Source organism: Sinorhizobium sp. NG07B (assembly GCF_002532005.1).
GTDB classification, from domain to species: Bacteria; Pseudomonadota; Alphaproteobacteria; order Rhizobiales; family Rhizobiaceae; genus Sinorhizobium; species Sinorhizobium fredii_C.
In genome coordinates this window covers 683,981-795,850 of record NZ_NWTD01000003.1, presented here as the reverse complement: position 1 = coordinate 795,850, position 111,870 = coordinate 683,981, and the positions used below count along the sequence as shown (strand labels likewise).

106 protein-coding genes and 1 riboswitch (1 of these 107 running past the window's edge) are annotated in these 111,870 nt (G+C 62.5%); of the genes, 55 read left to right on the top strand and 51 right to left on the bottom strand.

The window, feature by feature from the left end; all coding sequences use genetic code 11:
- Positions 1–30 precede the first annotated feature (30 nt).
- Positions 31–417 carry a hypothetical protein gene (locus tag CO664_RS30955; RefSeq protein WP_210201047.1) on the bottom strand — a complete coding sequence of 129 codons (387 nt, stop codon included), beginning with the start codon at positions 415–417 and terminating at the stop codon, positions 31–33.
- A gap of 87 nt (positions 418–504) precedes the next feature.
- Here CO664_RS30955 and asnB point away from each other — a divergent pair, with 87 nt between their 5' ends.
- From asnB to minE, 7 genes are all read left to right on the top strand, one after another.
- Positions 505–2,442 (top strand): asparagine synthase (glutamine-hydrolyzing), encoded by a 1,938-nt coding sequence (gene asnB, locus CO664_RS13610; RefSeq protein ID WP_097539051.1) that lies wholly within the window; start codon positions 505–507, stop codon positions 2,440–2,442.
- 25 nt (positions 2,443–2,467) lie between these two features.
- The gene (locus tag CO664_RS13605; protein WP_097539050.1) at positions 2,468–2,731 is read left to right on the top strand and encodes an acyl carrier protein; all 264 of its coding nucleotides are present in this window, start codon (positions 2,468–2,470) and stop codon (positions 2,729–2,731) included.
- 28 nt (positions 2,732–2,759) lie between these two features.
- Entirely contained in the window at positions 2,760–4,307 is a 1,548-nt protein-coding gene (locus CO664_RS13600; RefSeq protein WP_097539049.1) for an AMP-binding protein, read from the top strand.
- On the top strand, positions 4,304–5,311 hold the full coding sequence (gene nadE / locus CO664_RS13595; protein ID WP_097539048.1) for an NAD(+) synthase: 1,008 nt from the start codon (positions 4,304–4,306) through the stop codon (positions 5,309–5,311). Before CO664_RS13600 ends, nadE begins: the two co-directional genes overlap by 4 nt.
- 281 nt (positions 5,312–5,592) lie before the next feature.
- A complete protein-coding gene (minC, locus tag CO664_RS13590) occupies positions 5,593–6,342 on the top strand; it encodes a septum site-determining protein MinC (RefSeq protein WP_097539047.1) in 750 nt (249 codons plus the stop codon).
- Positions 6,343–6,375: 33 nt separating this feature from the next.
- Entirely contained in the window at positions 6,376–7,191 is an 816-nt protein-coding gene (minD, locus tag CO664_RS13585) for a septum site-determining protein MinD (protein ID WP_037419204.1), read from the top strand.
- Complete coding sequence (gene minE, locus CO664_RS13580) at positions 7,188–7,448, top strand: cell division topological specificity factor MinE (protein ID WP_037419207.1); 261 nt, start codon at positions 7,188–7,190, stop codon at positions 7,446–7,448. The genes minD and minE overlap by 4 nt, the downstream gene beginning before the upstream one ends.
- A 16-nt stretch (positions 7,449–7,464) precedes the next feature.
- On the opposite strand, the gene CO664_RS13575 is transcribed toward minE, so the two are convergent.
- Positions 7,465–8,586, bottom strand: coding sequence for a hypothetical protein (locus CO664_RS13575; RefSeq protein ID WP_097539046.1), 1,122 nt, complete (start codon positions 8,584–8,586; stop codon positions 7,465–7,467).
- A complete protein-coding gene (locus CO664_RS13570) occupies positions 8,583–9,227 on the bottom strand; it encodes a class I SAM-dependent methyltransferase (RefSeq protein WP_234819757.1) in 645 nt (214 codons plus the stop codon). Before CO664_RS13570 ends, CO664_RS13575 begins: the two co-directional genes overlap by 4 nt.
- Before the next feature lie 274 nt (positions 9,228–9,501).
- Here CO664_RS13570 and CO664_RS13565 point away from each other — a divergent pair, with 274 nt between their 5' ends.
- From CO664_RS13565 to CO664_RS13510, 12 genes are all read left to right on the top strand, one after another.
- Positions 9,502–10,821 carry a lipopolysaccharide biosynthesis protein gene (locus tag CO664_RS13565; protein ID WP_097539206.1) on the top strand — a complete coding sequence of 440 codons (1,320 nt, stop codon included), beginning with the start codon at positions 9,502–9,504 and terminating at the stop codon, positions 10,819–10,821.
- Positions 10,811–11,956, top strand: coding sequence for a GNAT family N-acetyltransferase (locus tag CO664_RS13560; protein WP_097525843.1), 1,146 nt, complete (start codon positions 10,811–10,813; stop codon positions 11,954–11,956). Before CO664_RS13565 ends, CO664_RS13560 begins: the two co-directional genes overlap by 11 nt.
- A 132-nt stretch (positions 11,957–12,088) precedes the next feature.
- The gene (locus CO664_RS13555) at positions 12,089–13,684 is read left to right on the top strand and encodes a GumC family protein (RefSeq protein WP_097539044.1); all 1,596 of its coding nucleotides are present in this window, start codon (positions 12,089–12,091) and stop codon (positions 13,682–13,684) included.
- 11 nt (positions 13,685–13,695) lie between these two features.
- Positions 13,696–15,027 carry an O-antigen ligase gene (locus CO664_RS13550; RefSeq protein WP_097539043.1) on the top strand — a complete coding sequence of 444 codons (1,332 nt, stop codon included), beginning with the start codon at positions 13,696–13,698 and terminating at the stop codon, positions 15,025–15,027.
- Positions 15,020–15,775 (top strand): polysaccharide deacetylase family protein, encoded by a 756-nt coding sequence (locus CO664_RS13545; RefSeq protein WP_037419239.1) that lies wholly within the window; start codon positions 15,020–15,022, stop codon positions 15,773–15,775. The genes CO664_RS13550 and CO664_RS13545 overlap by 8 nt, the downstream gene beginning before the upstream one ends.
- Positions 15,776–15,799: 24 nt before the next feature.
- Positions 15,800–17,029, top strand: a complete 1,230-nt coding sequence (locus tag CO664_RS13540; protein ID WP_097539205.1) for a glycosyltransferase family 4 protein — start codon at positions 15,800–15,802, stop codon at positions 17,027–17,029.
- A 124-nt stretch (positions 17,030–17,153) separates the two neighbouring features.
- Positions 17,154–18,500 carry a glycosyltransferase family 4 protein gene (locus CO664_RS13535; RefSeq protein ID WP_097539042.1) on the top strand — a complete coding sequence of 449 codons (1,347 nt, stop codon included), beginning with the start codon at positions 17,154–17,156 and terminating at the stop codon, positions 18,498–18,500.
- Positions 18,501–18,538: 38 nt separating this feature from the next.
- A complete protein-coding gene (locus CO664_RS13530; protein WP_141471709.1) occupies positions 18,539–18,898 on the top strand; it encodes a VanZ family protein in 360 nt (119 codons plus the stop codon).
- Between the two features lie 100 nt (positions 18,899–18,998).
- Complete coding sequence (locus CO664_RS13525) at positions 18,999–19,997, top strand: glycosyltransferase (protein ID WP_097539041.1); 999 nt, start codon at positions 18,999–19,001, stop codon at positions 19,995–19,997.
- Positions 19,998–19,999: 2 nt separating this feature from the next.
- Entirely contained in the window at positions 20,000–22,168 is a 2,169-nt protein-coding gene (locus tag CO664_RS13520) for a glycoside hydrolase (RefSeq protein WP_097539040.1), read from the top strand.
- Positions 22,169–22,285: 117 nt separating this feature from the next.
- Complete coding sequence (locus CO664_RS13515) at positions 22,286–23,323, top strand: capsular biosynthesis protein (RefSeq protein WP_097539204.1); 1,038 nt, start codon at positions 22,286–22,288, stop codon at positions 23,321–23,323.
- Between the two features lie 313 nt (positions 23,324–23,636).
- On the top strand, positions 23,637–25,448 hold the full coding sequence (locus CO664_RS13510; RefSeq protein WP_097539039.1) for a HAMP domain-containing methyl-accepting chemotaxis protein: 1,812 nt from the start codon (positions 23,637–23,639) through the stop codon (positions 25,446–25,448).
- Positions 25,449–25,966: 518 nt separating this feature from the next.
- Here CO664_RS13510 and CO664_RS13505 read toward each other — a convergent pair.
- The 4 genes from CO664_RS13505 to CO664_RS13490 all read right to left on the bottom strand — a co-directional run bounded on the left by CO664_RS13505 (position 25,967) and on the right by CO664_RS13490 (position 29,710).
- On the bottom strand, positions 25,967–26,536 hold the full coding sequence (locus CO664_RS13505; RefSeq protein WP_097539038.1) for a TadE/TadG family type IV pilus assembly protein: 570 nt from the start codon (positions 26,534–26,536) through the stop codon (positions 25,967–25,969).
- A 10-nt stretch (positions 26,537–26,546) separates the two neighbouring features.
- On the bottom strand, positions 26,547–27,077 hold the full coding sequence (locus CO664_RS13500) for a TadE/TadG family type IV pilus assembly protein (protein ID WP_097539037.1): 531 nt from the start codon (positions 27,075–27,077) through the stop codon (positions 26,547–26,549).
- Entirely contained in the window at positions 27,074–28,498 is a 1,425-nt protein-coding gene (locus CO664_RS13495) for a TadE/TadG family type IV pilus assembly protein (RefSeq protein ID WP_097539036.1), read from the bottom strand. Before CO664_RS13495 ends, CO664_RS13500 begins: the two co-directional genes overlap by 4 nt.
- Positions 28,499–28,690: 192 nt before the next feature.
- Positions 28,691–29,710, bottom strand: a complete 1,020-nt coding sequence (locus CO664_RS13490; protein ID WP_097539035.1) for a helix-turn-helix domain-containing protein — start codon at positions 29,708–29,710, stop codon at positions 28,691–28,693.
- 692 nt (positions 29,711–30,402) lie between these two features.
- On the opposite strand from CO664_RS13490, the gene CO664_RS13485 reads away from it, so the two are divergent.
- Positions 30,403–30,843, top strand: a complete 441-nt coding sequence (locus CO664_RS13485; protein ID WP_097539034.1) for a helix-turn-helix transcriptional regulator — start codon at positions 30,403–30,405, stop codon at positions 30,841–30,843.
- A gap of 142 nt (positions 30,844–30,985) precedes the next feature.
- Here CO664_RS13485 and CO664_RS13480 read toward each other — a convergent pair whose 3' ends face one another.
- The 4 genes from CO664_RS13480 to CO664_RS13465 form a co-directional block, all read right to left on the bottom strand.
- The gene (locus CO664_RS13480; protein WP_097539033.1) at positions 30,986–34,138 is read right to left on the bottom strand and encodes an efflux RND transporter permease subunit; all 3,153 of its coding nucleotides are present in this window, start codon (positions 34,136–34,138) and stop codon (positions 30,986–30,988) included.
- A gap of 28 nt (positions 34,139–34,166) precedes the next feature.
- Positions 34,167–35,306 carry an efflux RND transporter periplasmic adaptor subunit gene (locus CO664_RS13475; RefSeq protein ID WP_097539032.1) on the bottom strand — a complete coding sequence of 380 codons (1,140 nt, stop codon included), beginning with the start codon at positions 35,304–35,306 and terminating at the stop codon, positions 34,167–34,169.
- A 40-nt stretch (positions 35,307–35,346) separates the two neighbouring features.
- Positions 35,347–35,955: a TetR family transcriptional regulator gene (locus CO664_RS13470; RefSeq protein ID WP_037419264.1), complete on the bottom strand. Its 609-nt coding sequence runs from the start codon at positions 35,953–35,955 to the stop codon at positions 35,347–35,349.
- 345 nt (positions 35,956–36,300) lie between these two features.
- Positions 36,301–37,839 (bottom strand): M10 family metallopeptidase C-terminal domain-containing protein, encoded by a 1,539-nt coding sequence (locus CO664_RS13465; protein ID WP_097539031.1) that lies wholly within the window; start codon positions 37,837–37,839, stop codon positions 36,301–36,303.
- A 228-nt stretch (positions 37,840–38,067) separates the two neighbouring features.
- Here CO664_RS13465 and CO664_RS13460 point away from each other — a divergent pair, with 228 nt between their 5' ends.
- Positions 38,068–38,229 (top strand): hypothetical protein, encoded by a 162-nt coding sequence (locus CO664_RS13460; protein WP_097525857.1) that lies wholly within the window; start codon positions 38,068–38,070, stop codon positions 38,227–38,229.
- Positions 38,230–38,270: 41 nt separating this feature from the next.
- Here the strand turns inward: CO664_RS13460 and CO664_RS13455 are convergent, their stop codons facing one another.
- Positions 38,271–39,320, bottom strand: a complete 1,050-nt coding sequence (locus CO664_RS13455) for an ornithine cyclodeaminase (protein ID WP_097539030.1) — start codon at positions 39,318–39,320, stop codon at positions 38,271–38,273.
- Positions 39,321–39,451: 131 nt separating this feature from the next.
- Between CO664_RS13455 and CO664_RS13450 the strand changes: the two genes are divergently transcribed.
- From CO664_RS13450 to CO664_RS13435, 4 genes are all read left to right on the top strand, one after another.
- Positions 39,452–39,904, top strand: a complete 453-nt coding sequence (locus CO664_RS13450; RefSeq protein WP_097539029.1) for an Lrp/AsnC family transcriptional regulator — start codon at positions 39,452–39,454, stop codon at positions 39,902–39,904.
- 92 nt (positions 39,905–39,996) lie between these two features.
- On the top strand, positions 39,997–40,593 hold the full coding sequence (locus tag CO664_RS13445) for a DUF922 domain-containing Zn-dependent protease (protein ID WP_097525860.1): 597 nt from the start codon (positions 39,997–39,999) through the stop codon (positions 40,591–40,593).
- Positions 40,594–40,816: 223 nt separating this feature from the next.
- A complete protein-coding gene (locus CO664_RS13440; RefSeq protein WP_097525861.1) occupies positions 40,817–41,347 on the top strand; it encodes a DUF992 domain-containing protein in 531 nt (176 codons plus the stop codon).
- Positions 41,348–41,455: 108 nt separating this feature from the next.
- Positions 41,456–42,193: a class I SAM-dependent methyltransferase gene (locus tag CO664_RS13435; RefSeq protein ID WP_097539027.1), complete on the top strand. Its 738-nt coding sequence runs from the start codon at positions 41,456–41,458 to the stop codon at positions 42,191–42,193.
- A 15-nt stretch (positions 42,194–42,208) separates the two neighbouring features.
- Here the strand turns inward: CO664_RS13435 and CO664_RS13430 are convergent, their stop codons facing one another.
- The 5 genes from CO664_RS13430 to cyoA form a co-directional block, all read right to left on the bottom strand.
- Positions 42,209–42,970, bottom strand: coding sequence for an SURF1 family protein (locus tag CO664_RS13430; protein WP_097539026.1), 762 nt, complete (start codon positions 42,968–42,970; stop codon positions 42,209–42,211).
- Positions 42,971–43,118: 148 nt separating this feature from the next.
- Complete coding sequence (cyoD, locus tag CO664_RS13425) at positions 43,119–43,520, bottom strand: cytochrome o ubiquinol oxidase subunit IV (protein ID WP_097539025.1); 402 nt, start codon at positions 43,518–43,520, stop codon at positions 43,119–43,121.
- Positions 43,517–44,146: a cytochrome o ubiquinol oxidase subunit III gene (gene cyoC / locus CO664_RS13420; RefSeq protein ID WP_037419289.1), complete on the bottom strand. Its 630-nt coding sequence runs from the start codon at positions 44,144–44,146 to the stop codon at positions 43,517–43,519. The genes cyoD and cyoC overlap by 4 nt, the downstream gene beginning before the upstream one ends.
- A 4-nt stretch (positions 44,147–44,150) precedes the next feature.
- Positions 44,151–46,154 (bottom strand): cytochrome o ubiquinol oxidase subunit I, encoded by a 2,004-nt coding sequence (gene cyoB, locus CO664_RS13415; RefSeq protein ID WP_097539024.1) that lies wholly within the window; start codon positions 46,152–46,154, stop codon positions 44,151–44,153.
- A gap of 36 nt (positions 46,155–46,190) precedes the next feature.
- Positions 46,191–47,351 carry a ubiquinol oxidase subunit II gene (gene cyoA / locus CO664_RS13410; protein WP_097539023.1) on the bottom strand — a complete coding sequence of 387 codons (1,161 nt, stop codon included), beginning with the start codon at positions 47,349–47,351 and terminating at the stop codon, positions 46,191–46,193.
- A 272-nt stretch (positions 47,352–47,623) separates the two neighbouring features.
- Between cyoA and CO664_RS13405 the strand changes: the two genes are divergently transcribed.
- From CO664_RS13405 to CO664_RS13390, 4 genes are all read left to right on the top strand, one after another.
- Positions 47,624–48,964: an MFS transporter gene (locus tag CO664_RS13405; protein ID WP_097539203.1), complete on the top strand. Its 1,341-nt coding sequence runs from the start codon at positions 47,624–47,626 to the stop codon at positions 48,962–48,964.
- Between the two features lie 125 nt (positions 48,965–49,089).
- Positions 49,090–50,418, top strand: a complete 1,329-nt coding sequence (locus tag CO664_RS13400; RefSeq protein ID WP_037419297.1) for a hemolysin family protein — start codon at positions 49,090–49,092, stop codon at positions 50,416–50,418.
- A gap of 146 nt (positions 50,419–50,564) precedes the next feature.
- Entirely contained in the window at positions 50,565–50,753 is a 189-nt protein-coding gene (locus CO664_RS13395; RefSeq protein WP_037419299.1) for a DUF3008 family protein, read from the top strand.
- Between the two features lie 201 nt (positions 50,754–50,954).
- Positions 50,955–51,113: a hypothetical protein gene (locus CO664_RS13390; protein ID WP_097525866.1), complete on the top strand. Its 159-nt coding sequence runs from the start codon at positions 50,955–50,957 to the stop codon at positions 51,111–51,113.
- A gap of 19 nt (positions 51,114–51,132) precedes the next feature.
- Here CO664_RS13390 and CO664_RS13385 read toward each other — a convergent pair whose 3' ends face one another.
- Positions 51,133–51,654, bottom strand: coding sequence for a sigma-70 family RNA polymerase sigma factor (locus CO664_RS13385; RefSeq protein ID WP_097525867.1), 522 nt, complete (start codon positions 51,652–51,654; stop codon positions 51,133–51,135).
- A 293-nt stretch (positions 51,655–51,947) separates the two neighbouring features.
- On the opposite strand from CO664_RS13385, the gene CO664_RS13380 reads away from it, so the two are divergent.
- The 4 genes from CO664_RS13380 to CO664_RS13360 all read left to right on the top strand — a co-directional run bounded on the left by CO664_RS13380 (position 51,948) and on the right by CO664_RS13360 (position 53,608).
- Positions 51,948–52,226 carry a DUF1236 domain-containing protein gene (locus CO664_RS13380; RefSeq protein ID WP_037419305.1) on the top strand — a complete coding sequence of 93 codons (279 nt, stop codon included), beginning with the start codon at positions 51,948–51,950 and terminating at the stop codon, positions 52,224–52,226.
- 61 nt (positions 52,227–52,287) lie between these two features.
- Complete coding sequence (locus tag CO664_RS13375; protein ID WP_097539202.1) at positions 52,288–52,554, top strand: hypothetical protein; 267 nt, start codon at positions 52,288–52,290, stop codon at positions 52,552–52,554.
- Between the two features lie 299 nt (positions 52,555–52,853).
- Positions 52,854–53,351 (top strand): CBS domain-containing protein, encoded by a 498-nt coding sequence (locus tag CO664_RS13365; RefSeq protein ID WP_097525869.1) that lies wholly within the window; start codon positions 52,854–52,856, stop codon positions 53,349–53,351.
- Positions 53,339–53,608, top strand: a complete 270-nt coding sequence (locus CO664_RS13360) for a DUF982 domain-containing protein (RefSeq protein WP_037419312.1) — start codon at positions 53,339–53,341, stop codon at positions 53,606–53,608. Before CO664_RS13365 ends, CO664_RS13360 begins: the two co-directional genes overlap by 13 nt.
- Before the next feature lie 21 nt (positions 53,609–53,629).
- Here CO664_RS13360 and CO664_RS13355 read toward each other — a convergent pair whose 3' ends face one another.
- The 6 genes from CO664_RS13355 to CO664_RS13330 form a co-directional block, all read right to left on the bottom strand.
- Positions 53,630–53,938: a DUF6074 family protein gene (locus CO664_RS13355; protein ID WP_097525870.1), complete on the bottom strand. Its 309-nt coding sequence runs from the start codon at positions 53,936–53,938 to the stop codon at positions 53,630–53,632.
- A 275-nt stretch (positions 53,939–54,213) separates the two neighbouring features.
- Complete coding sequence (locus tag CO664_RS13350) at positions 54,214–54,996, bottom strand: SDR family NAD(P)-dependent oxidoreductase (protein WP_097539022.1); 783 nt, start codon at positions 54,994–54,996, stop codon at positions 54,214–54,216.
- Between the two features lie 2 nt (positions 54,997–54,998).
- On the bottom strand, positions 54,999–55,373 hold the full coding sequence (locus CO664_RS13345; protein ID WP_097539021.1) for a hypothetical protein: 375 nt from the start codon (positions 55,371–55,373) through the stop codon (positions 54,999–55,001).
- A gap of 141 nt (positions 55,374–55,514) precedes the next feature.
- Entirely contained in the window at positions 55,515–55,937 is a 423-nt protein-coding gene (locus CO664_RS13340) for a low affinity iron permease family protein (RefSeq protein WP_097539201.1), read from the bottom strand.
- Between the two features lie 187 nt (positions 55,938–56,124).
- Positions 56,125–56,415, bottom strand: coding sequence for a DUF982 domain-containing protein (locus CO664_RS13335; protein WP_037419324.1), 291 nt, complete (start codon positions 56,413–56,415; stop codon positions 56,125–56,127).
- A gap of 74 nt (positions 56,416–56,489) precedes the next feature.
- A complete protein-coding gene (locus tag CO664_RS13330) occupies positions 56,490–56,741 on the bottom strand; it encodes a DUF982 domain-containing protein (protein WP_037419326.1) in 252 nt (83 codons plus the stop codon).
- Positions 56,742–57,154: 413 nt separating this feature from the next.
- Between CO664_RS13330 and CO664_RS13325 the strand changes: the two genes are divergently transcribed.
- Together CO664_RS13325 and CO664_RS13320 are read left to right on the top strand one after the other, a co-directional pair.
- Positions 57,155–58,252: a DUF475 domain-containing protein gene (locus CO664_RS13325; RefSeq protein ID WP_097539020.1), complete on the top strand. Its 1,098-nt coding sequence runs from the start codon at positions 57,155–57,157 to the stop codon at positions 58,250–58,252.
- 334 nt (positions 58,253–58,586) lie between these two features.
- Complete coding sequence (locus tag CO664_RS13320; RefSeq protein ID WP_097539019.1) at positions 58,587–58,931, top strand: hypothetical protein; 345 nt, start codon at positions 58,587–58,589, stop codon at positions 58,929–58,931.
- A gap of 550 nt (positions 58,932–59,481) precedes the next feature.
- Here CO664_RS13320 and CO664_RS13310 read toward each other — a convergent pair.
- Entirely contained in the window at positions 59,482–59,643 is a 162-nt protein-coding gene (locus CO664_RS13310; protein ID WP_018237148.1) for a Thivi_2564 family membrane protein, read from the bottom strand.
- 315 nt (positions 59,644–59,958) lie between these two features.
- Between CO664_RS13310 and CO664_RS13305 the strand changes: the two genes are divergently transcribed.
- The 6 genes from CO664_RS13305 (at position 59,959) to ugpC (ending at position 67,171) form a co-directional block, all read left to right on the top strand.
- Positions 59,959–60,978: a LacI family DNA-binding transcriptional regulator gene (locus CO664_RS13305; protein ID WP_037419336.1), complete on the top strand. Its 1,020-nt coding sequence runs from the start codon at positions 59,959–59,961 to the stop codon at positions 60,976–60,978.
- Positions 60,979–61,075: 97 nt separating this feature from the next.
- Positions 61,076–62,311 (top strand): sugar ABC transporter substrate-binding protein, encoded by a 1,236-nt coding sequence (locus CO664_RS13300; RefSeq protein ID WP_097525872.1) that lies wholly within the window; start codon positions 61,076–61,078, stop codon positions 62,309–62,311.
- 65 nt (positions 62,312–62,376) lie between these two features.
- A complete protein-coding gene (locus CO664_RS13295; protein ID WP_097525873.1) occupies positions 62,377–63,294 on the top strand; it encodes a sugar ABC transporter permease in 918 nt (305 codons plus the stop codon).
- A complete protein-coding gene (locus tag CO664_RS13290; protein ID WP_037419342.1) occupies positions 63,291–64,154 on the top strand; it encodes a carbohydrate ABC transporter permease in 864 nt (287 codons plus the stop codon). Before CO664_RS13295 ends, CO664_RS13290 begins: the two co-directional genes overlap by 4 nt.
- A 17-nt stretch (positions 64,155–64,171) precedes the next feature.
- A complete protein-coding gene (locus tag CO664_RS13285) occupies positions 64,172–66,094 on the top strand; it encodes a glycoside hydrolase family 127 protein (protein ID WP_097539018.1) in 1,923 nt (640 codons plus the stop codon).
- A complete protein-coding gene (gene ugpC, locus CO664_RS13280; RefSeq protein WP_097525875.1) occupies positions 66,095–67,171 on the top strand; it encodes a sn-glycerol-3-phosphate ABC transporter ATP-binding protein UgpC in 1,077 nt (358 codons plus the stop codon).
- Between the two features lie 35 nt (positions 67,172–67,206).
- Here ugpC and CO664_RS13275 read toward each other — a convergent pair whose 3' ends face one another.
- The 3 genes from CO664_RS13275 to CO664_RS13265 all read right to left on the bottom strand — a co-directional run bounded on the left by CO664_RS13275 (position 67,207) and on the right by CO664_RS13265 (position 69,704).
- Entirely contained in the window at positions 67,207–67,422 is a 216-nt protein-coding gene (locus CO664_RS13275) for a hypothetical protein (protein ID WP_097525876.1), read from the bottom strand.
- Positions 67,423–67,597: 175 nt separating this feature from the next.
- Positions 67,598–68,572 carry an AraC family transcriptional regulator gene (locus CO664_RS13270; protein ID WP_097539017.1) on the bottom strand — a complete coding sequence of 325 codons (975 nt, stop codon included), beginning with the start codon at positions 68,570–68,572 and terminating at the stop codon, positions 67,598–67,600.
- A 415-nt stretch (positions 68,573–68,987) separates the two neighbouring features.
- On the bottom strand, positions 68,988–69,704 hold the full coding sequence (locus tag CO664_RS13265; protein ID WP_234820268.1) for a response regulator transcription factor: 717 nt from the start codon (positions 69,702–69,704) through the stop codon (positions 68,988–68,990).
- A gap of 937 nt (positions 69,705–70,641) precedes the next feature.
- Between CO664_RS13265 and CO664_RS13260 the strand changes: the two genes are divergently transcribed.
- Both CO664_RS13260 and CO664_RS13255 read left to right on the top strand, forming a co-directional pair.
- Positions 70,642–71,421, top strand: a complete 780-nt coding sequence (locus tag CO664_RS13260) for a response regulator transcription factor (RefSeq protein ID WP_097539016.1) — start codon at positions 70,642–70,644, stop codon at positions 71,419–71,421.
- A gap of 637 nt (positions 71,422–72,058) precedes the next feature.
- Positions 72,059–72,835 carry a response regulator transcription factor gene (locus tag CO664_RS13255; protein WP_037419359.1) on the top strand — a complete coding sequence of 259 codons (777 nt, stop codon included), beginning with the start codon at positions 72,059–72,061 and terminating at the stop codon, positions 72,833–72,835.
- 254 nt (positions 72,836–73,089) lie between these two features.
- On the opposite strand, the gene CO664_RS13250 is transcribed toward CO664_RS13255, so the two are convergent.
- Complete coding sequence (locus tag CO664_RS13250) at positions 73,090–74,067, bottom strand: AraC family transcriptional regulator (RefSeq protein ID WP_234820251.1); 978 nt, start codon at positions 74,065–74,067, stop codon at positions 73,090–73,092.
- An 854-nt stretch (positions 74,068–74,921) separates the two neighbouring features.
- Between CO664_RS13250 and CO664_RS13240 the strand changes: the two genes are divergently transcribed.
- On the top strand, positions 74,922–75,929 hold the full coding sequence (locus CO664_RS13240; protein ID WP_097525882.1) for a serine hydrolase: 1,008 nt from the start codon (positions 74,922–74,924) through the stop codon (positions 75,927–75,929).
- Between the two features lie 79 nt (positions 75,930–76,008).
- On the opposite strand, the gene CO664_RS13235 is transcribed toward CO664_RS13240, so the two are convergent.
- Positions 76,009–76,668 carry a peroxiredoxin gene (locus tag CO664_RS13235; protein WP_097539014.1) on the bottom strand — a complete coding sequence of 220 codons (660 nt, stop codon included), beginning with the start codon at positions 76,666–76,668 and terminating at the stop codon, positions 76,009–76,011.
- A 217-nt stretch (positions 76,669–76,885) separates the two neighbouring features.
- Positions 76,886–76,988: riboswitch (TPP riboswitch) on the top strand.
- A gap of 76 nt (positions 76,989–77,064) precedes the next feature.
- Between CO664_RS13235 and thiD the strand changes: the two genes are divergently transcribed.
- Positions 77,065–77,865, top strand: a complete 801-nt coding sequence (gene thiD, locus CO664_RS13230; RefSeq protein ID WP_097539199.1) for a bifunctional hydroxymethylpyrimidine kinase/phosphomethylpyrimidine kinase — start codon at positions 77,065–77,067, stop codon at positions 77,863–77,865.
- A 105-nt stretch (positions 77,866–77,970) separates the two neighbouring features.
- On the opposite strand, the gene CO664_RS13225 is transcribed toward thiD, so the two are convergent.
- From CO664_RS13225 to CO664_RS13170, 11 genes are all read right to left on the bottom strand, one after another.
- Positions 77,971–80,334 (bottom strand): polysaccharide biosynthesis tyrosine autokinase, encoded by a 2,364-nt coding sequence (locus CO664_RS13225; RefSeq protein WP_097525883.1) that lies wholly within the window; start codon positions 80,332–80,334, stop codon positions 77,971–77,973.
- Positions 80,335–80,469: 135 nt separating this feature from the next.
- On the bottom strand, positions 80,470–81,375 hold the full coding sequence (locus CO664_RS13220; RefSeq protein WP_097525884.1) for a UTP--glucose-1-phosphate uridylyltransferase: 906 nt from the start codon (positions 81,373–81,375) through the stop codon (positions 80,470–80,472).
- Between the two features lie 4 nt (positions 81,376–81,379).
- Positions 81,380–82,426 carry a glycosyltransferase family 2 protein gene (locus tag CO664_RS13215; RefSeq protein ID WP_097539013.1) on the bottom strand — a complete coding sequence of 349 codons (1,047 nt, stop codon included), beginning with the start codon at positions 82,424–82,426 and terminating at the stop codon, positions 81,380–81,382.
- The gene (locus CO664_RS13210) at positions 82,423–83,349 is read right to left on the bottom strand and encodes a glycosyltransferase family 2 protein (protein ID WP_037419377.1); all 927 of its coding nucleotides are present in this window, start codon (positions 83,347–83,349) and stop codon (positions 82,423–82,425) included. The genes CO664_RS13215 and CO664_RS13210 overlap by 4 nt, the downstream gene beginning before the upstream one ends.
- Positions 83,346–84,341 (bottom strand): glycosyltransferase family 2 protein, encoded by a 996-nt coding sequence (locus CO664_RS13205; RefSeq protein ID WP_097539012.1) that lies wholly within the window; start codon positions 84,339–84,341, stop codon positions 83,346–83,348. The genes CO664_RS13210 and CO664_RS13205 overlap by 4 nt, the downstream gene beginning before the upstream one ends.
- Positions 84,338–85,549: a glycosyl transferase family 1 gene (locus CO664_RS13200; RefSeq protein ID WP_097539011.1), complete on the bottom strand. Its 1,212-nt coding sequence runs from the start codon at positions 85,547–85,549 to the stop codon at positions 84,338–84,340. Before CO664_RS13200 ends, CO664_RS13205 begins: the two co-directional genes overlap by 4 nt.
- Before the next feature lie 109 nt (positions 85,550–85,658).
- The gene (locus CO664_RS13195; RefSeq protein WP_097539010.1) at positions 85,659–86,447 is read right to left on the bottom strand and encodes a glycoside hydrolase family 16 protein; all 789 of its coding nucleotides are present in this window, start codon (positions 86,445–86,447) and stop codon (positions 85,659–85,661) included.
- Positions 86,448–87,232: 785 nt separating this feature from the next.
- Complete coding sequence (locus CO664_RS13185; protein WP_097525888.1) at positions 87,233–87,490, bottom strand: hypothetical protein; 258 nt, start codon at positions 87,488–87,490, stop codon at positions 87,233–87,235.
- A 38-nt stretch (positions 87,491–87,528) separates the two neighbouring features.
- Entirely contained in the window at positions 87,529–88,014 is a 486-nt protein-coding gene (locus CO664_RS13180; protein ID WP_234820267.1) for a thermonuclease family protein, read from the bottom strand.
- A gap of 437 nt (positions 88,015–88,451) precedes the next feature.
- On the bottom strand, positions 88,452–89,477 hold the full coding sequence (locus tag CO664_RS13175) for a glycosyltransferase family 2 protein (RefSeq protein WP_097539008.1): 1,026 nt from the start codon (positions 89,475–89,477) through the stop codon (positions 88,452–88,454).
- A gap of 219 nt (positions 89,478–89,696) precedes the next feature.
- A complete protein-coding gene (locus CO664_RS13170) occupies positions 89,697–89,987 on the bottom strand; it encodes an exopolysaccharide production repressor protein (protein WP_097539007.1) in 291 nt (96 codons plus the stop codon).
- 777 nt (positions 89,988–90,764) lie between these two features.
- On the opposite strand from CO664_RS13170, the gene exoY reads away from it, so the two are divergent.
- Genes exoY through CO664_RS13150 form a run of 4 tightly spaced genes read left to right on the top strand, consistent with a single transcriptional unit; the run spans position 90,765 to position 95,078 of the window.
- Positions 90,765–91,445 carry an exopolysaccharide production protein ExoY gene (gene exoY, locus CO664_RS13165; protein ID WP_097525891.1) on the top strand — a complete coding sequence of 227 codons (681 nt, stop codon included), beginning with the start codon at positions 90,765–90,767 and terminating at the stop codon, positions 91,443–91,445.
- 54 nt (positions 91,446–91,499) lie between these two features.
- A complete protein-coding gene (locus tag CO664_RS13160) occupies positions 91,500–92,765 on the top strand; it encodes a polysaccharide biosynthesis/export family protein (protein WP_097525892.1) in 1,266 nt (421 codons plus the stop codon).
- Positions 92,766–92,769: 4 nt separating this feature from the next.
- Positions 92,770–94,050 (top strand): O-antigen ligase, encoded by a 1,281-nt coding sequence (locus tag CO664_RS13155; RefSeq protein ID WP_097539198.1) that lies wholly within the window; start codon positions 92,770–92,772, stop codon positions 94,048–94,050.
- A 20-nt stretch (positions 94,051–94,070) separates the two neighbouring features.
- Entirely contained in the window at positions 94,071–95,078 is a 1,008-nt protein-coding gene (locus CO664_RS13150) for an acyltransferase (RefSeq protein WP_097539006.1), read from the top strand.
- Positions 95,079–95,100: 22 nt separating this feature from the next.
- Here CO664_RS13150 and galE read toward each other — a convergent pair whose 3' ends face one another.
- Positions 95,101–96,081: a UDP-glucose 4-epimerase GalE gene (galE, locus tag CO664_RS13145; protein WP_097525982.1), complete on the bottom strand. Its 981-nt coding sequence runs from the start codon at positions 96,079–96,081 to the stop codon at positions 95,101–95,103.
- A 501-nt stretch (positions 96,082–96,582) separates the two neighbouring features.
- Here galE and CO664_RS13140 point away from each other — a divergent pair.
- Entirely contained in the window at positions 96,583–98,397 is a 1,815-nt protein-coding gene (locus CO664_RS13140; RefSeq protein ID WP_097539005.1) for an ABC transporter ATP-binding protein, read from the top strand.
- Between the two features lie 98 nt (positions 98,398–98,495).
- Here CO664_RS13140 and CO664_RS13135 read toward each other — a convergent pair whose 3' ends face one another.
- Positions 98,496–100,082 (bottom strand): glycosyltransferase family 39 protein, encoded by a 1,587-nt coding sequence (locus CO664_RS13135; protein WP_097525895.1) that lies wholly within the window; start codon positions 100,080–100,082, stop codon positions 98,496–98,498.
- 339 nt (positions 100,083–100,421) lie between these two features.
- Between CO664_RS13135 and queC the strand changes: the two genes are divergently transcribed.
- The 3 genes from queC to queE are packed head-to-tail and all read left to right on the top strand — an operon-like array spanning position 100,422 to position 102,222.
- A complete protein-coding gene (queC, locus tag CO664_RS13130) occupies positions 100,422–101,132 on the top strand; it encodes a 7-cyano-7-deazaguanine synthase QueC (RefSeq protein WP_097525896.1) in 711 nt (236 codons plus the stop codon).
- A complete protein-coding gene (gene queD / locus CO664_RS13125; RefSeq protein ID WP_097525897.1) occupies positions 101,132–101,488 on the top strand; it encodes a 6-carboxytetrahydropterin synthase QueD in 357 nt (118 codons plus the stop codon). The genes queC and queD overlap by 1 nt, the downstream gene beginning before the upstream one ends.
- On the top strand, positions 101,485–102,222 hold the full coding sequence (queE, locus tag CO664_RS13120) for a 7-carboxy-7-deazaguanine synthase QueE (RefSeq protein ID WP_097539004.1): 738 nt from the start codon (positions 101,485–101,487) through the stop codon (positions 102,220–102,222). The genes queD and queE overlap by 4 nt, the downstream gene beginning before the upstream one ends.
- Before the next feature lie 10 nt (positions 102,223–102,232).
- On the opposite strand, the gene CO664_RS13115 is transcribed toward queE, so the two are convergent.
- Complete coding sequence (locus tag CO664_RS13115; protein WP_097539003.1) at positions 102,233–104,053, bottom strand: ABC transporter ATP-binding protein/permease; 1,821 nt, start codon at positions 104,051–104,053, stop codon at positions 102,233–102,235.
- A gap of 568 nt (positions 104,054–104,621) precedes the next feature.
- Between CO664_RS13115 and CO664_RS13110 the strand changes: the two genes are divergently transcribed.
- Positions 104,622–104,873 (top strand): helix-turn-helix transcriptional regulator, encoded by a 252-nt coding sequence (locus CO664_RS13110; protein WP_097539002.1) that lies wholly within the window; start codon positions 104,622–104,624, stop codon positions 104,871–104,873.
- An 80-nt stretch (positions 104,874–104,953) separates the two neighbouring features.
- Here the strand turns inward: CO664_RS13110 and CO664_RS13105 are convergent, their stop codons facing one another.
- From CO664_RS13105 to CO664_RS13090, 4 genes are all read right to left on the bottom strand, one after another.
- The gene (locus CO664_RS13105) at positions 104,954–105,811 is read right to left on the bottom strand and encodes a sigma-70 family RNA polymerase sigma factor (protein WP_097539197.1); all 858 of its coding nucleotides are present in this window, start codon (positions 105,809–105,811) and stop codon (positions 104,954–104,956) included.
- A complete protein-coding gene (locus CO664_RS13100; RefSeq protein ID WP_097525899.1) occupies positions 105,811–106,281 on the bottom strand; it encodes a carboxymuconolactone decarboxylase family protein in 471 nt (156 codons plus the stop codon). Before CO664_RS13100 ends, CO664_RS13105 begins: the two co-directional genes overlap by 1 nt.
- A 198-nt stretch (positions 106,282–106,479) precedes the next feature.
- The gene (locus tag CO664_RS13095) at positions 106,480–108,429 is read right to left on the bottom strand and encodes a HAMP domain-containing methyl-accepting chemotaxis protein (RefSeq protein WP_097539001.1); all 1,950 of its coding nucleotides are present in this window, start codon (positions 108,427–108,429) and stop codon (positions 106,480–106,482) included.
- 262 nt (positions 108,430–108,691) lie between these two features.
- Positions 108,692–109,162, bottom strand: a complete 471-nt coding sequence (locus CO664_RS13090) for a cupin domain-containing protein (RefSeq protein ID WP_037419431.1) — start codon at positions 109,160–109,162, stop codon at positions 108,692–108,694.
- A gap of 240 nt (positions 109,163–109,402) precedes the next feature.
- On the opposite strand from CO664_RS13090, the gene CO664_RS13085 reads away from it, so the two are divergent.
- The gene (locus CO664_RS13085; protein ID WP_037380395.1) at positions 109,403–109,891 is read left to right on the top strand and encodes an Rrf2 family transcriptional regulator; all 489 of its coding nucleotides are present in this window, start codon (positions 109,403–109,405) and stop codon (positions 109,889–109,891) included.
- On the opposite strand, the gene CO664_RS13080 is transcribed toward CO664_RS13085, so the two are convergent.
- The 3 genes from CO664_RS13080 to CO664_RS13070 all read right to left on the bottom strand — a co-directional run.
- The gene (locus tag CO664_RS13080) at positions 109,874–110,899 is read right to left on the bottom strand and encodes a mechanosensitive ion channel family protein (RefSeq protein ID WP_097539000.1); all 1,026 of its coding nucleotides are present in this window, start codon (positions 110,897–110,899) and stop codon (positions 109,874–109,876) included. The two genes, CO664_RS13085 and CO664_RS13080, sit on opposite strands and share 18 nt — an antisense overlap.
- Positions 110,900–110,970: 71 nt before the next feature.
- Positions 110,971–111,393 carry a cupin domain-containing protein gene (locus tag CO664_RS13075; RefSeq protein ID WP_097525900.1) on the bottom strand — a complete coding sequence of 141 codons (423 nt, stop codon included), beginning with the start codon at positions 111,391–111,393 and terminating at the stop codon, positions 110,971–110,973.
- A gap of 62 nt (positions 111,394–111,455) precedes the next feature.
- Positions 111,456–111,870 carry the 3' portion of an SDR family oxidoreductase gene (locus tag CO664_RS13070; RefSeq protein ID WP_037419443.1) on the bottom strand. 338 nt of this gene lie beyond the right edge of the window, so only the last 415 of its 753 coding nucleotides appear in the window; its start codon lies off the right edge, out of view; the stop codon is at positions 111,456–111,458.

The window sequence follows — 111,870 nt, the reverse complement described above, 5'->3', positions numbered from 1 at the left end:
ATCTCGCCGATGAGGCGGGACGTGCCGTCGTTAGATGGACTGCAAGGTCCAGGACGTGGCCGCGAGAATGAGGCCGATTGTCAGCACAATGCCGATGCCGTATTTCATCATCTTCATGCGGCGCGTGCGTTCGCCGGTCCAGTCGTAGCTCATCATGCGCTCCGAGCGATATTGCGCTTCGACCCGGAAAATTGAACCGAATTTGTTAATAAAACGGAAACCGAGGGTTTTCCTCAGTCGTCTGCCCTTACGATGAAAGCCAAACGTCGAATGCTTACAATCCGTCTGAGCGCAGATAAGTATAAGTTTAATAAAAAGTTCTGAAAGCTGCTGATTGAACAGATCAACAGTCTGCTTACGGCAGCTTCTCGCTACCTCTACCTTCGGAACGGCTCCTTTTGAATAATTTACCATCATTGGAAAAACCTTACGCGGGTTAACGCTTGCTCTCGGCATTCCGTCTATACACTCAGCTCAGATTGCGGGCTTCAGAGTGAATCTCAGATGTGTGGTTTTAGCGGCTATTTTGGCTCGATACGGGATGGAAGGGCGCTTCTCGAAACGATGACGGCCGCGATCGCGCATCGGGGACCGGACGAGCAGGGCATTTTCACCGCTCCCGAAGTCGGTCTCGGCCATGTGCGGCTCTCCATCGTCGGGCTCGGCGACGGCCAGCAGCCGATGTCGGATGCGAGCGGCGAACTGACGATCGCCTTCAACGGTGAAATCTTCAACTATGTGGAATTGAGGGACGAGCTTCGCGCCAGGGGGCGCCGTTTCCGCACCTCGAGCGACACCGAGGTCATCCTGCACCTCTATGAGGAGATGGGCGAGGCGTGCGTCTCGCTGCTCAATGGCGATTTCGCCTTCGCGATCTGGGATGCCCGCCGCCGCCGGATGATGCTGGCGCGCGACCGCATGGGGGTGCGCCCGCTCTTCTACACCGCGCATGCCGGCACATTTTATTTCGCCTCCGAGGTCAAGGCGCTCCTGAAGGTGCCGGGCATCTCGGCGGAGATCGATCCGATCGCGCTCGACCAGATATTCACCCTCTGGGCGCCGATCGCGCCCCGCACGCCTTTTCGCAATATCCTAGAGCTCGAACCGGCCCACCTGATGGTCGTTGAAGAGCGCGGCGTCACGACCAGACCCTATTGGCAGCTTCAATACCCGGACCGGGATCAGCCAGCTGGCTACGTTGACGCAAGGAGTGCCGCCGAGGAACTGCGGTCTATCTTGACCGACGCGATCCGCATCCGCATGCGGGCCGACGTACCCGTCGGCGCCTATCTCTCCGGCGGCCTCGATTCCTCGGTCGTCTCGGCTCTCGCGGCCGGCATGGCACCACAGGGGCTTCGGACCTTCTCCGTTACCTTCGACAGTGCCGAGCATGACGAGAGTGCCTTCCAGCTGGAAATGGCTGCGGCGCTCGGGACCGAGCACCATGCGATCGCCTGCCGCGAGGGCGACATCGCCAGGGTCTTTCCGGAGGTCATCCGCTTCACCGAAAGACCGATCATCCGCACGGCACCGGCGCCGCTCTATCAATTGTCCGGACTGGTGCGGGAGGCGGGCCTCAAGGTCGTGCTCACCGGCGAAGGAGCCGACGAGGTATTTGCCGGCTACGATATCTTCAAGGAAGCCCGGGTGCGTCGTTTCTGCGGCCGCCAGCCAGGCTCGCGCATCCGGCCACATCTCTTCCGCAAACTCTATCCCTATCTGCCGGGCCTCAAGCAGCAGTCGCCGGAATATCTCGCCGCCTTTTTCGGCGCCAGCGACGAGCGGCTCGACGATCCGCTCTTTTCGCATCGACCGCGCTTTAAGGGAACTGCCGCGACGAAACTGTTCTTCTCCGCCGACCTGCGCAGCCAATTGGGGGACTACGACGCCGCTGCCGAGCTTGTCGGCCGGCTGCCGCAGGATTTCGGTCGATGGCACCCGCTGCACCAGGCGCAATATCTCGAAAGCCGCTTCCTGCTGCCCGGCTACATCCTCTCCAGCCAGGGCGACCGCATGGCAATGGCCCGCGGGGTGGAGGGCCGCTTCCCCTTCCTGGACCATCGGCTCGTCGAATTCGCCGCGACGCTGCCGCCGGAGATGAAACTTAAAGGCCTGACGGAAAAGCACATCCTGCGCGAGGCGACGAAGGATCTGCTGCCGCCTGCGATCGGCAGGCGGGTGAAGCAGCCCTACCGCGCGCCCGACAGCCACTCCTTCACCGGCGCCGGCGCACGCGACTATGTTCGCGGCGCCCTCAGCGCGGAAGCGATTAGCGAAGGCGGCCTGTTCAATGCCGCGGCGGTGGCGAAGCTCTACGAAAAGTGCCGCTCGCGCCCGGCCTCGGGCTTCCGCGACAACGCCGCCTTCGTCGGCATCCTGTCGACGCAGCTGTGGCTGCGGACATTCACGGGGACCGGCTTCCGCAAGGCGGAAGCGGCCTGAAACGAAAGCAGTGAAAGGAAACCACATGACGCAGACGATCAAGGAGAAGGTCAGGACCTTCATCATCGATAATTTTCTCTTCGGCGACACCTCCTACGAACTCGGCGATACCGCGTCGCTGATCGAGAACGACGTCGTCGATTCGACCGGCGTCCTGGAGCTCGTCGCCTTCATCGAGGACCAGTTCGGGATCGCGATGACGGACGCCGATATCGTCCCGGCGAACCTCGATTCGCTGGCGCGAATTGCGGCCTTCATCGAGGTGAAAGCAGTGCCGGTCACGGCGTAAGCGGCGGCGGGGCGGGGGCACTACGAAGATGAGGTTCGAGCAATTCCTCACCAGGAACGCCGCGGCGCACGGGGCAAAGACGGCGCTGGTCACCGACCGTAAGCGGTTGAGCTACAGGGAACTGGACGATCTTTCGTCGCGGCTTGCCGCCGCGCTCGCAGCGAGCGGCGTCAACGCCAACGACCGTGTTCTGGTCTTCATGGACAATTGCTGGGAAGCGGCCGTGGCGATCTTCGCGATCCTCAAGGCCGGCGCGACCTTCAGCCCGATCAACGCCTCCACCAAGGCCGACAAGCTCGCCTATATCATTGCCGATTGCGAGGCGGCGGCGATCCTGACGCAGGCGAAGCTGATGCCGGTCGTCACCGAGGCGCGCGCGTTTTCTGCCGCCAGGCCGCTTTTCATCGCCTCGACCGCCGCGCCCGGCGGCAGCACGCCGGAGGGCGCGGCCTCCTTCGAAGAGTGCCTGACGGCCGAGCCCTTGCGCGTGCTTCACGGTGGCATCGACGTCGATCTTGCCATGCTGATCTACACGTCCGGTTCGACCGGCCGTCCCAAGGGCGTGATGATGACGCATCGCAATATCGATGCGGCGTCGGAATCGATCACCACCTATTTGCGCAACACGCCGGACGACATCATCCTGAACGTCCTGCCGCTTGCCTTCGACTATGGCCTCTATCAGCTGCTGATGACGATCCGGCTCGGTGCCACGCTCGTCCTCGAAAAGTCCTTCGCCTTCCCGCAGGCGATCTTCGAGCGAATTCGCGCCGAAGGCGTCACTGGTTTCCCGCTGGTTCCGACGATGGCCGCGATGATCCTGCAGATGCGCGACCTCGAGCCCGGCTTCCTGCCGAGCTTACGCTATATCTCCAATACCGCCGCAGCTTTGCCGCCGGCGCACATCGCCCGCCTGCGCGAGCTTTTCCCGTCGGCGCGGCTCTATTCAATGTACGGCCTGACGGAGTGCAAGCGCTGCACCTATCTGCCGCCGGACGAACTCGATCGCCGGCCGGGTTCGGTCGGAATCGCGATTCCGAACACCGAAGCCTTCGTGGTCGACGACGACGGCAAGCGCGTGCCGCCAGGTGTTCCGGGTGAACTGGTGATCCGCGGGGCCCACGTCATGCAAGGCTACTGGCGCAACGAGGCAGCCACCGAACGCATGCTGCGCCCGGGTCCGAACGCGTGGGAAAAGGTGCTCTATACGGGCGACCTCTTCCGCACCGACGATGACGGCTTCCTCTATTTCGTCGGCCGCAAGGACGACATCATCAAGACGCGCGGCGAGAAGGTGGCGCCGAAGGAGGTCGAGACCGTTTTGCACGCCCATCCGGGAATCGCCGAGGCGGTCGTCATCGGCGTGCCCGACCCGGTGCTCGGGGCTGCGATCGGCGCTCTCGTTGTCCGCTCCGACGCGGCGCTCACCGAGAAAGACATCATCCGCCACTGCGCCCATCATCTCGAGGATTTCATGGTGCCGAAGATCGTCGAATTCCGCACCGAGCTGCCGAAGACGGACACGGGCAAGGTAAGCCGCAGGCTGGCGGCCGAGACATTGGAGGCAGCAGAATGAACATCCGCCCCGATCAGGAGACGTTCGTTTTCTCCGCCGATAGCTTGAAGATCGACGACGCCACGGAGACCGAACGCATCGTCGCGGGCTTGCGCGCGCAATTGCGCGGCATGCGCAAGCGCGGGCTGGTGCTCGGCCTTTCGGGAGGCATCGATTCGAGTGTTTCGGTCGCGCTGGCCGTGCGCGCCGTCGGCGCTAAGAACGTCTTCTGCCTGTTCATGCCGGAAAACGATTCCGATCCGGAGAGCCTCCGGCTCGGCCGGCTGGTGGCGGAAACCTATGGTGTCGAGGCGATCGTCGAGGACATCGGCCCGACGCTTGCGGCGATGGGCTGCTATGCTCGCCGCGACACCTTCATCCGAGCACTCGTGCCGGATTACGGGCCGGGCTGGGCATCGAAGATCGTCATCGCCAATGCGCTCGAGGGCGAGGGCTACAACATCTCCTCGCTGGTGGTGCAGGACCCGGAGGGCAAGCGGACGAAGCTGCGCATGCCGCCCTCCGTCTATCTCGGCATCGTCGCCGCAACCAACATGAAGCAGCGCACCCGCAAGCAGCTAGAATATTACCATGCCGACCGGCTGAACTTCGCCGTGCTCGGCACGCCGAACCGGCTCGAATACGACCAGGGCTTCTTTGTCAAGAACGGCGACGGCGCGGCCGACGTCAAGCCGATCGCCCATCTCTACAAGTCGCAGGTCTATGCGCTTGCCGCTCATCTCGGCGTTCCGGAAGAAATCCGCCGCCGGCCGCCCACCACCGACACCTATTCGCTCGAACAGACGCAGGAAGAATTCTATTTCTCGCTGCCCTACGACCGGATGGATCTCTGCCTCTACGGCCTCAACACCGGCCTCACCGCCGAAGAGGTCGGCCGCGCCGCAAATCTCTCCGCAGCGCAGGTCGAGCGCGTCTGGGCGGACATTGTCGCAAAGCGCAAGGCGACTCGCTTTTTGCATCTCGGACCGCAGCTCGTGCAGCCCGTTGCGGAAATCGGCGAGTGAAGCGGCGCGCGGGGCGCCCTATTCGCCCCGGCAGCCTCTCTGAACGGGCCCTCTGACATTCCCCCGGCGGTTCGCTGCCGATGCGTATTTTTTCAAGTTAGCGCTGCTATTTCAAAGTTTACGTTCTGCAAGGCGATCGACGCGCGATCGCCCGCTCAGCGGCATGTCTGGGATATTTTTCGTCCGGTCTCAACTAATCTCCAGCCCCGGGCAGGCTAGGGGAATTAACCATTTGTTAACCGTGACTCGCCTACATCTGAGGCAACGAAAAATTAACGTAGATGACCAAAGTGCTAACAGACACCCGCTCGATCCGCATCAAGGGCCGCTCGTTCCTGGCACTGGTGCTTTCACCGGAGCCGCCGCTCGATGCCTGGCTCACCCGCCTCGACGATTTGGCCTCGCGCTCCGCCGGGTTCTTCCTGGGGCGGCCGGTCGTTCTCGACGTCGCCGACCTCGAAATCGACCGGGCCGAGCTCAAGAAACTGATCGACGAGCTCGGCAAGCGCAATGTCCGGATCATGGGCATCGAAGGCGGCCGCCCGTCGCTCTTCGAGCCCGGCATGCCGCCGGCGATGAAGGGCGGTCGCCCGGCTCCGGATATCGAGATTCCGGCCGAGTCGAGTACCGAATCGGCTGGTGCGGCGCCGGCCACGGCCGTGGCGCCGAGCGTCCAGGTGGAGCCGCAGGCGGCGCGGGCGATCTCGTCGATCGTCATCCGCGAGCCGGTGCGCTCCGGCCAGTCGGTGATCTTCCCGGAAGGCGACGTGACCGTGGTCGGATCGGTCGCCTCGGGTGCGGAAATCATCGCCGGGGGCTCGGTGCATGTCTACGGGACGCTGAGGGGTCGGGCGCTCGCCGGTTCGGTGGGCAACGCCTCGGCGCGAATCTTCTGCCGCCGGCTCGAAGCCGAGCTGCTGGCAATCGATGGCGTCTACAAGACGGCGGAAGACATGGCACCCAATCTTCGCGGACAGGCGGTTCAGCTCTGGCTGGAAGGCGATTCGATCATGGCAGAGAGACTTAACTGAGCCGATGACCGGCCAGCATACAGGAGCGGGAAGATGGCGAAAGTAATCGTTGTTACATCGGGTAAGGGTGGCGTCGGCAAGACGACATCGACCGCCGCGCTTGGCGCGGCGCTGGCGCAGAGGAACGAAAAGACGGTTGTCGTCGACTTCGACGTCGGCCTGCGCAATCTCGACCTCGTCATGGGCGCGGAGCGGAGGGTCGTCTACGACCTCGTCAACGTCATCCAGGGCGACGCCAAGCTGCCGCAGGCGCTGATCCGCGACAAGCGCCTCGACACGCTCTTCCTGTTGCCAGCCTCGCAGACCCGCGACAAGGACAGCCTGACGCCGGAGGGCGTCGAGAAGGTGATGGCCGAGCTCAAGAAGCATTTCGACTGGATCATCTGCGACAGCCCGGCCGGGATCGAGCGCGGCGCGACGCTTGCCATGCGGCACGCCGACATCGCCGTCATCGTCACCAATCCGGAAGTCTCGTCGGTGCGCGACTCCGATCGCATCATCGGCCTTCTCGATGCCAAGACCGAACGGGCCGAGCGCGGTGAGCGGGTGGAAAAGCACCTGCTGCTGACGCGCTATGACCAGGCCCGCGCCGAGCGCGGCGACATGCTGAAGGTCGACGATGTCCTCGAGATCCTGTCGATCCCGCTGGTCGGCATCGTGCCCGAAAGCACCGACGTCCTTAAGGCATCCAACCTCGGCGCGCCGGTTACGCTGGCTGACAGCCGAAGCGCTCCGGCGCTCGCCTATCTCGACGCCGCTCGCCGGATTGCCGGCGAAACGGTGCCGATGATCATTCCGGGCGAGAAGCGCGGGTTTCTTGGTAAATTGTTCGGACGGAGGGCAGCATGAGCATATTCCGTTTCTTCAGCAAACAGACCTCGGCGCCGACGGCGCGCGAGCGTCTGCAGGTCCTGCTCGCGCATGAACGCGCCTCGGTCGGGCACTCGGATCTCGTGGCGAAACTTCGCGAAGAGATCCTCGCCGTCATCGCCAAGCATGTGCAGCTGGACGGCGACAAGGTCACCGTCAAGATGGACCGCGGCGAAAACGTCTCGACGTTGGAAGTCGACATCGAAATCCCGCTGAACGCGGTGCGCGCGGCCTGAAGCGGAGGCGCGATCTTTACGAACCGTCGAAGGAGCCGCCGATCAGGCGGCTCCAATGCTCTCCGGCAAGGCCATTGACGAAGCCCTGCGCGTGGCGGAAGGCGTCGACGAGTTCCTCGTCGCGGGAATGGACGACGGTCGAGGCCGCGTGGACGAAGCCGATGCGGCGACCCATCATCGCTTCGAGAAGCGCCGGTTGGGTGCGACCGCGCAGCGCCGCGGCGCCCCGGGCGGCGGCATGATCGATCAGGCAGTCGAGGACGGGACCTGCCTGGCCGGGCATGGCGAGCAGCTGCAGGACACGGGCGGTCCCGCCTGGCTTCATATGGTAGAAGAACGCCCCGACCGGAGCGCCGGTGCGCGTCTTGACGGCAGCGAAGTGCGGCGCGCCGAAGTCGGGCTTCTCCGTTGCGTTCCGCAGAATGTGGTTGAACTGGCCTTCGGTCCAGGCGGGCTGCACGGCAAAGTGCCCAATCAACGGTGCGAAAAGTTCGGCAAAGGACCCGGCATCGATGTCGGCGACCTGAAACATCGCCGGAACACTGGCCTCCTTCGGAACCGCCGACCAACGCAGATCGCCGCGAGCCATTTTTCCGCGAAAGCGCTCGTCGAAGGCCCGTGCCAGGGGGCGAAGCGCGCGAACCGGCCCGATCCGGCCGGAGAGAAGCTCGACCGCAAAGCTCGCCGGGCGAAGGACGCGGACCCAGTCGAGGCTGTATTGCGGCAGCACGATGCCGCGCAGCCGCGTCCACATCTGCGTCGAGGTTTCGCTTGCCGTCTCGCTGAAGGAGAGGTCCTGCGGCCCGGCCAGAAAGGCCTTCAAGAGCCGGGCGCCGGCCATCGGGTCGCTCTCGCGGCCCTCGACCATCAGCGCGCCACAGATGGCGGCGCGCAGCTGCCGGTCCTTGTAGCTCATCGGCAGCGCGTTAACGCCGACGAAGCCGGAAATCCGGCCGCCGTCATTGACGTGGACGAGCGGCGCGACCTCTGGATCATACCCGGGCGCTTCCAGGTAAAGGTGGCGAAGATAGTCGACGAGCGCCGGCGGCGCAGCCTGGTCGCTGTGGCGGAAGATCCTTTGGAAGAGCCCGGCAACGGCCGGAATGTCGGCGGTCGTGAGCGGACGAATGTCGCTCATCGCGCCGGTCCCTCCTTCAACCTGCGCACGATGGCGACCCGCGCCTTGCCGTGCGCATCGTGGGCGAAGCTCACGGCTTCATAGGCCTTGGCCCGGGCGATGAGGGCTGCGGCCTGCCGGTCCTGCCCCTCGCCGAACTCGAAGAGGAGCCAGCCGCCCGGTTTCAGGAAGGCGGCGGCCTCGCGGATCAGCCGCTGGTGGATGGAAATGCCGTAAGGCCCGCCGTCGAAGGCCTCGCGCGGCTCGCTCTCGAGGAGGTGGGCGCTATCGCCGGTGAGACGCGACGTCGATATGTAGGGCGGATTGCAGACGATCATGTCGACCCGGCCTTCTAGGCCGGCTCCGTCGAGCGCGGCAAAAAGGTCACCCTGGCGGATCAGCACGCGCTCTTGAAGCGACAGGCGCTCGGCATTGCGGCGCGCGAGTGCGACGGTGCTGTCGGTCAGGTCCGCCCCCCAGACCCGCGCAAGCGGAACGGCAGCGGCGATCCCGAGGGCGAGATTGCCGGAGCCGCAGCACATGTCGATGACCGTCACCGGTTCCGTCGGGCCGGCAAGCCGCGCAACGGCGTTCCGCCCGAGCAACTCCGTCTCCTCCCGAGGCACGAGCACGTCGGGGGCGAGTTCGAGTTCGATGTCCATGAAGCGGACGAGTCGAGGCGAATGGCGGTCCGCCAGCTCGGCGCCGGGAAGATAGTCGCGCTTCAGCACGAACGCTCCTTCGGGATGTTTTTCGGGTCCGCGGAGACTAGCGCATTCGGGTAAACGGAAGCTGAAAATACAATTGATGGGCGTATGTTAACCCCCCAATCATCTCTGTTCTCTAGTCTGCGGCTGGGAACCGGCGGATGGATTGCGGCAAGGGACGGCCTTTGCGACGCTGAATCCAGTGCGCAAGATCGACAGGGCAGGTCGGATGTCTTCGGAAGGCTTAACGGAAGCGCGTGGCTACAAGCCCTTCCTGCCGATGATCCTGTCCTATGTGGCGTCCGGCGGCAGCCTCGTCCTCGGATCCGCGGCGCAACTTGTCACCTTCGCGATCCTCGCCCGCTTTCTTGGCGTCGACGAGTTCAGCGTCTTCGTCGCCATCACCGCCGTCGCCAGCATCGCTGTCCATCTCTGCGGACTGGGCGCGATGGAATCCCTCGTGCGGCGCGTCGCGCGGGATCGCGCGATCTATCCCGAGATGCTCGGCCACAACATTCTGCTCACGGCCGCAAGCGGGCTAGTCCTCGTTCTTGCCGGCGCCGTAACGCTGCCGTTCTTCTTTGCGCTGTCGGCCGATGCGGTCACCAATTTCCTGGTGATTGCGCTGATGCTCGTTACCAACATCGTGCTCGTCCGGATCATCGTTCTCGCAGAACAGATCTTCATTGCCCATTCCGATTTCGCCTCCGCCAACAAGGTGGTGGTCGGCTTTGCCGCGGCGCGCACCGTGGCGGCGGCGCTCGCCTGCCTGGCCTTCGGCGTTTCGACGGTGGCATCCTGGGCCGTCTGGCAATTTGTCTGCCATGTTCTGGTCGCCGTCACCTGTCTCCGGGCGATCAAGGGGCTCGGTAAACCGCGCTACCGTATCGTGCGGGAGGAACTGCCGCAGGGTCTTTATTTCAGCATTCCATTCATCCTGCGTGCCCTGCGGCAGAATGCCGACCTCCTCGTCCTGAGCCTCGTCACCACCGCCGAGATCGTCTCGAGTTATAGCGTCGCACGGCGGATGCTCGAGAGCAGCTTCCTGTCAGTTGAGGCGCTGAACCGTCTCATCTATCCGGGGTCGGCGCGGATGACGACATCGGGACTGCATCACGCCTTGCAGCGGGTGCTGCGCGTCCTTGCCGCCGCATCGGTCATCGGCCTGGCAGCGGCGCTGACGGTCTTCGTGCTGGCTCCGGTCCTGCCTTACCTTTTCGGACACGACTATGTGTCGCTCGTCGGCTTCGTGCGCGGCCTCGCATGGGTCGTCATACCGCTCGCCGTCTGGTCGGTGGCCGTGGAGGCGCTCGGGGCCTCCGGCTACCACGCCGCCCGCGCCGCTGTCATGGGACTTGGAAGCATCGTTGGGGCCGGGATCGCCGCGGCGGCGAGCTGGTACTCCCCGCCTACCGGCACCTTCGTCTCCTTCTATGTCATCGAGATCGCCATGGTCGTTGCTGCATGGAGCGTTTTCCTGCGCCTCGTACGCCGCGACCGGGAGCGGGCAACTCGCGAATTTCAGGCGGGACCAGCGCATGGGAGTTGAGTTGCGGAAGATTGTGCCGCATCCGGCGAGCATCGCCGAACCGCCGTGCCCCGGCACGCGGGCGATGACGCGCACCGATATCCCCACGATCGCGCGATTGTTCAACAGGGTCTTCCGCAACCGTGAGGGCACGGCGGGCGAGGACCTGTGCCGCTACATCGAGACGGTTTTCTTTGGAAGCCCGTTCTATGCCTCCGAACAGGGCAGCATCGTGCACGACAATGGCAGCGGTGACGTCGACAGCGCCATTCTTTCCCTGCCTATGGAATTCGATGCCAATGGTCGCCGGCTGGTGGCACGCCTTCTCTGCGCCTTCATGGTCGATGGCAAAGCCGGCGCGGCCGGCGCGGCGCGGCTTGCCCGCAGCGTGCGCGCGGCTCGCCAGGATCTGTGCTTTTCCGACAGTTCTTCTCCCGTCAGCGCCGATCACTGCGTTGCCGGCGGGGGTGTCATCCTGCCGATCCAGAGCCTCGAATGGCAGCGCTTCTTCCGGCCGCTCGCTGCGGCTGCCGTTCTGGCCGGCCGGCGCATTCCGATTCTCAGGACGCCTCTGGTCGTTGGCGCACTGCGGTTGATCGATGGCGCGATTCGCCGTTGGGGCCCGTCGTCGGTACCTCCGGCGGCGCCGGGATGCCGGGTGCAGACGGCAAATCCCGATGAATTTCTCTGTTGCGCCGCACCGATGCTCGAGCGGTTTTCGGTTCGCCCCGCCTGGTCGAAATCCGAGTTCGATTGGCTCGTCGACGTCGCCTCGATGAACAGGAATCTCGGCGCGTTTCAGTGCCGGAAAGTGCTGCGCGAAGATGGCCGCACGATCGGGGCTTTCCTGTTCTTCGGAAGGTCTAAAAGCATGGCCAGTGTGCTGAACGTGATCTGCGACGAAGGCTGCGAAGCCGATGTCACCGCGGCAATGTTCGGCAGCCTCGACGCGGAAGGCTATGCGGTTGCGACCGGCATGGCGCAGCCGTTCCTAATGAATGCGATTTCGCGCCAGCGGTGGTTGTGCTTCCGCCACCGGGGCTATTTCTGCATGGTCACCCGGCACGCCGACATCAAGGACGCGGCGCTCAGCGGTGACATCTATATCGGCGGCCTCGCGTCGGAAAGCTGGAGCCGTTTGCTGACCGATTTCTGAGGCCGCGAAAGTTACCGGCCGCATGCAAGTCTTAACCGAATATTCACTCTGCACTCCTAATTCTTAGCAGCAGATCTTACAACGCAGGGCAGTGCTCTTCGGTGGCTTCAAGGGCATGCGTGGGGAAAACGGATGTATCGGCGGAGCGAGCCCTTAGAGCAAGGATTGCACCTGGAGGCGCGCAGTCCCTGGCGCGGGACCGGCGGCTCGCTGCTGGACCTTGTTCCGGCCGTTGACAGGGAAGCGCCGGTCGCGCCCGAGGAGCACGAGATTTCCGCCCCGGCGGCAACGCAGGATGTTTCCCCGCCGATACCGGCGGCAAGGCCCAGTCCGCCGACTGTCGGCGCTTACTTCCCGCAGCTTCCCACGCTCGGCAGCGTCGGCATAGACGACATCATCCTCTGGCTGCGCGACGGGATGAGATGGATCGTCCTTGCGCTTGTTCTTTGCGTCGCCGCTGCCTTCATCTATGCGGTTACCGCCACACCGCGCTACACCGTCTATACCGACCTTGTGGTGGACCCCTCCAACCTCAACGTCGTCAGCGATGACGTCTTTACCAGCAACCCGCAGCGCGACGCGCAGCTGCTGGAGGTCGAGAGCAAGCTCAGGATTCTCACGTCGCGAAATGTTCTGAAGCGGGTCATCGACAAGCTGCAACTGACGAACGATCCGGAGTTCGTCAAATCGTCGCCACTTGCGGTGCTGACGGCTTTGTTCTCACGGGGAGACAGCAAGGCCGACAAGGAGCTGACGGCCATTCGCGCCCTGTCGGAAAGGGTCGAGGCACGCCGCGAGGAACGCTCCTTCGTCGTCGTTCTCGAGGTTTGGAGCGAGGAGCCGGAAAAGGCCGTCACCCTTTCCGACGCAATAGTTGACGCCTTCGAAGCGGAACTCTTCCAATCGGCGGCCGAAAGCGCCGGCCGGGTGGCGCAGAACCTCAATGCCCGGCTCGATGAGTTGCGCCGCAACGTGACCGAGGCAGAAAAGAAGGTCGAGGATTTCCGGCGCGAGAACGGCCTGCTGTCGGCCAATGGCGAACTCGTCAGCAACCAGCTCTCGAGCGAACTCAATACTCAGGTTCTCGAGGCCCAGCAGCGCTTTATCCAGGCGGAGACGCGCTACAAGCAGATGAGTGCCGCGATCGCGCAGGGAGAGACGACCAGAGCCTCGGTCTTTGAGTCCGCTGACATGACGAACCTGCGCCAGCAATATAGTGCCGTGCAGCAGCAGATCGGTTCGATGCAGCTCACCTACGGCGAAAGGCACCCCCGTCTTGCCGCAGCACGTTCCGAGCGCGCGACGCTCGAGGCTGGCATAAACCAGGAAGCGCGCCGCATAGCCGAGCGCGCCAAAGCGGATTTCGACCGGGAACGCTCGGCGCTCGGTGCCCTGAGGACAAAGGCCGACGACGAGCAATCGAATGTCTTCACCGACAACGATGCGCAGGTCCACCTCCGCGACCTCGAGCGCGATGCGCGCACCAAGGCCGCGATCTATGAAACCCATCTGGCGCGCGCCCAGCAGATCACCGAGCGCCAGCAGATCGACACGACCAATATCCGCGTCATTTCACGCGCCATGCCGCCGAATTCGCGTAGCTGGCCGCCGCGAACCTCGATCCTGCTCATCGGCGGCGCCCTGGCCGGTCTCGCCGCAGGTGTTGCACTCGCGCTGGCGCTCGGCCTCTGGGGTTATATACGCGGTCAGCGCCCGGCGGTCGGATAGGAAGCCGGCCAATGACAACCGCCGCCTTTGCGGAGACCAGCGCGCCGGACATTGCGAGGGCGCGCGTCGGCGCCTTCCTCTTCATGGCGATGTTTCTGTTTCTTTGGGTATCGATCACGCCCTATGTCGACCTGACGGGCGAGGCGATCCTCGACCCTTCCGCCGGCAACTCCAACCGCCTGAACCAGATCCTGGCGCTGCTGCTCTCCGCCGGTATGCTCGGCTACGGGCTGCTGCATCCGATGCGCGACATCATCCTGCAGCCGCGCCTGCTTCTCGCCATCCTCTCCTTTTGGTTCCTCCTCGTCTCGCTGATCTCCGCGCATCCGATGCTCGGCATCAAGGGCATCGTTCTCTCCACGATCATGACGGTGAATGCCAGCATCTATCTGCTGCTGCCGGCCTCGGAGCGCCACTTCGCCAAGATGCTGGGGATCGGCAGCCTGATCATGCTGGGATTCGCCTATTACGGCATTCTCTTCAAGCCGACGCTCGCCATCCACCAGGCGTCCGAACTGCGCGAGCCGATGAATGCCGGGCTCTGGCGCGGTCACTTCCCGCACAAGAACAGCGCCGCCTCCGGGATGGTGCTCGCCGCCTTCTTCGGGCTGTTCGTCGCGAGCAGCTGGTCGCGCATAACGGGCCTAGCAATCTTCGCGCTGTCGTTCCTGTTTCTCGTCAACACCGGCGGGAAAACCTCGACGGCGATGCTGCCGGCAATCCTCATGCTCGGATGGCTGTTCGAAAAGATGCGGCCGCTGCGTGCGCTGATCGTCATCGGCGGCGTAGGCCTGTTTAATCTATTCGCCGTGGGTTCGGCGGTTTTCAGGCCGCTCGGAGAGTTCATCACTGGCCTTGGCATCGACGCGACATTCACCAATCGCTCCGACATCTGGCGCTTCGCTTTCTCGGCACTCGCCGAGCGGCCGCTGACGGGTTACGGCTTCAGGGCGTTCTGGCAGACGGAGGAGCTGGTTTACAGTGGCGGCTCGGTCGAGACCTGGGCGGTGGCCGCTGCAAACGGCCACAATTCCTATCTCGACATTGCCCTGACGACCGGCTTCCCAGGGCTGCTGCTGACGCTCGTCTGGCTAATCCTGCTGCCGCTTCGCGACATTTCTCGCATTGCGCCCGAGCGCGAGAAGGCGCCGCTGACGCGGCTTTACATCCGCATCTGGCTCTACACGATCTTCCACGCCGGTCTGGAAACTCTCTTCTTCGAGGGCGGGAGCTTTGTCTGGTTCACTTTCGTCTTCGCCAACTACGGACTGCACCTGCAATCGAGCGCCGTGCTGGCGAAAGGTGCCGTCCCGGAAAAAGGAAAGCGCGTTGCTCATGCGTGATGTTCAGGAAAAGATTGGCGGCCTCGTCGACCGGCTAGCCAACCGGGCGATCTGGCGGCTCGCCGGGGCGCGGCGGGATATCAAAACGGACATACCGCTCGTCTCCTTCACCTTCGACGACGTGCCCGACAGCGCCCTTTACGAGGGAGCCCGGATTCTCGAGCGGTACGATGCGCGCGGCACCTTCTATATCGCCGGCGGGCTGGGGGGGCGGGTGGAAAAGCATCGGACGCTTATCACCCCGGAGGGATGCGCGGAGCTGCTCGCGCGCGGGCATGAGATCGGCTGCCACACCTTTGCGCATCTCAGGGTTCGCAGCGCCGGCGGCCTCGCCGCCGACCTCGACCGCAATGCGGACTATCTGAAGAGCGTCGGGGTCGCCTCGCCGGCGCGGAACTTCGCCTTTCCCTATAACGCCGCCTGGCCGCTGGCGCGCTCCGAGCTGCGCCGCCGCTATCGCTCCTGCCGCGCCGGCGGCGAGGCCATCAACCGGGAATCCGTGGATCCACTGATGCTCAAGGCCGTCGAAATCCGCCAGCCGGAGCAGCATGCCGAGACCCTGACCCGATGGATCGACGCGCTCGTCAGTGAGCCCGGATGGCTCATCTTCTTCACGCATGACATCGCGCCGCGGCCGACGCCCCATGGCTGCACGCCCGAGACCTTCGATCGTCTCGTCCGCTATTCCGTCGAAAAGGGTTGTCGCGTGCTGCCGGTCGATGAGGTGCTCGACCGGTTCAATTGGTAGGGGGCTGCGGTGCCTGAGCATGGCATAGCCGGGAAGCGCCTGCTGGCGATCAACAACTACTTTTACCGCCGCGGTGGAGCCGAGGCGGTGTTCTTCGATCATATGGCGATGTTCGGCGAGCTCGGCTGGGACGTCGTACCGTTCGCCATGCGCCACGATCTCAACGAGCAAACGCCCTGGTCGGACTATTTCGTCTCCGAAATTGAATACGGCCGGAAGACGGGGCTGCTGCGCAAGGCGGTTCAAGCGGCGAGCGTCATCTATTCGCTCGAAGCCCAACGCAACATCCGCCGGCTGATCGGCCAGAGCCGCCCCGCGATCGCCCATGCCCACAATGTCTATCACCATCTGTCGCCGGCGATCTTCTCTACATTGAAATCCGCCGGCATCCCGGTGGTCATGACGGTTCACGATCTGAAGCTCGCCTGCCCCTCCTACAAGATGCTGCGGCATGGCAAAGTCTGCGAAGATTGTCGCGGCGGGAAAATCTATAACGTGCTTCGCCATCGCTGCGTCAAGGACTCAGTCCCGTTGAGCGCCGTGGTGCTGGCGGAAACGATGCTGCACCGGCTGCTCGGCCTTTATCGCGACAAGGTGGATCGGCTCGTCGTACCGAGCCGCTTTTACCTGGACAAGCTCGCCGATTGGGGCTGGCCGCGCGAAAAGATGGTCCACATAGCCAATTTCGTCGATGTGTCCACCTTTCGGACCGATTGGCAGGAGGCCGACTATTTTGTCTTCGCCGGTCGCCTGGCGCCGGAAAAGGGACTGGCGACCCTGATCAGGGCGATAGCTCTTTCGGGAGAGCGGCTGATCGTTGCCGGAACCGGGCCGGAAGAGGCGAGCCTTCGCCAGCTGGCGGCCGACCTCGGCGCAGACGTGACATTCGCCGGCTATCTTTCAGGCGAGAAGCTGCACCGGCTCATCGGCCAATCTTGCGCCCTCGTGCTTCCTTCCGAATGGTACGAGAATGCGCCGATCAGCCTTCTCGAGACCTATGCGCTGCAGCGGCCGGTCATCGGCGCGGCGATCGGTGGGATTCCGGAGATGGTCAGGGAAGGCGAGACGGGGCTGCTTGCCGCCTCCGGAAAGCCAGAGGACCTTGCACGGGCGCTCAGCGAAATGGCGGCGCTTTCGCCTCACGCACGCGCACGCATGGGCGCGGAGGGCCGATCCTGGATCTCCAGAGAATACTCGGCCGCGGCCTATCGGACGAGGACCCTCGACCTCTACGCGTCGCTCGGTGCTGCATAGGCTGAGCAAGGTCCGGCGACCGATTTCCGGCCAGTCTCGTAAAACTTTAGCGATCTTCTTACGCCCGGCGAAAGTGTTCTGCACGTAAAAGCTGCCGAAAGGCAACTTCCGGGGCAAGACAACCATGAGCAGTCAGACGGCAGTCTCGCGGGATCATGCTCCGCAGCAGACGAGGGGTTCGGCGACCCCGGTCAACACCGCTCGCGGCGGCGAGGGGCCTCTTCCCGAAAAGCTGCTCGCCGTCGACGCGCCGGCACTTGCGACGGCCGCGTTGCTCGAGGGGCCATTCTCCGGCTCAGGCACCGCACTGACCCGGGACGAACTTGACGGTTTTCACCGGTCCATTGAGACGACGGCCGCGCGTCCGCGCGTGATGATGCTTGGCCTGCGTGGGATACCCGACGTGCAGGGCGGCGTGGAAAAGCATGTCGAGATGCTCTCCACCAGGCTGGTGGCCCTTGGCTGGGGCGTCGATGTCATCGGGCGGCAGCGCTATCTCCCCAAGACCGCTTCCTATTCCTGGAGCGGAATTCGCGTCTTCCCGCTCTGGGCACCGCGATCGATGGCGCTGGAGGCGATCGTCCACACCTTTTTCGGCGTCTGTTTCGCGGCGCTGCGCCGGCCGGACGTACTGCATATTCATGCGATTGGCCCGGCATTGCTGGTTCCCCTCGCGCGGCTCCTGGGCCTGAAGGTGGTGGTCACCCATCACGGGTATGATTACGACCGGCAGAAATGGAGCAGCTTCGCCAAGCGCATGCTCAAGCTCGGGGAACGCATGGGCATGCGGCTTGCGCATGGGCGTATCGCCATTTCCAAGGAAATCGTGGAGACGATGGGCGAGCGTTACGGGGTTCCGGTGGCCCTTGTCCCGAACGGCGTCGCAATATCGCCGTGGAGCGGCGGAACGGGCATCCTCGACGAGTTCGACCTGACGCGCCGCCGTTACATTCTGCTTGCCGCGCGGCTCGTTCCGGAAAAACGCCAGACCGACCTCATCCGGGCCTTCGCGAGTCTCGGCGGTACCGGCGTCAAACTCGTCCTGGCGGGGAGCGCCGAATTCGAAACGCCCTATGCGGCTAAGGTGAGGGCGATGGCTGAAGGCGTGCCCGGCGTTGTCCTGACGGGCTTCCAGTCTGGCCACAGGCTGGCCGAACTCTTCGCCAATGCGGCTCTTTTCGTGCTCCCCTCGAGCCACGAAGGCATGCCGATCGCCCTCCTGGAGGCGTTGGCCCATGGCTTGCCGGTGCTCGCCAGCGACATCGTCGCCAACCGCGAACTCGCCCTCGCTCCCGACGACTATTTTCCGCTCGGCGACATCGACGCCCTTGCCGCCGCCCTCGCCAAAAAAATAGCAAATCCGCCGACCGACGACGCGGTCCGAACGCAGATCGCCCATGTGGAAGCGACCCATAGCTGGGCGAGCGTCGCGCAGAAAACCCTTTCGGTTTATCGGGCGCTGGCAAGATGACCTCCGCCATGCGCCGGGACGGCCGCAGAAAAGCGATCGTGAATTTCAGGCGTGCGGCCGCGATCCTCGCGTGGTTCCTCTTGGCGCTGATCGCCTTCTCGACGCTGTCGCCGATCGCCATGCGTCCGCATATCGGCACTTGGGTCCACGTCGAGCGGTTCGGTGCCTATGGGCTGATCGGCTTCCTCTTCGCCGCCGCCTATCCGCAGCGCATTGCCCTTGTCCTCGGCCTGGTGCTTGGAGCGGCTGTCGGCTTCGAATTGCTGCAGATGCTGTCGGCCGATCGCCACGCGCGCGTGACGGATCTTGCGGTCAAGCTGGCGGGCGGAGCATGCGGCGCCGGTGCCGCCTGGTACGCCCGCCCACTGCGGACGGCAATTGCGGGATTGGCAAAGTAAACCAAAATTCAAACCATCGCAGGTAGAAAGTTCCGCATAGTGCATTTAGACCGCATGGTGTGGCGAGCAAAAGCACGGCGCACCCTGCCAGGGGGCCATCTTGGCAATATCCGTCATTATCAAGACCTTGAATGAAGAAAAGCGCATCGCCGCGACGATCGAGAGCGCCTTGACAGCGCTTGAGCGCCAGGGCGGCGAGGTCATTGTCGCGGACAGCGGATCGTCGGACTCCACCATCGAGATCGCCGCCCGATATCCGACAGTCATTGCGCAGATCACGCCGCCGGCGCGTCCAAGTTGCGGCATAGGCCCACAGCTCGGCTTTCAGCATTCGCGTCACGACTATATCTGCCTCATCGACGGCGACATGCTGCTGGATGCGGACTTTCTCGACGAGGCCGTCGGCTTCCTCGAAGACCACCCGGCGATCGCGGGCGTGACCGGACACGTCGAGGAGATGCACGTCTCGAACCTGGAATTTGCGCGGCGCGTCAAACGCAACGCTCCGGAAAACCGGACGGGGCCGATCGACCGGATGAATGGCGGCGGGCTCTACCGGCGTAGCGCCATCGAGGATGTCGGCTACTTGTCGGACCGAAACCTGCACGGCTATGAGGAGTTCGATCTCGGCATCCGGCTGAGAAGCGCCGGCTGGGGCCTTTACCGGCTTGATCGGCGCTTCGTCCAGCACTTCGGTCACACGGTCAACTCCTACCGGCTGCTCGTGCGCCGCTGGAAAAGCAAATATCTCTACGGTATCGGCGAGCTCCTGCGCGCTTCGCTCGGCAAACCCTATTTCCTCCAGCTTCTGCGCGAACTGCCGGAACTCAGGCTTTGGGGGCTCGTGCATCTTTGGTGGCTGTTCTGCGTTGCATTGATCGTCTTCTTGCCGGACAAGCTCGTCGCAATCGCTGCGGTGCTCGCCACGGTTGCCAGTGTCGTTGCCATGGCAAGCGTCAAGAAACGCAGCCTAAGCATGGGACTCTACACGGTCGTCGCCTGGTTCTTCCACGCGGCGGCGCTGCCCGTCGGAATGCTCAGAAGCCGCCGACAGCCGGGCGACCCGATCGAGAGCAGAATCCTCGGGAAACCGGCTTGACGATGCGTTTACTGCTCACTGCTGCGGCGATCTTCCTCGGCTGCTTCACGCCGCCGGCGAATGCCTCCGACCAATGGGTGCCGGTGCGTGACGTTTCGCTGGAAGTCCAACAGGGCAGTCCGCTCGACTTTTCCACCTTTCTGCCCAACGGCGTGATCGACGCGGATCACCGGCTCGTCGCCGGGGAGGGCGGGCGGCTGGCGCATGCGGCATCTCCGGAAAAGCCGCTGCGGATGCTCTGCGCCTCGCTCGCCTGGAGCCCAGCCTCCGGCGGCTTTCCCGATCACGAGGGTGCGGAACGCTACGCACGGCAGCTGGCGCTTCACGGCTACAACATCGCCCGGCTGCATTTTACCGACGCGAGCCTGATGTTCGGCCGGCAGAAGGATTTCGCCTTCGATCCGGAGACCCTCGACCGCATCCACTACCTGCTCGCGGCGCTGAAGCGAAACGGCATCCACTGGATCATCGACGGGCTTTCTTCGCCGCGCGGAGCCTATGGCGGTCATGACGACCGTTGGGAGGCAAATGGCGATCTCAAGCTGCGTCTGCACTTGGATGAGGAGGCCTTCGCCCATTGGAAGACGCTGCAGGAGACGTTCCTGGCGCGGGTCAATCCCTATACCGGCGTCGCGCCCATTCGCGACGATGCCCTGGCGCTGGTGATCCTCGCCAACGAGAACGGCATCGAGTTCGACAGCGTCGTGCATGAGCGCCCGGGCGCACCCGCTTATGACGAGGCCCTTGTCGCACCCTTCAACCGGTGGCTCGTGAATCGCTACGCCTCGACCGACGAACTCACGCAGGCCTGGGGAGAGCTTGGCGACGACGAACGGCTGGAGACGGGCACCGTAAGGCTGCCGCCCGATCGCTACGCCGACAGCCCCCGCATCCGTGATCTGCAGGCATTCTTCACCGAACTGGAGCGGGCATCGGCCACCCGGATGAGCCAGATGCTGCGCGATCTCGGCTATAGGGGCCTGATCAGCACCTACAACAATTGGCCCACAGTCCAGACTGCGCTGAGCCGGCGCGATCTCGAAGCGGTGACCATGAACACCTATCACGACTGGGTCGGAGGCTATGCACCGGGCAGCGCCCTCCTGCAGGTGAGTTCCATTGCCGACGGCGCCAACTACTTCAGGATGATCGCAGCGGCGCGCTGGATCGGAAAGCCCTTCATCGTCAGCGAGTACGACCACCTGTTCTGGAACCGCTATCGCTACGAGGCGGGCCTCGTCATGCCGGCCTATGCGTCGCTGCAGGGCTGGGACGTGCTTTGCCGGCACGGCCATGGGCCGATCGTGCTTGCCTATGGCGAGCCCTATCCGCACAAGCGGGCGATGCTCCCCTATGCGATCGCGCTCGATCCGGTGGCGCGGGCCGGCGAAACGCTGGCGGCCCTTCTTTACCGGCGCGGCGATGTGGCGACCTCCGGCCTCACGATTCCGTTTGCGGTGCGCGGCGAGGAGGATCTTGGCGAGAATATGCAGGCGCGCGAGCCGGAGCGCCTCACCGAGCTCGCCTTGACCGGCGGCATCGGCCTCGTTCCTGCCGACAGCATCGACGACCGTGTCGGTGTCGCGCAGCCGCGGACGGAGGGAGCAGAGGAAATACTGACGGCGCTTCGCGACAGCGGCTCGCTGGCTCGCGACAATCAGACCGATACGGAAGCGGGCCTCTATGAGAGCGACACCGGCCAGATCCGGTTTGATCGCCGCATTGGGCAGTTGCGGGTCTCAACGGCGGCAACCGAGGCGGCGGCATTCTCCTCGCTGCGCGAGCCGATCGATCTCGGCATTCTCCGCATCGAGCAGGCGGATGGAGACGGGCTCGTCGCCCTTGCGGCGATCGATCGCCAGCCTTCGCTCGCGCAAAGCCGCCGCATGCTGCTGATCTTTGCGACGGACGCCCAGAACAGCGGCATGATCTTCAGAGACAGCGAGGAGAAAGTCATCGAGGATTTCGGCAGCCTGCCTGTGCTGATCCGCAAGGGCAATGTCGATCTGGCGCTGGAGAGAAAGGCCAAATGGAGGATATTTCCGGTCGGCCTGGACGGCACCGTTTATCCGCCGGTGCGCAGCGGTGCGGGTCCGGTCGCCTTCCGCCTGTCGAACGATACGCCCTATGGGCCGACGACTTATTTTCTTCTGGAGCTCGAGGACGGCTGAGTTCGTCGCGCACCGAGTTAGCGATTGCATTTCCCGGCTCAACCTGATTTTGGTCCGTGATCGGAAGGCGGTCGAACGATGCGCATCGGCCGTGGATGCATGGAGTGTTTCGAAGCGATGGACAGCTTGCCCGAGATCGGCGGCAAGACCTGGTGGCCGGAGCCACGCAGCCGTTTGGGTGCGACGTTCTTCGTACGTCAGGCCTTTCCCTGGCTCGGACGTTATTTCAGTGGCCAGCCGCTCGCCTCGACGCTGTCGCCTGGGATCGAGGGCGTCGTCTCCTGGGGCGGGCGTATCCCCGCAAGGACAGCGATGGCGGTCGCCCGCGCGCGGCGGCTGCCGCACTGGCACCTCGAGGACGGCTTCCTGCGTTCGGTCGGTTTGGGCAAGGACGGAGACGCACCGGTCTCGATCATTGCCGACGACCTGGCGCTGCCCGTCGACGGCGGCCGGGCTTCGCGGCTCGAGCTGCTGATTGCCGAGGCGGCGGGCGGCCGGCATGAGGGGTTCGGCCGGCGCATCCGCGAGCGGATGGTTGAATACAGGCTCTCCAAATACAACAACCTGCCACATCGCCCACCGTCGATCGAGCCGTGCAGCCGGCGGCGCATTCTCCTCGTCGACCAGGTCTTCGGCGATGTCTCGGTGGCACGCGCGCTCGGCAGCCGGCGTTCGTTCGACCGCATGCTGGACGACGCGCTGACGGGCGGCGCGCAATGCGTCGTCAGGACCCATCCGGACGTGATGGCGGGCTATCGCAAGGGCTACATCACGGAACGCGCATCCAGGACTCCCGGCGTCATCCTGCTCGGCGACAAGGTGTCGGTCGCCTCGATCCTCGATGTCGTCGACGAGGTCTGGACCGTTTCCAGCCAGGTCGGCTTTGATGCGCTGTTGAGGGGGTTGCCGGTGCGCTGCTACGCAGTGCCCTTTTACGGCGGATGGGGGTTGACGCAGGATCGGGTGAGCCCCGCGGCCGAATTCGCCTTGGCCCGCCGTGCACTGGCGAGGCCAACGGTCGACCAAATCACCGCTGCCGCCCTCGGGCTCTATCCAAGCTATCGCAACCCGGCAGATTGGCGGCCCATGGATGTTTTTGCCGCAATGGACCTCCTACAGCGCCGCGTGTCATTAGACGTGCAAAGGTCGCTCTAAGGCCTAATCGGTGCACTCAACCTCCGGTGCCTCCGACAGGCGTGAACCGTCGGGCAGTATCCGTTTTGAGCAAGCTTGTTTCGATTTAATCCGCCGCTGCTGCGTTCTTAACCATTCCGCAATCATGGAATGCAACTAATTATTGTGGGTAAAGCATATTGTTCCTGCGACAGAAGAGTTTTGCACCGAGAGCACTCTCGCGCTGCGAGACACTTTTCACGCGTGCCGCAAAAGATTTACGGCAACAGGATCGTTGATTTCTGCATTTTTTGCGAGGGGTTCCCCTGAGGGGCAGGCATATAGGGGCAGACATATGAAACTCAACATTGCACGCGGAATGATTGTGTTCGGCGGAATCATTGCGGCCGGACTGTTGGTCTCGATCGGCATCAAGACATACGCCTTCGACAAGCTCAGGGTGAACGGGCCGGTCTATGACCAGATCGTCTACGGCAAGGATCTGGTTGCCGACATCCTTCCGCCGCCGCTCTACACGGTGGAATCCTACATGCTCGCAATGGAGGCGATCTCCAGCCCGGAGCTTGCCGCCAAAAACCAGGAAAAGCTTGCCGCGCTGAAGCGGGCCTATGACGAGCGGCGGGTCTATTGGAAGTCTTCATCGGCGCCGGAGGCGCTGATGAAGAAGCTGGAAGACGAGGTGCTCGCCAGGGCCGACCTCTTCTGGCAGGTGATGGGCGAGCGGTTCCTGCCGGCGCTGCAGGCAAACGACCTTGCCGGCGCGGGTCAGGCACTGAGCGCCTTGAAGGACAGCTTCCACCACCACGAAGTTGCCGTGAACGAACTGGTGCAGATGGCTGTCGCCTTCCAGGCGGGCGAGGAAGCAGTTGCAGCCGTGGATACGCACCGCCTGTCCTTGGCGGCAACGGCAAGTTCGGCGATCTCGGTCCTGCTGCTTGCCGCCGGCCTCTGGTATTTCCGTCGCCGTGCGGTCCAGCCGCTGGCGGCGATGTCGTCCTATATGGAGACGCTCGCCGGCGGCGATTACAGCCGGGCGGTGCCGTTTTCGGATCGCGCGGACGAGATCGGCGCGGTAGCGAAATCGGTCGCCGTGTTCCGCGAGGCGGCGATCGAGCGCCGCAGCATAAGAGAGCGTGCCGAAGAGGAACGCCGCCGCCGGGACGAGCAAGAGACGGCGCTCCGCGAGCAACGGGCGGCGGAGGAAAAGGACAGGCTCACCGTCATCGATCAGCTCAGCGGGGGACTGGGTCGCCTGTCATCCGGCGATCTCACGGCGCAGATCGACGCCGGCTTCGCCCCGGAGTTCGACCGGCTCCGCAGCGAATTCAACGGCAGCGTCGCGCAGCTTGCCGAAGCGATTTCCGGCGTGCTCCAGGCGACCGGGCGGCTGCGCTCCGGTTCGTCGGAGATCGCCAGCGCCACCGACGATCTGGCAAAGCGCACCGAGCATCAGGCTGCGTCGCTGGAGCAGACCGCCGCCGCCTGTGACGAGATCACCGCCACGGTGCGGACCTCGCTGGAACGCGCAAGGGAAGCAAGCCAGGTGATGCGAACGGCAAAGGACGGCGCGGAACGCTCTGCGGCCGTCGTCCGCGATGCGGTCGCCGCCATGGAACGGATCGCCGGCTCCTCGTCGCGCATCCGGCAGATCCTCAATGTCATCGACGAAATCGCCTTCCAGACAAACCTGCTGGCCTTGAATGCTGGCGTCGAGGCGGCCCGCGCCGGCGAAGCCGGCAAGGGATTTGCGGTCGTCGCGCAGGAGGTGCGGGAACTTGCCAGCCGCTCGGCCGCCGCCGCCAGGGAAATCAAGCAGCTAATCGAAACTTCGGCCCGCGAGGTTGCCGACGGTGTCGAACTCGTCAACCAGACCGGTTCGGCACTGACGGGCATCGAAGGACATATGCAGCAGGTAAGCGGCCTGATCGGCGCGATCGTCACCGCGGCCGACGAGCAGTCCTCCGCCCTCGATGGCATCAATGCCGCTCTGCAGCAGATGGACCAGGTCACGCAGCAAAACGCAGCCATGGTCCAAGAGACGAATGCCGCCTGCCGCACCCTCAGCGAGGAGGTGCTTGATCTCGACCGGATTGCCGGACGGTTTCAGGTGAAGGCCAATGCCGGGCCGCTGCGCCGCGTTGCCTGATCGCGTTGGGGGCTGCGGGCCGGGAAGATCGTTATCGTTGAAACAGTCGGCGCGAACGTTCGAAGCTTAAAAGAGGCTTCGCAAACTGGCCGCCGGAGGCGGCACGTGCCAGCGGCAAGCCAAGCCGCTGGCACGATACCCAGGGCATCATGCCCAAGGCTGCCCTGCACCCACGAGAAGGAGTGTAAGGGGACCGGCCGGCGCTAGGCTACCGTTTCCAGGTGATATCCATATCCGCATTGCGAAGAGGGTATACGCTTCACGCAAAATAGCGCGGCGCGGCTGCCGACTGCACGAGGCGCATAGTCGGCAATCAACAATAGGATGTAATCTTTCGTTATATATGTTATTTCGCGCAAATAACTGCACCGAGACAAATGCTTGGCGCAAACATGGCTAGACTGTGTCAGTATTGTGGCCTCAAGACCTGTAGGGATTACTAGCATCTTTCCGCCGGCGCTCGGAACAGTTGCACTATTCAAGGAAGTCGAGGCGTTACGACGAGAGCCGCTTGGCCGTTAACTGTAGGTGATCCTGTTGCCGTTTCGCGGCCGGATGAAGAAATGCTGGTCGTATTCGTAAGAGCCGCCGCCCGTGAAACTCTCGAAAAGGCCGGAGAAGATCGTATCCAGCTTGTATTGGACCCGAGTCACCACCAGTTGCACGTCCGCGATTTGCAAATCCTCTGGCACCTCGACGGGCGAGTCCTGCCCTGAAGAGAGGGCTGTCGTGCCGTAGGCGGCAGACCAGTTCACGGTCGCCTTGCCGTCGCTGTCGATGTCGAGAACGCAAAGGAGGACCGTAAGTTCGTCGCTTTCATAGGGTTGCACGATGGTGCTGACCCCGTCGAGGATCGATTCGACGCTCGCCTCCGTCCAACTGCTTTGCATGGCGATGATCTCGCTGCTCGTCGAAGCGATCTGATTGATCTTCCTTCGAACCGTCAGGCCTTGGCCGAGATCGACCAGTCCGGCGAGCAGCAGCAGCAGGATCGGAAAGAGGAAGGCGAACTCGATCGCGGAAGCTCCGTCGCGGTTCCGCAGGCAATGCCGCAGAAGGGCGACTGTTCTCTTGGCAATCGGTGTCATGCGGGCATCCTCAGAACGGTTCGTTGTGCAGCAGGACGGCGGCGCCCATCAGATAGCTGCCGTCCGCGAGCGTGGAGCTCGAAAGCGAATAGAGACTGACGATCGGCTTCCACGGAAGGAAAGCCTGGACCATCACGTAGTCGCTGCCCTTGCCGATTTCGAAGCCTTCGGTGATCGCGACGGCGCCGCTGCTGTTGATCGCCTTCATCGCGCCAGAAGAGGAGGTGTCGGTGAGCGTGTCGACGGCGACCAGCAGCTTGCCTTCGCAGTCGAGCACATAGAGCAGGTTGCCGCAGACCTCCGTCTTGAAGCCGGTGAGCGTCATGTTCTCTGCAGTCGCCTGACCGGTCTTGATCAAGCGAGCGGCCTTGTGAACCGCCGCATCGAGGGCCGTGTCGATGAAGAACATCGCCGCACATTCGAGAATCCCGAAAATGATGGTGAACAGCGGCAGCGCGAGCAGCGCGAATTCGATGGCGGCGACACCCGACCTGTCGCGCAGCAGCCGGCACAGAAGCGTTATCTTCGAACGGCTTCTCATTGGGTCAGCCGTACCGAGGTCAGATATTGATTGAAAAGGGTGGAAAGGCCGGCGGTGATCTCGTCTTCCGAGGCGGCGGAGATGAAGAGGTCGGACGAGGAGGCGCAGTCCTGCAGCGCGATCGGGATATAGTCGTGTCTGGTGGTGCTGCTGCTCACGCCGCTATGCAGCGTGCCGCCCCAGGTGGACGTCCACCTGCTCTTCGCCATCGTGTCGTCGAGGGTGTCGTTATATCCCCAGTCCTCTGGGATGGCGAGGTACTCTGTGTAGAGGACGGCCACTGTGGCATCGTCATTCTTGAGATACCCACACCAGTCGGGGTTGAGAGGTGCCACAATTCCCCAATTCTTGCCGGAGTTGGAGGTGTGTCGGCTACAATTTCCCACGGAGTTAGTCTGGAGACATTTTGCTTTCTTCCAGTCGACGTTGTTGATGACCCAGTTGCGGCTCGACTGGACGCCATCGGTCAACAGAAGGACCAGTTTGAGCGGTGAAGCGGCCGACGTGCCGTCGCCGGCGGTCCCCACCTTCTTCTGAAGAGCCTTCAGTGACATCTTGAAATCGGTCGTCGAGGTGGACGTGGCGCTCGTTAGTCCACTAGCGTCATCGGAAAGCTTCTTTCGCGCGGTGCTGGTTGAGTATGTTGGGGCGAGGGCCTCTGTAATAGAGTCACCGAGACTGTAGAGCCCGACCTTGATCCTCGCATGGTCCTCGTCCGCCGCGTCGACCATGTCGAGCACCTCTTCGACGGCGTCGAGCGCCACGTCTGTTCGGAGCTTTACACCGAGGCTCTTAATGTAGTTGTAGTAGGTCGATGCGATGACGGAGCCGTTCTTCTTTACCGGATCCTTCGTGTCGTGGCAGGCGAACTCGCAGCTGATATTCTTGTCGGCCCGCAGCATTGCCTGGTCTTCGCTCGTCGCCGCAAGCAGCATCGACGGCGACTTGTCGATGACAATGTAGACTTCGAGGTGAGATGTGGCCGGCCCCTCGATGGCGCTGACGACGCCGACGGGAACGGTCTTGATGTCCGCCAGCGTCATCACCGTCGTCGGCACCGTCCCACTCGCCGAAGCGGTTATCGTGTGACCGGTTTTGTCGACCTTGATGTCCGTCAGGTCATAGGTCGCGTTCTGCTTCTCGGACTGGGCGTCGAACCATTCCTTGATCTTGTCGACGATCGCGTCCTCGTCGTAGTCGTCGATCTCCTTGATGGCGGCCACCAGCGCCGCGTCGAGGTCGGATTGCATTCTGCTCTGAATGTTGTAGGCGCGCGTATAGTCGAGCCCGGCGCCGACGGCGAGAAGCATGGGAACCATGCAGATTGCGACCGTCAGCGCGACATTGCCGCCCTTGTCGCGGATAATGTTTGCCATTCGGCCGGTGATCAGCTGACGGAATAAGCCGAAATCGAAACGCATGTTAAATGACCAGCTCCGTTACCACGCGGGCCGATCGTGCTTTCGAAATATTATTCGTGGGTAAATTAGCGTCGTCTCGGGCTAGCCGATTGGCGCGCTGCTATCCGGATTGCGCAGGAAAACAATGCGGGCGGTCAGAACGGCGCCGGCCGATGACTGAGATGGGCGGGCTCGCCGGGAGCCGCTCGGCGGTCAGCGGTTGCTGTCGGTCGATAGTGACGACGCCACGCCGGCGCCGCGCCGGCTATGGAGCTTGGCCGTTTCGGACGGTGTCTGGCCGAAGGCGTCATGGTAAACCGCGGAAAACCGCCCCATATGGGTGAAGCCCCAGGCGCGCGCCACCTGCGCGATCGAGAGCGCATTGGTACTGTCGGAAAGGGTCTTGCGAACACCTTCAAGCCGCATCTGGCGCAGAAAATTCAAGGGCGTCGTACTCTTGAATTGCTGGAAGGCCGTTTGCAGGGCACGCACGCTCGTGCCGGCCTCCCGGGCGATTTCGGCGACGCTCATGGGCTCGGCGATATTGGCAACCATGTATTCGATCGCCCGTTTCAGATTTCGCGGCATGGCGGGTGACATTGGTTTGTGCAATCGCGCGCTGTAGTTGTGAGGAACCGATTCGAGGATCATGACCATTGCTGCCTGGAAAAGATGTGTGGCCGCCGTCGTTGACACCCGGTCTTCGCCGTCGAAACAATCCCAGAGCAGGCCTCCGAGAGCTGCGAGCCTGGAGCCGACCGCCGAGTCGGTTTCCAGAGTCGCGCAAAGGTCGATATCTCCGAGAACCGGGGCATCGAGGAGCTGGCTCAGCTGGCCGACCATCGCTGATTTTTCGAACGCGATGCCGATATGGCCGCGGTTCTCGTGAATCGTCAGCTTTTCGAACTGCGCCATATTGCCGACCATGGCCGTGCCGGGTGTCGATAGAAGGCGTTTGCGGCCGACATCGATCTCCATGGCGCTCGAATGCGGCAGGTAGAGCACAAAGGCATCGGACGGTCGCGAGAATGTGACTTTCATGCCCGAATGGCACATGCCCGCCCAGATGCTGAACGGCCCGGCAGAATAGTGGCGATCCTCGACCGAGATACGCCCGCCGACTTGCAAGGGTTCAACCTTCGCGGGCGACAATGTCCTTGCATAATGCTCCGACATTTCGTCGGCATCTGCTTTGACGATGCGGAAGGCGGGTCGATGAGGAACGTACCTCATCTAGGCTCCGAGAAAGCGGGGGCGCCGTGCCGCTTGGCGCCTCGAATGACATTTTTTGGTCTCAGCTTCACGCCACCTCCCTTTGATGGGTACTCGCCGTGTCCGCATTTATCGTACAAATAGACCGTATATTAGCTATGGCGTAAACGATTATGTGTATACGTCTATCCAAAAAGCGAAAAACGCAGCCGGATTTCGCAGAAATTGACCGCGGGCGCCGGATGAGCATCGCGATTCACAGGTGGCGGGCACAATCGAAGCGCGGACGGCGCTCGCCCACTGATCGCGGGCGCGGGCGACGGAATGAAGCGACCGGCAGCGCGTGGGTATTGATCCAATCGCGGCACGCGACGCCCATCGCAGTTGACCGCCGCGGGGCCGGTTCATCCTCACTCCAAATCGGCAATCAAGGAACATTCAGCTCCGCGTGATGAGCGTCACGTTCACCCCCGAAGGATCGTTGCAGACGGAAAGCGTCGCCATCGGGATAAGCCCTGCGCTATGCGGATACTGGAGCAGTTGTTTCCGTATGTCTTTTGTAAGCCGTCCGACATATTCAAGGAAGTGGTGATTTTAAGTTGAAAACTACTCCCGCTGGCCCTGGCTTCTACTGAGCGTGGTGTCCTGCGGGGCAATCTATAGCGCTTGGGTCATTGAACGCAGGACGCTCAACAAGGTGGGAACGAGAACGAATGCAGGCCAGACCGAACAAGAAAGAACCACGCGCAATCGACATCCATGTGGGCAACCGCATCCGATTGCGCCGATTGGCTTTGGATTGGAGCCAAACGAAGCTCGGCGAGGCGCTCGACGTCAGTTTCCAGCAGGTGCAGAAATACGAAAAGGGCCTGAACCGCGTCGGGGCGAGCCGCCTTCAGCGGGCTGCCGAGGTCCTGAGCGTGCCGGTGTCCTATTTCTTCGAAGGCGGCCCGGAGAGCACGAATGGGCTGGAGCACAATGGCGCCGCGGTGACCTCCAGCGATGAAATGCTGCAGTTTCTCGCGACCGAGGAGGGCGTGGCTCTTAACCGCGCCTTTGCCCGGCTCAGCGATCCGCAGGTTCGACGGAAGATCGTGGCACTCGTCAAAGCCTTGGCGCCGACGGTGGAAGAGGCATCGATAGCAGCGGAATAGCGCTACCGGCACCGCGGCCGGTCACGACATTGTCGAGCACGGCGCGCGACCGAAGATGTGTGACGCCAGTCAGGCGTTTCGGCTCACCTTGATGAGGGCGTCGCCGCGACAGTGAACGCGGCGGCGTGGATGAGCCCGCAGGTCATTCGGCGGCGATCGGCGCAGGATAGGCGGAGTTGTCCTCGATCGCCGCCGTGGTCGCCTCGACGGTTTCGCCTTCGGGCTCGGCTGCCTTGGGCTCCCTGCCGAAAAACAACGCGTAGCCGGCCGGCAGCACCAGGATCGTCAGCACCGTCGCCACCAGGATGCCGCCCATCATCGCATAGGCAAGCGGTCCCCAGAAGACGCCGCGCGAGATCGGGATCAGAGCGAGCACGGCGGTCAGCGCCGTCAGCACGATCGCCCGGAAACGCCGTACGGCTGCGCCGATGATCGCCTCCAAGCGTTCCATACCCGCCGCAATGTCCTGGTCGATCTGGTCGATCAGGATGATCGAATTGCGGATGATGATGCCGAGCAGCGCAATGACGCCGAGGATGGCGACGAAGCCGAAGGGTGCGCCGCTGATGAGCAGCGCCGCTGCCGCACCGATGATGCCGAGCGGCCCGGTTGCGAGCACCAGCATGGACTTGCCGAAGTGCCGGAGCTGCGCCATCAGCAGGACGACGATGACGAGCAGCATGATCGGCGCCTTGGCGGCGATCGATGCCTGGCTCTCGGCACTGTCTTCCGCACCGCCCTGGATCTCGACCTTGTAGTTCGGGGCAAGGCCGTCGCGCAGGCCCTGAAGTTCGTTATAGAGCTTGAGGGTCACGTCGTTCGGCTGGATGCCGTCCGGCAGCGTTGCACGCACGGTGATGGTCGGCAGTCGGTCGCGCCGCCATTCGATACCCTGCTCCATGACCGGAACCACCTTGGCCACCTGGGAGACGGGCACGAAGCTGCCGAAATCCGTCGGCACATAGACCGATTTGACGGCCGAAAGCAGCTGGCGGTTTCCGTCCGGCTCGCGCGCCACGATCGAGACGGTCTCTTCGCCGTCGCGGAAATCGTCGAGCGGCACGCCGGACATCGCCGCCTGCAGCATCTGGCGGATGCGCTGCGAGGTGACGCCCAGCGCGCGGGCGCGATCCTGATCGATCACCAGCTTCATCGCCGGCACGGGCTCCAGCCAGTCGTCATGGATCGCACCGAGCAGCGGGTTTTCGTTAAACTTCGCCTTCACCTGATCGGCGATGCGCCGCACCTCCTGGCGATCCGGCCCCATGACCCGGATCTGCACCGGCCAGCCGGTCGGCGGACCGAGGAAAAGACGGTCGACCTTGGCGCGGATCGAGGGGAAGTCGTCGGCGAGGATCGACCGCAATTTGACGATCAGCCGTTCGCGGGCAGGCTCGTCCTTTGCCATAACCAGGAGCTGCGCGAAGTTGGGATTGCGCAGCTGTTGGTCGAGCGGCAGGAAGAAGCGCGGTATGCCTTCGCCGATATAGGTGGCGATGAAGCGCTTGTCCTCGTCGTCCATCATGCGCGCCTCGAGCGCCTTGGCCTGTCTTTCGACTTCCTGGATGCTCGTGCCTTCCGGCAGCCAGAGGTCGACCAGGATTTCCGGCCGCGACGACTGCGGGAAGAAGTTCTTCGGAATGAACTGGAACGCCCAGAGGCTTCCCATGAAGGTAGCGAGCGTCAGGACGAGCACGAGGACGCGATGGCGCACGGCCCAGCCGACGGTTGCACGGAGACGCCGATAGAAACGGGTGTCGAAGGCGTCGTGGTGGGTTCCCGCATGGCGGCGCTGCTTCAGAATCATGTAGCCGAGCCAGGGCGTGAAATAGACAGCTACGAACCAGGAGACGACGAGCGCGATGCCGACGACGTAGAAGAGTGAGCGAACATATTCGCCCGCGGTCGATTCCGCGAAGCCGACGGGAATGAAGCCGGCCGTGGTGATCAGCGTGCCCGTCAGCATCGGGAAGGCGGTGGAGGAATAGGCAAAGCTCGCCGCCTCGATCTTCACGAGCCCCTCCTCGAGCTTCCGCTCCATCAGTTCGACGACGATCATCGCGTCGTCGACGAGCAGGCCGAGCGCGATGATCAACGCCCCGAGCGAAATGCGCTGCAGGTCGATGCCGAGCTCGTACATGATCGCGAAGGTGGCGGCGAGCACCAGCGGGATGGCGACGGCGATTACCAGGCCCGAACGCCAGCCGATCGACAGGAACGAGACGACGAGCACGATGATCAGCGCCTCGACAAGCGCATGGCTGAATTCGCTGATCGCCTCGGTCACGACCTCCGGCTGGTTGGAGATCTGTTCGACCGACACGCCGTAGGGAAGGGAGGTTTCGAACCGCTCATAAGTCGCCTCCACGGCCTTGCCCACATCGGTGACCTTATGCCCCTTAGCCATCACCACGCCGATCTGGACGCTGTCGTGGCCATTGAAGCGGAACTTGCGCGAATAGGGATCTTCGAGCCCCGAGCTGACGGTGGCGATGTCGCCAAGCCGGATCGTCTCGTTGCCGGCGCGCAGCCTCAGCTCGCGGATATCCTTGGCGCGCCTGACATCGCCGTCGACGGAAATGCGAACCGAGCGGATGCCCGTCTCGACAGTGCCGGCGGGATCGACATTGTTCTGTCCGGCGACGGCGTTGCGCAGGTCGTTGAGCGTCAGCCCGCGTGCGGCAAGCAGTTTGGAAGAAACATCGATGTAGATCTTCTGCGGCTGGTCGCCGAGGATCACCACCTTCTCGACGCCCGGAGTCGTCAAGAGCATGTCGCGCCCCTCGGTCGCGAAGCGCTTCAGTTCGGGATAGCTGTAGCCGTCGCCGCTGATCGCATGGAGCGTGATGAAAGTATCGCCGAATTCGTCGTTGAAATAGGGGCCGAGGACGCCGTCCGGCAGCTCGTTGGCGATATCGCCCACCTTCTTGCGCACCTGATAGAAGGCATCGGCAACGTCGTCGGCGTTGGTGTCACCCTCGATCTGCACGGTGATGACGGCGCTGCCGGCGCGGGTGTAGGACCGGACGAAATCGAGATGCGGCGTCTCCTGCAGCTTGCGCTCGATCTTGTTGACGACCTGGTCCTGCATCTCCTCTATCGAGGCGCCGGGCCAGACGGCCTGAACCACCATGGTGCGGAAGGTGAATTCCGGATCTTCGCGCTGCCCCATGCGAACGAGGCCGAGTGCGCCGGTGATGATGATCAGTCCGAACAGGAAGCGCGCGATGCTCGGATGGCCGATTGCCCAGCGCGACAGGTTGAACGGTTTCTTGTCCCCGTTGGAGGCGTGCATCGGCGTATTTCCGTTCTGTTGATTGGTCTTAGCGGACGACTTCGCCCGTTTCTGCGCGGGCCGATTGCTGCTCGGCGAGGGGCAGCTTGACCTTCAGGTCTTCGGCCATGAATTGCGTACCGGCGGCGACGACGAGATCGCCCGGCCGCAACCCTTCGGCGACGCGCACCTGTTCGCCGGCGTAATCGGCGAGCGTGACGGGGCGGGCATGTACCGTCGAGGCGCTGCGATCGACTACCCAGACGATGTCCTTGCCGTCCTTCTGCGCGAGCGCGCTCAAGGGAATGGAGACGAGGCTCTCGGAACCGGTGGCAGCCGCCTCGACGGTCGCGGTCATGCCGAGCAGGACGCGCGGATCGCTGGGCAGGCTGACGCGTACCGAGAATGTCCGGGACTGGCGATCCGCGCTGCCCGAGACCTGGCGCACATGGCCGTCAAGGGTCAGCTTGTCGTTCGACCAGAAGCGCGCTTCGACCGTCTTGCCCGGCTTGAACTCGGCAATGTCCATTTCCGGAACCGCAACCTCGATCTCCTTCTCGCCGTCGACGGCGACGGTCACGACTGGGGTGCCGGTGCCGACGACCTGGCCGACATCGGCATTGATCGCCGTCACGATGCCGCTCTGGTCCGAATTGAGATCCGCATAGGCGACCTGGTTCTTCGCCTGGCTCAGGCTGGAGGCGGCCGCGTCGCGCGTGGAGACCGCCTGATCGTAAAGGAGGTCCGCCTGATCCAGCTCGGCCTTGGAGGAGAACGACTTGGTGAAGAGCTGTTCGGCCCGCCTCTTCGTCAGGGATGTCGTCTGCACCTGCTTTTCGGCGGCGAAGAGCGTTGCTTCGGCGCTCCTGACGGCAAGCTCATAGTCGGTCGAATCGATGCGCGCGAGAAGGTCGCCCGGCTTCACCCGGTCGCCGACATTGACGAGCCGTTCGGTGATTTTGCCACCGACCCGGAAGCCGAGATTCATCTCGGTGCGCGCCTTCACGGTACCGGCATAGTCGAGCCGGCGAGCCTCGCCCGTGGCGGCGATCTCGACCACCTTGACCGGCCGTAAGATCTCCTTCGTTTCCGCCTTCTCTTCCGAGCAACCCGAGAGCACGGCGGCAAGCGCGGCAAGGGCGAGCACATGGGCAAAGAGCGGCCGATTGTAAGCTCTCGGTGAAAACATCGTTCGGACTCCTGATCCGGTATCTGGCAGCGCGGCTGCCTTATTTCTTCAGCGCCTTGATGGCGAACTCGATCAGTTCGTCGGGTGTCGGGCGGTTCTCCTTCGCAAGACATTGCGCGACGATCTGCGGATGACAGAGGGTGACGATGCTCGCGCCGAAGCATCGGGCGGCGACCTCAGCGTCCTGCTCGGCGAATTCGCCGGCCTCGATGCCACCGCGGATGATGCCGGCGAGAAGCTTATCAATGCGGTCGAGATGTTTCTCGATGACGTGCCATTCCTGTTCGATCGCCACGACCACCATCTCGTGGACCTTTTGCTCGTCGAGCATGGTCTCCACGGTCGTCTTGTGCTGTGCCAGCACGTAATGTCGCAGGCGCTCGGTAGCACTCACGGGGAGGCGGGAAATTTCGTAGGCCTGCTGATAGCTCGCCTCCAGCATGCGCGCGCAAAGCGCCTGATGGATCTCCGTCTTGGAGCTGAAAAAACGATAGATGTTGGCCGGCGACATGCCGAGGTCGCGCGCAATGTCGGCCACATTCGTCTTCGTGTAGCCGTAATGCCGGAAAAGCCGCTCCGCGGCATCGAGAATGCGCGCGATGTTTTCCTGCCTGGTCGTGTCGATGCTGCTTTCTGCCGGGTCGGTCATGGGCTCGCATTCGTGATGAGTGACGATTTTCGAATTTCGTCAGTCATAATCCGGCAGGCGACACTTGTCAATCGTGCGCGCCGCGTGATTGCTGTGCAGGGACGGCTGGGGAGAAGCACGATTGCGGTGATCTGGCCTGAGCGAGCGCGGAGACAAAATCGTACGATGGATAAAACGGGAGGCGCTGCGGATGGTCGCTCTTAACGGAGGACTGGCAATACCGATTGCCGCCGAGGAGCGTCAGCTCCTCCGGCAAGGTCGCTTGCGAGGCAGTGCGCCGCCGTTGCGAGACAAGGGCTCGGCCGCGCAAGCGGGTTTCGCTGGCGAGCGGGGCTTACCTTCTCCCTAGAGGACGAAGTAGCCCTTCTGCAGCGTCACGGCATCATCGAGATGGATGGCTAGGTCGGCCTTCTTGTCGCCGTTGACGTCGCCGTAGATATAGGTGTCGGAGGCAGCGCGGTCGTAGCGCAACTCGCCCTTCTTGCCGCTGAAAGCGGCGGTTCCAACGAAGCTGAAGGCCTGGTTTCCAGTGGTGGTTGTGTTGGCGTCGATTGCGGAAAGATCGATCCGATCGGATGCCGAGGCCAGGAAGTCGTATATCGTATCGCGGCCCGACGTGGCAACGGTGCTGTCCGCCACTGACTTGAACTGGAATGTGTCGGCGCCGCTCACGCCGGTTAGCTTGTCGGCGCCGCCACCGCCATAGAGCACATCATTGTTCGATTCGCCGTACAAAGTATCATTGCCGTTGCCACCATAGAGCTTGTCGGCGCCCGAGCCGCCGTAAAGTGTATCGTTGCCGGAATCGCCACTCAGTGTGTCATTGCCACTGTTGCCCCACAGCCGGTTGGCCGCCTGATTGCCGGTGATGGTGTCGCCGGCCGAACCTCCTTTGACGTTCTCGATCAGCGAGCGCGTATCGCCGTGATAGAGCAGCGCGTTGAAGATGTTGCCGGCGGCAAAGCCGCTGTTGGAACCGCCACCGAGCCAGGCGAGCTGGTCGATGCTGAAGGTCGAGGCCTTGCCTGGACGCAGGTCGATCTTGAGGCCCGTTGCATATGCCGAGAGATCGTAGGTGTCGTTGCCGCCGCCATCCCATATGGTCGCGAAAATCCGATTGGCACCGGGAGCAATGCCGACTGCGCCATTCACGAGCGTCGCGCCGCTATTGGGCGTCCACTTGTAGACCGTATTGCCGCTGTTGGTGCTGAAATCCGCGCCGTACATTTCCTGCAGCGCCGCAATGTCAGCCATCATGAACGTTTGCGGCGCGCCGTATTGTTCGTAGTAGTAACCCTCGCCTGCTCCAACATAGCCGCTATAGGTCATGATCGAATATTCGATCGAATCGTACTGGTCAGGCAGAGGCTGGAAGGCTCCCTCTTGTTCATGCCCGTGCTTCAGGCCAAGCGCATGGCCGAGTTCGTGCATGAGCGTGTGCCAGGCATAATTTCCGGCAACCGGCTTGCTGTAGTCGTAGATGGTGCCGGCATAGGTCTTGCCAAACCAGATGTCGCCGGCTTCGGCATAGGCGCCCGGCAGATACGCCCAGGCGGTCGAGGGCAGGGTCGACTGCGCAAACCGGATTGTCGCGCTGGATGCGCTTCCGGAGGTGAAGTCGGCATTGGTGAAGCCCTCGACGGAGAAGCCGTCATTGGCGGTTGAGCCGAAGGTTTGCTCCATCGCGAACAGCGCGGCGTCTATCTGCGCCTGCGAGACCGCGGCAAAGCCATTGTCCTTCTCGCCGCTATAGCTGTAGCTGCTCTTCGATGCCGGGAAGGCATAGGTGATCGGCCCGGTCCAGGCGTAGCCCGACAGCACGCCGTCGATCAAACTGTTGCCGGTCGTGTTCAAGGTCTTGCCGGTTTTGCCGGTACCGCTCATGCTGAATTCCCACCAGAAAGGCGCGGGGCCGTTGTCTCGCGCTCATAAAATGCAGATCGTGCCGGCGACGTTAGGCTCCGAATGCCTACGATTGTTGTAACGAACTCGATAAGATTGGAGAGAAACGTGCCGATCATCAGGTTGCTGTCGTGTCTTGCCGCCGTGATTGTAGCGGCGCTGTGTGTTGCACCTATAGCGTCAGGTACGGCCAAAGCAAGCGGGGTGGACATGCAGAAGCCTCCGGATCACGAGGCGGCCGTCCGGGCGGAGTTCGAGACGGTGAGGGCGGAGGATACCGTGGAAGCCTATGAGCGCTTCATCCGGCGCCATCCGGATCATTCATTGGTCAAGGACGCGGCAGAAGCGCTGGCGCGGCTCAAGAAGCAGTAGCGCAGTAGGCGGCGAGGCCAGCTGTCGTTGCGTTTGTCCGCTTATTTCGCGCGTAGCAGCATGCCGAACAGGTCGCGGGGATCGTCCGGATCGGCGATCATGTCGAGATTTTGATAGAAGCCCGTGCCGGACAGCCGGTCGCGCACGTAGCGGAGCGCCGAAAAATCCTCGATGGCGAAGCCGACGCTGTCGAACAGCGTGATCTGCCTTGCATCGCGGCGGCCGGGTGCGGCGCCCGTCACGACCTTCCAGAGCTCGGTCACCGGGAAGTCCGCTGCCATCTGCTGGATCTCGCCCTCGATGCGGGTCTGCGGCGGATATTCAACGAAGACGTCCGAGCGGAACAGGATGTCGCGGTGCAGTTCCGTCTTGCCCGGGCAGTCGCCGCCGATCGCATTGATATGGACGCCGGCGCCCACCATGTTGTCGGTGAGGATCGTTGCGAACTGCTTGTCGGCCGTACAGGTGGTTATGATCCCGGCCCCCTCGATCGCAGTCTGGGCGGTCGTGCAGGAGACGATCTCGAGGCCCGAGCCAGCCAGGTTGCGTGCCGTCTTCTCGGTTGCGCGAGGATCGACGTCGTAAAGGCGGACGGTGTCGATGCCGCAGACGGCCTTCATCGCCAGTGCCTGGAACTCGGCCTGGGCGCCGTTGCCGATCATCGCCATGGTGCGCGCGCCCTTTGGTGCCAGGTGGCGCGCAGCCATCGCCGAGGTCGCGGCGGTTCTCAGCGCCGTCAGCATCGTCATTTCCGTGAGCAGCACCGGATAGCCGGTCGAAACTTCGGCAAGGAGCCCGAAGGCGGTCACGGTCTGCAGCCCGTCGGCGATGTTCTTGGGATGGCCGTTGACATATTTGAAGCTGTAGACGGCGCCGTCGGAGGTCGGCATCAACTCGATCACGCCGTCGCGCGAATGGCTGGCGACGCGCGGCGTCTTGTCAAAGCTCTCCCACCGGCGGAAATCGGCCTCGATTGCCTCCGTGAGCTCCGCCAGAACGGTCTCGATGCCCAGGTGGTGGACGAGATGCATCATGTTCTCGACGCTGACGAAGGGCACCATAGCCTTGGCTGACGGGAGCGGTGAAAGCATCGCGGTTCCTCCTGCATGTGCGGGCTATCCCGAGAGAGTAATGGCAGGCGCTGCTGGTCGAAAGCGCAAAGCTGTGCTATTTTCGTCATCCCACTGAGCAATTTTGCCGGCCCGATTGCGCAATTTATCCAATGACAGCGACAGACAGAGCAACCGCAAAATACGCGCCGGATGATCTCGACCGGCGGATCATCGCCCACCTGCGCGTCGATGGCCGGGCTTCGCTCTCCAAGCTGTCCGATGCGCTCGGCGTCGCGCGCGGAACGGTGCAGAACCGACTGGATCGGCTGCTGGAAACGGGAACTCTGATGGGGTTTACTGTGCGTGTCCGCGAGGACTACGACCGGAACACCGTCCAGGCGGTGATGATGATCGAGGTCGTCGGGAAATCGACGACCCAGGTCATCCGCAAGCTGCGCGGCATTCCCGAAATCCATAAGCTGCACACGACGAACGGCAATTGGGACCTGGTCGCCAATATTCGCGCTGCGAACCTTTCCGAATTCGACCGCATCTTGCGCGAGGTGCGGATGATCGACGGCGTCGCCAACAGCGAAACCAGTCTTCTCCTGAGCAGTGTTTGAGCGGGTCCTACGATATCGGCAGTTGAATGCCGAGCGCCCGCCAATTAGGTTCCGGCCGCAATCAACGGAAGTCCGGGGTGGGGAATAATCGCGTGAATACAGGCAATCGGCCCTTTCTCCTGCTGGCCTGTCTGGGATCATTGTCCTCGCCAGCCAACGCGGACTGGCAGGCGGTCGAGACGGTGAAGAACTACGCGATAACCGGGCAATCCGGCCCGGAGCTCTATGCATCGATCGGCGAGCACGGTCCGAAGCTCGGGCCAACGCGCGCCATCGCGCATACGAGCTTCAAGCTGACCTGGTCGCGAAAATACGAGGCTCACGGCGATGCCTGCGTTCTCGTGTCGGCGCTGCCGAAGCTTGCGATCACCTATACCCTGCCGAAACCCTCCAAGCCCCTGCCGGCAGGCACGCGGGAGCACTGGGAAACCTTCATCGACGGCGTCCATGAGCACGAATTGGTGCATGGCGATTTCATCAAGGACATGGTGAAGAAGATCGAGGCCGCAACTGTCGGGCTCACCGTTCCCGCCGACCCGCAATGCCGCAAGATCAAGTCGGAAATGACCAAGCGGCTCGGGGCGCTCTCCAACGCCCAGCGCCAGCAGAGCCGAGATTTCGACCGCGCGGAACTCAGCGACGGCGGCAAGGTTCACCAGCTGATCCTCAATCTGGTGAACGGCGGATAGAGGCTCGTCCGCCACGGGGCAGCGCGCGCCGTAAGCCGCAATAGATGCACGCAAAAAGCTGGTGACGGCCACAAACACGCCCCCGAATTGTCTCAATGGAGTTGAACTGTGCCGCGGCGTTACACGCGTGCGTCGTCCACCTTTCGTGGCGATGCGGGCTGTCCAATGCTGAATTTGTGTCGGAAGGGCGAGCCTCTCCGCCGGTCCGAGAAGGGAGTCATGCATGCACAGGAATCTTGTCGCCGCCCTTTCCGCAGCTTCTCTGTCTTTCGTCGGCTTCGCCGCCCATGCAGCCGACCTCGCTCCCTATCGAGAGCCCGCGCCACCCCCGGCGCTGGACGAGCAGGACGGCGTCAAGATCGGTTATCTGGAATGCGATATCGGCGGTGGCGCCGGCTATGTTCTCGGATCGTCGAAAGAGATAGAGTGCGTCTTCCGCTCCCTTGGCGGCGATGAGATCGAGGATCGCTATACCGGCGAAATCCGCAAGCTCGGCGTCGATATCGGCTTTACCATGCGCAGCCGGCTTCTCTGGGCCGTCTTCGCGCCGACGGCCGGCTATCACCACGGCTCGCTGAGCGGCCTCTACAAGGGCGCGACCGCCGAGGCAACCGTCGGTGCCGGCGTGGGTGCCAATGTGCTCGTCGGCGGCACGTCCGGCTCGATTCACCTCCAGACCGTCAGCGTCACCGGGCAGCTCGGGCTGAACGTCGCCGCCGCCGGAACGTCGATGACCCTCAACTCCGTCAATTGAGCGGCCTCAAGGTTTCGTCCCGGTCGCCTTGCGGCGACCATTCGATCATCATGGTTTACGGTCGTATCCACTGAAACCATGGTGATCGAACATGGCGCGGGGTGAAGCATGGCTGCTCTCGATCCGCTTGAACTCCTTTTCGGCGGGATGGCAAAGCTCGGGCCCGGCAGCGACGCCGACACGCTGCGGGCCCTGCATAGCCTGCCGAAAGGCCATTTCGGCCTCGTCGTCGACGCAGGCTGCGGCGCAGGTCGGCAGACCCTGGTGCTGGCCAAGGCGCTCGGGGTCACCATCCATGCGGTCGACTCGCATCGACCGTTCCTCGATGAATTGCAGCGACGCGCCGAAGACGCCGGCGTTGCACCGCTGATCCAGCCGCATTGCATGGACATGGGTGACATACCGGCCGTCTTCTCTTCGATCGACCTGCTCTGGTCGGAGGGCGCCGCCTACAATATCGGCTTTGCCAAGGCGCTTGCGCGGTGGGCTGCGGCGCTGCGTCCTGGCGGCTTCGTCGTCATCAGCGAACTCGCCTGGTTGAGCGAGGTGCCGCCGGCCGCGGCGCGCGACTTCTTCCGTACCGGCTATCCCGACATGAAACTGGCCACCGAGAACGTCGGCCTCGCCGAAGAGGCGGGCTACCGCGTGTTGGGGACCCGCACCCTGCCGCAGGCGGCCTGGATCGACGACTACTACGAAGTGCTCGAGCCGCGTGCAACGGCGCTTGCCGGTCATGAAGATGCCGCGGTCAGGGCCTTCGCGCAGGAGACATTGAAGGAGATCGAGGTCTTCAAAGCGGCCGGCGACAGCTACGGCTATGTTCTTTACCTGCTTCAGCGATTGTGAGGAGCGCGCCTTTGCTCACGACGCGTCACGGTTGGCTCTTGCAGCCGAGCGCCAGAAGAGGATCAGCATCGCGGCGCTCATTAGAGCCAGGCAGAACCAGGTGAGGGCGTAGATGAGATGGTTGTTGGGGAAGACGACGCGCGTCAGCCCGCCGACGGGAAGTCCGCCGGGGTTGGGTGAGGCATCGGCGTCGATGAAATAGGGCGCAACGCCGGAAAGGCCGCGCGCCGCGGCGATTGACCCAATATCGCGGGAATACCAGCGCCCCTCCTCAGGCCTGTTCGAGCGCAACAGCGAGCCTTTCGGTTCGTCCATGCGCATCAGGCCTGTCACCTCCGTATCGCTCTCGACTTGGCTCTGCGCCCGCGCCGAGGCCTCGCGCTTGTCGGTCGGCACGAAGCCGCGATTGATGAGCACCGTCGTGCCGTCGTCGAGCGCCAGCGGCGTCATCACCCAAAAGCCGGCGCCGAGCTCGGTCGCGGCATAGACCAGCGTCTCCTCGTCGTAGACGAAGCGCCCACGGGCCCGCACGCGGCGGTATTCGTCGCGGGCCTGGCTGACCTTCGGCCAATCGCTTCGGGACGGCGGGGGCACGGGTGCGGCGTGGATGCGTTGCTCGACCCGGGCGATCAGATTGAGTTTCCAAGAGAGGCGTTCGACCTGCCATGTCCCAAGCGCCAGCAGGCCGGCAATCAGCAGGAGCCCGATGAGGCTGATGAGGACAACATTAGGCCGAGAACACGGACGGGATGTGGTTTCGTTTTCGCGATCGCTCATTGCGCGCCACTTGGCATCAGATGACAAACAGATCGATCTCCGTCGAGACGGCCCCTCGTCCGGCCTGCCTGTTAGTCCTCGGGTTAATCCCGAGGAGAGGGGCTAGAAGCTTGGGGTGAGGCGCAAACGTTGAGATCATCCGTTCCCGTCAGGGCATGTTCCTCATCATCTCGGGGCTCATCGGCATCATGTTCACGTCGAGATGATGCATGACCCAAAGCGAACCGGAGAGCGTGATGGCGACCAGCACGATGGTGAAGATCAGCGCCATCATAGTCCAGCCGCCTTCCGAGCGCGTGTTCATGTGCAGGAAGAAGATCATGTGCACGACGATCTGGACGGCGCCGAGTGCCATGATGATGACTGCCGTCAACACCGGGCTGACGAGGACATCGGCCATCACCAGCCAGAAGGGAATGGCGGTCAGGATGACGGAGAGGACAAAGCCGGTGATGTAGCTTTTCAGGGTGCCGTGGCCGGCGTCGTGGCCGTGGCTGTGGCCATGATGGGCTTCAAATGCATCCTCGTGCGACGGTGCGTGCATGCTCATCCGAGAACTCCCATCAGATAGACGAAGGAGAAGACGCCGATCCACACGACGTCGAGGAAGTGCCAGAACATCGACAGGCACATTAGGCGACGTTTGTTTTCGGCGATCAGGCCGTGTTTCGCCACCTGGGCCATCAACACGAACATCCAGACGATGCCGGAGGTCACGTGCAGGCCGTGCGTGCCGACGAGCGTAAAGAAAGAAGACAGGAACGCACTGCGCTGCGGTCCGGCGCCCTCGTGAATCATGTGCGCGAACTCGTAGAGTTCGAGCCCGACGAAGGCGATGCCGAAGAGGGCGGTGACCGCCATCCAGGCGAGCGTCGAATTCCTGTTGGCCTTCTCCATCTCCAGCATGGCGAAGCCATAGGTGATCGAGGAGAAAAGCAGCATCGACGTGTTCACGGCGACGAGCGGCAGGTCGAAGAGATCGGCAGGCGAGGGGCCGGCCGCATAATTGCGGCCGAGCACGCCATGGGTGGCGAAAAGCACCGCGAAGATCAGGCAGTCGCTCATCAGGTAGAGCCAGAAGCCGAGCATCGTGCTCCCTTCGGGATGATGCTCCTCCTTCAGATAGAAGGTGGGCGCCTGGCCCTCGCGCACGGAGTGGTCGGTAAACTCGGTCATTGTCTTACACCTCGCTGGCAAGCATTTCGGTGCGCTTGCCCTCCGTTTCGGTGACGACATCAGACGGGATGTAGAAATCGCGGTCGTAGTTGAAGGTGTGGCCGATCGCGATCGCGACCATGGCGACGAAGGAGAGGCCGGCGAGCCACCAGATGTACCAGATCATGCCGAAGGCGAAGGCGACGCTGAGCGCGCCAAGAATGACGCCAGTGCCGGTGTTCTTCGGCATATGGATCGGCTTGAAGCCGGCAAGCGGCCGGCTGTGGCCGCGCTTCTTCATATCCCACCAGGAATCCTGGTCGTGGACGATGGGGGTGAAGGCGAAGTTGTAGTCCGGCGGCGGCGAGGCGGTAGACCATTCGAGGGTGCGGGCATCCCAGGGGTCGCCGGTCGTGTCGCGCAGTTCTTCGCGCCGGATGAAGCTAACGACGAACTGGACGAGGAGCGACAGGATGCCGAGCGCGATCAGGAAGGCGCCGAAGGCAGCGATCACGAACCAGATCTGCAGCGACGGGTCCTCGAACTGGCTGACGCGGCGGGTGACCCCCATCAGGCCGAGCACGTAGAGCGGCATGAAGGCGAAGTAGAAGCCACTCAGCCAGAACCAGAAGGACATCTTGCCCCAGAACGGATCGAGCCTGAAGCCGAAGGCCTTCGGGAACCAGTAGTAGACGCCGGCCATCAGCCCGAAGACGACGCCGCCGATGATGACGTTATGGAAATGGGCGATGAGGAACAGCGAGTTGTGCAGCACGAAATCGGCCGGCGGGACGGCGAGCAGGACGCCGGTCATGCCGCCGATGACGAAGGTCACCATGAAGCCGACGGTCCACAGCATCGGCACCTCGTAGCGGATGCGACCGCGATACATGGTGAAGAGCCAATTGAACATCTTCGCGCCGGTTGGGATCGAGATGATCATCGTCGTGATGCCGAAGAAGGCGTTGACGCTGGCGCCCGAGCCCATGGTGAAGAAGTGATGCAGCCAGACGATATAGGAGAGGATGGTAATGACCACCGTCGCATAGACCATCGAGGCGTAGCCGAAGAGCCGCTTGCCGCAGAAGGTGGCGACGATCTCCGAGAAGATGCCGAAGGCTGGCAGCACGAGGATGTAGACCTCCGGGTGGCCCCAGATCCAGATGAGGTTCACATACATCATCGGATCGCCGCCGAGGTCGTTGGTGAAGAAGTTCGTGCCGGCGTAGCGGTCGAGCGTAAGCAGCGCGAGCGTCGCGGTCAGCACCGGGAAGGTCGCGACGATCAGCACGTTGGTGCAGAGCGACGTCCAGGTGAAGACCGGCATCTTCATCATCGTCATGCCGGGGGCGCGCATCTTGACGATGGTGGCGATCAGATTGATGCCGGAGAGCGTCGTACCGATGCCGGCCACCTGCAGGCCCCATATGTAATAGTCGACGCCGACACCGGGACTGTAGTCGGCGCCCGAGAGCGGCGGATAGGCGAGCCAGCCGGTGCGCGCGAACTCGCCGACGAAGAGCGACAGCATGATGATGATCGCGCCGGCGGTCGTCATCCAGAAGCTGAAATTGTTGAGGAACGGGAAGGAAACGTCGCGTGCGCCGATCTGCAGCGGCACGACGAAGTTCATGAGTCCGGTGACGAAAGGCATCGCCATGAAGAAGATCATGATGACGCCGTGGGCGGTGAAGATCTGGTCGTAGTGATGCGGCGGCAGGTAACCCTCCGAGCCGCCGAAGGCGATCGCCTGCTGCAGGCGCATCATGATTGCGTCGGCGAAGCCGCGCAGCAGCATCACCAGCGCCAGGATGACATACATGATGCCGATCTTCTTGTGGTCGACGCTGGTCAGCCAATCGCGCCAGAGCGTTCCCCAGAACCGGTAATAGGTGATCAGGCCGAGGAGCGCGATGCCGCCGATGACGACGGCGGCGAATGTCGCGACGAGGATCGGCTCGTGATAGGGGATCGCCTCGAGGGTCAGCCGGCCAAAGACGAACTTCAGGAGATCTGGATCGGAGAACATGGGAAACCCGTTCAATGTTAGCGCAAGCGGCCAGAGTTAGTGGTTGAGTTGCGGCGGTGCGGGATCGCCGCCCCCGTCGGGCATCGAATGCCCCTCGTGCCCTCCCATTCCCGGCATGTCGTGCTGCATCGGTTCGTTGGCGCCGCCGGTACCCTGCGGTTCCGCCTGGCTGCGCGCTGGTGTTCCGGTGGCCGGAAAGGTCGCAGCCGCGGCGCCCTCTTCGAGGGCGTGCCTGTTGTCGTATTCAAGACGCCCCCGGTTCTCGACACTTTCCTTGCCCGCGCCGCCCATGGCGTCGATGTGCATCATCTCGTGCATGCACATCTTGCCGGCCGTCACGCACATGTTGAGGATCGCGTCGTAGAGGCCCGCCTCGACCGTGGCGAAATAACGGACCGGCTCCCGCTCGCTGGGCTTTTCAAGCTTCAGATAGGCATCGCGGTTGAGCGCCGTGCCTTGCGATTTTACGCGGGCGACCCAGGCGTCGAAGCCCTGCCGGTCAACGCCGTGGAACTTGAAGCGCATGTGCGAGAAGCCGTCGCCGCTGAAATTGGCCGAGAAGCCGTCGTATTCGCCAGGCTTGTTGATGACTGCATGCAGCTTCGTCTGCATGCCCGGCATGGCGTAGATCTGGCCGGCCAGGGCGGGGATGTAGAATGAGTTCATCACCGAGGATGCGGTGATCTTGAAATTGATCGGCACGTCCACCGGTGCGGCGAGCTCGTTGACGGTCGCTATGCCCTGGTCCGGGTAGAAGAACAGCCATTTCCAATCGAGCGCGACGACCTCCACCGTGAGCGGCTTCGCGTCTGCCGGGATCGGCCGCGCGGCGTCGAGCCGGTCGAGCGGCCGGTATGGATCGAGCTTGTGGGTGCTGATCCAGGTGACGGCGCCGAGCGCGATGATGATGGCGAGCGGTGCCGACCAGATCACCACTTCGAGCGCGGTCGAATGATGCCATTCCGGATCATAGGTGGCATTGGTGTTCGACCGGCGGTATCGCCAGGCGAAGAGAAGCGTCAGGAAGATGACCGGCACGATGATCAGCAGCATCAGGACCGTGGAAATCACGATCAAATCGCGCTGTTGCGTCGCTATGTCGCCGGAGGGCGCCATGACCACGAGATCACAGCCCGCAAGCAGCAGCAGCGGCGGCACGAGGGCGAAGCGGCGGGGAAACTTCAGAAATGCTGACACTTTCTGAGCCCTTTCTGATGACGACCGCCCTGCGACTAAAGTAGGAGTGAGTCAAACGGTATGAGGTTTTTGGTCGCACCGCAGCATTCTTGTGCATTGCGGCGTAGAGTCGAGGCATGTCGGCTGCCGGTGATCGTGTCCCGGAGGACCCGGATTTTTACTACGGCAAGCCGCAATTTCGCAATTCAAGACTTGATATGATCCGGTCTTTGATCAACATCGCCTTGAGAGGCGCGCGTCAGACCGGCGCCGAGCAGCGGGAGGCTTTGTTTATGAGAAGTGTGACGCAGCAGTCCCTCGGCCCGTCGTCTTCCTCGATGGAGCGAGACGCGCGGCGCATGCACGACGACCGGCCCGTATCGGCAGGCAATATCGCCATCGGCGTCGTCATCGGCCGGGCCGCCGAATTCTTCGACTTCTTCGTTTACGGCATTGCCTCCGTTGTCGTCTTCCCGCAGCTTTTCTTTCCGTTCGCGCCCGACCGGCTGACCGCAACGCTCTATTCCTTCGCCATTTTCGCGCTGGCCTTTGTCGCCCGTCCCGTCGGCTCCCTTGTCTTCATGGCCGTCGACCGGACCTATGGCCGCGGCGTCAAGCTGACCATCGCTCTCTTCATTCTCGGCGGCTCGACCGCTTCGATTGCCTTCCTGCCGGGTTATGCAACGCTCGGGGGCTGGGCGATAATCATGCTGGCGATCTGCAGGCTGGGGCAGGGATTTGCGCTCGGCGGCGCCTGGGACGGGCTCGCCTCGCTGCTGGCGCTCAATGCGCCGCAGCATCACCGCGGCTGGTATGCAATGATCCCGCAGCTCGGCGCGCCGATCGGCTTCATGCTGGCGAGTGCGCTCTTTGCCTATTTCCTGATGTCCCTGTCCGAGGCCGATTTCCTCAGCTGGGGATGGCGCTATCCGTTCTTCGTCGCCTTCGCGATCAATGTCGTGGCGCTCTTCACGCGGCTGCGCCTGGTGATGACGAAGGAATTCGGCACCCTGCTTGAGGAGCACGAGCTGCAGGCAAGGCGGGTCACCGAAGTGCTGCGATTACATGGGCGCAACGTGCTTATCGGCGCCTTCGTGCCGCTTGCGAGCTTCGCACTCTTCCACCTCGTCACCGTCTTTCCGCTCGGCTGGGTGGAAATTTACACGGATCACGGCGCGAGCTCGTTCCTGATGGTGCAGTTCGTCGGAGCCATCTGCGGCATTCTTGCCATCGTCACCTCGGGTCTCGTCGCCGACCGCATCGGCCGGCGCTATCACCTCGGCGTCTGCGCCGTGCTGATCGCGATCTTCAGCTTTGTCGCGCCGATGCTACTCGAGGCGGGCGTCGCCGGCAGGAATGCTTTCGTGATCATCGGCTTCAGCCTTCTGGGCCTGTCTTTCGGCCAGGCTGCCGGTGCCGTCGCATCGCGCTTCGGCCGGGCCTATCGCTACACGGGTGCCGCGCTCACCTCCGACCTGTCCTGGCTGATCGGCGCGGGCTTCGCGCCGCTGGTGGCGCTGGGTCTGACCAGCCGTTTCGGTCTGGCTTTCGCTGGCTACTACCTGCTTTCGGGCGCCCTTTGCACCATCGCCGCGCTGGTCTTCAGCAAGACGCTCGAGATCCACAACGAATAGCAGATAGCACCCGGTCCGATCCAGGCTTACGAGATTCTGGTAGAGCTGCCGTGCCGGCTGGAAACGGCGTGCTACACTCCCCGTTCGGTGAAACGGCTGGGCCCGCTAGGGCCTGAAAGGAGAACATGCCCACCCCTGACAGTAGCCTGTTCGATTTTCTCGGAATCATGGCGGTGTTCCTGCTTGTGGCTGCCAACGGCTTTTTCGTTGCGGCCGAATTCTCGCTGGTCTCGGTTCGGCGTAGCCGCGTTGCGGAACTGGTGACGCAAAACCGGATGAATGCGAGCGCGTTGCGCCGCGCCGTCGACAATCTGGACGCCAATCTCGCCGCGACGCAACTCGGCATCACCATCTCGTCGCTCGCTCTCGGATGGATCGGCGAGCCGGCTCTCGCCCATCTTATCGAACCCTTGCTGTCGATCCTGCCGCAGTTCTGGGCCATCGCCGGTTCGCACGCCGTCGCCGCCGTGATCTCCTTCGTGATTATCACCGCGCTCCATATCGTGCTCGGAGAATTGGCGCCGAAGAGTTTGGCGCTGCAGCGCAGCGAGGGTACGGCGCTTGCAGTCGTCCGGCCGCTTGGTCTTTTCCTGTTTCTGCTCAGGCCGGCCATCCTGGTGCTGAACGGGCTCGGCAATATGGTCCTGCGTCTCGCCGGCTTGAGGACGGGAGCAGGCGAGGCCTCGCTGCACTCGCCGGCGGAGCTGAAGCTCATCGTTGCGGAGAGCCACGAGGCCGGGCTTCTGGATGTCGCCCAGCAGGAGCTGGTGCAGCGCATCTTCAGCATCGGCGATCGGCGGATTTCCGATTTCATGACGCCACGGGTCGACGTCGACTGGATCGATGCCGACGATACGCCGGCCGATGTGCTCAGGACGATCCGCGACTGCCGGCATGAGCAATTGCTGATTGGCAGGGGCAATATCGACGAGCCGATCGGCATGGTGCTGAAGAAGGATCTGCTCGATCAATTGCTCGACGGCAAGCCGGTCAACCCGTTCGGCGTGATGCGCGAACCGTTGATCCTCCACGAGGCGACCCCGGTTTTCCGCGTTCTCGAGCGCTTCAAGTCGGCGCCCGTCCGTCTCGCGACGATCGTCGATGAATATGGAAGCCTCGAAGGCATCGTCACCCAGACGGATCTCTTGGAGGCGATCGCCGGCGAACTGCCGGATCTTGAGGCGGAGGAACGCTCGGTGATTGAACGCGAGGACGGGTCCCTACTCATCGACGGAATGATGCCTGCCCATGACGCCTTCGACCGGCTGAAGCTGCGCGACCGGCCGCAGGACGGCGGTTATCATACGATCGCAGGCTTTGCGCTGCACATCCTCGGGCATCTCCCCGAGGCCGGGGAATGTTTCGAGTTCGATGGCTGGCGCTTCGAGATCGTCGACATGGACGGCAGACGGATCGACAAGATCCTGGCGACGAGCCTCGCCGAGCCGCAATAAAAGCCTCTCCAATCCGGCGCAGTTCGCGGAACATAATCCGATCTCGCCGGTTCCGAGGGCCTCGACATGGCCGACGGCCCGGAGCCGAATGATGCGTGATCGCCAGGCTTTCGGGCCTCTCGGTTCGCGTGAGCGGAGGAAGAGAAATGCCAGCAAAATCGAAGGCTCAGCAGAAGGCGGCCGGTGCCGCGCTCGCCGCCAAGCGCGGCGACATGAAAAAGAGCGAGCTCAAGGGGGCGTCCAAGGGCATGGCCGACTCCATGAGCGAAAAGGAGCTAGAGGAGATGGCGTCGACCAAGCGCAAGGGCAAGAAGGAACACGTGTCGAAGTCCTGAGAGCGCACCCTGGAGGCCGATCTGCCGCCACACTTCTGGCGCCGTCAACCTTCGGCCGGTGACGATCCGGCTGCGCCGCTTGCGGCAAAGTTGTTCCAATTCAAGGGGATAAGGTTTTCGTGTCGGCTTCGTTTTGGTGATTTACACCAGGAACCGGGGACCATATTTTAGGTTCGGCACCCCGGTAAGAAGGACGGACGAATGAGCGAACCAAAGGCCCGTACGGACGCGGACGCAGACATGGCCGTCGAGGAGCGGATCGCATTTCTGTTGGGCAAGATCGAAAAGGAACCGGTGCCGCAACGTCTGCTTGAACTGGCACAGCGGTTGCAGGAGGCGCTCAACGCCCGCAAGAAGTGACGGGCCGGGGGTGCATTATCTAGTTCAGGGGGTTTCCGTGCATCTGCACGGTCAACTCATCGCGCGCGCGGCTTAGTCGGCTCTTGATCGTTCCGATCGCACAGTCGCAGATATCGGCTGCCTCTTTATAGCTCATGCCAAAACCCGCAACGAGCACCAGCACTTCGCGATGCTCGGGAGAAAGACACCCCAAGGCGGTCCGCAGCTCGCCATTGAGCACCGACCACTCCTGGGAAGGAGCCATTGGGATCGGCAACTCCGCGCAGTTCGTGCTTCCCGGGCCTTCACGCGTGCGAATCTTGTACTGCGTGCGGAACGCATTGCGCATGATCGTGAACAGCCAAGATTTGAGGCTCGTGCCCGGTGCGAACTGATCGATGCTGCGCAGGGCGCGAAGCAGCGTTTCCTGGACGAGATCGTCGGCCTCGAAGGACGCCGACGTAAAAGTCCGCGCAAAGGCCCGCAACGCCGGGATCAGGTCCACGACCTGCTCTTCAATGTGCGGTGAGGGCTGCGACGCGTGACCGGCGGTGGCAGGCATATCAAATATCGCCCTTCTGGACCTGAGTACTTTTTTGGTGACGCGAAGGAAAATGCCTGTCTGCGGTTTTGGTTCCTGGAGAGCCGGACAATTCGCGGCGTTTGGTACGGGAGCAGCGTCGAAATCGCTCATTCGCCGGTGCTCGCATCGATCGCCCCCGTCTCTCCAGGTCGGGCCAGAATCCGAGTATTTCTGCTTGGCACGATAAAGATGTTCGCCAGGAGGGGCCAAACGGTTTGCGGGAACCAAATGCTGTCGCACTCGGTTAGGTGGGTCCTAGAAAGGAGAAAATCATGAAGAAGTTTGCCTTGATTTGTGCCGCCCTGATCCTCCCGGCATCAGCGATTGCCCAAACGACTGTCGTGCTGCCAGGTGAGGTCAGGACCTATGTCATGGAGCAAAAGACGCCATCCGTGGCCTTTGAGGGGGAGATCGTCGTGGGACAGCCCCTGCCGGAGACGGTGGAGATCCATACCATTCCTGATCAGCCGGACTTTGCCTATGCGATCGTGAACGAAAAGCGGGTGATCATAAATCCCAAGACCCGCGCGGTCGTGGAGGTCGTTCAGTAATAATTCAAATTGCGGCATGGCGGACTTCTTCCATGCCGCACTTCTGGTCTGTGAGGCGACCATGCAGGATGTTGAATTTCAGCTGGCAGCCCACCGGGAAATCCTAATTGCCATCCTTTCGGCGCTGGCGCGCCACGAGGATGTTTGGCCGGAGATCAACCGTGTCCTCGACGAGGTCCGGGTTGTCCAGGATCATGAGGAAGATCCCGGAATCGTCCCCTCGGAGGCCTTCGCGAGGCAAAATGCAATGACGGAGGAGATCACCGCCATTCTTCGGGCCGCCACGATGCGCGCCGCGCTCGATCCGGATTCACCGCGACGCGGTTAAACAGCAAAGCCGAGAAAATTTGTAGGGAACCGCACTCTCTGTTGGCGCGTTAACCGAAAGTCCGCGCGTTTGCGCGGAGGTCCACGTCAACAGAAGGGATTGAATCGTGCGACAGCGAGTGAAGAAAATGCGTCCGAGGGTCGCCCGGCCGCCGGAAAATCCAAATCACAGCAAGAAGGCGCAACGGAACGCATGGCAACCGCAAGTGGCCGTGCCGCATCAGGTCGACCTGCCGCTCAAGAAATCGCCGGATGAGGAAATCGCGGTGCCGGCCTCCGTCAATGGCAGGAGCCTTGTAGATGGCCGGCCCTGAGGAAAAGGCCCTTATGGATAAGGCGTCGCGCGTCCGCGATGTGATGTCACGCCAGGTTTACACCGTTTCACCGACGGATACGGCGCAGTCCGTCGCCCGGCTGATGAAGGAGACCGGAGTGGGCGCATTGCCGGTCGAAGTTCCGGGGGTGGGTACGATCCTCGGAATCGTCACCGATCGCGACATCCTGATCTCGGTCGTCGCCCAGGGATTGTCGACATCGACGGCCGTGTTCGAGTTCATGACGGTGGCGGCCGAATCCTGCGAGGAAGGAGACAGCATCCTGCTCGCGGCCCAGAAGATGCACGATCTGAGGATTCGGCAGCTCGTCGTCGTCGACGAAAAGCGTCACGCCGCCGGCATCATCGCGCTCGCAGACATCATTCGCGTTAACCCGGAACTCGGCGGCCTCGTGCTGGACGGCATGTCCCGCCACGAACCGGAAAGACAGCAGCTTGAAGGAATGACGCCATGCCCGGCCTGACGCAGGACCGCCTGTGGAGCGAAGCGGTGATACTCGAAGGAGAGAACCGCGTGCTTCGGGTTCAGAGCACGCGTGACGCATTGCTTTGCCTAAAGAATCATTGGCCATTGGCGGACGGAGAGGGGACTGCGAGGAGCGAGGCGCTCGCCGCCTGCGATCGGGTGATCGACGGACAGGACGAGCCGGATATTGCTCGCGGCGCCTTCATCAAAGCGGCCGAGGAAGCCCGGTTCACCGTCCATAGCTGGACAGAGTGAGAGCGCCGGATCGGCGACTGCTCATGTCCTGCTGTCGGATCGGTTCTTTCCGGCGGCAGGCGGCTCGTAGCGGCGCGCTATGGCGGCCTGAACTTCGGCCTGGAAGGCGAGCACTTGGCCGCGGATTTCGTCTTCCCTGAGGCCAAGCTGGGAAAGCTCATCCGCAAGCTTGCGGCATTCCATTTTCCAATATTGCAGAGCGGCGTTTCCGTGTACCCGGTCAAGTTCCCGGGCGCAACGATCGACGTCCCCGCTACGCGCCTCGAGAGGAAATGCGACAATCCCGCCGGCCTTCAACATGCTCGTCCGCTCGTTCACTTCGGCTTCCATCGAATCACCCTGCACTCGCCTTAGGGGAAGCTCTATCGGCAAGATAGTTAATGATTTCCTCGTCCGGTCCCCGAAGGCAGCCCCTCAGCCGAGGAGGACAGATTATTTCCGCTCGCCGGGAACAAATCGGAGCGGTTCCGGTTTTCCAATCGGAATGCGCGGAACAGTTCCCTCTCCGCAAGCCCCTTACGGATCCGCGCTTTTCCATAGTGCTGATGCGAATAATGGGCCCCGCCGCCCGGCGGGGCTTTTTCCGTCACCGAAGCGGGGATCAGTCAGCGCAGCAGCCCCTGTCCGCCGTCGACCCAGACGGGACTGCCGGTGATGTGCCGTGCCTCATCGGAGACCAGGAAGCGGATGAGTTCGGCGACGTCTTCGCTGCGCCCGGGCCTGCCGCCGGTGATCGGAACCTGTCCCTCCGGCCACTCGACCGCGATCGCCGTTTCCTGCTCGTGGCGCAAGCTCGTATTCTCGGCAATGCTGGTGTCGATCTCGCCCGGGCAGACGGCGTTGACCCGGATCTGGTGCCTCGCCAGTTCGAGTGCAAGTTGCTGGACCATGGCGACCTGGGCAGCCTTGGTGGCCGTATAGGCCGTTGCGCCCGGTGTGGTAAAGGTTCGCGTACCGTTGATCGACGAGACGACGACGATGGCGCCACCACCGCTTCGTTTCAGATGGGGGACTGTCGTGTGCAGAGTGAGAAAGGTGCCCCGCAGGTTGACGGCGATCGTTTCGTCCCATTCGAAGGGCTTGAGATCGTCGATTGGCGCCCAGACGCCGTTGATGCCGGCATTCGCGACGACGATGTCGAGCCCGCCGAAGTCGGACACGAGCTTGTCCACCGCCTCGCGCATCGGTGCTTCCTCGGAGACGTCTGCCTCGAGGACCAACGCCTGTCCGCCCTCGGTGCCGATTTCTCCGGCGACCTCCTCAAGCTCGGGCCGTGTGCGCCCGAGCACGCCGACCCTGGTGCCTCTCCTGGCGAGCGCACGTGCCGTGGCCCTGCCGATGCCAGATCCCGCGCCGGTGACGAGCGCGACAGAGGAGACGCCGCCCATGGCTAGTGCTTTTTCGCGCGGTCTGTCGGAATCGTTGAAACCGTCACCGAGACGGGGTCGCTCGCCGGGAAGCTGTCCTCGAGCCCCTCGTCGAGTTGCCGTTCCATCTCGTCGGTATCCTTGTTGTGACGCGCACTGCGGCGCATGTTCGCCTGGTCCGCTTGGCCTTCGCCATTCTCGAGGACATCGGTCGCGGTGTTGGCGAGTTCCATCATCACCTCTTTGGCGCGCTCCACTGCATTCATGCGGTTGAGGCTGCGGGCGGCGTCGTTGCGCAGGGAGACGGAGACGATCTCGCCGCCCTCTCCGACGAACTCAACGGTGAAACCGGCCCTTCCGCCCTGTTCCGGGATAACCTGTGTGCCGACAACGTGCATATGCTCATCCTCCTTGTCGCGGTTCCGAGCCGGGTTGGGATGAAGACCTCATCAACCGGGCAAATTCTGACTCGCGCTTCCTCTGTGCCTGCAGGCAAACGGCCCTGCGTTGTTTTTAGTTCCACCCGGCGAGGGCGCGGACTATCGGATCCCGGCGCGCTTCGGCTTTCGGTCGGCGGCCTTAGTGATCTTCCGATGCAGCGCCTGATCGCCCTCGCTCGCCGCATGCTCCTTCAAGAGTTCGCTAAGACGCTTCAGTTCCCCGTCATCGAGTTTTTCAATTCCGATGAAACGGTTCTCGGCCTCGCTCGTCAGGATGAGCTCATCCAGTTTCGCTTGGAGCGCCGTGCCATCGCGATTCTGCGAATTCTGGAGAACGAAGACCATCAAAAAGGTCACGATCGTCGTCCCGGTGTTGATAATCAGTTGCCATGTCTCGGAGAAATCGAAAAGCGGTCCGGTGAGACCCCAAAGCGCGACCGTTGCAACTGCGACCACAAAGGTGACCGGCCTGCCGGAATATTCCGCGACGGCTGTTGAAAATCTGCTGAAGTTGCTCGCCATCCGAGAGACCGTTCCTTTCATTGCGATAATCACGGAATTGTCCCGGCCGCAGCCGGCCAATCCGGAAGCGGAAATCCGCTTCTCGTCGGCTCGCGGTAAATGCCCGAAACCAAAAAAGAGTTCCCGGAGGTCGATGTCGCCGTCGGAAGCTGGCAACGCCTTGAGGTGCGGATGAAGACGGGTCAGGTCACTCCAGCCGCCGATGTGGATCGCCGGCGAGGTCCACGCCGGCGCGCGCGGCGATCGTCAGGAAGGCTTCGCGGGAAGCGGCGAGGAAAGCGGCGCGAGCTTCCTCCGGTCTTTTGCGATGCTTCAGCGCCGCATTGCAGGTGCGCACCGCGCAGCCGTAATAGGCGCCGTGGCGGACCGGCCACTCGCTTTGCAGACACTTTATTGCGTCGAGCGGCCCAACGACGGTGCGGCACTTGCCGTCCAGCATGTTCAGGCTGACGGGTTTTTCCCAGGGGATCTCGATCATGGCCGCTCCTTTCGCCCCCCTGCGTGTCGGCGCTCTCGCGAAGGCGGGCTTCGACTACATCAGAATATGCGCCACTATTGACTGCGAATCGATATGTGCGCTTCCTCCGCCGCCTTGATGAAGGCCTTGCGGGCTTTCTCGGTCGCGATCTTGCCGTCCAGTGCTTGGAGACAGGTCCGCTTGGCGGCCGCCAGCGCCCGGCCGTGGTTTTGCGGCCAACGCGACGACAGGCATTCGACAGCCTCCCGCGTACTCTTCACGGCCCGATAACCACCCGTTCCGCCGAGCTCCAATTCGACGGTCTTGTCCCACCAGAAACAGTGCATGACGCTTTGCCTCGCCCGCTGGTTTGCCGATGGAAATCAAACTGGTGGAGCCGGTCTTTGGTTCCCTGGCGGCGGCGATGTCGCCGCAACAGCGGCGCGTGTGAAAGCCGCAGGGAACCCGATGGTTGCTGCCTCTTGCGTCTTGACGCCAAGCTCGATGTCGCTAAGTAAAGAAACGCTCCCGCTCTCAGACATCGGATCGCGGGAGGAACATTGGTGCCGGGCCCCTCTGGCGAGAGTTATTACGGCGCTCTCGTGATGTCGGTACCGCCAGCAAATCAGCCGGCGGATAACGCTACCATGAAAACTCCACTCATGCTCCACGCATGTGGCCGTTCGGCCGTGCGTTCTTTTCTATCCAACAACCTCCCGGTTGCAAACGCGACGAAGTCGCGGGCAGGGGAGGGTCGCCAATGACACAGTCTCACTCGCAGTCGGCCGCACTTAACTATTTCAAGTGGGCCTTTCTCACCACGGCCGCCGGTCTGGTTCTCGGCGCCTGGGTCGGTTGGCAATCGACCGGTACGCTCAGCGGCATGCTGACGGTCTTCTTCGTCTGTACCGTCCTCGCTGTTCTCGAAATCTCTCTCTCTTTCGACAATGCGATCGTCAACGCCAACAAGCTCAAGGACATGACACCCGTCTGGCAGCAGCGGTTCCTCACCTGGGGCATCCTCATCGCTGTCTTCGGCATGCGCATCGTCTTTCCGCTGTTGATCGTGGTGATCGCGGCGAATATCGGGCCGATCGACGCGGTCATCCTCGCAGCGGCCCGGCCGGAGGAATATGCCCGCATCATGCATGAGGCGCATCTGCCGATCGCCGCTTTCGGCGGAACGTTCCTGATGATGGTCGGCCTCAACTACTTCTTCGACCATGAGAAGGACGTCCACTGGATCGCCTGGATCGAGCGCAAGATGGCCCGCTTCGCGACCATCAGGGGCATCGAGATCGCCTTCGTGCTCGCCCTCATTCTCGGTTTCTCGACCTTGCTCGAGGGGGAAGAGGCGATCGCCTTCGTGCATGCGGCGGTCTACGGCCTGCTGACATTCCTCGTCGTCGAGATCGTCGGTGGCCTTCTGGATGCCACGGAGCAGACGATGAGCGCCGCCGCCCGCGGCGGCTTCGGTGCCTTCCTCTATCTGGAAGTGCTCGATGCGAGCTTCTCTTTTGACGGCGTCATCGGCGCCTTCGCCCTGACACAGAACCTGTTCATCATCGCCATCGGCCTCGGCATCGGTGCCATGTATGTCCGCTCGATGACGGTGATGCTGGTCGAAAAGGGAACGCTCAGCGAATATCGCTATCTGGAACACGGCGCTTTCTACGCGATCCTGATCCTCTCCGTGGTGATGTACTTCCAGACCCTCATCCATATCCCCGAGGTCATCACCGGCCTTGGCGGCGCTGGCCTGATCGGCCTTTCGCTCTGGTCGTCGATTCGCCACAACAGACGCCAGGCGCAAGGCGAGGCTTTGGCGGGCGAGCCGGACGGGCGGCTTCGAGCCTAGTTCCGAACGCCACTTTTGAGATGGACGGCCCGGCAATCCCATGCCGGGCCGTTCCGTTTTGGTTGATTGCCTGCAGCGCCGCAGCCATTATGCGGCAGCGGCGCGCCCCTTCTACAGCACAGGCCGAAAGGTGGAGCAAGCCGGCGCTGCCTCCTCATTTCGGGTCAGCCGGAGCGACGCGGATGTCCTCCGCCATCCATCGAAGTGCCGTGCGCGAAATTTCGCTTCATGCCTTTCTTTGCCGGAAAAGGGTCACAGTTTCGGGGGAAGGCCGAGCACGCCGGGCGCGCTTCCCGGAGGCTTGGTTATCAGGAAACGACGCGGAGGAACGCTGTTGAACGCCAGCCCGAACGATCTTGCGCTGATTGCCGTCATGCGCCGCTATTTCCAATTGAAGGACGAGGCGAGCGCGTTGAAGCAGCGGTTGGAGGCCGCCCGCAGGGATGCCGGCGAAGAAATCACCCGCTTCTACGATCCGCGGCTGAATGCCGCCCATGCCGACGATATTCTCGCCTGGCATCGGCTCCGGAAGGAGCAGGAAGAACTGATGAGTCTTGCCGCGCGATGGGGACGGGGCGGCAGCATCGAAGACTACCCTGTCGAAAGAGAGGCGCCCACGAAAGCCGAGGCGGCGGTGGAAGCCGTCCACATGCTCGGCATCCACGCCTTGACGGACTGATGGACTGCTGAGCGACAGTCTCAGACACTCGCGCCCGGCAGGGGGCGCGAGGTCTTCCCTACGCGATAGCCCGAAGCGCTATTGCGGCGTAGCGGGCGCGGGCGTGGTGGGCGCCGGGGTCGTCGGTTCTGGTGTCGCCGGTGCCGGCGTCGTCGGTGCGGGTTCGGGTGCCGGCGCGGGAGCGGGTTCGGGTGCCGCGGGTGCGGGAGCCGGTTCTGTCGGGGCCGGTGCCGGGGGCGTCTCGGCGGTCTGTTCGGTGCCACCCGGCATCAGAAAGATTACCGCGAGGATGACGATCGCGACCACTATGATACCGATGATCACGTTTCTGTTCATTGAAGAATTCCTCCGATACTGGAGACCCATCCTGGGTTGATGGTCTCGACTCGATTATTGGAGCGGCCAGTCTGCTATGCAATCAGAGATCAGTGAACACGGCCCATAATCACCCTTGAACGGGGTGATTCGCAACCCGACTGCCTGTTTTCCCCGACGCGAGAGCCGTTGACGAACGGCTGCATCGGCATTGCTGCCAATTGGCGCGGCTGCATTAGAAAACCGCGAGATACCGCAGCAGCGACAGGACGCCGATGATGATCACGATCACTTGGACGATTTGCTTGGTTCGTCCGTCCAGCGGCAACCGGTTAACGAGGTAGAGCACCAGGATGACGACGAGGAAGGTCACAAGCACACTGATCAGTAAGGACATGTATTTCCGCTCCCGTTGCGTTGCTTACAAATCTTTACCTATGGGAGCCGAAGCGGAAGGAAAGACCTGAGCCGCCAGATTGCAGATGCCGCTTTGCGTGCAAGGGAGGATCGGCGCTCAATTCGCGCGTCTCGATCGGCCGTGGCGCGAAAATTTTCGAGCACGTCGGCGGCAACGGACCAAGCGGCACGGCTGGTGTTGCGTTCCGACCTTCGAAGATGTCCAGAAACGCCGGCAGTGAGAAAACGTTTTCTCACGTTGACATCTGTCGTGCGAAAAGGTTTTCTCACCTTTATATCTAAGGCGGAGGCTGATTTGACGACGCAGCGGGCCAGAGGCGGACGCGTGACCATTCACGATCTGGCGCGGGTGGCCGGGGTCAGTGTCTCGACGGTGTCGAAGGCGCTGAACGACAATGGCCGCATGGCCGCCGAGACGCGGGCGCGGATCAAGCGGATGGCCGCTGAAATAGGCTTCCGGCCGAACGCATTGGCGCGGGGGCTGCTCTCGAGCCGGTCGTTCACCATCGGGCTTCTGACCAACGACACCTATGGCCGCTTCACCCTGCCGGTCATGGCCGGCGTTTCGGAGGCGTTGGTCGATCACGGCGTCTCGGTCTTCCTCTGCGCCATCGAGGACGATCCGGTCCTCGGCAAGGTCCATGTCGACGCCATGCTGGACAAGCAGGTGGACGGCATCATCGCGACAGGCAAGCGGATCGACAGGTCTCTCCCGGTCGATCTCGCTGGCCTGCCGGTGCCCGTTATCTATGCCTTCACCGCCGGAGCGCCGGAAAGTGTCACATTCACGGCCGACGACGCGCAGGGGGCGACGCTCGCCACGGCCTGGCTCAAGAAGCTCGGTCGCCGCAGGCTGGTGCATATCACCGGCCCCGAGGATTTCGTTTCCGTACGCGAGCGCGCCTCCGCCTTCATAAACGAGGCGGGCGAGGCTGGCTCGGTGCGCTATGGCGTCTGGTCGGAGAGTTGGGGGCACCAGGCGATTGCCGATCTGTGGGGTGCCGGCGGCGTGCTGCCGGACGGCATCTTCTGCGGCAACGACCAGATCGCCCGCGGCGTCATCGATGCGCTTCGGGAGCGTGGCGTCCGGGTGCCGGAGGAGGTTTCCGTCATCGGCTTCGACAATTGGGAAATCCTGGCCGAACAGACCCGACCGCCGCTGACGACAATCGACATGAACTTGAAGGAACTCGGCAGGGAGGCCGGGTTGATGGTGCTTGCACTTGCCGAAGGACGCCCGGCCGAGCCGGGCTTGCGCAAGCTGCCCTGCAAGCTGGTCGTCCGGCAATCCTGTGGTGGCGCCCAGACCAACTGAATGAGCGCGCCTGGTTAGGCCTCGCCGGCCGAGTGCGACTGAGCGAGGAGGAGGGGGCCTGCATTGAGGCGACTCCGGTCAAGAGGAGGAATGGAAAGTGTTGAAGAGATTACTTGCCGCAACGACGCTTGCCTACGGGCTGGGGCTCTCCGTTGCTTCCGCCGAAACGATCAGCATGTGGGTGCGCTCTGGTATCGGCGACTCCTTCAAGGAAGTCGTCAAGGCCTATAATGCTGCCGGTGAGGACAAGGTGGAACTCACCGAAGTTCCCTTTTCCGAACTTGTGCAGAAATATGCCACCGCCATCGCCGGCGGCGAGGCGCCGGATGCGCTGTCGCTCGACCTCATCTATACGCCGGCTTTTGCGGCCGCCGGGCAGCTCGAGGACCTCAGCGAATGGGCGAAATCGCTTCCTTATTTCAATTCGCTGTCGCCGTCGCATGTCAAGCTCGGCACCTATGAGAACAAGATCTACGGCCTTCCGCTTTCGGTCGAGACCTCGATCTTCGCCTGGAACAAGGAGCTCTACCGCAAGGCAGGCCTCGATCCGGAAAAGGCGCCGAAAACCTGGGAGGAGATCACCGCCAATGCCGAGAAGATCCGCGCGCTCGGCGGCGACACCTATGGCTTCTACTTCTCCGGAGGCGGCTGCGGCGGCTGCATGATCTTCACCTTCACGCCGCTCGTCTGGGGGGCGGGCGCCGACATCCTCTCGACCGACAGCAAAAAGGCGACACTCGACACGCCTGAAATGCGCAAGGCCGTCGACATTTATCGCAACCTCGTCGCCAAGGACACGGTCCCCGCCGGTTCCGCCAGCGACAACGGCGTCAATTTCCTGACCTTCACGAACGGCAAGATCGGCCAGCAGAGCATCGGTGCCTTCGCCATCGGCACGCTGGTCACCCAGCATCCGGAGATCGACTTCGGCGTCACGCTGATCCCGGGCGTCGACGGCAAGCCGTCTTCCTTTGCCGGCGGCGACAACTTCGTCGTCACCAAGGGCACGCCGAAGCTGGAAGCGGTCAAGAAATTCCTCGAATATACCTATTCGATGGAGGGCCAGAAAATCATGGCGAAATACGGCAGCCTGCCGACCCGCGGCGATATTGCCGGTGAGGTTCTCGAAGGGCTCGATCCGCGCCTCAAGGTCGGCATCGAGGCGATCGCAGTCGCAAAGACGCCCTACACGCTGCAGTTCAACGACCTGATCAACTCATCGAACGGCCCGTGGGCAACCTTCATCAATGCGGCGATCTATGGCGACGACGTCGACGGCGCCTTCTCGAATGCGCAATCCGAGATGCAGTCGATCATCGACGCCGGACAATAAGTCCCGTACCGCTGGGAGGGCAATTTTGCCTTTCCAGCACCCGCACCTGGATCGAAGAAACACGCATGACGATGTCGGGCATCGCATTTCCGTCGCTGCATCACCGCAAGAGGAAGCGGTCCGGCTGGCGCGGCCTCCTCTACATCGCACCCGCGATGGCGCTGGTGACAGTGTTCTTTGTCCTGCCGGTGGTCTTCACCGTCTGGATGAGCCTGCACAAGTGGCCGCTGCTCGGGAAGCCGGCCTGGATCGGTTTCGGCAACTATGTCCGCATGGTGAGCGACGCGCGCTTCATGGCGGCGCTCGGCTTTACGGCGCACTATACGATCATCGTCACCATCGCGATCTTCGCCGTCGCCTTTCCGCTGGCGATGTTCGTCGAGAAGCCGCGGCCGCTGGTTTCCGCCTATCGAACGATCATCTTCCTGCCGGTCGTCGTCGGGCTCGCCTCGGCCTCGCTGCTGTGGGTGTGGCTTGCCAATGTCGACAGCGGCCTCTTCGCCCCGCTCATTCAGCGGCTCGGGTTAACCGGTGGCCGCATCAATCTGCTGGCCGATTTCGATACGGCATTCCTGACCATCATCGTCATGGTCGTCTGGAAGATCGCCGGCTTCACTATGATCATCCTGCTCACCGGGCTGCAGGCGATTCCGGCGGAGCTGACGGAGGCGGCCCGTATCGACGGCGCGAGGCGGTGGCAGCGCTTCCGTTACCTGACGCTGCCGCTGATGCGTCGGACCATGGCGCTGGCGCTGATCCTGTCGGTCACCGGCTCCATCCTCGCCTTCGACCAGTTCTATATCATGACCAGCGGCGGCCCGCAGAACCGCATGATCTCGGTCGTCTACTACATCTTCAACCAGTCCTTCGTGTCCTTCAATCTCGGCTATGGCGCGGCGCTGTCGATCGCGCTCCTCGCCATTCTCGTCACCATCAGCATTTTCCAGCTCTGGCTGCTCAAGGTGGGGGATGAGAGGCCATGAGGACGCGCCGGGAAATCCGCGCCCGCAAGGCGCTGCGCGACCGGGTCGCCTATCACGGGATCGGCATCGGTACGGCGTTCTTCTTCCTGGCTCCTTTCGGCATCGGCTTCCTGGCATCGTTCCGGCCGAACAGCGAATCCGGTCTGCCGCCGCTGCCGCCATGGCCGCTGTCGGGTATCAGCTTCGATGCTTATCGCATCCTCGACGGCTTCGGCTCTGGCGTCTGGCAGCACACGATGAACTCGCTGGTGGTGTCGCTTGGAACGGTGGTCTTGACCGTCGCGATCAGCGTGCTTGCCGGCTATGGCTTCTCCCGCTACCGCTTTCCTTTGAAGAATGCGCTTTTCGTCCTGATCATCGCGACGCTGATGATCCCGTTCCAGTCGATCCTGACGCCGCTTTTCATCATCCTGGCGCGGCTCGGACTCAACAATTCGCTGTTCGGCCTGATGCTCGTCTATGTGACGCTGCAACTGCCGTTCTCGGTCTTCATGATGCGCAACGCCTTCGATGCGGTGCCGAAAGAGATCGAGGAGGCGGCCCGCATCGACGGCGCGCGCGACCTGAAGCTGCTGGTGCGGGTGCTGTTGCCGCTTGTCATGCCCGGCGTCGCGACGGTGTCGATCTTTGCCTTTCTCAATGCCTGGAACGAGTTCTTCGCGGCCCTCGTGCTGCTCTCCAGCAATGACAATTATACGCTACCGGTGCTGATGACGGCCGTCCGCGCCGGTCGCCTCGGAGCGATCAACTGGGGTGCAGTCCAGGCCGGCGTTGCCGTCATGGTGGTGCCGTGTCTCATCGTCTTCCTGCTGTTGCAACGCTACTACATGCGCGGGCTGATGGCCGGCGCGGTCAAATGACGAGTGAAAGGGATATCATGAGCAAGAAGGACCGTCAGTTCAGGCCCGTGGCCGTTCCGGATGTGCAAGTCGGGGGATTTTGGGGCAAGTGGCAGGACGCTGTCTGCAACGCCACGGCCGAGATCCTGCTCGACCGTTGCGTCGAGGCGGGGATGTTGCAGGCGCTCGACGTGAGGCGCCCGGGACCGGGGATCATCATCCCCATCCAGCCGTGGGGCGGAACGACCCAGATGTTCTGGGACAGCGATCTGGCGAAGTCGATCGAAACCATTGCCTATTCGCTCTACCGCAAGCCCAATCCGCAACTGGAGTCCAGAGCCGATGAGATCATCGACATGTATGAGCGACTGCAGGACAAGGACGGCTATCTGAATTCCTGGTTCCAGCGCGTGCAGCCGGAGCGGCGCTGGACGAACCTGCGCGACCATCACGAGCTCTATTGTGCCGGTCATCTCATCGAAGCGGCGGTCGCCTATTTCCAGGCGACCGGCAAGCGCAAGCTGCTCGACATCATGTGCCGCTTTGCCGACTACATGATCGGCAAATTCGGCCATGGCGAGGGGCAGATCGCCGGCTATTGCGGCCATCAGGAAGTCGAGCTTGCGCTTGTCAAGCTGGCGCGCGTCACCGGCGAGAAGAAGTATCTCGAGCTTTCGAAGTTCTTCATCGATGAGCGCGGCCAGGAGCCGCACTTCTTCACGGAGGAGGCGATCCGCGACGGCCGTTCGCCCAAGGACTATATCCAAAAGACCTACGAATACAGCCAGTCCCACGAGCCCGCGCGCCGGCAGAAGAAGGTCGTCGGCCATGCGGTTCGCGCCATGTATATGTATTCCGGCATGGCCGATCTCGCCACGGAGTACAAGGACGACACGCTCACAACAGCACTCGAGACATTGTGGGACGATCTGACGACCAAGCAGATGTATGTAACGGGCGGGATCGGCCCGTCGGCGAAGAACGAAGGCTTCACCGACTATTACGACCTGCCGAACGACACGGCCTATGCCGAGACCTGCGCCTCGGTCGCGCTGGTCTTCTGGGCAAGCCGTATGCTAGGGCGCGGCCCGAACCGGCGCTTCGCCGACATCATGGAACAGGCGCTCTACAACGGCGCGCTGACCGGTCTTTCACTGGACGGCAAGACCTTCTTCTATGACAATCCGCTGGAAAGCACCGGCAAGCATCATCGTTGGAAGTGGCACAATTGCCCCTGCTGCCCGCCCAATATCGCCCGGCTCGTCGCCTCGGTGGGTGCCTATATGTATGGCGTCGCGGCCGACGAGATCGCCGTTCATCTCTATGGGGAAAGTACCGCGCGGCTGGAACTGGGCGGCTCTGGCGTCACGTTGCGGCAAGTCACCAATTATCCCTGGGACGGTAAGGTCTCGATCCGGCTCGAACTCAAGCAGCCGCGGCAATTCGCCTTGTCTTTGCGCATTCCGGAATGGGCGGATGGCGCCAGCCTTTCGGTCAATGGCGGCCGCATCGATCTCGATGCCGTGATGCTGGACGGCTATGCCCGCATCGAGCGAACGTGGACCGATGGCGACGAGGTTTCGCTCGACCTGCCGCTGACCCTTCGGCCGCAATACGCCAATCCGAAAGTTCGGCAGGATGCCGGCCGTGTCGCGCTGATGCGCGGGCCACTGGTCTATTGCGCCGAGGAGATCGACAATGGCGGCAATCTCAGTGCCATCGTCGTGCCGAAGGACCTTCCTGAAACGAAGACGTCGATCATGAAAGACCTCGAAGATGCGATCGCCGTGGAGTTGCCGGTCGAGCGCGAGGACCCGACGGACTGGGGCAAGGCGCTGTATCGCGCCACACCGCCGACCAGGCACCAGGCAAATCTGCGCCTGGTGCCTTACCACCTCTGGGACAACCGCGCGCCCGGCGAAATGCTCGTCTGGCTGCAAGCCGAGAAGCGTGGCGCCTAGATGACCGAACGAGATAGGATCGGTGTGGCACTCAGCGACGTGCGCAAGAGCTTCGGTGCGCTGCAGGTCGTCCATGGTATTGATCTGACGATCAGGGACGGAGACTTCGTCGTCTTCGTCGGCCCGTCGGGTTGCGGGAAATCGACGCTGTTGCGGATGATCGCCGGGCTCGAGGAGGTGACCGACGGGGAAATCGCCATCAAGGGTCGCGACGTGACGGATCTCGATCCGTCCGAGCGCGGCATTGCCATGGTCTTTCAGTCCTATGCGCTTTATCCGCATATGAGTGTGCGAGACAATCTCGCATTCGGACTGAAGATGGCCCGTACCGAGCGTACCGAAATAGAGCGGCGCGTCGGGCAAGCGGCCGGGATCCTCAAGATCGACCATCTGCTCGACCGGCGGCCGGGACAATTGTCGGGCGGCCAGCGCCAGCGCGTGGCGATCGGCCGGGCGATCGTGCGCAAGCCGGACGTCTTCCTGTTCGACGAGCCGCTCTCCAATCTCGATGCCGAGCTGCGCGTCTCGATGCGTGTGGAGATCGCGCGGCTGCACCGCGAACTCGGCAACACGATGATCTATGTGACGCATGATCAGACCGAGGCGATGACGCTTGCCGATCAGATCGTCATCCTGCGGGACGGCAGGATCGAGCAGACGGGGGCGCCGCGCGATGTCTACGAGAATCCCCTCAACACCTTCGTCGCCGGCTTCATCGGCTCGCCGCGCATGAACCTGCTCGACGCGGAATGGCGAGGCCCGGGAAAGATGCGGCTCGCCGCCTGCGAGATGGACGCGCGCCTGGATGGACTTCGACCCGGCGATAGGATCGTCTTCGGCATGCGGCCCGAACATATTAGGATCGTCGCCAGCGGACCGGATGCCGTGCAGGCGACCGTGGAATTCACCGAATATCTTGGTGGCACGCGCTATGTCTATTGCAGGCTCGGCGACGGACAGAATGTCGTTGTGGAGTTGCGGGAGAGCGACGACATTCCGTCGGGATCGACAGTATGGCTGACAGCGCCGCGCGAGCGCAGGCGGTATTTCGATGCGAGCGGCGCGCGGATTGCCTGAACCTGGCGGACCGGACGGAAGCCGCAGACATCCCGTCAAAACTGCGCAAGGTCGCGATAGCGGATTGGAATGCCCGCCGCCTCATGGAATTTCGCAAGGCTTTCCAGCCAGCAGGCCAGGTCTTCCGGGATTTCGGCCTGTCCGCTTTCCATCGCCTCGATCCAGGCGAGCTGGCATTGGAGTGCGGATGTCAGGTCGATCGTCGTCCATCGCAAACTGGCGAGACATTCGGCAAAACGTTTAGGCGTCATCGGCAGGTTCTTCGTTCGGATGCTGGCGCGTCCAGTTGCGCCGCTCCTTTTATCGACAGCTCTGCCGTAATTCGGCGTTCCCATGGTAACAGGCTGTTGTCGGGCGGCTCTCCTGCGGCTCGACAGGATGGTAGCGGCGTTGCGTCAGAGCCGGCCCTGCCTTTGCCGCCTGCCCTCAGCGCTTTCCGCCTCGCATCGTTTGCGAAGGCAGGACGCCGAAGCGCTTCTTGTAGTCGGCTGCGAAGCGGCCAAGATGGGTGAAGCCCCATTTCAAGGCGATATCGGCGACGCTATGGGTCTCATGGGTGTTGATGAGATCCTGGTGGGCGGCGGTCAGCCGCATTTCGTGCAGATAGGCCATGGGGGTGGTCATGCGGAACTGCCGGAATCCCTGCTGCAGCGTGCGGACGCTGACCTTCGCCGCCGCGGCGATATCCGCCAGGGTAATCGGCTCCGCGATATGGGCATGCATGAAATCGATCGCCCATTTCACATGCCTCGGCGCCGGCAGCGGCGCCGTACTGGCAAGCTGGTCCGAGTAGCGATGCGGAACGGCTTCCAGTATGAGATGGGTCACCGCATCGCCGAGCGACGCGAGAGCCAGCGGCGATTGCCGCAAAGGGGCATCGCCCCGCAGCCCCTCGCAGGTGGTTTCGACAAGTTGTGCCAAAGCCAGCCCCGGCCCGGCGCTGAGATCCATATGCGGGTAGAACTCGATATTGCCGCTGATGGTCCGCTCCAGAATGCTGATCAGGTGATTGGCAATCTTGCGCTGGTCGATGAACAAGGTGAGGTGCCGGCGCGGGCCATATAGCCGAACGCCTTCACTGCGCGCTCCATCGACGATCGTTCCCTGTCCCGGCCGCGACCAGATTTCCCTGCCGCCGGGCTCGAACAGGGCAGCTCCTCGTGTCGGCAGGAAGATCAGCAGCTTGTCGCTCGGCGCCTGCCGCCTGCATTCCATTTCGCCTTCATAGGCGCAGCTGCCGAAGGATATAACCCCGGTGGAATAGAACTCGCAGTCAAACGAAAGTGCTTCACCACTCAGCCTGTTGACTTTGATTGGAGAAGCAGGCGTGGACAGGACGGCTGCAAGTTCATCCGGATCGACGCCGCGAAATGACGTGGCTGCAATAGAGATCCTGTCCACTTCGCTGTTACCTTCCCCAAGCGGAGGCGGGTCTGGCCACAGGCAAAGCGAAAATAGAGGCCGCCGGCTGCAGCTGCCGGCGCCACCTGTTTTCCGCTTCCCGGGGTGTGCGAAGCTATCCCGCCATCCCATTCTCGCGAATGAAGAATCGCACGGCGCTATTCGTCCTTCCGGACGGACTAAAGCTCCACAAAAATATCGCGCGGCCAAGACATCTCGGCGTCATACGGACAGAAGTTGCGCGCTATGGATATTGCGTTTCATGAGGTCGGCAAGGCGATCTACCTGCGATCGAACTTGCTCTGCGCCACGTGCTTGCCGCGTCGATTCGGCGCCGAAGGTCGGGTGATTTCTGCCTGACTGCAACAACACTCTACCCTTGGCCTTATCGCAGGACGGCAGAAGCGATGTCGCCTCATTCGCGCTTGTCGGAGCCGCGATCGTCCGCGCTCGTCACACGTGGTTCCTGTGAGGGGTGATCCGGAAACAGGTCGTTGATCTTGTAGGCGACCTCGGTCCTGTTGGCCGCCTTGATCTTCTTCATGATGTTGCGGACGTAGACCTTGACCGTGCTTTCCCGCAGGTTGAGCTCGTAGGCGATGACCTTGTTTGCCTTCCCACGCCGCAGGGCCTCCACCACCTCCGCCTGGCGGTCGGTGAACAGACCGGCCAACGGTCGCTCGGCGGCGCCCTCCGTTTCGAACAGGTGGCGCATCGCGAACACGCTGCTTGCGGGAACGAAGATGCCGCCAGCCAGGGAAAGCGAGATAGCCTCGATGCAGACATCGACGCTTACCGAGGAAGGAATATAGCCTTTTGCGCCACATCTCAGCGCTTTTACGATCTGGGTCAGGTCGTCCCTGTCGGACAGGACGATCACCGGAACCGGGGCGACCTCTGATGCGAGTGCCGTGATGTCCTGTTCGATAGCCGGATCATCAATCTTCTTGTCGGCGATGTTCAAGAGGATGGCCGACGGCGGCGCAGTTTCCTCGCGTTGCCGTCTCCATTCGGCGGAGGACTCGAATGTGAGGATGGGCTTGCCGGGATGGTCGGCGGCGATGTTTCGTGCAAGGCTGTCGCGCCAGAGCACCCGCCCGTCGATGACCACAAGGTGCCGCTCTTGCGGCAGGCGCGCTTCCGTTTCCGTCTCGTGCGGTGTTTCACCGGCGTCGTCGGGAGCAGCGTTGGCCTGGGCCTCCCCGCGGTCGATCGGGCCGGAAGAGCTCACGGCCGGTTCCCCTCCGCCGCTCGTCAAACTTTCGTTGGGGTCGAGGGAGCTGTTTTCTGGGCTATTGCGAAACGCGCTTACTTCGTTAACCACATTTGCCTCGAAACAATAATAATTACTATAAGAATCTGAGGATTCTGAAAAAGTGCGAGATAATATCAAAAATATATCGGCAATATCGTTATCGTAGTCTCTGTCATTTGTTCGCGTCTGAACAGTGCAGAAAAATGTGTACACTTGAAGCATATGGCGAGGAAAGAACATACGCCTTTTGGCGCAGCTTTCTCTATCCTCAAACCCTTCTTTTAATTGACCTAGTTCGCGTTCCAAATGCCGTGGCGATCGGTGCATGAGCAACCGCAGCTGCTAGAGAAAGGCACTTCCGGACTTATTCCGTTGCGAGATCGATCTGAGGTCAATCCTTGGGGTCCGTCGAGCGATACATCACTGGTCTTGGACGACATCCCAGGACTTCGCGAGTGTTGCCAATTCCTCAGCAAATATATCGGTGCAGGACGGAACGGAACAATGGGGATCAACGTCTGCGATCTCACTTAGCTTCGACGCTTGCTGGCGCCCTCGTCATGCGGCTGCGCCCTAGCGCGCGCAGAGGGCTCTCAAGGCTTCACTAGATGGATGCTGTCGCGGTACTGCTCTCGTTCATTTGGATGAAGCAGGGCAGGGCAAAGCTTCGCCGACCAGTAAACTTTCAATGGATAGGTCACACTTTTTGCTTCGTCGCTACTGGGTGCGCCCTCAGCTAGAGTTCGCGTAAGCGACGTGAATTGCGCAGGTTCGATCGACCAGCAGTTGCCGATCGATGGAGCGGGTGAGGGGTATGGCGTTACGGAACGTGGCTGATCAGGGTAGAGTTGGAGCCCCAGGCTTTGCGGAGGGTAAACGGCGGGCAGAGCCCCGCCGCGTCATTCTGATCGTATCGAGCGTCGGAAGCGTTTCGGAGCGGCTAATCGAGGCGATGGAACGCGAATTTCCATGGGTGCTCGTCGACCAGGTCGACGACGTCAATGCCGCATGCCGGTCCTTCCTGTATCCAGTCGCCTTGATTCTTGTCGACATCGGCCTGATGAGGGCACTCGAGGGAGCCGCTACCCGACTCTTGCACCTGCACCCTCAAGCCCTCACGGCGGTCATTGAACCGCATAGACAGGGCCAGAATACGTCCTTCGCCGACCTTCTGAGGTCGCCCCTCGTCCGGGGCATGCTGCCCATGAACGTCAGACTTGACGTATGGCTGTCGGTGATCCGGCTGATGCTCTGCGGCGGCGCCTATTTTCCGCCGGAACTGATCTTCCAGGCCAGCAAAGGCGCTCACCACTTGCCGTCCGACAATGGGATCGCCACGAACGCGCGCAGCGAGGTCGAGGGAGTTGCCGACCTGACCGCCCGCGAACTGCAGATTCTCGAGATGGTTTCCCGCGGGCTGCAGAACAAGCTCATCGCGGCTGAAATCCGCCTGTCGGAACATACTGTGAAAATCCACCTGCACAATATCATCACCAAGCTGGGCGCTCACAACCGGACCGAGGCGGCGGCTCGTTATCGCAGCTTTCAGGACCGGAAGTCATCGGCGCTGAAGGAGTTCCGCTCCACGACCTGAGCGCCTCCGGCAGGGCTGGGCCTGCCGGAAAGCCGGTCCGCTGCGGTCGCATCATCGGCCGCTTGCCGCTTCCAATTGCGCCGTGAATACTGCGAAAGGCGGATGGGGGAGACCGGTGAGCCGTCTAAGGCGGTAGCCATCCCCTCTTTTTCTGCAATTGTCAAATGCGATCAGGCGTCACCTAATCCGATGCTTCGCCTTACTGCATGTCTCCTTAAAGACATGCAGCGTCTGATAAGACGGCGCTGTAGGGGGCGGAGCCTGGGCTTGTGGCGCTGCTCATTCGGGAAAGGAGAAAGCTTGTCATCCGCTCGGAAAAAACCCGACCCCGTCAGCCGCCACCGGGCGGAAGGAGACGGGCAACAGAGCCGCAGATCATTATCGCCCATATGTGGGCGACGGCGCGGCCTTCTAGCGGGCTCTCTTCCTTTTTCGGTGATGCTCTACTAGACTATTGTGTATTACGTGTTTATTTTTGATGATGCAGTGTCGAGTTTAAGTTTTTCTCCTGAAGAGCGACGCCGATAGTATTAGTTCGAAAGTGGTATTTTGAGTATTTCCAGAAACTTTTACGGGTCAGGACCTTCGGGGTTGTGGCGCTTGTATCTATAGAGATCTTTTTTAAGGGGATTTTGCAATGGCTACCTTGATTTCGAGATTTGAGAAAATGCCGGCGTTTGCGCAGGAGACTCTCGGTGCAAACAGCCTCGCCCAGCTTGCGAGAGATGGGGAAATGCAGCAGGCGGAGGGGGTCGACAAACGCTGCCTGCTTCTGCTCGACAGCCGCGCTTTGGATCGTGAATGCTTGGCGAGGACCTTAACCACCCATGGGCTCGGCATGGAAGTCGGTGCCTTCGGTTCCATCGATGAATGGAGGGCGAAGCAGAGCAAATGCCCGCCGATCGGGGCCGTTCTCCTCAATATCGGCGCGCGCAAGGTTGCCGACGTCGCCGCCGAAATCGCCAAACTCGCCTCCGAGTTCCGGCCGGTGCCGATCGTCGTCCTCTCCGATATCGACGACCTCTCCCAGATCCTGCGGGTGCTCGAATGCGGCGCACGGGGATATATCCCTACCTCCGTTGGCGTGGAGGTCTGCATCGAAGCGATCGGATTGGCGATAGCGGGCGGAATCTTCCTGCCGGCGAGCAGCGTCCTCGCGGTCCGGCATTTGATCGAAAACCAAAGGCCGGAGGCGCCGCCGCTGGCCGGCATGTTCACGCTTCGGCAAGCGGAGGTCGTCCAGGCGCTTCGCAAGGGCAAGGCGAACAAGATTATCGCCTATGAGCTCAACCTTCGCGAAAGTACCGTGAAGGTCCATATCCGCAACATCATGAAGAAGCTGAAGGCGACGAACCGGACCGAGGTGGCATACAAGCTGAATGATCTCTTTACCGGCGAGGCGGGCTATCATTGATCGTCCCGACCTGTACAGGGGGATCGGCTCGCACGAGCCGGTCCATGCCTGTTGCGTTATGCCCGTGGAGCGGTGACGTTGCCGCATGTTTCCCTGAGCCGTCGCGGATTCGACGGTAGAAAAATGCAGTAACTGGAAGCGCCGCTCGCCTAAACACAGTACGTGACGGTGGCGTATTGGGCGGCGTCTGGCGGCTGCGTTTTTCTGTCTCATCAGCAGTCGGTCGTGGCCCGTGCGGCGCCGCCGCGCATTTTTCAATCACCCGAATCCAAGTGAAGGGGCCGACCCCTTCGCGATTCCGAAGGCGGGCACCCGTAGCATTTGCGGTATTCGGTCGCGAAGCGACCCATATGCCTGAAGCCCCATTTGCGGGCGATTTTCGCCACTGAAACCCTTTGGCCGGCTTTCAAGAGATCCCGATGGACCGCTTGCAGGCGAAGCTGGGCGAGGTAGCTGATCGGCGTCGTGCCCTTGAAGCACTTGAAGCCCTCCTGCAGGGACCGAACGCCGATACCGGCCGCCTCCGCGATCTCGGTCATCGACATCGGCCTGTCGAGATTGGCGTGCATGAAATCGACTGCACGCTTGACGTGCCTCGGTGACGGCAGCCACTCGCCCTGATTCAAGGCGGTGGAGAACCGATGCGGCACCGTATCGACAAGCAGGTTGACGATGCTTCCTGAGAGATGGGAAAGCGTTTCGGGCATATCACGCATCCCGCCGTCCGCGCCGAGGCAGGTGGCCATGATCTGCGACAGCCTGAAGATGATCTGGCCCGCCCCGGCTGCGAGGTCGAGTTGGGGGGTGAAGTCGAGCGAGCCGTAGACCGGCCGTTCCAGGGAGCCACGGAGGCGCTGGAAAATATCTTCCTGGTCTATGACGAAGGAAAGGTGGCTGCGGCTTCCCTCGATCTGCAGTTCCGACAGTCTGTTGCCGTCGAGGATCGCAGCTTCGCCCGGCTTGGAAATCAGATTCTCGCTCCGTCCTATCTTCACGCAGGCGGAGCCGTGCAGGGGAAGCAATATCAGCAGCTTAGGCACCTCGTCCTTCTGTCCGATGCTAAGAGTGCCCCGCGAAATCACGCGGCTGAAGGCGACCCGTCCGGCGGCGGCGAACTCATAGCTGTAGGAGAGGTCCGTTTTCAGCGGCCTTTGCACCCGGACAGGCCCGATGCAGCGCGTCAGAACTTCGGACAGCTCTTCGGCGTCGCTGCCCAGATATGAGAGTTTCATTCCCTGCCTTTGCCCTTGCATCGTCAGTTTCCCGATGAGAAATCAAGACATCTCGACCCGGCGCATCCTCCCGTTGCGCCCGGCCGCGTTTCTAATGCATGTCGCCCAAAACTGTGCAGCGGTTTTGGGATGACGACATGCACAAAAACAAAGACCTAAAGCGCGCCGCGTGAATACGTTTGAACGCGACGGGCTTTAGCACCTTATGGGTCCATTGCTCTGACACCCGCCGCAGTCCCGCGAGCGACTTGATCGAATAGACGGGCCAAGGCGTGCGAGCCACGCAAAGTCGCTGACGTCTCCTCCCGGTTTTGTTAGCGCGCGCTTATGCAACAAGACGGCGGCTTACAAGTAGGAAGATTGAAATTTCCGATTCCTTCCCTTCGAGTGACGCCGCCGCCTCCTACTGCTGCTCAAATGTTGTGCGGAGTGCCGCGCGAAGTGGCAGAGTCCCCTGAAGTTCGATGCTGCTCCTAAGACTGGAATCCTACCGTCCTCGCTTCCGCAGGGAACAGTTAATTCGCGGTAATCTTCAGCCGCCCTTGAGATCGGAAGTTCTAGATCGGACGGGGGAGTTCTCTCTTCCCAGGATGTTAAGAGATGCTCGAAGAGCGGGGTTATCCGCCGCGCTGGATCAAGGCGTCGGGATACTGGATCCTGGGTCAGGCCACGAGAAGTTCGACGAGGCTTAGGCCGCATCGAAATTTCCACGTGCCGTAGCTCATCCGCCGGTTTGTCATGGATCGTCCTTAATACTGCCACGACCGGTGCGGGAGACGGAGCACGGATTCACTTCGTCGTGAGTTTTAGGTGAAGGTAATGACTTCGGCGCCCGTTCGCCCTAGGTCGAGCCGATGATCAGATCTCTGGCCGTCGTTCTATTGCTCTTGCTGCCGCTTGCCTCCAGCGCAGCCGCGGAGTCTCCTGCCGTTCCCGATCTGGTGAAGGGGCTTGCCGATCGGGAAGAGCTGAAGCCGCTGAAGACCGTCATAGTCGCGCGTGACGGTGAGACAATCGCCGAGCAGGGCTATCGCGGCCACTCTCCGGGCGAATCGACCAATATCAAGTCCGCGTCGAAGTCGATCATATCGGCCCTGGTCGGGATCGCGATCGACAAGGGCCTCCTGGACGGTCCTGAACAGAAGATCGCACCGCTGCTGAAGGAGGATCTGCCCTCGCCGGCGGATCCGCGGATCAATGATATCACCATCGGCAACCTGCTTTCCATGCAGGCCGGACTTGGCCGGCTGTCGGGGCCGAATTACGGCCGTTGGGTATCGAGCCGCAATTGGGTTCGCTTCGCGCTCTCGCAGCCTTTCGCCGACGAGCCTGGCGGCCGGATGCTCTATTCGACAGCCTCGACGCACCTGCTTTCGGCGATCCTCACCAAGGCCGGCGGCAAGTCGACGCTCGCGCTCGCGCGCGATTGGCTCGGTCCGCTTCAGGGTTTCAGGATCGGTGCCTGGGAACGCGATCCCCAGGGCATTTATCTCGGCGGTAATCAGATGGCGATGAGCGCAAGATCGTTGCTTGCCTTCGGAGAACTATACCGCAAGGGCGGCCGGGCGTCCGACGGACGGCAGATCGTTCCGGCGGACTGGATCGATCTTTCGTGGCAGCCCCACACGAACTCCTATTTCTCCGGCGACGCCTATGGCTATGGCTGGTTCACCCGCCGGATCGGCGGCGAGACGGTCCATTTCGCCTGGGGCTATGGCGGCCAGATGCTCTACATCGTCCCGGCGCTGAAGCTCACCGTGGTCATGACCTCCGAGGAGAGCGGCCCGTCGGCGCGCAACGGCTACCGCGACGCGTTGCATCGCGTCCTGGCGGAAATCGTCAGCGCAGTGAAAGCGGATTGAGTTGGGGAGGACTATCGAAGCCGCGAAAGGCTAAACGGAGCCCTTCGCGGCTGTTGGTCGTTACGCGCTGCCCAGGGCCTCATGCCGTCGGCTGCTTCGTCTTCCTGAGATAGGGAAGAACGGTGTCGAAGGAGCCGAAGCGCTGGATGGCGTCCTCGTTCGATACTGCGGCCGTGATGATGACATCTTCGCCCTGCTTCCAGTTTGCCGGCGTTGCGACCTGATGCTTGGCGGTGAGCTGGATGGAATCGATGGCGCGCAGGATCTCGTTGAAGTTGCGGCCGGTGGTCATCGGATAGGTGAGGATCAGCTTGATCTTCTTGTCGGGTCCGATGACATAGACCGAGCGCACGGTGGCGTTGTCGGCGGGCGTGCGGCCCTCGGACGTGTCGCCGACGCCGGCGGGCAGCATGTCGTAGAGCTTGGCCACCTTCAGATCCCGGTCGCCGATCAGCGGATATTCGACGTCGAAGCCGGTCGCGACCTTGATGTCGTTCTTCCACTTGGCGTGGCTGTCGACGGGATCGACCGAAATGCCGATGATCTTGACGCCGCGCTTGCGAAACTCGCCTTCGATCCCGGCCATGGCGCCGAGTTCGGTGGTGCAGACGGGCGTGAAATTCTTCGGATGCGAGAAGAGCACCGCCCAGCCCTCGCCGATCCATTCATGGAAATTGACGGTGCCTTGTGTCGTCTCGGCGGTGAAATCGGGGGCGGTGTCGTTGATGCGGAGGCTCATGGCTTGCTCCTTTCGGGTCGACGGGAATGGGCCCAAGAATAGCGCAATCAACGGAGTTTTCGAGGACGAAACGCGCCGTCGCGACGCGCAAGAGAAACGTCTGCAGCGTGTTTCTGCCGCTTCAGAGAAAAATCTTCCATCGGCAGATGGCGGGTCCGCAAGCAGTCGCTCGCAGGTGGCAGCGTTGACACTGCCGCATGCTTGCCGCATAGAATGTCGGCATTCCGAGGGGAGCGCCGAGCGGCGCTGAGACGGCGGTGAGCCGGACCCTTGAACCTGATCCGGGTCATGCCGGCGTAGGAACGGAAAGAGGCTACCCTCCGCCACGTCTTCGCCTTCACCTGGGTCTCCGTGATTTTTTCACCAGGAGATCGACCAATGCAGCCTCATGCGCCCGTGCCGCCGATCGCGCTCACCATTGCCGGATCGGATTCGGGCGGCGGGGCCGGTATCCAGGCGGATATCAAGACTTTTTCGGCCCTCGGCGTCTACGGCGCCAGCGTCGTGACGGCGATTACCGCGCAGAATACGAAGGGCGTCACCGCCGTCGAGGACGTCTCGCCGGAGATTGTCGCAGCGCAGATAGACGCGCTTTTTTCCGATCTCGACGTGAAGTCGATCAAGATCGGTATGGTCTCGCGCCGGGAAACGATCATCGCCATCGCCGAAGGCTTGCGCCGCTTCGAGAGGCGCGCGGTTGTCGACCCGGTCATGGTCGCAACCTCCGGCGATCCGTTGTTGCAGCCGGATGCGATGGCCGCGCTCACGCATGAGCTTCTACCCTTGGCCATCGTCGTCACACCCAATCTGCCGGAGGCGGCACTTCTCACCGGCCGCCCGGTTGCAGAGGACGACGCCGAGATGACCCGCCAGGCCGAGGCCCTCATGACGTCGGGCGCCCGCTCGGTGTTGATCAAGGGAGGGCATCGGAGAGGCAGCGACGCGACCGACCTCTTCTTCGACGGCGATCGGCTCGTCCGCTTCCCGGCGCGGCGCATCGAAACACGCAACGATCACGGGACCGGCTGCACGCTTTCGGCCGCCATCGCCGCCGGTCTTGCCAAGGGACAGCCGCTCGCCGAGGCGGTGGGCGCCGCGAAGGCCTATCTGCACGCGGCGATTTCCGCCGCCGACCGGCTGAAGGTCGGAGGGGGCCGGGGACCGGTCCACCATTTCCACGAATGGTGGGGGCGCTGAGGCGGATTCATATTAGGCGGGATTGCCGCCACGCCCACCGGCAATTGCAGCAGCTATAGGCGAACCCATTCAGGGCCGCCTATAGCACCGCGCAGGAGTTCGCGGTCAGGCGGCCGTGTGCCGGCTCGTGACGCCTTCCTCGATATAGTACTTGCCGTAGCGGTGCCGATATTTCTCCGCACCGCCGAAGTCGCTGTATTTCTCGAGTTCGTCCATGTCGGTCTTGTTGAGGATCACGCCCAGGACCTTTGCATCGATCTGCGGCTCGGAATTCAAGAGGTCCCGAACGAGCCTCGAGGGCGTGCGGCCCCATTCTACCACGAAGAGGACGCCGTCCGCGAGCGGCGTGAAGGCCTTCGCGTCGACCACGGGAGCAAGCGCGGCGAGATCGACGACGACGTAGTCGAAGGAATTGCGGGCATTCTCGATGAGCCCCGCCATCGCCTGGGAGGCGAGCAGTTCGTTGCTCTGATGCCTGCGATCCGACGCTCCGCCGCCGGCCGGCAGGATCGCGAGCTTTGTACGCTGATCCACCTTGATGCCGGCGGGCCAGGTCGCTTCTCCCGTCAGCGTCTCGACCAGCCCCGTGCGCGGAGCCGGCGTGATCATCTGGGTGAGACCGGGCTTGCGGATGTCGGCATCGATCAACAGTGTCCGCTTGCCGCTCGAGGCCAGCAGCGCCGCGAAATTGGCCGCGACGATCGACTTGCCCTCGTCCGGAAGGGCCGAGACGATCGCGATGACGCGGCTCTCGTTTCCGGGCAGCATATGGTCGCAGGCGAGCTTGGCATTCCGGAATGTCTCCGCGAAGGCGGAGCGCGGCGCATCGAGCACGATCCGCGAAAGGCGTTGGAATGGCGTGGCGCCCTCCGAAGGGTCGTGTGGTTGTCGGTCCGATCCGAAACGGGCACGCACGAGCTGCGTTGTTTTCTTCGTCCGCGAGCCGATCAGCGGAACGTAGCCGAGCGATCGGTGGCCGAGCATGGAGCGCACCTCGCCTTCAAGCCGGAAGGTTCTTTCGCGGAATTCGAGGAATGCGGCATAGGCGCCGCCGAACATCAGGCCGAGCACGGCCGAAAGCGCCAAGGTCATGGTCTTCTTCGGGCTCGACGGCGCCGTCGGGACGCCGGCTTCGGAAATGACGCGCGCCTTGGCGATCGGGAAGGACTGTTGCTGCGTTGCCTGTTCGTAGCGGCCGAGATAGGATTCGTAGAGCGTCTTCAGCGCCGCGGCCTTCTGCTCGAGGACGCGCAACTGCACCAGCGACTTGCTGGCGTCGGAATTCTTGCCGGCGATCCCCTCGATGCTCTTGCGCAGCGAGGCCTCGCGCGAGCGGGCGACTTCGAACTCGTTCTTGTAGCTTGCCGTCAGCTGCTGCAGTTCCTGATAGATCTGCCGGCCGATGTCCTCCTTCTCGGCCCGAAGCGAAACCGCCTGCGGATGGTCCTCGCCGAAATTCTGCGCCACCTCCTGCTCCCGCTTGCCGATGCCGAGATAGCGGGTGCGCAGGTCCCGGATCACCGAATTGTCACCCTCCTTGGGGGATATGGTGGCATTGTTGACGGCGGCCTCCGGCCCCTGGTCGATGATCGACTTGAACTGTTCGTAGCGCGCCGAGGCACTGGCCGTATCCGCCTGCGCGACGATCAGCTGACTGTTGAGATCGGCGAGCTGCTGTTCGGACATCAGTTCGCCGCGCGCCGCGGTCAGGCCGTTCTCGCTGCGGAACTGCTCGACCTCGAGGGCGGCCGCCTGCGAGCGCTGCCTGAGATCGTCAAGCCGCTCCTGCAGCCAGACCGAAGCCCGTTCCGTCGCTTCGAAATTGGCGTTCAGCTGGTCGGTCAGATAGGCTTCAGCATAGGTCCTGACGACACCGGCGGCAAGCTGCTGATCGCTCGATCGGAAGGAAAGCGCAATCACCGAACTGCGGCCGACGCGTTCGACATAGAGCGACTGCTGCAAGATTGCCGAGGCTTTCAGCCGGCGGCCATTGCGCGCCGCTTCCTCCGAAACGCCCGGCCCGCCCGAGAACAGGCCGGTCGCCGTCTTCAGCCAGTCCTTGACGACGGCGGCCGGCGAACGGGGCGGATTGACGATGGTATCGTTCTCCGAAAGGTTGAGCTTGTCGACCACCCGCAGCGCCAGCTCCCCGGACTTTAGGATCTCGACCGCGCTGGCGATCTGCGTGTCGAGCATCTGGCTGTTGGTCGGCACCGGTTCTTCCTCGGCATATTTCGACAGGTTGTCGTCGAGGAGGATCTGCGTCAGCGAGGTGTAATAGGGGGTCGCGAACAGCAGATAGGCGGCCCCGAGCAGGATGAAGAGCACCACGAACGCTGCAACGAGCCTTGCCCGGCGGACGACGACGGCCAGCAGACGGTCGAGATCGATAAAGCCGTCCGATTGTTCCTCGCGGGGCACGATGCTCAAGGGTACACTTCTCTGTTTCATGGGGGCCGTTCTGTTCATCTTTTTCTCCGGTCCTCCTGCCTGCTTCCTTAAAAACATGCAGTATTTCAAAGCGCTGCAGCGATTTCTCCGCGTCCTGCAGGACACGCGACGCTCTGCTCCCGGCGGCCTCGCGCGGCCGCCGGGAGCTTGGGCTTATGCCGCGCGGATGCGGCTTTCGTGAGACAGGACGATCTCGCGGACGGATTCGAACACGACGTCGCCGATGTCGGCGCGGGCAAGCGCGAAGGCGACATTGGCTTCGATGAAGCCCTGCTTCGAACCGCAGTCGAAGGTCCGGCCCTCATAGGGATGGGCATGGAAGGACTGGTCTGCTGAAAGCTTCAGCATGCCGTCGGTCAGCTGGATCTCGTTGCCGGCCCCGCGTGACTGGTGCGCGAGAATGGAGAAGATCTCCGGCTGCAGGATATAGCGGCCGTTCAGATAGTAGTTGGACGGCGCCCGCCCCGCCGGCGGCTTTTCGATCATCTCGGTGACCGAGAAACCGTGGCGCACCGTATCGCCCTTGCCGACGATGCCGTATTTCGAGGCCTCTTCGGGGGCGCATTGCTCGACGGCGACGACATTGCCGCCGACCTCGCGGTAGAGATCCATGAGGCCTGCCATGCAGCCGCGTGCGCCGAAGGAGACCATGTCCGGCAACAGCAGTGCGAACGGCTCGTCACCGATCAGGTCGCGTGCGCACCAGACGGCGTGGCCGAGGCCGAGCGGCGCCTGCTGGCGCGTGAAGCTGACGGAGCCGGCCTTCGGCAGCATAGCTTCGAGCTCGGAGATCTGCGCATTCTTGCCGGAGCGCGTCAGCGACGAGATGAGTTCCGGCGTGTCGTCGAAATGATCCTCGATCACCTGCTTGTTGCGGCTGGTGACGAAGACGATGTGCTCGATGCCGGCCTGGCGCGCCTCGTCGACGGCGTACTGGACGACCGGGCGGTCGACGATCGTCAACATTTCCTTCGGCACGGCCTTTGTCGCGGGAAGGAACCTCGTTCCGTTCCCGGCAACGGGGATCACTGCTTTCCTGACGGTCCTGATGCGGTCCATTTTGTTATCCTTTGCTTGTGTGAGGATCATTGCCCAGCGGGGATCGTTCAGCCGCCACCGGGATCGGGGCGGGTTGCGGCGCCCGCGCCGCCAGGCGGCGCAATCGCGCGGCGATCGGCATCCGGAGATGCCGAAGCGCTAGCGGGTCGGCGAGCGCTGTCTTCAGCGCGCCAGCCAACGATCTCTTTTTCAGGTACTCGACGAGCAGAAGAAACGAGCGCGCCTGGCGGAAGCCGCGCGCACGCTTGCGCTGCATCCTTCGCGATAGCGGGTCAAGCGCATATCGCTGCAGGAATGCCTCGTCTGCCGCCATCATCGCATCGATGTGCTCGAGTTTCAAAACGCGCGAGATCGAGCCTTCGCGGATGTGATAGGTATAACCGGCCGAGGGCTCCACCGCGCAACGCCCGCCGCATGCAAGCGCGGATGCGAGCAGGATGTAATCCTCGCCGATCCTCAGCGACTCGTCGAAGGCCAGGCCATGATCGGCGAGGAAGCGGCGCTCGAACAACGGCTTCATGTAGCCGAAGTTGTGCTCGGAGCGGAAAATCACGTTCGATTCGATGAAGGCCGGCAGCGTCAGTACCTGCAATGCATCGAGGTCGGCATCGTCGAACATCCGGACATTGCTTCCGTCGAGCGACAGCACGTCGAGATTGTCGACGACCAACTGCGCGCCTGTCGCTTCGGCGCGCGCAATCATCCGCGCCAGTCTTGCCGGGCGTACCGTGTCGTCCGAATCGAGAACAGCGATCCAGCGGCCGCGCGCCGCCGCGAAGCCGGCATTGCGGGCCCCGCCCGGGCCGCGATTTTGCTCAAGCGAAACGAGCCGGACCCTCGGGTCGTCGATCGCGGTGACAAGAGCAACTGTGTCATCCGAGGAGCAATCGTCGACGACGATCGCTTCGACCGCGACGCCTTCCTGAGCGAGGGCGCTACCAACCGCACGGGTGATCGTGTCGGCGGCATTATAGGCGGCGATGACAAAGGTGACGTCCGGCGTGGATTCGTTCACGGTTGTGTGCATGGGAGGGTTGACGGGCGCGGTCATCGGGAGGTCACCTCGGCGGCTCCATACTGCTCGAGCTCCTTGTGACCGAGAAGGCCGCTGATCACGCCGGCATGCAGCACGGCGCGCAGCGCATAGCGATTTCGCCGGACGGCTAACGGCAGAAAGAGAACCGCGGCGCATCCGCAAAAGGCGGCCTTGGAGGCGGCGAGCGCAAGGTTCAGCGGCTGGCCCGCACCGCGCGCCTTTTCCGTCAGCAGCCGTCCGTGGGTCTGGCCGGAGCGGAAGCGCCGTTTGGCGAGCCAAGCAAACGAGGCCCGGCCTTCCGGCACCGGCTCATGCACCCAGGCCTCCTGAGCAAAGGCGATCGTTCCTCCTGCCTGGTGCATGCCAGTGAAGAAATCCGTGTCCTCGCCTCCGCTGCGGCCGAGCGCGAGCTTGAAGCGGCGGCCATGGAGCGACGGGGCCCTGATCCGGAGCAGCGCATTGCAGGTATAGCCCGTGCGGATTTCGCCCTTCACCCACACCGGCAAAGTGGAGTGGAAGTCGCCCTTGCGCATCCAGGCGGGCGCCGACGGGGCGTAGTGGGCCCGGACCGGGCCGAGGACAGCGTCCGCGCCGCTCGCCTGCGCCTCTTCCAGCAGGCTGACCAGCCAGTCGCTCGAGGCGGTCTCGTCATCGTCGATGAAGGCGAGCAGGTCGCCGGTGCTGTTGTCGAGGCAGGCGTTGCGGGCGATCGAGATGTTCGATGCCGGGCAATGGAGATAGGTGACCTCGAACGGCATTTCCGGCCGCAGTCTCTCAACGAGCGCCCGGGCGCTCGGCGTGGAATCATTGTCGGCGACGATGACGCGAAGCGTCGCCCTCGCGGGCAGCGTCACCGCCGCAAGCGACCGAAGCGTCGCGGCGAGTTCGGGCCGACGGAACGTGCAGACGCCGATGTCGATATGAAGGGCCGCGCTCATTGCTCCACCCGACGCCGGAAATCGAGGAGTTCGCGCCAGAAGCCGGCGGACCAGGCGAGATGCATGACCATGGCCGAGAGCGCCGCCAGCGGCCCGTAGGGGTTGCGCTGGCCGACCGCCATCCAGACGCCATAGCCGAGGCACGCCGCTGCCCAGACGCCGAAGGGGATGATCGCCGCCCAGTTGATGATGGCAAGAAGTGCGCCGAAGGCGACGGGCGCGACGCCAAGCGGCAGCATCTGCCGGAGCCCGGGCATCGCGCGGTGCTTGAGGATGTTCTTGGCGCGGCCGCGGCCATAGCCGAAATACTGCTTGAACAGCGGCACGATCCGATTGCGCGGATAGTAGACCATGCTGGTCCTGTCGGTCATCCAGATGCGATAGCCGGCTTTGCCCAAGCGAAAATCCAGTTCGGCATCTTCATTGTGGCTGAAGGTCTCGTCATAGCCACCGACATCGGTGAAGGCGGCAATGCGCATCAGGGCGTGATGGCCGTGCTCGGCCCAATGGCCGGCCGCACCGGTCCGGTGCTTGGAGCCGCCATTGCCGAGCTTGGAGTTCTGGGCATAGGCCGTCGCCTTCTGGAAGGTGCCGAAACCCTCGGTCTGCATGGCGACCACGACAGAGTCGGCTTCGGTTGCGAGCGCTTCCTCGACGAGTCGCTCGCAATAATCGTCCGGGTAACTCGCATGCGCGTCGATGCGGATCAGGTAGTCGAAGCCCGAACCGAGTTCGGCGACGGCGCGGTTGATGGCGGCGCTTTGGATTCGCTTCGGATTGTCGAGGAAGAGGACGCGCGGGTCTTCTTCGGAGAGGCGGCGCGCGATCTCGCGCGTGCCGTCGTCACTGCCGCCGTCGGCAATGACGATCTTCGCGTTGAGGACGCCAAGCGACGGACGCAGCTTTGCGACAAGCGCTTCGATATGCAGCGCCTCATTGAGGCAGGGGATGACGATGAGGGTCGACGTCGACGCCGGGCTCTCCGCAGTCATAGCAATCCACTTTCGTTGTGACGGGCTTCCGCAAGGGCAGCGGCCGGAATGATCGTTTGCGTTGCGTCGTGGGTGAGCGTTGCCAGCCGCCGCACGAGCGTCTCGCAATCCGCGCGGTCGAACACCCAGGTGGCGGGATGACACCGGCCGATCCGGTCGGCGGCTTCGGAAAACGTGTCCGCCGTCATCGAGCCCAGGAGCGCGGCGAGGGCGTCGGCATCGGCTTCCTCAATGACGAGGCCGATCCCGCGCACGGCGAGAAAGCGGGCCGTCTCCGTACCCTTCATCGCAATCGGAACGCGGGTGTGGCGGCATCCTTCATAGAGCCGGTTGGGCAGTAGCCAGTTGGAGTTCTGGCCCTCCTCGAAGAAATCGATCGCCCAGGTGAAGTGGACGGCGCCGTAGATCTCGGCGAGGTCCTCGGGGTTTCGATAGGGGCCGTCGAACCGCATGAACGGCTCGTTCTGCACGAAGCCGTCAAAATCCCTGAATTCCGAATAGGCGGGCCTGCCGCGCAGAACGACTTCGAAGCGGCCTTCCATCCTGCGGGAAAATTCGGCGAGGAGGTGGAGCGACTTGCGGCAGCGAAGCGCTCCGAACCAGCCGATCCTCCAGGGCGCACCGGGCTGGGGATATTGGGCTGGGACGCCCGCCGGCAGCGTGCTCCCATCGATTTCAAGCACCTTGTTCTCGAGCAGCATCGGCGGCGCCTCGAGGCCCGAAAGGGGGCGGAAGTAGTGCTCGATGAAGGCCGGCGAACTGGTGATCAGCGAGCGGGCGTCTCGGCCGAGCCGGGCCTCGGCGGCGCGGAGCGCCCGCCCCACCATGTCCCTGCGCAGCATCAGCCGGTGAATGTCGAGGCACTCATAGACAATCGGAACGTCGCCGCCGAAGAGCGTCACGGCGCGTTTGGCGACGGCGAGCATTTCGAGATTGCGGGCGATGATGAGGTCGGGCTTGCGAAGATGGCCGAGCCTGCCCTTCAGCGACAGGCAGGCGGCGGCGACGGCGCCGAGCCGCTGGGCGAAGCGCCCGTCCGCCGTCGTTCCGAGTTCGATCGGCTCGACGCCGCTCACGGTTGCAAGCGGGTTGCCGCCGCGGCGGAAGCCCGCCAGCGTGACATGGGCACCGCCGGCGACCAGTGTCAGCGTTCTTCGCCGCACCGCGGGGTCGGCAAGATCCTGTGCCAAATAGAGTATCTGCAGCATGAAAACATCCGTTTCCCTGCTCAGCCCGGGCCGAGCTTAGTTCAGTTTTTTGTGCACCGCAACAAGTTGTTGCAATTGCTCATAAAATGGTCAGTTGCTCAGATTGCGGTCAGTCCAGTCGGCAGGCGACCGACTCGGGGAATTGGCACTTGTCGCCGGGGGCCGTGAAGGCGACCCGATCGACCTGGAGCTTTGTCGGCTCCTTGTAGGAGAAGGTGCCCATCCAATCGCTGAGCGTGTCCGTTCCCCACAGGCTGAAGAAAATCTTCTGGGCGTTCGCCGGGATTTTGGCGGGATCGGTGACTTCATGAACGAGCTCGCCGTTGATGTAGTAGCGCAGCCGGTCCTTCTCCCAGACGAAGGCATAGTCGTTGAAGCCCTGGTTGGCGCCGCCCGGCACATCGGCCAGAAATTCGTTGCCACCTTTGGCCGCCACATATTGGTTGATCTGCACCTTCGCGGTGTTCTTGCCGAGCACCTCGAAATCGATCTCGTCATGCGGCTTCTTATCGGTCGGGCCGATATAGGTGAAGAAGGCCGAGTTCAGCCCGGAACCGTCCGCCGCCTTGATCCTTGCCTCGTAGGTGCCGTAGCCGAAGCGCTTGCGCGTCTGGATTTCGCCGCAGGCGAAATTACGCTTGCCTTCCTTGCGTTCTTCGAAACCCAGTTCGAGAACTCCATTGACGATCTTCACCTGCTTCTTGGACCAGGTGCAGTTCTGGTGCGCGCCGTTGTCCCAGCCATCCGAGACGTACCAGACCTTTTTGTCCAGCTTGTCGAAGTCATCGATGAACGACGTGCCTTTGGCACCGTCCTGCGCTGTGGCACTGCTCACATTGCAGGCGAGCGGGGTGATAAGGGCGAGGCACAACAGGCGCCCGTAGCGATCGGATTTCATTGTCTTGCTGCCTTTGCTGCGGAGTCGCGTGGGGGCATGGGAGCCCGGGCGAGGCTCGACTGAGGGTTGTGGGAAGGGCGCGCAAGCGCAGCACCCCGGAGCAGCGCAACGCGCGCGAGGTCAATCTGCGTCGAGACATAAGCGCCCATACTCACGATATCGGTCACTCCTATCGGGCGGCGCCTCGTGGCGCCGTTTTAACGAAGCAGACTTAAGCTCACGGCGACAAACTAGGGCATTTGCAAAGAGAAAATATGGCAGTGCAGCAGAAAATCGAACGAGGCTATGCTGCAGCGCATCCAAGCGGCGAAGTTTTCGCGAGCGGGTCGACATCGGCTCAAGAGGGTCATCCGGGTTAAATCCCTGTTTCCCCGCATGTTGAGAAAACTGTGCCCTGCAAAATTTGGGGGCAATCGCGAGTTGTGCGGTGCGGCTGTGAATTTTGCACGAGAGACGTAATTTTTTTGGCTCCATCCCGCGCTTGGGGCAATTGCCGAGTGGAAATGCGGCAAGGATGAGGCGGGATTTACCCCCGGGGGTTGCTGCGGCGCCGGGCTAACCGATTCGCATCTCGATCGGTTGAGCCGGAGGCCGGCGCCGTTCCGCCGGCGGCCTGCAATGTCAGACGACCCCTAAAATGTTACTGGAAAATTGCGGCCCCCCAGACAATAGTGTGTCTATACTTTAGTGCTTTCAGTACCAAAGCAAGCCCGCCGCGCAATCGGCGGGTTTTTCGCGATGAGGGGAGCCGCTCTCGATTACATGCAGCAATTGAGGCGAACGGACTAATCGTCCCTGGGCTTGGCCGAGATGGTATCGCGCTCGTTCCCCCGGAGCGGCCTCTTCATGTCGTCAAGTTCGGCCTGACGCTCGGCCGCGACGATCGGCTCATTCGATTTCAGCGAAGGCTTCAGGATCGCCACCACCGGGCCGACGGGGCCCAGTACGCAGCCGATTATCAACCAAAGAAGACTATGTCCGCCCCTAACCGCAGCGACGACCGCGGTCGCGATGGCGCAGAATATCCAAAACTCGACGATCATCGACTCTCACTTGACACCTGCCGAGGAAACCCCTCGGCTTACTCTTCCGCCACGTGGCTGGAGGCTTCTGCCCTGGCTTGCCCGCTCCACATGCCGGCTCCAAGTGATCGTGCCATTTCCTGTGCGGCGGCGTACAGTCCTTTGTCGTGATTTTCTTCACGGCTGACGGCGTGGCCGGATTCAACCAGCCACCGGTTGACGTCCTTGCCGTCCGCTCGGAAGCATGCGCCGATATAGCGGCCGTAGCGGTCACGGCCGGCGAATGTGCAGCGGGTGGGGCGGGATGCCGACAAAAACGCCTTGAGGGCCAGCGCCGCTTCCTTGCCGCAGTGATAGTCTGCCCCCGTCTCGTCGAGGCAGAACTGCCAATCCTCGGGTGCATCCACTCCGTAAAGCTGGATGCGCTCGCCCGCAATTTCGATCGTATCGCCATCAACCACGGAGGCGTCGCCGCCGACCGGGCCAGCCGCCGCGGCCGCGTCCGGCGCGGCCAGCAGGACAAGCACGATGGGAATCATCCGCATTGGAGGGGACGGCGACGCCGAACGGGCGCGCGGCTCGGCGAGGGTTGTTGCGGCGATCCGACTGCCGATCATGCGTCCATCCAGCCCCTGTTGTGGTGCTGAATCTAGCGCAAGCGGCTCGCGGTTCGCATCCCTGAAAAACTAGGGGAACCAGTTCGAGATCGGTGGATACTGCGCTTTCGACATTGAAGGGGCGCCAGCCCCTTCAGCAGTCGTCACAGCCTCGCAAGGCTTGCGATCAAAAAACGAACATATAGAGCAGGACGATGACGATCAGGGGAACACCCATCAGCCAGAGAACGATGCCTTTCATTTCGCTATCCCGGTAGTTGTTGACCATGTCGGGGTAACGCTGCGCGGGGAAAAGCGTTCCTGCTGGCTTCCATGATACAACAGGGCCCTCTGGGTCGGCGGGCCGCCTGGCAGAGGGCTTTGGTTTATTCCGCTCGCTCCAGCGCAAAGGCCTCGAGCAGGTAGCGGACATCGCCGGATCCGCCGAGCGCCACCGGTGCGGGCGTCCGGGAGCGCCGCAGGTGTTCGGTTTTGTCGGCAGCGATTCCCCGGACGATCGCCGGGAGGGCGCCGGGGTGCGTCAGCGCATAGGCAAATGCGGCCGCGATTCCTTCGTTGCGCTTGAGGTCGAGGAAATGCCGCAACTCGTAGCGGCCGCGAATATGGTGCTCGTGCCGCCGCAGCGCCGCGGCAGATTCGGTGCTCAGACGGGCCTCGGCGAGGATGGCGCGATCGGCCTCATAGAGACGTCGCAAGTCGATCGTCCGGTGGCTGCCGCTCAAGGAGTCGCCGCGAACCACCGCCGCATAGCCGCAGCTATGGATGATCTTGTAGCGCGCCCCGAGCGCTAGCGCCCTGGCATAGAGGTCGAAATCCTCGCCGAGGCGCAGGGTCTCGTTGTAGCGAAGGTCGAATTGATCCAGGAACGAGCGCCGCATCAATGGCTTCAGGAAACCGATTTCGCCCCGCCGGACACCCCGGCGCGAAATATTGCCTTCGACGAAGCCGACGAAATCGATCAGGCGAGGGCTGGGCGCGAAGCGGTCGATCCTGCGCGCAGCACCCATCGCTCGCGCGGCGTCGATGAAGGCGATATTGTCGGCGATGAAATCCCAGCCGTCCTGAGCGAGCAATTGGCGCATCCGCCCCGGGAAGAAGAAGTCGTCCGCGTCCAATATACCCACGAACGGGGATTTCGAAACGGCAATCGCATGGTTGCGAGCCGCGGCAGGCCCGCGGTTCTCTTCGAAGCGGACCACGTTCAAACGTCCGGAGCCGTCGTCGGCGGCGCACGCCACGGCTGCGGTCTCATCGGTCGAGCCGTCGTCGACGACGACGACTTCTGCGACTTCCGGCTCTGCGAGCGCCGAGTCGATAGCCCGGGCAATCGTTTCGGCGGCGTTCTTGGCGGCAATGATAATGCAGACATTCGTCGGCGCGGCTGCGGTCATAAGGGCCTCCAGCGGTCATCGGATGGGTCTAGTTTCGCGGCTCCTGCTCGTTGCCTTCGAGTCACCGATTCGAGGGCGTACGACGCGCTACAGGTCCCTCTGCACCGGGGAGGGCAGGTGGGGCCCTGGAGCGGGTACGCAGGACCATGCATGGCGATCGTGTCGCAAGCGCGTCAAAGAGCAAGATTTTTTCGCAGCTGCGAAGGGCCGAGAAAGCGGTCAGGAATTGAAGTGACCGGGACGGTTCAGTCGGCGCAGCGGAACCTTGTTCGCCTGCTTTTCGTCATTCGTCGCATCGGCCGGCAGCTTGCCGGGGGATAACTTTCGGCGCTCGCGCGCTTCCTTCCACACCAGGAAAAGCACGGCGAGAAAGTATCCGACCTGTATCAGAACGGCACAGAGCATCGTCTGTATGGCCGTCGAGGCGAGCGAACCGGTCAGAAAGTAGGTGGCGATGGCAAACGCCGCCAGCGCGCCGAACATGCTCATGACGAAGCGTGGTGCGAACATTGCCTACCCCGCTTTCCGATTTGCTCGTGGAACCGTCATTGCACTCCCGCCCTCGCTCCTGTTTACCACTATATTAGCGGTCGCTTTTCTCTTCAACCTGCAAAATGCAACTTTGTCGCTACAGTCCGTAACGGGAAAAGCTTTCCGTCATCTTTAGGTAGACTCAGCAATTCGAATGGGTCCGCCGGTTAAACGGTACAATCACCGATAGGTTCGACGGATTTGGGGGATTATTTTTCCGCGAAGTGCGGGGTCAAGCTGACTCGCTGGAACGGCCCCTAAATTCACAGGGGGAAAGGCGAACTCGTTCTGTTTGTTGCGACTTTTGCCGCTGAAGCAGCCGTTTTTTCCGATCAACTTTTGTTACAGGCAACAGGGCCTCGGCTTGAGAATATGTGCAGCGCAACAAAATGATGCGATGCAAAATTACCCTCAAAAGTCCGACTTTTAAAATCTTCCCGCCGGAGAGCCGTGGTAGCCGCTAGTGAAAAATTGCTGCGTCAAATACAATACTTTAGCCATCGCAAATAATGAACGCGCGCCGATGTTTGAAGTGCGAGATGACGAACGCAACTATTTTAGCGGTGAACTCCAAACCGTATACTTAAAATCTCGTAATAGTCTCTGACCGGCACGCCCGCTAAACACCCTCGCGTCGGCGTCCGCTGACGCTGCCATCATTCCGCCTTCAAAAATCAAATTCTCACCATACACTCGCGCTAGATGACGCTCCGTCCCTCGGGACCGACAATCGCCAACGTAAATGGAGTCACCTCTATGAAGTCCGCGACTCGCTCGGCCAGTACGGCTTTTTTTATTCCCCAGGAGACCGGTGCGATCCGGCCGATCGGCGGGATATCAAAGCGAAGCTTCGACATTCTCATCGCCATTCTGGCACTGATCGCCCTCAGCCCGCTTTTCCTGCTCGTCATGGCGTTGGTAAAGTTTTCGGACGGCGGCAGCATTTTCTACGGTCATCGCCGCATCGGCCATAACGGCCAGACCTTCAAGTGCCTCAAGTTCCGCACGATGATGGAAAACGGCGACCGGGTCCTGCAGGAATACCTGAAGGCGAATCCCGCCGCCTACGAAGAATGGCGCACCACCCGCAAGCTGCAGGACGATCCGCGCGTTACCGTGGTCGGAAGCATTCTTCGCAAGCTCAGCCTCGACGAACTGCCGCAGCTCATCAACATCATTCGTGGTGAAATGAGCATCGTGGGTCCGCGTCCGGTCGTCGAAGACGAACTGGAGCTCTACGACGCGGCTGCCGAGTTCTATCTGCGCTCGCGTCCCGGCCTGACCGGGCTCTGGCAGATCAGCGGCCGCAACGATGTGTCCTATGCCACTCGGGTGGCCTTCGATACGCATTATGTCCAGAACTGGTCGCTCATTGCCGACCTCGTCATCGTCTTCAAGACCATCCCCGCCGTCTGCCTCTCCCGCGGCAGCTACTGAAACCTTGGCGTCGGCTCGCGGCTGAGCACAACGTCAAGCAACGGGAAATCCCAGATGCAATCGATCAGAGTTCCAGGGGTGCCAGCCGGCTCCCGCAAGCGTTTCCATTTCGCCCGCCTCGCACTCTGCGCGGCGCTTGTCTTATCGGGTGCGGGCATGGCTCGGGCGGACGATTATCGCCTCGGCGTCATGGACAAGTTGCGGATTCGTGTTGCCGAATGGCAGACCGCCGAAGGCGCGGTCCGGGATTGGTCGGCTGTCGGCGGTGAATACACGGTCGGCGCCTCCGGCAAGGTGTCGCTGCCTTTCGTCGGCGATCTGCCTGCATCCGGCCGCACGACCACGGAACTCGCCGAAGAGATCGGCATCAAGATGCAAAAGCTCTTCGGGCTTCGCGACCGGCCGTCAGCCTCGGTTGAGATGGCGCAATACCGTCCGGTCTATCTCTACGGCGAGGTCGAGACGCCAGGCGAATATCCCTATGCCCCCAATCTCACCGTGCTCAAGGCAATCAGCCTTGGCGGCGGACTGCGTCGGGGCCCGACCGGCCAGCGCTTTGCACGCGACTATATCGCCGCGAACGGCGATTCGTCGGTTCAGGTGGCGGAGCGCAACCGACTGCTCATTCGCCGAGCCCGCCTTCAGGCGGAAATTGCCAAGCACGACAAGATCACGTTGCCGGAGGAGCTCAAGAACGTCCCCGGTGTCGACAAGCTGCTCGAAAGCGAGACGGCTCTGATGGTGTCGCGCGACAAGCGGCAGGAACGCCAGCTCGACGCACTGGCTGATCTCAAATCGCTGCTGCAGAGCGAGATCGACTCGCTGGCGAAGAAATCCGAAACGCAGCAGCGTCAGCTGGAGCTCGCCACCGAGGACCTGGACAAGGTCGACAGCCTTGCCGAAAAGGGCCTGGCGCTCAGCCAGCGCAAGCTCTCGCTCGAGCAGCGGGTGGCGGACGTCCAGTCGCAGCTTCTTGACATCGATACGACCTCGCTGAAGGCCAAGCAGGACGTCAGCAAGGCAACGCAGGACGAATCCAACCTGCGCAACGACTGGGATGCGCAACTCGCCCAGGAACTGCAAAATACCGAAGCCGAACTCGACACGCTGACGCTGAAGCTCGGCACCAGCCGCGATCTGATGACCGAGGCGCTCATGCAATCGGCCGAGGCGGCACAATTGGACGAGCAGGCTGCAAACATCACCTATTCGATCATTCGTGAACAGGACGGAAAGTCGAAGGAGATCGCGGCGACCGAAACGACGCCGGTGCTTCCCGGAGACGTGATCAAGGTCAATGCCGCAGTGGCGATGCGGTGAATGCATGCGGATCCGCAAGGCGAGCCTCATCGACCCTGACGCGAATGGGCTCTACGGCACCGCGGCCGTGGCCCTTTCGCTGTTCGTCTTTGCCTATTCGACCCGTTTCGGACCGATTTCCATCCTCGCCTATTACGGCCTGTGGCTGCCGCTTGTTCTCGTCGACTACCGCAAGGTCCTCGGCAATTACGGCAGGTTCGTCTGGATCTTCGCCTTCGTGATCCTTGCCTGTCTCTCGACGTTCTGGTCGGCCGCGCCCGGCGTGACGGCACGTGCCGGGATCCAGTATCTGAGCCACATCGTTTGCGCGCTCATCGCCATGCGGGTGATCGACATCGGCACGCTCACCCGCGGCGCCATTGCGGGCGTCGCCATCGTGCTCCTCTATTCGCTGCTCTTCGGCGTCCACCATTACGATCCGCTCGACGGCACCTACAGCTTCGTCGGCGCATTCGCTTCCAAGAACCAGCTGGGCTTCTATGCCTCGCTCGGCATCTACTTCGCCTTCATGGCCGTCGTCGTTCTTGGCGAGCGCGGCGTCTGGCGGGCCGCCGCCGGGGGCGCAGGCGCAATCGCCGGCTATTCGCTGTTCGCCTCCCAATCGGCGACCTCGGTGCTGACGACTGTCGCGATCCTCGGGCTTTGTGTCGCCATGAGAGCGATCACGGCGCTCAGGCCCGCGAGCCGGAAAGGGCTCTTTATCGGCGTGGCGGTTTTCGGCGGTGTCGCCGCGGTTGCACTCATCTATGCAGGTGTCATCGATCTCGTGCTGGGCGCATTCGGCAAGGATTCGACGCTCACCGGCCGCACCTATCTGTGGCAGCAAGGAATAGAAGCGGCGCAGGCTTCACCGATCTTCGGCATCGGCTATCAGGCCTATTGGGTGCAGGGATTTTCCGAGGCGGAGCGTCTGTGGGAAGAGTTCTACATTACCGCCCGCTCCGGATTCCACTTTCACAACACCTATATCGAGGCCGCCGTCGAAACCGGACTGGTAGGCCTGATGCTGTTGACGATGCTGCTACTCACGGCGGTGTTCGGGCAATTGAAGCGTCTGCTGTCCGAGGACCGTGACGCGGAGGCCATGGTGCTGTTCGGCATCGCCATGCTCCTTCTCATCCGCTCCTTCGTCGAGATCGACATCATGAACCCGTACCATGTAGGATCCTTCCTGCTTTACTTCACCGCAGGGAAATTGACGGTCGCCCGCCGCCGGCAGGCGGTGACCTGGCTTTGGCCGGGCGACGGGCCCACTCCGGCGTATCGGCCGCGGCCCAGCATGTGACATCACGGTCAGAGGGGACGATGGGGACGATCCGGGCGATTCAGTATCTTCGGGCGGCGGCGGCGCTCGCAGTCGTGATCTTTCACGCCGCCGAAAAGACCGGCCACGATTTTACGATCGGAGCGGCCGGTGTGGACGTCTTCTTTGTCATCAGCGGCTTCATCATGTGGGTCATCAGCGACCGGCGGCCGGTGACCCCCGCGAAATTCATCTCCGACCGCCTCCGCCGCATCGTCCCGATCTACTGGTTTGCGACGGCCGTCATGATCACCGGGGCGCTCGCCGGCTTGTTTCCCACTTTGGTGCTGACCCTCGACCACGTTCTGGCCTCGCTGGTTTTCTTTCCGGCCCGCTCGCCGAGCAGTGGCGAGATTTGGCCGGTGCTCGTGCAGGGCTGGACCCTGAATTTCGAGATGCTCTTCTACGTCGTGTTCGCGGCCTCCCTGCTGCTGCCGCGGTATTGGCGCCTCCCGGCGATTACCGGCCTCTTCGTGGCGCTGGTCAACGTCGGGTTGGTTGCTCCCAGCGAAAATGCTCTCTGGCTGACCTATACGCGGCCGATCATCCTCGAATTCGTCGCCGGCATGATCCTCGGCGAGTTCTGGCCCCGCGGGAAGGTTCCCGGGGCGGCAATCGGTTCTTCATTGATCGCCTGCTCGCTCGGCGGTTTTGCCCTGATCGGGGGCCTTCATCTTTCCTTCGACGAGCGCACGACCGGGCCGCTCGCCGTCCTCCTGGTTCTTGGCGCGCTGTCGCTCGAGGCAAGCGGACGGATGCCGATGCTGAACCTGCCGGACCTGCTCGGCAATGCTTCCTACTCGATCTATCTATGGCATACCTTCGCGATCTCGGTCGTCGCCAGGGCCGGCGGCCTATTGGGCATGCCCGCGGCGATTTCGATGGGCCTGGCGATCCTGGCGGGGACGGTCGCCGGTATCGCAGCCTACGGCCTTGTCGAGCGCCCGCTGCTGCAGCGTGCACGGACGCCGGTGCCGGCCGTCGGCCTTACCGGGCCTACCGCCCAATAGGCCGGCGAGCCTGCAGGCCTGCTCAGCCGTTTCGGCGCGAATGCCAGTTCCAGGCCGATTCGGTGATTGCCGCCAGGTCGTATTGCGGCTCCCAGCCGAGCACTTGCCGTGCCTTGTCGTTGTTGGCGACGAGCGTCGTCGAGTCGCCCTCGCGGCGGCCGACATAGCTAACATCGAACGGCCGCCTGGAGACCTTCTCGATTGCCCCGAGCAACTCTTTCACGGTTGTCCCCGTGCCGGTGCCCAGATTGAGCTCGACGCTGTCGCCGCCCTCGAGCAGGTAATCGACGGCGCGCACATGCGCATCGGCAAGATCGAGAACATGGATATAGTCGCGCACGCAGGTGCCGTCGCGCGTTTCATAATCCGTTCCGAAGACCTTGAAGCCTTCGCGCCGACCCAGCGCCGCGTCGATCGCCAGCGGAATCGCATGCGTCTCCGGTTCGTGCCATTCGCCGATGCGGCCCTCGAAATCGGCGCCAGCGGCGTTGAAATAACGCAGGATGACGGAGCGCAGGCCCTTGTAGAGGCCGTAGTCCTTGAGCGCCTGCTCGCAGACCCACTTGGTCCGGCCATAGGGGTTGATTGGAGCCTGCTTGTGGGTTTCGTCCATCGGCACGCTGTCGGGCAGGCCGTAGGTGGCGCAGGTGGACGAGAAGACGAAAGCCTCGATGCCGGCGGCAAGCGTCGCCGACAAGAGGGTCAGCGTTCCGATGACATTATTGTCGTAGAAGGCGACCGGATCCTTGACCGATTCGCCGACCTCGATCATCGCCGCGAAATGCAGCACCGCCCGCGGCTGATGGCGGGCCAGCACTTCGTCGAGGCGCCGCCGATCGCGGATGTCGCCCTTCTCCAGAACGCCCCAGCGGACGAATTCCTCGTGGCCGTTGGAAAGATTGTCGTAGACGACCGGGTGATAGCCCTTTTCGGCCAGTCGAAGGCAGGTGTGAGAGCCGATATAGCCGGCACCGCCGACGACGAGGATATTGTTGTTCTGCACGGGCAACCTCAGGAATGACTTTCAGAAACCGGAATGGAGCGCCGTTCGCTTTCGCAACCAATAGCGGCGATTTTTCAACACAATATGTAAGTTCTGCAAAAGATGGCACTCCACACAACGTCGAATGCCGCTTTGCTTCGCAGGCGTCGGCGAAGGGAGTAGGTGACTGTGGCAGACATGCAGCACTTTGCTGTCTCCTGGCCGGAGCACAATATTTGCGCTTGGCTCGATCGGTGTCTTCAACTATAAGCAGTCTTCCGGCAATCAGAACAGGGAGGTTACGATGACAGCCTATTGCTTCTCCCTTAGGGACGGTCCACGATCCTGACCTCGTGACCGGGAGCGCCCGCGCTTCCTGATTGCCGACGGATCCCGCACCGTCCGGCCCCTCCTTTTCCGGAGACGGCGCCGTTTCATCAATGTCGCACGCGCATTCGTTCCGGGCGGCATTCCCTTGCTGATCAGATCTCGGGGCCGGTGCGTTGCCACCGGGCAAATCCTATGGCGTTCACTCGTTTTGCGGCGCGCGATCGTGCCTTCCGCAATGTTTTTCGCTTTTCCTGGGCGCACTGGAAGAAGCAGCCGATGCGGCTTGCCGGCATCCTCGGCGCAGTGCTCCTGGCCACGCTTGCCGATGTGCTGACACCGCTCTATGCTGGCCGTCTGGTCGATGCGATCGTCTCGGGCGCGGCGAGCGATGCAATCGCTTGGAATGCCGCGCTCTCGGCCTTCCTGATCATGATGGCCCTTTCGCTCGGCGCCATCGTCTTCAAGCACGCCGCCATCATGATCATCGTCGACCTGACGCTGAGGATGATGTCCGACATCGCGGCTGCCGCGTTCCACCACATTCAGCGCTTCTCCAGCGATTGGCACGCCAACAGCTTCGCCGGCTCGACCGTGCGCAAGGTGACGCGTGGCATGTGGGCAATGGACCTCTTCAACGACACGCTGCTCGTCGCGCTGTTTCCCTCGGTCGTGATGCTCATCGGCTCGACGGCGCTGATGGCCTGGCACTGGCCGGTTATGGGCGCGATCGTCGGCCTTGGGTCCGTCCTCTTCATAGCGGTCACGGTCCTGCTGTCGCTCGGCTATGTGGCGCCGATGGCAAGCCTCGCCAACAGCTGGGACACGCGGCTTGGCGGCGCGCTTGCCGATGCGGTCAGCTGCAACGCCGTCGTCAAAGGCTTCGGCGCCGAGAAGCGCGAGGAGGCCCGCCTGGCGAAGGTGCTCCGGAAGTGGGAGAACCGCACCCGGCGCACCTGGTCGCGTGCGACGCTGAACGGCACCGCGCAAGGCGCGATGCTGCTGGTGGTCCGCGCAGCCATCATCGGGTCTGCCTTGCTGCTCTGGGCGAAGGGCGAGGCGAGCGCCGGCGACATCACCTTCGTGCTCACCTCCTTCTTCATCCTGCAGGGCTATCTGCGGGAGATCGGCATGGATATCCGGCACCTGCAGCGCTCGGTCAACGACATGGAGGAACTCGTCGCCATTCATGCTCAGCCGCTCGGTGTTGAGGATCGTCCGGGAGCGCGGCCGATTCAGATCGCCGACGGCAAGATCGAGTTCCGCAACGTGACCTTTCATTACGGCGCCCATCGGGCTCCGCTCTATGACGGATTCTCGGTCACCATCCGCGCCGGTGAGCGCGTCGGCCTCGTCGGACATTCCGGGTCGGGGAAGACGACCTTCGTCAAGTTGATCCAGCGGCTGCATGACGTGAAATCGGGCCAGGTTCTGATCGACGGCCAGGACATCGCCGGCAGCATGCAGGCGTCGCTCCGCCAGCAGATCGCCATCGTCCAGCAGGAACCGATCCTGTTCCACCGCTCGCTCGCCGAGAACATCGCGTACGGGCGGCCCGGCGCGACGCAGCACGAGATCGAGGAGGCAGCGCGTCTGGCGAGCGCGCACGACTTCATCTCCGGGCTGCCGAAGAGCTACGCGACGATGGTCGGCGAGCGGGGCGTCAAGCTGTCCGGCGGCGAGCGCCAGCGAGTCGCGATTGCCCGGGCGTTCCTCGCGGATGCGCCGATCCTGATCCTCGACGAAGCGACGTCGAGCCTCGATTCCGAATCCGAGGTGCTGATCCAGAAGGCGATGGAACGGCTGATGACCGGCCGCACGACGCTGGTGATCGCCCATCGGCTGTCGACCGTCAGGGCGCTCGACCGCCTGCTTGTCTTCGATCGGGGCCGCATCGCCGAGGAGGGCGATCACGACACCCTCATCCGCCTCAAGGGCGGCATTTACCGGAGCCTCTTCGAAAGGCAGGCGCTGGAACTGACGAAGGGGCTCGTGCTCAGCGACGGCTGAGGGGGCCTTGCGGCAACCGCCGGCCGGGCAAGGGAAATTTTCTTGCCCGGCCAACAACGCGAACTCGCGGCTGCCGTTCGGCTCGAAACCAGAGCATATCAATTTGACGCGGCGTCGATCCGGGGCGCCAGGCGGTAGATCAGCATCGTATCGTCGTCGACTACGCGTTCGGCGGTCCTGTCGAGGTGGGCTATCAGCGCTTTGTTGTATTCGATGAGCTTGCGCCGCTGCATGTCGCGCGCGTTCTTGGTGATCCCGAACCACGTGGCGTTCTGGGCGCGCAGCGCCTCCAGCGTCGGGATCGCGTCCTCATCCGCAAGCAGCATCGACCAGTCGTTTTCGCCGCCGCCCGGCGGGAAAACCCAGCCGCGGCGACGGCTGTAATAGATCGCCACCGGATCGCCGATCGTGGGGGTAGCGGTGACGACGAGTTCGCCGGGTTGGCTGAGTTCGCTGAGCCGCTCGCCGAGCTTATGGCCGGAATCCGCATAGGGCGTCTTCATCAGCGTGAGCCCGGGTATGCTGCCGCCGACAATGACGACGGCTGTGATCGCCGCCAAACGCAGCGCGCGCGATCGAATACCCCCTGGCCGTTCGCCGCCTATACTGCTCAACAGGATCAGCCCGCGCCCGGCAAGTGCGGCCATCGGCACGTTGAAGATGTGAAAGTTCCAGGGATTGGTCTTGATCTCGCGCGCGGCGAAGAAATAGACGAGCGCCGCGCCGGCGAGCCAGACATGGAAGAACCAGGCCGCGCGGCCGGGTGCCGTTTCAGGTGTCGTCGGCGGTGCGGCCAAGAGTGCGACGCCCGCAAGCATCATCACGGGCAGGGTGAAGAGCCAGTTGCTGGCGATCTTCCAAGTGGCGGGAATGTAGAACCCTTCGCTGACGAACTTGGCAACCCCATCGCTCCAGAGATAACCGCTGCCGGCGATGTGATAGGGCGGATAGTTGGTGCCGAGATAGTGGGCCCAGCGGTAGTAGACGAGAATGAGCGCTCCGGCGATGAGCGAGACAGGTAGGATTTGCAGGATGCGGCGAAGACTGAGCTTGCCTCGCCGCTGCAGGATGAGAAATGTCGCATAGGTCATCGGCACGACGGCTGCGATACCCGGCAGCTTGGCAAGTACGCCGATGGTGGTGATCAGCCCGGCCGCGAGGAGCAGCGGTATTCGGTCGTTCTGCAGATAGGCCACATAGAGCCAGGCGCCGGTTGTCACCAGCGACAACATCGCCGGATCGGGCAGGAAAGAGCGGTCGATCATCACGGCGCCTGGCATGATCGCCAGCAGAAAGGCGCCGGCATGGGCATGGGCAGCGCCCCAGATGCGTTCGATCAGCCGGTGCAGGGCGAAGACGCCCCAGACCCCGAAGGCGATGGCGACGAGCCGCCCGAACATTTCGTCCCAACCGAACACGGCATAAAGCATGGCGGTGATATAGGAGATCACCTGGAGCTCGCGACCCTGGTAGGCGGGTCCCGGCCCCGTCCAGCTCACCTCCGGAAAGAAGATGTTCCAGCTCCGCAGGAAGAAATTGTCAGCCATCATCGCCGTGCTGGCTTCGCGCCAACTGAAGGCGTCGACCAGTGGCTGCTGCACGTCGTGCAAACGGAACAGGGCCGCCAGCACCAGAATCGCGCCAAGAACCACGCCATTGCTGGGCCTGAGACCGAAACCCGACATATACCTTCACCGGCCGAACGATGCAAAACTCTGTATGCGACAGGGACATTTGCGTGCCTCGCTGATTTGGAGCGGCAGCTTCGGTGTCCACAGTCGCGGACACTATAGCCAAGCAATCTCTGATTGTCGCCAGGGTAGCAGCAGAACGAATTGCCCTGGTGCCGGATCCTGGACCTTGTGTCACTGCGCTCATGGTGGAAGTGAATTTCGCTGAGGCGGTATCGAGCTTCACACACACACACACAGACAGAGACCTTTCATTTGGACATAAAAGGCTCTAAAAAACCGGCAGGTAACTCCCCGGTCGCAGCCTACCCGGTCAAAACAAGGACACCTGTCATGAAAACCATCGTAATCTGCTCCGGCGGATTGGATTCCGTTTCGCTTGCGCACAAGATCGCGACGGAACATGAGCTCGTCGGCCTCCTGTCGTTCGACTACGGCCAGCGGCACCGCAAGGAACTGGACTTCGCCGCCGCCTGCGCCAGGCGCCTCGGCGTGCCGCACCAGATCATCGACATTCGCGAGATCGGCCGCCATCTCACCGGCTCGGCGCTGACCGACGACGTCGACGTGCCGGACGGCCATTATGCGGAAGAGACGATGAAGACGACGATCGTGCCGAACCGCAACGCCATCATGCTGGCGATCGCCTTCGGCGTTGCGGCTGCCCGCAAGGCCGACGCGGTCGCGGCCGCGGTGCACGGCGGCGACCACTTCATCTATCCCGATTGTCGGCCAGGCTTCATCGCTGCCTTCCAGACGATGCAGAACCATGCGCTGGAGGGATATGCCGACATCACGCTCCATACCCCTTATGTCAACGTCTCGAAGGCCGATATCGTCGCCGATGGCGCGAAGCACGGCACGCCCTTTGCCGAGACCTGGTCCTGCTACAAGGGCGGCGCGCGCCATTGCGGGCGCTGCGGCACCTGCGTCGAGCGCCGCGAGGCCTTCCATCTCGCCGGCGTCGCCGATGCCACAGAATACGAGGATCCGGATTTCTGGGTCGCGGCGACGCGCGCCTTCGCTGCCGCGGAGGTTCGCTGATGTTCCGCATCACCAAGGAGTTCCACTTCTCCGCCTCGCACCAGCTCACGAGCCTGCCGCCCGAGCATCAATGCGCAAGGCTGCACGGGCACAACTATGTCGTCGAAGTGGAGCTTTCGGCCGAAACGCTGAACGAGCACGGCTTCGTGCGCGACTATCACGAGCTTGCGCCACTCAAGCACTATATCGACGAGGCATTCGATCACCGCCATCTGAACGACGTGCTCGGGCACGACCGGGTAACGGCGGAGTGTCTGGCACAGCATTTCTATGAGTGGTGCAAGGCGTGGCTTCCGGAGACAAGCGCCGTGCGCGTCAGCGAGACGGAGAAGACCTGGGCGGAATACCGGCCATGACCGTCACGCGACCGGCCGAGATCCGCGTCAGCGAGATCTTCGGCCCGACCATTCAGGGCGAAGGCGCGCTGATTGGCCTCCCGACGGTGTTCGTCCGGACCGGCGGATGTGACTACCGCTGCTCCTGGTGCGATAGCCTGCATGCCGTCGACAGCGCCTATCGCGACGAGTGGCGGGCAATGACGGTCGAGGAGGTCTGGAGCGAGGTCACCCGGCTCTCCGGAGGCGTGCCGGTGATGGTCTCGCTGTCCGGTGGCAATCCGGCGATCCAGCCGCTCGGGCCGCTGATCGACCGGGGGCATCGGGAAGGCTATCGTTTCGCCCTTGAGACGCAGGGTTCGGTTGCCCGCGACTGGTTCGCCAATCTTGACATGCTGGTCTTGAGCCCGAAGCCGCCCTCGAGCGGCATGGAGACGGACTGGGAGGCCTTCGATGCCTGTCTCCGCTCGTCCAGGGGCAAGCCCCAGACGGCCCTTAAGATCGTCGTCTTCGACGAGGTCGACTATGCCTATGCGCGGTCGGCGGCGGCGCGCCATCCGCAGTTGCCGGTCTATCTGCAGCCGGGCAACCACACGCCGCCACCTCCGGATGACGAGGTTGCGCCGATCGACATCGAGGGCGTGATGGAGAGGATGCGCTGGCTGGTCGACAGGGTGTCCGCCGACAAATGGTTCGAGGCGCGCGTGCTGCCGCAGCTGCATGTGCTCATCTGGGGCAACAGGCGCGGCGTATAACGATACCCAATCAAGACGCGCCCTGTGTAGCCAATTCCATCTCGGGCACGTCCTCTGCGAGGCGGACCGGTTTCAAGGCCGGGCCTTCGGCATCCTTGACGAGATGGATCACGCGTGAAAACAGGGCGCCGTTGCGCGGCGTGCGGCCGATCTTGACGACCGCCGTTTCCCTGAGGTCGGTCTCGAAGATCGAAAGCGCCCGCTTCAGCGCGTCGCTGTCCATGCTCTCCAGGGCTTCGTCGATGATCACCCAGCGCGGCCGCTGCAGCAATATCCGGGCAAAAGCCAGGAGGCGCTGGTCGTCGTCGCTGAGTTCGCGCTCCCACCGCGCCTCGCGGTCGAGCGATGCCGAAAGATGGTCGAGGCCGACCTTCGAGAGGGCGTCGACCATCTCCTGTTCGGCAAAGCCGTCGGCGCGAGGATAGGCCAGCGCATTGCGCAGCCGGCCGCGCGGGAAATAGGGGGCGCGCGGAATGAAGGCGACGGAGTCGTCGGCGGGCAGACCGACGCGCCCGCTGCCCCAGGGCCAGAGGCCGGCGAGGGCGCGGAAAAGCAAGGTCTTGCCGGCACGCGGATCGCCGCTGATGATGACGCGCTGGCCGGCGCCGATCTCGATATGCGGCTCGGCGAGCCGCGTTCGCCCGGAAGGGGAGACCACTTCGAGGTTGTCGAAGGTCAGGCTCGCCTTGTCGTTTTCGACGAATTCGATCCGCTTCTCCCTGTCGTGGAGAGTGTCCGCGATCATCAATGCGCGGCGGAAGGCGGCAACCCTCAAGAGCGTCGCACGCCAGTCGGCAATCGCGCCGATATTGGCCACGAACCATTTGAGCGAGGAGTGCACCTGATTGAAAGCGCCGACGGCCATCATCAGGCCGCCGAAGCTGATGTTGCCGGCGAAATAGACGGGCGCGGCGATCAGGATCGGTGCAACGACCGTCACCCAGCCATAGCCGTCCTGCACCCAGGCGAGATTGATCTGGGCGCGATAGATCTTGCGCACCGCACCGAGCACGGAGGAAAGATCGAGTTCTAGACGCCTGCGCTCGCCCGCTTCGCCACCCGCTAGCGAGATGGCGTCGATATGCTCGTTGACGTGCATCATCGAGAATCGCAAATCCGCCTCTCGCGCATAGCGCTCGCCGTTCAGCCCGATCAGCGGCCGCGCCACCAGCCAACTGAGGCACGAGGCCGAGCCGGCATAGAGGATCGCCGCCCAGACCATGTAGCCGGGGATCTCCAGCGACCGGTCGCCAATCTGGAAGGCGAAACCGGCCGAGAGCGACCACAGCACGCCGACGAAGGAGGCGAGCAGTATCGAGGATTGCACGAGGCCGAAGCCGAGATCGGTGGTGAGATCGGCGAGGTGGCCGGCATCCTCCTGCATCCTCTGATCCGGATTCACTCCGATCGCGCCGCCATTGGCCATGCGAAAGGCGCGGCGCGGCCGCATCCACTCGCCGATCAGGTCGAGTGTCAGCCCTTCGCGCAGCTTCAGCCGCACCATCTGGTTGAGCCATTGCTGGGTGACGTTGAACACCAGGAGAACGCAGGCGATGACGACGAACACCAGAAGCTGGTAGAAAAAGGCGTTGAGGTCGCGTCGCTCGATCGAGTCGAAGAAGGGTCGGTACCAGCGATTGAGAACGATTTGTCCGACGGCCGTGGCGATGATGACGGCGAGGCTGCACGCGGTTAGCCACAGGATCGCTTTGAGAACCGGCGAGGCGACGAAGGCGCGCCGCATCATGTCGAACTGCTGCCAGATGCTGCTGCCCTCTGGCGGTGCGGCCGGCGATCGGGGTGCGGTCTTCTTGCCGGTCGGTTTCTTCATCCTCAGTTCCTCCCTTCGAAGGGCACAGCCTGTCGGGCCTATCCCGACGGTCGGTACACCGCGCTCGTCGGCAAGCACGACGCATCAACAGACGGTTCAGGGTCTTTGCGATCTCGGTCGGTCCTGCTGAAGGTGCAGGCTCGCGGCGATACCGAATCAACGAGGTCGATGCCCCGCTCCAGGATCGGCGGCAATTGCTCGTCCTGTAAAAGTCGGAACGGTCGGAGACTGCCGTTGCTAGGCCCGCATTCGGGGGCGGGCGGCAGCCCGGGAAAGGCAAGTATACGACTGAATATCCGTAAATGCTGAAATGCAGCCAAATCAGTAACAACCATGTCGCCAGTGTACGGGCAACCGGCCCTCATGGAAACAGGTTTTGATATCAATTGGGGACGCGCAAGGCCGCTGCCGTGATCGCCTTACGAGCGCAATCGTCGCGGTGCGGCGTATTTCGGCTTGTTCATGTTACAACATTGACATAAAACGTTACCGCTTGTCCCAAGGCGCGTGTCACCCGCACTCAACCGCGAATTCGCATAGAATTTAATGCCTAGAGAAGGAGACATTTATGTCCATTTCACCCTCCAGCATTGGCCACAAGCCCGCCTCTGCCATAGTCGGCGGCGATATCGCCGCTCGCGTCAGGGCCGCTCGTGAGGCCGTCGGCTACAGTATCGAAGATCTTGCCGTCACCTGTGGTCTCGCCAATGCTGAAATCAGCGAAATTGAAAGCGGCATGGATAATAGTCCGGCAAAACTGAAGCGAATCGCCATAGCCCTTCAGGTGCCGATTTCGGACTTCCTGCCCGGCGAAATCTGATTGAACGACCGGCCGGCGAGATGCGTCGGCCGGGTCGCCCTCCGTTCCCCAATTCTTCTGAGATCGCTCATCGCCTCCGGCTAATGCAGGTGCCGGAGCTTGTCGGGGTTGCGCACGACATAGATCGCGGCGACGCTTCCGTTTTCGATTTCGAGTGCGGTCGTCTGGAGTTCGCCGTCGGCTTCGAGCGTGACGAAGCCCGGCAGACCATTGACGAAGCCGGCGCGAACGAGTTTCGAGCCGTTCTTGCGGAACAATCCCGCCAGATATTCGTGCACCTTCATCACCGCATCATACCCGATGATCGGCCGTATGGCCGCCGACCGCTTGCCGCCGCCGTCGGAATGGAGGCTGACATCGGCCGCCAGCATGGTGCCGAGCGCCTTCATGTCGCCGCTGCGCGATGCGTCGAAGAATGCCTTCGCCAGCTCGAGGCCGCGCTCCTTCTCGACCCGAAAGCGCGGCCGCGCCTCGCGGACATGGGTGCGCGCGCGGGCGGCGAGTTGCCGGCAGGCGGCCGGATCGCGCTTTATGGTCGTCGCGACCTCCTCGAAAGCCAGTCCGAACACGTCATGCAGCAAAAAGGCGGCGCGCTCGAGCGGCGAGAGGCGCTCCAGCGCCAGCATCAGCGGCAAGGTGACGTCCTCCTCTTCCTCCTCTTCCACGACAGGATCGGGGAGCCAGGGCCCCACATAGGTCTCGCGCTGGCGCCGGGCCGATTTCAGCTGATCGAGGCACAGCCGCGTCACGGTGCGACGCAGGAACGCCTCGGGCTCCCTGACCGCGGCGCGGTTGGCCCCCATCCAGCGGATGAAGGCCTCCTGCAGCACGTCCTCGGCATCGGCAACGGAGCCCAGCATACGATAGGCAACGCGCATCAGCTTCGGACGCAGCGGGTCGAAACCCGCCGCTGCATCTTCGTGCCCGGTGACGGCCATCAGGCGACCGCCTTGGCAGCGGCCGCTGCCGCGGCCGGATCGACCCATAGGCCGAAGCCGACCGCGAGGCGGTTCCAGCCGTTGATGACATTGACCATCAGCGTGAGCTTCACCTGCTCCTCCTCCGTGAAGTGAGCCTGCAGGGCCTGGTAGGCGCTTTCATGCACATGTCCTTCCGACAGCCGCGTCAGCGCCTCGGTCCAGCCGAGCGCGGCCCGTTCGCGATCCGTATAGCACGGCGCCTCGCGCCAGGCCGACAGCAGATAGATCCGCTGCTCGGTCTCGCCCTTCGCGCGCGCTTCCGCCGTATGCATGTTGATGCAGTTGGCGCAGGCATTGATCTGCGATGCGCGGATCTTGACGAGTTCGATCAGGCTGGCCTCGAGGCTCGAAGCGACGGCGAGCGAGGTGCTCATCCAGTTCTTCATGAGGGCGGGGGCGGCGGCGAAAGGATCAAGTTTGGCAGTCATGATGGCTTCCTCTTGTTGGTTACCACATCATGACGAGACGGGACCCTGCAAGTGTGACATGGACGCCGACTTTTTTATCTCCCATTGACGGCCTTAGACGTCGAAAAGCGTTAAGGCCATGGGATCGCTCGGATCCCATGGCCTTTGGCACTGGTTCGACAGGGGCGTCTATTCCGGCATATGGCCGTCGGCCAGCCGTCAAAACTCCTCCCAGTCCTCCGCCGCGGCTGCGGCCGTCGCCTTGCCGCCAAAGGCGCCGGCGATCTTCCGGCCGAGGGCGCGGGCAGGAGACGCGACCGGCTTGCTGTCCGGTGTTGCTGCACGGGCTGTCTGCGCGGGAGCCGAGAGCTGGGCGGCGGCGTCGAGCCGGAACTGACCGACGAGGTCGCGCAGTTTCGACGCTTCCTGCGCCAGCGAGACGGCAGCGGCGCTGGACTGCTCCACCATCGCCGCATTCTGCTGCGTCGTCTGGTCCATCTGGTTGACGGCGGTGTTGATTTCGGCAAGCCCGGTCGACTGTTCCCTGGCCGAGATTGCGATTGCTTCCATATGGGCATTGATCTCTACGATGAAGCCGCCGATCGTTTTCAATGCCTCGCCCGTGTCGCGCACCAGCTTGACGCCGCTCCCGACATCGGCGGAGGAGTTCTGGATCAGGCCCTTGATCTCCTTGGCGGCTTGGGCCGAGCGTTGGGCGAGCTCCCGCACTTCCTGGGCGACGACCGCGAAGCCCTTGCCGGCCTCGCCGGCGCGGGCGGCTTCGACGCCGGCATTCAGCGCCAGGAGGTTGGTCTGGAAGGCGATCTCGTCGATCACCCCGATTATGTTGGAGATCTGCTGCGAGCTCTCCTCGATTTTCTTCATCGCCCCTTCTGCCTGGGAAACGACCTCGGCCGAATGAACCGCCGAGTGATTGGCCCGGCTGGCGACGGTGCGGGCTTCCTCGGTACGCTTGGTCGAGTTGCCGACGTTCGCTGTGATCTGGTCCAGGGCCGCGGCGGTTTCTTCCAGCGAGGCGGCCTGCTGCTCGGTGCGCTTGGAAAGATCGTTCGCGCCGGACGAAATCTCCCTCGTGCCATTGTCCATGCTGTGCACCGAGACGGCGACGGCGCTGATGGTGCGGCTCAGTTGATCGACCGTCGCGTTGAAATCGGCGCGAAGCGGTTCGTATTCGGCCGCGAAAGCCGCATTGATCCGGCAGGCGAGGTCGCCATGGGCGAGCCGCTTCAATGCGTCGCCAAGCGTCGACGTCGCGAGACGCAATTGCTCCGCCTCGCGAGCGGTCCGCTCCTGCTCCGCCTGACGGTTGCGCTCGGCCGTGGCCCGCATCTCCTCGGACTGGCCCTCCAGTTCGCGAGCCTTGAGGCCATTGTCCTTGAAGACCTGAACGGCCGCGGCCATCTTGCCGATCTCGTCGCGGCGCTCGGTTCCCTCGACGTCAACGTCGAGATTGCCGCCGGCGAGAACCGCCATCAGGTCGCGAAGGGCGTTGATCGGTTTCACGATCCACGAATTTACAGCAAAATAGGAGGCTGTCAGAACAAGGGCGAGCCCACCGAACAGGATCAGGAGCGTATTGTTGCTGGTTGATGTCGAAACGATCGTGAGGTCGTCGCTGGCCTTGAGTGCGGCCTGCTCCAAAGTCCGTGTCTCGGTGACGATTTGCTCGGCCAGTTGTGGAAAGCCGGGTTGGCATTCGGTCGCGAATGTCTTGACCGCCGACATCGTTTCCATGGCATTCGTCGTTTTCGATCCTTGATCGAGGGCTCGTGCGCACTGCTTTTCAAGGATGTCCAGACCAGCCTGCTTGAATTCCGGGATATGTTTGTTCTCGGGACTTGCCTGCGCGGCGACGTCCATCAGTTCCGAGAAAGTCTGCTTGGCCCCGGCCAGTTCGGAGTTGGCTTGCTCGACCGCCTTGGGATCGGTCAGCATGATGCTGTCGGCAATCGCTGCTCGGGCTCGCTGCAAGGCCCGGCCCGCCGAGGCCATGTTTTGCGCTGCGCGAACCTGCTCGACGAGCAAATTCGAATAGCCGCCGTCAATCTTCATGATCTGTATTGAGGCGTAGAAGCCGGTGCCTAACGAAAACAAACCGAAGGCGCCGAGGATGACCAGCATCTTGAGAATAATCGACCAATTTTTCATTGCCTTGTCCTGAGCACGAATGAGAGAGGTTGGAGAGGCCCCTCAAATCATTCGAGCGGCAGGAGTCGCGAGAGGCTGCCTGAGGCAGCATTGGCGCCACGTTTCTGCATCAAGAGGTTGCGAAGATTAATGAAGCTTCACAGCTTTACCGAGAAGGCAGCGAAACCCTCGCGAATTGGATAGGAATGCGGAAATCGGATAGCTCCCTGTCTTGCCCCGCCGCCTGCAGTGGCGGGGCAGTGTCTCCGAGCGCTCGGGCGGCTCACTGCGATTTTTGCGGGTCGTCAGCCGGATTGACATACTTGATGCCCCACGGACCGTTGGTGGTAATCTGCACCACGGTCTCTTCATCGAAATAGGCAAAATGGGCCATGTTGGGCGGCAAGGCGAAGAAACTGCCTGCCGGCAATGCCTTGGCGGCACTCCGATCGGCCGTTTCGCCCATTCCCAGATTAATGGTCCCTGATATGACCGTGACCACTTCGTCCGCCGGATGCGTGTGCGGTGCGACCACATAGCCGGACGGGGCCTTCAGCCGAAGGGCGAACAAGCCTTCCTTGCTGGGATCGCCGAACAGGACTGCAATTTCTGCTCCGGCGGGCAATATCTTTGGCGCCGGCGCCCACTTGACATCACCGGGAGCGATCATTGTGTGCGCATCCTCTGCCGAGGCAAAGGTGACGATCCCGAAGAATACGGGCAATCCGACTGCACATATCGATGCGATTTTCATGATGGACCTCCCTCTGGCGCAGCCGCCTCGGCTGGGCGCCGGGCGGGCTCGCGAAACGTTTGAGGGTAAGCCCGCAGGCACCCTCCGGGCAAGCGTTCCCGATCATCGAGGAACCTTGCGCAAACGCCAGGCCGTCGCCTAACCTGTAGTAAGCGGCAGGCGTTGTGTTTACAGACACGACAAATAGGGATATCTATTATCCGTAATAGCTGTCGATCAGCATCGACCCGGTAATTCCCGATGATCCTGAAAAGTCAAGTGGAATGGGCACTGCATTGTTGCGCCATTCTCGCCGGCCTGCCCAAGGGCCGCTATCTGTCGACCAAGGCACTTGCCGAATTCCATGGGGTCCCGAAGGAATACCTATCCAAGGCGCTGCAAAGCCTGTCGCAGGCCGGGCTTGTGCATACGACGCTCGGACCTTCGGGCGGCTACCGTCTGGCCAGGACACCGGACGAGCTGACGTTCCTTGATATCGTCGAGGCGGTGGAGGGCAAGGCACGCACCTTCGTCTGCAACAATATCCGCGCCAACAACCCGTGCCGCCCGCAAGGCTATTGCGAAAGCGCCCCTTGCGCGGTGGCGCGCGTGATGTGGGAGGCAGACGAAGCATGGCGCGAAAAGCTCCGAAGCGTGCAACTGTCGGATCTCATCGACACCTTGGCGAAGGAGGTTCCGGCGGAGCTTTGGAAAAAAAGCTTCGAGTGGGTTCTAGAGCGTGCCGGTTGAGCGCGAACCCATGACGGCCTGCGGTTCTTTGTCCGGCGAAGTGAGCGCGTAGAGATAACTCTGGGGCGGCAGTGCGAAGGAGAGGCCACTTTCCTTGCAGTGACGGTCGACCTGATCGATGACTTCGTTTCTCGCCGCCGTTCGGTTGGCCGGACCAGCTACGCGAAACAGCAGCTCCGCTTCGATCGCCACAGCGTCGATTGCCTTGAGACCGACGCTGGGCGGCGGGTCCTGGACGATCCGCTGGCAGTCTTCGAGCGCGGTTCGCAGCACCTCCTCGACAAAGTGCGGCACATGCGTTGCCGCGATACGGACGGTCACGAAGATCTGATGCGTCTCGTCCGGGCGGCTGAGGTTGGTCAATCCAACCTTCGCCAGCGCGCTGTTCGGCAGGACGATGACATTGTTGGCGAGCGTGAGCAGATGGGTGGAACGCCAATTGTTTTCGACGACACGCCCTTCGGTTCCGTCGTCGAGCTCAATCCAGTCGCCAATGGCGAAGGGACGGCCAAGCGTCAGTGCGACGCCGGAGAACAGGTCGCCAAGCGTATTCTGCAGGGCAAGGCCGAGGATAATGGCGACTACGCCGGAGGTTGCCGTCAGCGTGCCGATCGGCGCACCGAAGACGAAGCCCATGATGGACAGTGCCACACCCAGATAGACGATGCCGATGATCAGGTCCTGAAACAGGCGCGCTTCTCGCGGCCTGCGGTCGAGCACGATGTAGATGCGCACGAATCCGATGGTCGCCCAGGCGAGATGCGTCCACCAGAGAACTCTTGCAGACGTCGCCAGGAATGCAGCGAGCCCGTTCAGATGTGCCTCGTCCACCCGGTGCGGCTGGATCCCGCTGAAGCCGAGTGTGGCGGTCATGGCGGTGAAAAACAGAATCTGGACGATCAACCGCGCGGTCGGACGCCCGCGCCCCTGCAGATGCCACACGACAATGCCGGCAATCCCAAGCAGATTGATCAGCAGGAACGGCAGAGAAAGAGGATCGGCGAACATGGCGGGCTCACTTGCAAGGATGTCCGGATCAAAAGCGGGGCCGGATGCGCCGCATGCGGCCCCACTTCAAGTCATTTCTCGATCGGGAAGGTCAACTCCTTCTGAGCGGTATCGACGACGAAGACCGCCAGCAGTTTGGCCGGCTTCGTCTCGCTGCCGTTTGCGCTCACGTCGTGACGGTCGCCGGGCATCTCAGAAAAACTCTCACCTGCCTGGTAGACCTTGGCCGGTCCGCCATTCACCTGGCTGCGGATGGATCCTTCGAGAACCGTTGCGTAGATGAAGGCGGAGCTCGGATGGGTGTGGGCTTCGGAAAACCCGCCGGGACCATATTCGACCAGAACGCCCCTGATGCTCTTGCCCGGAACGTTCGGCAATTGATGCTCATAGACGAGCGTAACCTTGTTGGCCTTGCCGGCGGGAGTGTCGTGGGCCGCGGCAGACCCGGAAATCACTGCCGTGGCTGTCACGGCGGCGACGATCGACTTCATCATCTCAAAGCTCCTGCATGGGTTGGACAGTGCGCCCGGGGGGGGCACGGCGCACCGGCATCCGGTCATTTCCGTGCCGAGGTTGCGAACCAATGTTCGAAATTGATCCGGCCAAGACGCGGATTGTTATCGGAAACGAGCGAGCCGTCCTCCAGCCGGGCTCCGAAGTAGCGTGCCTCGGGATCCGGCGTGACCTTACGGGCGTCGCCACTTGCCTTGAGATAGCGACCGACGAGGTCGCTCAGCCGCGACCGCTCGGGGCCGGCAATCTCAATCGTGCCGTTGACCGGCCGAGCAAGGGCAACGTCCGCCATGGCATCGGCGACGTCGTCGGAGGCGATCGGTTGCACATAGGCTGGCGACAGATGCACCGTGTCGCCGACGGTGCCGGACTGGGCGATACCGCCGAGGAACTCCATGAACTGAGTCGAGTGAACGATCGTGTAGGGAACGCCTGAACCCTTGATCAGCCGTTCCTGA

What these genes read in the sequence shown, in the direction of transcription:
- CO664_RS30955 (WP_210201047.1), bottom strand. Translation starts at nt 417, where the DNA reads ATGATGGTAAATTATTCAAAAGGAGCCGTTCCGAAGGTAGAGGTAGCG.
- asnB (WP_097539051.1), top strand. Translation starts at nt 505, where the DNA reads ATGTGTGGTTTTAGCGGCTATTTTGGCTCGATACGGGATGGAAGGGCG.
- CO664_RS13605 (WP_097539050.1), top strand. Translation starts at nt 2,468, where the DNA reads ATGACGCAGACGATCAAGGAGAAGGTCAGGACCTTCATCATCGATAAT.
- CO664_RS13600 (WP_097539049.1), top strand. Translation starts at nt 2,760, where the DNA reads ATGAGGTTCGAGCAATTCCTCACCAGGAACGCCGCGGCGCACGGGGCA.
- nadE (WP_097539048.1), top strand. Translation starts at nt 4,304, where the DNA reads ATGAACATCCGCCCCGATCAGGAGACGTTCGTTTTCTCCGCCGATAGC.
- minC (WP_097539047.1), top strand. Translation starts at nt 5,593, where the DNA reads ATGACCAAAGTGCTAACAGACACCCGCTCGATCCGCATCAAGGGCCGC.
- minD (WP_037419204.1), top strand. Translation starts at nt 6,376, where the DNA reads ATGGCGAAAGTAATCGTTGTTACATCGGGTAAGGGTGGCGTCGGCAAG.
- minE (WP_037419207.1), top strand. Translation starts at nt 7,188, where the DNA reads ATGAGCATATTCCGTTTCTTCAGCAAACAGACCTCGGCGCCGACGGCG.
- CO664_RS13575 (WP_097539046.1), bottom strand. Translation starts at nt 8,586, where the DNA reads ATGAGCGACATTCGTCCGCTCACGACCGCCGACATTCCGGCCGTTGCC.
- CO664_RS13570 (WP_234819757.1), bottom strand. Translation starts at nt 9,227, where the DNA reads ATGGACATCGAACTCGAACTCGCCCCCGACGTGCTCGTGCCTCGGGAG.
- CO664_RS13565 (WP_097539206.1), top strand. Translation starts at nt 9,502, where the DNA reads ATGTCTTCGGAAGGCTTAACGGAAGCGCGTGGCTACAAGCCCTTCCTG.
- CO664_RS13560 (WP_097525843.1), top strand. Translation starts at nt 10,811, where the DNA reads ATGGGAGTTGAGTTGCGGAAGATTGTGCCGCATCCGGCGAGCATCGCC.
- CO664_RS13555 (WP_097539044.1), top strand. Translation starts at nt 12,089, where the DNA reads ATGTATCGGCGGAGCGAGCCCTTAGAGCAAGGATTGCACCTGGAGGCG.
- CO664_RS13550 (WP_097539043.1), top strand. Translation starts at nt 13,696, where the DNA reads ATGACAACCGCCGCCTTTGCGGAGACCAGCGCGCCGGACATTGCGAGG.
- CO664_RS13545 (WP_037419239.1), top strand. Translation starts at nt 15,020, where the DNA reads ATGCGTGATGTTCAGGAAAAGATTGGCGGCCTCGTCGACCGGCTAGCC.
- CO664_RS13535 (WP_097539042.1), top strand. Translation starts at nt 17,154, where the DNA reads ATGAGCAGTCAGACGGCAGTCTCGCGGGATCATGCTCCGCAGCAGACG.
- CO664_RS13520 (WP_097539040.1), top strand. Translation starts at nt 20,000, where the DNA reads ATGCGTTTACTGCTCACTGCTGCGGCGATCTTCCTCGGCTGCTTCACG.
- CO664_RS13515 (WP_097539204.1), top strand. Translation starts at nt 22,286, where the DNA reads ATGGACAGCTTGCCCGAGATCGGCGGCAAGACCTGGTGGCCGGAGCCA.
- CO664_RS13510 (WP_097539039.1), top strand. Translation starts at nt 23,637, where the DNA reads ATGAAACTCAACATTGCACGCGGAATGATTGTGTTCGGCGGAATCATT.
- CO664_RS13505 (WP_097539038.1), bottom strand. Translation starts at nt 26,536, where the DNA reads ATGACACCGATTGCCAAGAGAACAGTCGCCCTTCTGCGGCATTGCCTG.
- CO664_RS13500 (WP_097539037.1), bottom strand. Translation starts at nt 27,077, where the DNA reads ATGAGAAGCCGTTCGAAGATAACGCTTCTGTGCCGGCTGCTGCGCGAC.
- CO664_RS13495 (WP_097539036.1), bottom strand. Translation starts at nt 28,498, where the DNA reads ATGCGTTTCGATTTCGGCTTATTCCGTCAGCTGATCACCGGCCGAATG.
- CO664_RS13490 (WP_097539035.1), bottom strand. Translation starts at nt 29,710, where the DNA reads ATGAGGTACGTTCCTCATCGACCCGCCTTCCGCATCGTCAAAGCAGAT.
- CO664_RS13485 (WP_097539034.1), top strand. Translation starts at nt 30,403, where the DNA reads ATGCAGGCCAGACCGAACAAGAAAGAACCACGCGCAATCGACATCCAT.
- CO664_RS13480 (WP_097539033.1), bottom strand. Translation starts at nt 34,138, where the DNA reads ATGCACGCCTCCAACGGGGACAAGAAACCGTTCAACCTGTCGCGCTGG.
- CO664_RS13475 (WP_097539032.1), bottom strand. Translation starts at nt 35,306, where the DNA reads ATGTTTTCACCGAGAGCTTACAATCGGCCGCTCTTTGCCCATGTGCTC.
- CO664_RS13470 (WP_037419264.1), bottom strand. Translation starts at nt 35,955, where the DNA reads ATGACCGACCCGGCAGAAAGCAGCATCGACACGACCAGGCAGGAAAAC.
- CO664_RS13465 (WP_097539031.1), bottom strand. Translation starts at nt 37,839, where the DNA reads ATGAGCGGTACCGGCAAAACCGGCAAGACCTTGAACACGACCGGCAAC.
- CO664_RS13460 (WP_097525857.1), top strand. Translation starts at nt 38,068, where the DNA reads ATGCAGAAGCCTCCGGATCACGAGGCGGCCGTCCGGGCGGAGTTCGAG.
- CO664_RS13455 (WP_097539030.1), bottom strand. Translation starts at nt 39,320, where the DNA reads ATGCTTTCACCGCTCCCGTCAGCCAAGGCTATGGTGCCCTTCGTCAGC.
- CO664_RS13450 (WP_097539029.1), top strand. Translation starts at nt 39,452, where the DNA reads ATGACAGCGACAGACAGAGCAACCGCAAAATACGCGCCGGATGATCTC.
- CO664_RS13440 (WP_097525861.1), top strand. Translation starts at nt 40,817, where the DNA reads ATGCACAGGAATCTTGTCGCCGCCCTTTCCGCAGCTTCTCTGTCTTTC.
- CO664_RS13435 (WP_097539027.1), top strand. Translation starts at nt 41,456, where the DNA reads ATGGCTGCTCTCGATCCGCTTGAACTCCTTTTCGGCGGGATGGCAAAG.
- CO664_RS13430 (WP_097539026.1), bottom strand. Translation starts at nt 42,970, where the DNA reads ATGAGCGATCGCGAAAACGAAACCACATCCCGTCCGTGTTCTCGGCCT.
- cyoD (WP_097539025.1), bottom strand. Translation starts at nt 43,520, where the DNA reads ATGAGCATGCACGCACCGTCGCACGAGGATGCATTTGAAGCCCATCAT.
- cyoC (WP_037419289.1), bottom strand. Translation starts at nt 44,146, where the DNA reads ATGACCGAGTTTACCGACCACTCCGTGCGCGAGGGCCAGGCGCCCACC.
- cyoB (WP_097539024.1), bottom strand. Translation starts at nt 46,154, where the DNA reads ATGTTCTCCGATCCAGATCTCCTGAAGTTCGTCTTTGGCCGGCTGACC.
- CO664_RS13405 (WP_097539203.1), top strand. Translation starts at nt 47,624, where the DNA reads ATGAGAAGTGTGACGCAGCAGTCCCTCGGCCCGTCGTCTTCCTCGATG.
- CO664_RS13400 (WP_037419297.1), top strand. Translation starts at nt 49,090, where the DNA reads ATGCCCACCCCTGACAGTAGCCTGTTCGATTTTCTCGGAATCATGGCG.
- CO664_RS13395 (WP_037419299.1), top strand. Translation starts at nt 50,565, where the DNA reads ATGCCAGCAAAATCGAAGGCTCAGCAGAAGGCGGCCGGTGCCGCGCTC.
- CO664_RS13390 (WP_097525866.1), top strand. Translation starts at nt 50,955, where the DNA reads ATGAGCGAACCAAAGGCCCGTACGGACGCGGACGCAGACATGGCCGTC.
- CO664_RS13385 (WP_097525867.1), bottom strand. Translation starts at nt 51,654, where the DNA reads ATGCCTGCCACCGCCGGTCACGCGTCGCAGCCCTCACCGCACATTGAA.
- CO664_RS13380 (WP_037419305.1), top strand. Translation starts at nt 51,948, where the DNA reads ATGAAGAAGTTTGCCTTGATTTGTGCCGCCCTGATCCTCCCGGCATCA.
- CO664_RS13375 (WP_097539202.1), top strand. Translation starts at nt 52,288, where the DNA reads ATGCAGGATGTTGAATTTCAGCTGGCAGCCCACCGGGAAATCCTAATT.
- CO664_RS13365 (WP_097525869.1), top strand. Translation starts at nt 52,854, where the DNA reads ATGGCCGGCCCTGAGGAAAAGGCCCTTATGGATAAGGCGTCGCGCGTC.
- CO664_RS13360 (WP_037419312.1), top strand. Translation starts at nt 53,339, where the DNA reads ATGCCCGGCCTGACGCAGGACCGCCTGTGGAGCGAAGCGGTGATACTC.
- CO664_RS13355 (WP_097525870.1), bottom strand. Translation starts at nt 53,938, where the DNA reads ATGGAAGCCGAAGTGAACGAGCGGACGAGCATGTTGAAGGCCGGCGGG.
- CO664_RS13350 (WP_097539022.1), bottom strand. Translation starts at nt 54,996, where the DNA reads ATGGGCGGCGTCTCCTCTGTCGCGCTCGTCACCGGCGCGGGATCTGGC.
- CO664_RS13345 (WP_097539021.1), bottom strand. Translation starts at nt 55,373, where the DNA reads ATGCACGTTGTCGGCACACAGGTTATCCCGGAACAGGGCGGAAGGGCC.
- CO664_RS13340 (WP_097539201.1), bottom strand. Translation starts at nt 55,937, where the DNA reads ATGGCGAGCAACTTCAGCAGATTTTCAACAGCCGTCGCGGAATATTCC.
- CO664_RS13335 (WP_037419324.1), bottom strand. Translation starts at nt 56,415, where the DNA reads ATGATCGAGATCCCCTGGGAAAAACCCGTCAGCCTGAACATGCTGGAC.
- CO664_RS13330 (WP_037419326.1), bottom strand. Translation starts at nt 56,741, where the DNA reads ATGCACTGTTTCTGGTGGGACAAGACCGTCGAATTGGAGCTCGGCGGA.
- CO664_RS13325 (WP_097539020.1), top strand. Translation starts at nt 57,155, where the DNA reads ATGACACAGTCTCACTCGCAGTCGGCCGCACTTAACTATTTCAAGTGG.
- CO664_RS13310 (WP_018237148.1), bottom strand. Translation starts at nt 59,643, where the DNA reads ATGTCCTTACTGATCAGTGTGCTTGTGACCTTCCTCGTCGTCATCCTG.
- CO664_RS13295 (WP_097525873.1), top strand. Translation starts at nt 62,377, where the DNA reads ATGACGATGTCGGGCATCGCATTTCCGTCGCTGCATCACCGCAAGAGG.
- CO664_RS13290 (WP_037419342.1), top strand. Translation starts at nt 63,291, where the DNA reads ATGAGGACGCGCCGGGAAATCCGCGCCCGCAAGGCGCTGCGCGACCGG.
- CO664_RS13285 (WP_097539018.1), top strand. Translation starts at nt 64,172, where the DNA reads ATGAGCAAGAAGGACCGTCAGTTCAGGCCCGTGGCCGTTCCGGATGTG.
- ugpC (WP_097525875.1), top strand. Translation starts at nt 66,095, where the DNA reads ATGACCGAACGAGATAGGATCGGTGTGGCACTCAGCGACGTGCGCAAG.
- CO664_RS13275 (WP_097525876.1), bottom strand. Translation starts at nt 67,422, where the DNA reads ATGACGCCTAAACGTTTTGCCGAATGTCTCGCCAGTTTGCGATGGACG.
- CO664_RS13260 (WP_097539016.1), top strand. Translation starts at nt 70,642, where the DNA reads ATGGCGTTACGGAACGTGGCTGATCAGGGTAGAGTTGGAGCCCCAGGC.
- CO664_RS13255 (WP_037419359.1), top strand. Translation starts at nt 72,059, where the DNA reads ATGGCTACCTTGATTTCGAGATTTGAGAAAATGCCGGCGTTTGCGCAG.
- CO664_RS13250 (WP_234820251.1), bottom strand. Translation starts at nt 74,067, where the DNA reads ATGAAACTCTCATATCTGGGCAGCGACGCCGAAGAGCTGTCCGAAGTT.
- CO664_RS13240 (WP_097525882.1), top strand. Translation starts at nt 74,922, where the DNA reads ATGATCAGATCTCTGGCCGTCGTTCTATTGCTCTTGCTGCCGCTTGCC.
- CO664_RS13235 (WP_097539014.1), bottom strand. Translation starts at nt 76,668, where the DNA reads ATGAGCCTCCGCATCAACGACACCGCCCCCGATTTCACCGCCGAGACG.
- CO664_RS13225 (WP_097525883.1), bottom strand. Translation starts at nt 80,334, where the DNA reads ATGAACAGAACGGCCCCCATGAAACAGAGAAGTGTACCCTTGAGCATC.
- CO664_RS13220 (WP_097525884.1), bottom strand. Translation starts at nt 81,375, where the DNA reads ATGGACCGCATCAGGACCGTCAGGAAAGCAGTGATCCCCGTTGCCGGG.
- CO664_RS13215 (WP_097539013.1), bottom strand. Translation starts at nt 82,426, where the DNA reads ATGACCGCGCCCGTCAACCCTCCCATGCACACAACCGTGAACGAATCC.
- CO664_RS13210 (WP_037419377.1), bottom strand. Translation starts at nt 83,349, where the DNA reads ATGAGCGCGGCCCTTCATATCGACATCGGCGTCTGCACGTTCCGTCGG.
- CO664_RS13205 (WP_097539012.1), bottom strand. Translation starts at nt 84,341, where the DNA reads ATGACTGCGGAGAGCCCGGCGTCGACGTCGACCCTCATCGTCATCCCC.
- CO664_RS13200 (WP_097539011.1), bottom strand. Translation starts at nt 85,549, where the DNA reads ATGCTGCAGATACTCTATTTGGCACAGGATCTTGCCGACCCCGCGGTG.
- CO664_RS13195 (WP_097539010.1), bottom strand. Translation starts at nt 86,447, where the DNA reads ATGAAATCCGATCGCTACGGGCGCCTGTTGTGCCTCGCCCTTATCACC.
- CO664_RS13185 (WP_097525888.1), bottom strand. Translation starts at nt 87,490, where the DNA reads ATGATCGTCGAGTTTTGGATATTCTGCGCCATCGCGACCGCGGTCGTC.
- CO664_RS13180 (WP_234820267.1), bottom strand. Translation starts at nt 88,014, where the DNA reads ATGCGGATGATTCCCATCGTGCTTGTCCTGCTGGCCGCGCCGGACGCG.
- CO664_RS13175 (WP_097539008.1), bottom strand. Translation starts at nt 89,477, where the DNA reads ATGACCGCAGCCGCGCCGACGAATGTCTGCATTATCATTGCCGCCAAG.
- CO664_RS13170 (WP_097539007.1), bottom strand. Translation starts at nt 89,987, where the DNA reads ATGTTCGCACCACGCTTCGTCATGAGCATGTTCGGCGCGCTGGCGGCG.
- exoY (WP_097525891.1), top strand. Translation starts at nt 90,765, where the DNA reads ATGAAGTCCGCGACTCGCTCGGCCAGTACGGCTTTTTTTATTCCCCAG.
- CO664_RS13160 (WP_097525892.1), top strand. Translation starts at nt 91,500, where the DNA reads ATGCAATCGATCAGAGTTCCAGGGGTGCCAGCCGGCTCCCGCAAGCGT.
- CO664_RS13155 (WP_097539198.1), top strand. Translation starts at nt 92,770, where the DNA reads ATGCGGATCCGCAAGGCGAGCCTCATCGACCCTGACGCGAATGGGCTC.
- CO664_RS13150 (WP_097539006.1), top strand. Translation starts at nt 94,071, where the DNA reads ATGGGGACGATCCGGGCGATTCAGTATCTTCGGGCGGCGGCGGCGCTC.
- CO664_RS13140 (WP_097539005.1), top strand. Translation starts at nt 96,583, where the DNA reads ATGGCGTTCACTCGTTTTGCGGCGCGCGATCGTGCCTTCCGCAATGTT.
- CO664_RS13135 (WP_097525895.1), bottom strand. Translation starts at nt 100,082, where the DNA reads ATGTCGGGTTTCGGTCTCAGGCCCAGCAATGGCGTGGTTCTTGGCGCG.
- queC (WP_097525896.1), top strand. Translation starts at nt 100,422, where the DNA reads ATGAAAACCATCGTAATCTGCTCCGGCGGATTGGATTCCGTTTCGCTT.
- queD (WP_097525897.1), top strand. Translation starts at nt 101,132, where the DNA reads ATGTTCCGCATCACCAAGGAGTTCCACTTCTCCGCCTCGCACCAGCTC.
- queE (WP_097539004.1), top strand. Translation starts at nt 101,485, where the DNA reads ATGACCGTCACGCGACCGGCCGAGATCCGCGTCAGCGAGATCTTCGGC.
- CO664_RS13115 (WP_097539003.1), bottom strand. Translation starts at nt 104,053, where the DNA reads ATGAAGAAACCGACCGGCAAGAAGACCGCACCCCGATCGCCGGCCGCA.
- CO664_RS13110 (WP_097539002.1), top strand. Translation starts at nt 104,622, where the DNA reads ATGTCCATTTCACCCTCCAGCATTGGCCACAAGCCCGCCTCTGCCATA.
- CO664_RS13105 (WP_097539197.1), bottom strand. Translation starts at nt 105,811, where the DNA reads ATGGCCGTCACCGGGCACGAAGATGCAGCGGCGGGTTTCGACCCGCTG.
- CO664_RS13100 (WP_097525899.1), bottom strand. Translation starts at nt 106,281, where the DNA reads ATGACTGCCAAACTTGATCCTTTCGCCGCCGCCCCCGCCCTCATGAAG.
- CO664_RS13095 (WP_097539001.1), bottom strand. Translation starts at nt 108,429, where the DNA reads ATGAAAAATTGGTCGATTATTCTCAAGATGCTGGTCATCCTCGGCGCC.
- CO664_RS13090 (WP_037419431.1), bottom strand. Translation starts at nt 109,162, where the DNA reads ATGAAAATCGCATCGATATGTGCAGTCGGATTGCCCGTATTCTTCGGG.
- CO664_RS13085 (WP_037380395.1), top strand. Translation starts at nt 109,403, where the DNA reads ATGATCCTGAAAAGTCAAGTGGAATGGGCACTGCATTGTTGCGCCATT.
- CO664_RS13080 (WP_097539000.1), bottom strand. Translation starts at nt 110,899, where the DNA reads ATGTTCGCCGATCCTCTTTCTCTGCCGTTCCTGCTGATCAATCTGCTT.
- CO664_RS13075 (WP_097525900.1), bottom strand. Translation starts at nt 111,393, where the DNA reads ATGATGAAGTCGATCGTCGCCGCCGTGACAGCCACGGCAGTGATTTCC.